103 protein-coding genes and 3 tRNA genes (1 of these 106 running past the window's edge) are annotated in these 115343 nt (G+C 36.9%); 50 read left to right on the forward strand and 56 right to left on the reverse strand.

Going from position 1 to position 115343, the window contains the following annotated elements; all coding sequences use genetic code 11:
• Positions 1-221: 221 nt before the first annotated feature.
• From EHQ70_RS13500 to sppA, 7 genes are all read right to left on the reverse strand, one after another.
• Positions 222-293: transfer RNA gene (locus EHQ70_RS13500), tRNA-His, on the reverse strand.
• 16 nt (positions 294-309) lie between these two features.
• Positions 310-383, reverse strand: a tRNA-Arg gene (locus tag EHQ70_RS13505).
• 17 nt (positions 384-400) lie between these two features.
• Positions 401-472, reverse strand: a tRNA-Pro gene (locus EHQ70_RS13510).
• A gap of 59 nt (positions 473-531) precedes the next feature.
• Positions 532-1203, reverse strand: a complete 672-nt coding sequence (locus EHQ70_RS13515) for a tetratricopeptide repeat protein (protein WP_135587245.1) — start codon at positions 1201-1203, stop codon at positions 532-534.
• A gap of 5 nt (positions 1204-1208) precedes the next feature.
• Entirely contained in the window at positions 1209-1949 is a 741-nt protein-coding gene (surE, locus tag EHQ70_RS13520) for a 5'/3'-nucleotidase SurE (protein WP_135587247.1), read from the reverse strand.
• 1 nt (position 1950) lies between these two features.
• On the reverse strand, positions 1951-2559 hold the full coding sequence (locus EHQ70_RS13525) for a hypothetical protein (RefSeq protein WP_135587249.1): 609 nt from the start codon (positions 2557-2559) through the stop codon (positions 1951-1953).
• The gene (sppA, locus tag EHQ70_RS13530) at positions 2556-3521 is read right to left on the reverse strand and encodes a signal peptide peptidase SppA (RefSeq protein ID WP_135587251.1); all 966 of its coding nucleotides are present in this window, start codon (positions 3519-3521) and stop codon (positions 2556-2558) included. Before sppA ends, EHQ70_RS13525 begins: the two co-directional genes overlap by 4 nt.
• 173 nt (positions 3522-3694) lie before the next feature.
• Between sppA and EHQ70_RS13535 the strand changes: the two genes are divergently transcribed.
• On the forward strand, positions 3695-4213 hold the full coding sequence (locus EHQ70_RS13535) for an LIC10415 family protein (protein WP_135587254.1): 519 nt from the start codon (positions 3695-3697) through the stop codon (positions 4211-4213).
• Positions 4214-5584 (forward strand): APC family permease, encoded by a 1371-nt coding sequence (locus EHQ70_RS13540; protein ID WP_135587256.1) that lies wholly within the window; start codon positions 4214-4216, stop codon positions 5582-5584. It begins immediately after the preceding gene.
• A 12-nt stretch (positions 5585-5596) separates the two neighbouring features.
• Here the strand turns inward: EHQ70_RS13540 and EHQ70_RS13545 are convergent, their stop codons facing one another.
• Both EHQ70_RS13545 and EHQ70_RS13550 read right to left on the reverse strand, forming a co-directional pair.
• Positions 5597-7069, reverse strand: coding sequence for a potassium/proton antiporter (locus EHQ70_RS13545; protein WP_135587257.1), 1473 nt, complete (start codon positions 7067-7069; stop codon positions 5597-5599).
• A gap of 27 nt (positions 7070-7096) precedes the next feature.
• The gene (locus tag EHQ70_RS13550) at positions 7097-7492 is read right to left on the reverse strand and encodes a hypothetical protein (protein ID WP_135587259.1); all 396 of its coding nucleotides are present in this window, start codon (positions 7490-7492) and stop codon (positions 7097-7099) included.
• Positions 7493-7572: 80 nt separating this feature from the next.
• Here EHQ70_RS13550 and bcp point away from each other — a divergent pair, with 80 nt between their 5' ends.
• Both bcp and EHQ70_RS13560 read left to right on the forward strand, forming a co-directional pair.
• Entirely contained in the window at positions 7573-8046 is a 474-nt protein-coding gene (gene bcp / locus EHQ70_RS13555) for a thioredoxin-dependent thiol peroxidase (RefSeq protein ID WP_135587261.1), read from the forward strand.
• A complete protein-coding gene (locus tag EHQ70_RS13560; protein ID WP_135587263.1) occupies positions 8043-9521 on the forward strand; it encodes a leucyl aminopeptidase in 1479 nt (492 codons plus the stop codon). Before bcp ends, EHQ70_RS13560 begins: the two co-directional genes overlap by 4 nt.
• A 77-nt stretch (positions 9522-9598) precedes the next feature.
• Here EHQ70_RS13560 and EHQ70_RS13565 read toward each other — a convergent pair whose 3' ends face one another.
• From EHQ70_RS13565 to EHQ70_RS13575, 3 genes are all read right to left on the reverse strand, one after another.
• Positions 9599-10816, reverse strand: a complete 1218-nt coding sequence (locus EHQ70_RS13565; RefSeq protein ID WP_135587265.1) for an MFS transporter — start codon at positions 10814-10816, stop codon at positions 9599-9601.
• 80 nt (positions 10817-10896) lie between these two features.
• Entirely contained in the window at positions 10897-13461 is a 2565-nt protein-coding gene (locus tag EHQ70_RS13570; protein WP_135587267.1) for a SpoIIE family protein phosphatase, read from the reverse strand.
• Positions 13458-15059: a Ppx/GppA phosphatase family protein gene (locus EHQ70_RS13575; RefSeq protein WP_135587269.1), complete on the reverse strand. Its 1602-nt coding sequence runs from the start codon at positions 15057-15059 to the stop codon at positions 13458-13460. The genes EHQ70_RS13570 and EHQ70_RS13575 overlap by 4 nt, the downstream gene beginning before the upstream one ends.
• Before the next feature lie 144 nt (positions 15060-15203).
• Here EHQ70_RS13575 and EHQ70_RS13580 point away from each other — a divergent pair, with 144 nt between their 5' ends.
• Entirely contained in the window at positions 15204-16226 is a 1023-nt protein-coding gene (locus EHQ70_RS13580; RefSeq protein WP_002972591.1) for a rod shape-determining protein, read from the forward strand.
• A 597-nt stretch (positions 16227-16823) separates the two neighbouring features.
• Here EHQ70_RS13580 and EHQ70_RS13585 read toward each other — a convergent pair.
• The 3 genes from EHQ70_RS13585 to EHQ70_RS13595 form a co-directional block, all read right to left on the reverse strand.
• Positions 16824-18005 (reverse strand): EAL domain-containing response regulator, encoded by a 1182-nt coding sequence (locus EHQ70_RS13585; RefSeq protein WP_135587271.1) that lies wholly within the window; start codon positions 18003-18005, stop codon positions 16824-16826.
• The gene (locus EHQ70_RS13590; protein WP_135587273.1) at positions 17998-21636 is read right to left on the reverse strand and encodes a PAS domain S-box protein; all 3639 of its coding nucleotides are present in this window, start codon (positions 21634-21636) and stop codon (positions 17998-18000) included. The genes EHQ70_RS13585 and EHQ70_RS13590 overlap by 8 nt, the downstream gene beginning before the upstream one ends.
• A gap of 181 nt (positions 21637-21817) precedes the next feature.
• Positions 21818-22507 carry a DUF1554 domain-containing protein gene (locus EHQ70_RS13595; RefSeq protein ID WP_135587275.1) on the reverse strand — a complete coding sequence of 230 codons (690 nt, stop codon included), beginning with the start codon at positions 22505-22507 and terminating at the stop codon, positions 21818-21820.
• A gap of 360 nt (positions 22508-22867) precedes the next feature.
• Here EHQ70_RS13595 and EHQ70_RS13600 point away from each other — a divergent pair, with 360 nt between their 5' ends.
• Positions 22868-23395: a hypothetical protein gene (locus EHQ70_RS13600; RefSeq protein WP_135587277.1), complete on the forward strand. Its 528-nt coding sequence runs from the start codon at positions 22868-22870 to the stop codon at positions 23393-23395.
• On the opposite strand, the gene EHQ70_RS13605 is transcribed toward EHQ70_RS13600, so the two are convergent.
• Complete coding sequence (locus tag EHQ70_RS13605; RefSeq protein ID WP_135587279.1) at positions 23388-24296, reverse strand: LEPBI_I2678 family protein; 909 nt, start codon at positions 24294-24296, stop codon at positions 23388-23390. The genes EHQ70_RS13600 and EHQ70_RS13605 overlap by 8 nt on opposite strands.
• A 307-nt stretch (positions 24297-24603) precedes the next feature.
• Here EHQ70_RS13605 and EHQ70_RS13610 point away from each other — a divergent pair, with 307 nt between their 5' ends.
• Positions 24604-25029, forward strand: a complete 426-nt coding sequence (locus EHQ70_RS13610; RefSeq protein ID WP_135587281.1) for a DUF3995 domain-containing protein — start codon at positions 24604-24606, stop codon at positions 25027-25029.
• Between the two features lie 74 nt (positions 25030-25103).
• Positions 25104-25661: a dihydrofolate reductase family protein gene (locus EHQ70_RS13615; RefSeq protein ID WP_135587283.1), complete on the forward strand. Its 558-nt coding sequence runs from the start codon at positions 25104-25106 to the stop codon at positions 25659-25661.
• Between the two features lie 40 nt (positions 25662-25701).
• Here EHQ70_RS13615 and EHQ70_RS13620 read toward each other — a convergent pair whose 3' ends face one another.
• Positions 25702-26973, reverse strand: coding sequence for a Kelch repeat-containing protein (locus tag EHQ70_RS13620; protein ID WP_244288343.1), 1272 nt, complete (start codon positions 26971-26973; stop codon positions 25702-25704).
• Positions 26974-27158: 185 nt separating this feature from the next.
• Here EHQ70_RS13620 and EHQ70_RS13625 point away from each other — a divergent pair, with 185 nt between their 5' ends.
• Positions 27159-27530: a DUF2200 domain-containing protein gene (locus tag EHQ70_RS13625; RefSeq protein WP_135587285.1), complete on the forward strand. Its 372-nt coding sequence runs from the start codon at positions 27159-27161 to the stop codon at positions 27528-27530.
• On the opposite strand, the gene EHQ70_RS13630 is transcribed toward EHQ70_RS13625, so the two are convergent.
• Entirely contained in the window at positions 27522-28262 is a 741-nt protein-coding gene (locus EHQ70_RS13630) for a type 1 glutamine amidotransferase domain-containing protein (RefSeq protein ID WP_135587287.1), read from the reverse strand. The genes EHQ70_RS13625 and EHQ70_RS13630 overlap by 9 nt on opposite strands.
• Before the next feature lie 53 nt (positions 28263-28315).
• Positions 28316-29569, reverse strand: coding sequence for a beta-propeller fold lactonase family protein (locus tag EHQ70_RS13635; protein WP_244288344.1), 1254 nt, complete (start codon positions 29567-29569; stop codon positions 28316-28318).
• A 463-nt stretch (positions 29570-30032) separates the two neighbouring features.
• On the opposite strand from EHQ70_RS13635, the gene EHQ70_RS13640 reads away from it, so the two are divergent.
• The gene (locus EHQ70_RS13640; RefSeq protein WP_135587291.1) at positions 30033-31121 is read left to right on the forward strand and encodes a calcium:cation antiporter; all 1089 of its coding nucleotides are present in this window, start codon (positions 30033-30035) and stop codon (positions 31119-31121) included.
• A 7-nt stretch (positions 31122-31128) separates the two neighbouring features.
• On the opposite strand, the gene EHQ70_RS13645 is transcribed toward EHQ70_RS13640, so the two are convergent.
• From EHQ70_RS13645 to EHQ70_RS13655, 3 genes are all read right to left on the reverse strand, one after another.
• Positions 31129-33516, reverse strand: coding sequence for a ribonucleoside-diphosphate reductase subunit alpha (locus tag EHQ70_RS13645; RefSeq protein WP_135587293.1), 2388 nt, complete (start codon positions 33514-33516; stop codon positions 31129-31131).
• Between the two features lie 21 nt (positions 33517-33537).
• Positions 33538-34509 carry a ribonucleotide-diphosphate reductase subunit beta gene (locus EHQ70_RS13650; RefSeq protein WP_135587295.1) on the reverse strand — a complete coding sequence of 324 codons (972 nt, stop codon included), beginning with the start codon at positions 34507-34509 and terminating at the stop codon, positions 33538-33540.
• Between the two features lie 493 nt (positions 34510-35002).
• The gene (locus tag EHQ70_RS13655; RefSeq protein ID WP_135587297.1) at positions 35003-37744 is read right to left on the reverse strand and encodes an ATP-binding protein; all 2742 of its coding nucleotides are present in this window, start codon (positions 37742-37744) and stop codon (positions 35003-35005) included.
• A gap of 151 nt (positions 37745-37895) precedes the next feature.
• Here EHQ70_RS13655 and EHQ70_RS13660 point away from each other — a divergent pair, with 151 nt between their 5' ends.
• Complete coding sequence (locus EHQ70_RS13660; protein ID WP_135587299.1) at positions 37896-38498, forward strand: class I SAM-dependent DNA methyltransferase; 603 nt, start codon at positions 37896-37898, stop codon at positions 38496-38498.
• 41 nt (positions 38499-38539) lie between these two features.
• On the opposite strand, the gene EHQ70_RS13665 is transcribed toward EHQ70_RS13660, so the two are convergent.
• Positions 38540-38956, reverse strand: coding sequence for an SRPBCC family protein (locus EHQ70_RS13665; protein WP_135587301.1), 417 nt, complete (start codon positions 38954-38956; stop codon positions 38540-38542).
• A 129-nt stretch (positions 38957-39085) separates the two neighbouring features.
• On the opposite strand from EHQ70_RS13665, the gene EHQ70_RS13670 reads away from it, so the two are divergent.
• Complete coding sequence (locus EHQ70_RS13670; protein ID WP_135587303.1) at positions 39086-39856, forward strand: putative signal transducing protein; 771 nt, start codon at positions 39086-39088, stop codon at positions 39854-39856.
• 257 nt (positions 39857-40113) lie between these two features.
• Here the strand turns inward: EHQ70_RS13670 and EHQ70_RS13675 are convergent, their stop codons facing one another.
• Positions 40114-41130, reverse strand: coding sequence for a hypothetical protein (locus EHQ70_RS13675; RefSeq protein WP_135587305.1), 1017 nt, complete (start codon positions 41128-41130; stop codon positions 40114-40116).
• Positions 41131-41481: 351 nt separating this feature from the next.
• Here EHQ70_RS13675 and EHQ70_RS13680 point away from each other — a divergent pair, with 351 nt between their 5' ends.
• Positions 41482-41922 carry an OsmC family protein gene (locus EHQ70_RS13680; protein WP_135587307.1) on the forward strand — a complete coding sequence of 147 codons (441 nt, stop codon included), beginning with the start codon at positions 41482-41484 and terminating at the stop codon, positions 41920-41922.
• A gap of 81 nt (positions 41923-42003) precedes the next feature.
• Here EHQ70_RS13680 and omp85 read toward each other — a convergent pair whose 3' ends face one another.
• Both omp85 and EHQ70_RS13690 read right to left on the reverse strand, forming a co-directional pair.
• On the reverse strand, positions 42004-43527 hold the full coding sequence (gene omp85 / locus EHQ70_RS13685; protein WP_135587309.1) for an Omp85 family outer membrane protein: 1524 nt from the start codon (positions 43525-43527) through the stop codon (positions 42004-42006).
• A gap of 145 nt (positions 43528-43672) precedes the next feature.
• Positions 43673-45226, reverse strand: coding sequence for a methyl-accepting chemotaxis protein (locus tag EHQ70_RS13690; protein WP_135587311.1), 1554 nt, complete (start codon positions 45224-45226; stop codon positions 43673-43675).
• 368 nt (positions 45227-45594) lie between these two features.
• Here EHQ70_RS13690 and lsa14 point away from each other — a divergent pair, with 368 nt between their 5' ends.
• The 3 genes from lsa14 to EHQ70_RS13705 are packed head-to-tail and all read left to right on the forward strand — an operon-like array spanning position 45595 to position 46650.
• Entirely contained in the window at positions 45595-45984 is a 390-nt protein-coding gene (gene lsa14, locus EHQ70_RS13695) for an adhesin Lsa14 (protein WP_135587313.1), read from the forward strand.
• A 13-nt stretch (positions 45985-45997) separates the two neighbouring features.
• Positions 45998-46315 (forward strand): TRL-like family protein, encoded by a 318-nt coding sequence (locus EHQ70_RS13700; protein WP_135587315.1) that lies wholly within the window; start codon positions 45998-46000, stop codon positions 46313-46315.
• A 2-nt stretch (positions 46316-46317) separates the two neighbouring features.
• Positions 46318-46650, forward strand: coding sequence for a TRL domain-containing protein (locus EHQ70_RS13705; protein WP_135587317.1), 333 nt, complete (start codon positions 46318-46320; stop codon positions 46648-46650).
• A gap of 145 nt (positions 46651-46795) precedes the next feature.
• Here EHQ70_RS13705 and creD read toward each other — a convergent pair whose 3' ends face one another.
• The 5 genes from creD to EHQ70_RS13730 all read right to left on the reverse strand — a co-directional run bounded on the left by creD (position 46796) and on the right by EHQ70_RS13730 (position 54243).
• Positions 46796-48124 (reverse strand): cell envelope integrity protein CreD, encoded by a 1329-nt coding sequence (creD, locus tag EHQ70_RS13710; protein ID WP_135587319.1) that lies wholly within the window; start codon positions 48122-48124, stop codon positions 46796-46798.
• Positions 48125-48198: 74 nt separating this feature from the next.
• Complete coding sequence (gene creC, locus EHQ70_RS13715; RefSeq protein ID WP_135587321.1) at positions 48199-49608, reverse strand: two-component system sensor histidine kinase CreC; 1410 nt, start codon at positions 49606-49608, stop codon at positions 48199-48201.
• 34 nt (positions 49609-49642) lie between these two features.
• Complete coding sequence (locus EHQ70_RS13720) at positions 49643-50311, reverse strand: response regulator (RefSeq protein ID WP_135587323.1); 669 nt, start codon at positions 50309-50311, stop codon at positions 49643-49645.
• Between the two features lie 9 nt (positions 50312-50320).
• On the reverse strand, positions 50321-52183 hold the full coding sequence (locus EHQ70_RS13725) for a gamma-glutamyltransferase family protein (protein WP_135587325.1): 1863 nt from the start codon (positions 52181-52183) through the stop codon (positions 50321-50323).
• A 65-nt stretch (positions 52184-52248) separates the two neighbouring features.
• Positions 52249-54243 (reverse strand): methyl-accepting chemotaxis protein, encoded by a 1995-nt coding sequence (locus tag EHQ70_RS13730; RefSeq protein ID WP_135587327.1) that lies wholly within the window; start codon positions 54241-54243, stop codon positions 52249-52251.
• A gap of 180 nt (positions 54244-54423) precedes the next feature.
• On the opposite strand from EHQ70_RS13730, the gene EHQ70_RS13735 reads away from it, so the two are divergent.
• The gene (locus tag EHQ70_RS13735; protein WP_135587329.1) at positions 54424-54882 is read left to right on the forward strand and encodes a hypothetical protein; all 459 of its coding nucleotides are present in this window, start codon (positions 54424-54426) and stop codon (positions 54880-54882) included.
• A gap of 102 nt (positions 54883-54984) precedes the next feature.
• Here the strand turns inward: EHQ70_RS13735 and EHQ70_RS13740 are convergent, their stop codons facing one another.
• Both EHQ70_RS13740 and EHQ70_RS13745 read right to left on the reverse strand, forming a co-directional pair.
• The gene (locus tag EHQ70_RS13740; protein ID WP_135587331.1) at positions 54985-55851 is read right to left on the reverse strand and encodes a DUF4349 domain-containing protein; all 867 of its coding nucleotides are present in this window, start codon (positions 55849-55851) and stop codon (positions 54985-54987) included.
• A 122-nt stretch (positions 55852-55973) separates the two neighbouring features.
• Entirely contained in the window at positions 55974-57227 is a 1254-nt protein-coding gene (locus tag EHQ70_RS13745; RefSeq protein ID WP_135587333.1) for a U32 family peptidase C-terminal domain-containing protein, read from the reverse strand.
• A 127-nt stretch (positions 57228-57354) separates the two neighbouring features.
• Between EHQ70_RS13745 and EHQ70_RS13750 the strand changes: the two genes are divergently transcribed.
• The 5 genes from EHQ70_RS13750 to EHQ70_RS13775 all read left to right on the forward strand — a co-directional run bounded on the left by EHQ70_RS13750 (position 57355) and on the right by EHQ70_RS13775 (position 61215).
• Positions 57355-57858, forward strand: a complete 504-nt coding sequence (locus EHQ70_RS13750) for a hypothetical protein (protein WP_135587335.1) — start codon at positions 57355-57357, stop codon at positions 57856-57858.
• Between the two features lie 45 nt (positions 57859-57903).
• Positions 57904-59301, forward strand: coding sequence for an OmpP1/FadL family transporter (locus EHQ70_RS13755; RefSeq protein ID WP_135588483.1), 1398 nt, complete (start codon positions 57904-57906; stop codon positions 59299-59301).
• A gap of 13 nt (positions 59302-59314) precedes the next feature.
• Complete coding sequence (locus EHQ70_RS13760; protein ID WP_135587336.1) at positions 59315-59797, forward strand: hypothetical protein; 483 nt, start codon at positions 59315-59317, stop codon at positions 59795-59797.
• A gap of 19 nt (positions 59798-59816) precedes the next feature.
• On the forward strand, positions 59817-60230 hold the full coding sequence (locus EHQ70_RS13765; RefSeq protein ID WP_135587338.1) for a hypothetical protein: 414 nt from the start codon (positions 59817-59819) through the stop codon (positions 60228-60230).
• Positions 60231-60801: 571 nt separating this feature from the next.
• Positions 60802-61215: a hypothetical protein gene (locus EHQ70_RS13775; protein ID WP_135587342.1), complete on the forward strand. Its 414-nt coding sequence runs from the start codon at positions 60802-60804 to the stop codon at positions 61213-61215.
• Positions 61216-61236: 21 nt separating this feature from the next.
• Here the strand turns inward: EHQ70_RS13775 and EHQ70_RS13780 are convergent, their stop codons facing one another.
• Positions 61237-61674 carry a bacteriohemerythrin gene (locus EHQ70_RS13780; protein WP_135587344.1) on the reverse strand — a complete coding sequence of 146 codons (438 nt, stop codon included), beginning with the start codon at positions 61672-61674 and terminating at the stop codon, positions 61237-61239.
• Between the two features lie 321 nt (positions 61675-61995).
• Between EHQ70_RS13780 and EHQ70_RS13785 the strand changes: the two genes are divergently transcribed.
• From EHQ70_RS13785 to EHQ70_RS13890, 22 genes are all read left to right on the forward strand, one after another.
• Positions 61996-62559 (forward strand): fasciclin domain-containing protein, encoded by a 564-nt coding sequence (locus tag EHQ70_RS13785; protein ID WP_135587346.1) that lies wholly within the window; start codon positions 61996-61998, stop codon positions 62557-62559.
• 30 nt (positions 62560-62589) lie between these two features.
• On the forward strand, positions 62590-63051 hold the full coding sequence (locus EHQ70_RS13790) for a c-type cytochrome (protein ID WP_135587347.1): 462 nt from the start codon (positions 62590-62592) through the stop codon (positions 63049-63051).
• A gap of 8 nt (positions 63052-63059) precedes the next feature.
• Positions 63060-64979 (forward strand): Sec-dependent nitrous-oxide reductase, encoded by a 1920-nt coding sequence (gene nosZ / locus EHQ70_RS13795; protein ID WP_135587349.1) that lies wholly within the window; start codon positions 63060-63062, stop codon positions 64977-64979.
• A gap of 5 nt (positions 64980-64984) precedes the next feature.
• The gene (locus tag EHQ70_RS13800; protein WP_135587351.1) at positions 64985-65596 is read left to right on the forward strand and encodes a hypothetical protein; all 612 of its coding nucleotides are present in this window, start codon (positions 64985-64987) and stop codon (positions 65594-65596) included.
• Complete coding sequence (locus EHQ70_RS13805) at positions 65586-65972, forward strand: nitrous oxide reductase accessory protein NosL (RefSeq protein ID WP_135587353.1); 387 nt, start codon at positions 65586-65588, stop codon at positions 65970-65972. The genes EHQ70_RS13800 and EHQ70_RS13805 overlap by 11 nt, the downstream gene beginning before the upstream one ends.
• Positions 65926-67284 (forward strand): nitrous oxide reductase family maturation protein NosD, encoded by a 1359-nt coding sequence (locus EHQ70_RS13810; RefSeq protein ID WP_208729560.1) that lies wholly within the window; start codon positions 65926-65928, stop codon positions 67282-67284. Before EHQ70_RS13805 ends, EHQ70_RS13810 begins: the two co-directional genes overlap by 47 nt.
• Positions 67281-67988, forward strand: coding sequence for an ABC transporter ATP-binding protein (locus tag EHQ70_RS13815; RefSeq protein WP_135587357.1), 708 nt, complete (start codon positions 67281-67283; stop codon positions 67986-67988). Before EHQ70_RS13810 ends, EHQ70_RS13815 begins: the two co-directional genes overlap by 4 nt.
• Positions 67985-68770, forward strand: a complete 786-nt coding sequence (locus EHQ70_RS13820) for an ABC transporter permease (RefSeq protein WP_135587360.1) — start codon at positions 67985-67987, stop codon at positions 68768-68770. The genes EHQ70_RS13815 and EHQ70_RS13820 overlap by 4 nt, the downstream gene beginning before the upstream one ends.
• Positions 68771-68862: 92 nt before the next feature.
• Entirely contained in the window at positions 68863-69276 is a 414-nt protein-coding gene (locus tag EHQ70_RS13825) for an LIC_11090 family protein (protein ID WP_135587361.1), read from the forward strand.
• A gap of 107 nt (positions 69277-69383) precedes the next feature.
• A complete protein-coding gene (locus tag EHQ70_RS13830; protein WP_135587363.1) occupies positions 69384-70169 on the forward strand; it encodes a hypothetical protein in 786 nt (261 codons plus the stop codon).
• Between the two features lie 77 nt (positions 70170-70246).
• The gene (locus EHQ70_RS13835; RefSeq protein WP_135587365.1) at positions 70247-71863 is read left to right on the forward strand and encodes a copper chaperone PCu(A)C domain-containing protein; all 1617 of its coding nucleotides are present in this window, start codon (positions 70247-70249) and stop codon (positions 71861-71863) included.
• Positions 71864-72049: 186 nt separating this feature from the next.
• Positions 72050-72661 (forward strand): GNAT family N-acetyltransferase, encoded by a 612-nt coding sequence (locus tag EHQ70_RS13840; protein WP_135587367.1) that lies wholly within the window; start codon positions 72050-72052, stop codon positions 72659-72661.
• 9 nt (positions 72662-72670) lie between these two features.
• A complete protein-coding gene (locus EHQ70_RS13845; protein WP_135587369.1) occupies positions 72671-73432 on the forward strand; it encodes a phytanoyl-CoA dioxygenase family protein in 762 nt (253 codons plus the stop codon).
• 74 nt (positions 73433-73506) lie between these two features.
• The gene (gene chrA, locus EHQ70_RS13850) at positions 73507-74691 is read left to right on the forward strand and encodes a chromate efflux transporter (protein ID WP_135587371.1); all 1185 of its coding nucleotides are present in this window, start codon (positions 73507-73509) and stop codon (positions 74689-74691) included.
• 79 nt (positions 74692-74770) lie between these two features.
• Entirely contained in the window at positions 74771-75268 is a 498-nt protein-coding gene (locus EHQ70_RS13855; RefSeq protein ID WP_135587373.1) for a DinB family protein, read from the forward strand.
• Between the two features lies 1 nt (position 75269).
• The gene (locus tag EHQ70_RS13860) at positions 75270-75686 is read left to right on the forward strand and encodes a hypothetical protein (RefSeq protein ID WP_135587375.1); all 417 of its coding nucleotides are present in this window, start codon (positions 75270-75272) and stop codon (positions 75684-75686) included.
• The gene (locus tag EHQ70_RS13865) at positions 75667-76116 is read left to right on the forward strand and encodes a GNAT family N-acetyltransferase (RefSeq protein WP_135587376.1); all 450 of its coding nucleotides are present in this window, start codon (positions 75667-75669) and stop codon (positions 76114-76116) included. Before EHQ70_RS13860 ends, EHQ70_RS13865 begins: the two co-directional genes overlap by 20 nt.
• Positions 76117-76140: 24 nt before the next feature.
• On the forward strand, positions 76141-76746 hold the full coding sequence (locus EHQ70_RS13870; RefSeq protein WP_135587378.1) for an FMN-binding negative transcriptional regulator: 606 nt from the start codon (positions 76141-76143) through the stop codon (positions 76744-76746).
• Positions 76747-76824: 78 nt separating this feature from the next.
• Complete coding sequence (locus EHQ70_RS13875; RefSeq protein ID WP_135587380.1) at positions 76825-78387, forward strand: NAD(P)/FAD-dependent oxidoreductase; 1563 nt, start codon at positions 76825-76827, stop codon at positions 78385-78387.
• Between the two features lie 2 nt (positions 78388-78389).
• Positions 78390-79688, forward strand: a complete 1299-nt coding sequence (locus EHQ70_RS13880; RefSeq protein ID WP_135587382.1) for a DUF2079 domain-containing protein — start codon at positions 78390-78392, stop codon at positions 79686-79688.
• Between the two features lie 41 nt (positions 79689-79729).
• Complete coding sequence (locus tag EHQ70_RS13885; RefSeq protein WP_135587384.1) at positions 79730-80308, forward strand: LBF_2127 family putative lipoprotein; 579 nt, start codon at positions 79730-79732, stop codon at positions 80306-80308.
• On the forward strand, positions 80278-80640 hold the full coding sequence (locus EHQ70_RS13890) for a hypothetical protein (RefSeq protein WP_135587387.1): 363 nt from the start codon (positions 80278-80280) through the stop codon (positions 80638-80640). Before EHQ70_RS13885 ends, EHQ70_RS13890 begins: the two co-directional genes overlap by 31 nt.
• Here the strand turns inward: EHQ70_RS13890 and EHQ70_RS13895 are convergent.
• From EHQ70_RS13895 to EHQ70_RS13920, 6 genes are read right to left on the reverse strand one after another with little or no spacing between them, the layout of a single operon-like run.
• Positions 80637-81995 (reverse strand): TolC family protein, encoded by a 1359-nt coding sequence (locus EHQ70_RS13895; protein WP_425270043.1) that lies wholly within the window; start codon positions 81993-81995, stop codon positions 80637-80639. The genes EHQ70_RS13890 and EHQ70_RS13895 overlap by 4 nt on opposite strands.
• 8 nt (positions 81996-82003) lie before the next feature.
• Complete coding sequence (locus EHQ70_RS13900) at positions 82004-85066, reverse strand: ATP-binding cassette domain-containing protein (RefSeq protein WP_135587389.1); 3063 nt, start codon at positions 85064-85066, stop codon at positions 82004-82006.
• 2 nt (positions 85067-85068) lie between these two features.
• Positions 85069-86172 carry a beta-barrel domain-containing protein gene (locus EHQ70_RS13905; RefSeq protein ID WP_135587391.1) on the reverse strand — a complete coding sequence of 368 codons (1104 nt, stop codon included), beginning with the start codon at positions 86170-86172 and terminating at the stop codon, positions 85069-85071.
• Positions 86165-89230 (reverse strand): peptidase domain-containing ABC transporter, encoded by a 3066-nt coding sequence (locus EHQ70_RS13910; RefSeq protein WP_135587393.1) that lies wholly within the window; start codon positions 89228-89230, stop codon positions 86165-86167. The genes EHQ70_RS13905 and EHQ70_RS13910 overlap by 8 nt, the downstream gene beginning before the upstream one ends.
• Positions 89231-90841 carry a transferase gene (locus tag EHQ70_RS13915; protein ID WP_135587395.1) on the reverse strand — a complete coding sequence of 537 codons (1611 nt, stop codon included), beginning with the start codon at positions 90839-90841 and terminating at the stop codon, positions 89231-89233. It abuts the gene before it with no gap.
• 7 nt (positions 90842-90848) lie between these two features.
• A complete protein-coding gene (locus EHQ70_RS13920) occupies positions 90849-92030 on the reverse strand; it encodes an acetyl-CoA C-acetyltransferase (RefSeq protein WP_135587397.1) in 1182 nt (393 codons plus the stop codon).
• 104 nt (positions 92031-92134) lie between these two features.
• Between EHQ70_RS13920 and EHQ70_RS13925 the strand changes: the two genes are divergently transcribed.
• A complete protein-coding gene (locus EHQ70_RS13925; protein WP_244288346.1) occupies positions 92135-93517 on the forward strand; it encodes a DUF6938 domain-containing protein in 1383 nt (460 codons plus the stop codon).
• A 6-nt stretch (positions 93518-93523) separates the two neighbouring features.
• On the opposite strand, the gene EHQ70_RS13930 is transcribed toward EHQ70_RS13925, so the two are convergent.
• Complete coding sequence (locus EHQ70_RS13930; RefSeq protein ID WP_135588485.1) at positions 93524-93832, reverse strand: Hpt domain-containing protein; 309 nt, start codon at positions 93830-93832, stop codon at positions 93524-93526.
• Between the two features lie 143 nt (positions 93833-93975).
• Between EHQ70_RS13930 and lpxA the strand changes: the two genes are divergently transcribed.
• Together lpxA and galE are read left to right on the forward strand one after the other, a co-directional pair.
• Entirely contained in the window at positions 93976-94782 is an 807-nt protein-coding gene (lpxA, locus tag EHQ70_RS13935; RefSeq protein ID WP_135587401.1) for an acyl-ACP--UDP-N-acetylglucosamine O-acyltransferase, read from the forward strand.
• Positions 94779-95747: a UDP-glucose 4-epimerase GalE gene (gene galE, locus EHQ70_RS13940; protein WP_135587403.1), complete on the forward strand. Its 969-nt coding sequence runs from the start codon at positions 94779-94781 to the stop codon at positions 95745-95747. The genes lpxA and galE overlap by 4 nt, the downstream gene beginning before the upstream one ends.
• Here the strand turns inward: galE and EHQ70_RS13945 are convergent.
• The 5 genes from EHQ70_RS13945 to EHQ70_RS13965 are packed head-to-tail and all read right to left on the reverse strand — an operon-like array spanning position 95742 to position 100710.
• Complete coding sequence (locus tag EHQ70_RS13945) at positions 95742-96542, reverse strand: M15 family metallopeptidase (RefSeq protein WP_244288347.1); 801 nt, start codon at positions 96540-96542, stop codon at positions 95742-95744. The genes galE and EHQ70_RS13945 overlap by 6 nt on opposite strands.
• A gap of 14 nt (positions 96543-96556) precedes the next feature.
• Positions 96557-98626, reverse strand: a complete 2070-nt coding sequence (gene recG, locus EHQ70_RS13950) for an ATP-dependent DNA helicase RecG (RefSeq protein WP_135587406.1) — start codon at positions 98624-98626, stop codon at positions 96557-96559.
• Positions 98623-99024: a hypothetical protein gene (locus EHQ70_RS13955; protein WP_135587408.1), complete on the reverse strand. Its 402-nt coding sequence runs from the start codon at positions 99022-99024 to the stop codon at positions 98623-98625. Before EHQ70_RS13955 ends, recG begins: the two co-directional genes overlap by 4 nt.
• Positions 99025-100029, reverse strand: coding sequence for a metallophosphoesterase family protein (locus EHQ70_RS13960; protein WP_135587410.1), 1005 nt, complete (start codon positions 100027-100029; stop codon positions 99025-99027).
• Entirely contained in the window at positions 100030-100710 is a 681-nt protein-coding gene (locus EHQ70_RS13965; protein WP_135587412.1) for a hypothetical protein, read from the reverse strand.
• Positions 100711-100766: 56 nt separating this feature from the next.
• Between EHQ70_RS13965 and EHQ70_RS13970 the strand changes: the two genes are divergently transcribed.
• Positions 100767-101768 carry an NAD(P)H-dependent glycerol-3-phosphate dehydrogenase gene (locus EHQ70_RS13970; protein ID WP_135587414.1) on the forward strand — a complete coding sequence of 334 codons (1002 nt, stop codon included), beginning with the start codon at positions 100767-100769 and terminating at the stop codon, positions 101766-101768.
• Here EHQ70_RS13970 and EHQ70_RS13975 read toward each other — a convergent pair.
• The 10 genes from EHQ70_RS13975 to EHQ70_RS14020 all read right to left on the reverse strand — a co-directional run bounded on the left by EHQ70_RS13975 (position 101765) and on the right by EHQ70_RS14020 (position 113196).
• Positions 101765-102169 carry an MAPEG family protein gene (locus EHQ70_RS13975; protein ID WP_135587416.1) on the reverse strand — a complete coding sequence of 135 codons (405 nt, stop codon included), beginning with the start codon at positions 102167-102169 and terminating at the stop codon, positions 101765-101767. The two genes, EHQ70_RS13970 and EHQ70_RS13975, sit on opposite strands and share 4 nt — an antisense overlap.
• A gap of 124 nt (positions 102170-102293) precedes the next feature.
• Complete coding sequence (locus EHQ70_RS13980; RefSeq protein ID WP_135588486.1) at positions 102294-103079, reverse strand: alpha/beta fold hydrolase; 786 nt, start codon at positions 103077-103079, stop codon at positions 102294-102296.
• 11 nt (positions 103080-103090) lie between these two features.
• Positions 103091-103846 carry a type I methionyl aminopeptidase gene (map, locus tag EHQ70_RS13985; protein ID WP_135587418.1) on the reverse strand — a complete coding sequence of 252 codons (756 nt, stop codon included), beginning with the start codon at positions 103844-103846 and terminating at the stop codon, positions 103091-103093.
• On the reverse strand, positions 103847-104821 hold the full coding sequence (gene arsS, locus EHQ70_RS13990) for an arsenosugar biosynthesis radical SAM (seleno)protein ArsS (RefSeq protein WP_135587420.1): 975 nt from the start codon (positions 104819-104821) through the stop codon (positions 103847-103849). It lies immediately after the preceding gene.
• A gap of 2 nt (positions 104822-104823) precedes the next feature.
• Positions 104824-105165 (reverse strand): arsenosugar biosynthesis-associated peroxidase-like protein, encoded by a 342-nt coding sequence (locus EHQ70_RS13995; protein WP_135587422.1) that lies wholly within the window; start codon positions 105163-105165, stop codon positions 104824-104826.
• 159 nt (positions 105166-105324) lie between these two features.
• Positions 105325-106794 carry a TolC family protein gene (locus tag EHQ70_RS14000; RefSeq protein WP_135587424.1) on the reverse strand — a complete coding sequence of 490 codons (1470 nt, stop codon included), beginning with the start codon at positions 106792-106794 and terminating at the stop codon, positions 105325-105327.
• On the reverse strand, positions 106791-109922 hold the full coding sequence (locus EHQ70_RS14005; RefSeq protein ID WP_244288391.1) for an efflux RND transporter permease subunit: 3132 nt from the start codon (positions 109920-109922) through the stop codon (positions 106791-106793). Before EHQ70_RS14005 ends, EHQ70_RS14000 begins: the two co-directional genes overlap by 4 nt.
• Before the next feature lie 166 nt (positions 109923-110088).
• Entirely contained in the window at positions 110089-110865 is a 777-nt protein-coding gene (locus tag EHQ70_RS14010) for an enoyl-CoA hydratase/isomerase family protein (protein ID WP_135587428.1), read from the reverse strand.
• Position 110866: 1 nt separating this feature from the next.
• Positions 110867-112915, reverse strand: coding sequence for an AMP-dependent synthetase/ligase (locus EHQ70_RS14015; RefSeq protein ID WP_135587430.1), 2049 nt, complete (start codon positions 112913-112915; stop codon positions 110867-110869).
• A gap of 68 nt (positions 112916-112983) precedes the next feature.
• On the reverse strand, positions 112984-113196 hold the full coding sequence (locus EHQ70_RS14020) for a hypothetical protein (RefSeq protein ID WP_231292475.1): 213 nt from the start codon (positions 113194-113196) through the stop codon (positions 112984-112986).
• A 166-nt stretch (positions 113197-113362) separates the two neighbouring features.
• Here EHQ70_RS14020 and EHQ70_RS14025 point away from each other — a divergent pair, with 166 nt between their 5' ends.
• Both EHQ70_RS14025 and EHQ70_RS14030 read left to right on the forward strand, forming a co-directional pair.
• Positions 113363-113593 (forward strand): hypothetical protein, encoded by a 231-nt coding sequence (locus EHQ70_RS14025; protein ID WP_084764902.1) that lies wholly within the window; start codon positions 113363-113365, stop codon positions 113591-113593.
• Between the two features lie 229 nt (positions 113594-113822).
• A protein-coding gene (locus EHQ70_RS14030; RefSeq protein ID WP_135588487.1) for a MutS-related protein crosses the window boundary here: on the forward strand, positions 113823-115343 show its 5' portion. The gene runs 3 nt beyond the window's last position; only the first 1521 of its 1524 coding nucleotides appear in the window; it begins with the start codon at positions 113823-113825; its stop codon lies beyond the right edge, outside the window.

Raw genomic sequence — 115343 nt, forward strand, 5'->3', positions numbered from 1 at the left:
GGCCCTCCGTGGCCAGAGCTCTCGCACGCATACATCCATGTATGCTGTTCGGCGCCCTAGGCATGTTGAAGAAAGTATTAACGCTGAATGGGAAATAATAAGTGGAAGGTGTCTTGCCCAATTGACTACTCGAACTCTATCGCAAAATCGTTCGAATCCTAAGCGTTTGGTTTCTAATGTAAGTTTGTTTGGAATTTGAATCGCCGAAGGCGATTTAGGTGGGTGGATGACGGGATTCGAACCCGCGACGACTGGTACCACAAACCAGGGCTCTACCGCTGAACTACATCCACCATTTCTATATCGTTTTGACCCGGGAGGGATTCGAACCCCCGACCAACTGCTTAGAAGGCAGTTGCTCTATCCAGCTGAGCTACCGGGTCGGATAGAACCAACTGATTCGGGATGACAGGATTTGAACCTGCGACCCTCTGTACCCAAAACAGATGCGCTACCACTGCGCTACATCCCGAGAAAGTCCTTGAATCACCAGTGTTTTTGGTTAAGGGACTGTGTCAACAAAAGGGAGATTTATTTCTTTAGGTTCTTGAGTCTTTCTAGGAGAACGGGATGGTTTGGATTCTTTTGTAGAGCCTTGCGGTAGGCCTTCCATGCTTCTTCAGGTTTACCTATGGTTTGTAGGAAGTATCCAAAAGAATCCAGATAGGCCGGATTGTTTGGATCCATTTCCAATGCTTTTTTCAATGATCTGATGGCTTCCGAACGTTCTTCGGCAGTTGTTTTTTTCTTTAAAGCCAAAAGGTAACCAAGTGAGTTCAAACTGTTTTTATAATCGGGAGTGTGCCTTAGAATCCTTCGATGAATATCGATGGCCTCTTCCAACCGATGAGTGTATTCATACACATGGGCCAAAAAAGAAAGAAGTTTGGCATCGTCCACCGCCACTTGCAACCTTTCTTTGATGATAGATTCAGCTGTTTCCCAATCCTTTAGTTCCACAAGAGCAAACACTTTCAGACGGTACACATTATCGAGTTCGATAAAACCTGGGTATTCGCTGAGGATACGATCCAAAACCTGAATCGATTTTTTGAAATTTTTGGTCTGAAAACAACACAAAGCAAAATTATATAAAAGGACGGGGTCTTCGGGATTTTGGAGTAAGGCCTGATCCAAAAGATTCAGTGCCATGGCATAATTGCCCTTGTTCATGTATCCGAGGTAGTCTGTTTCTTCTGCCATGGGTTCTACTTAGATTGTAATTCCATAAGTCGTTTTTTTTCTGTTAGATCCAATTGGATGGGGGTGACGGGAAGTTTTCCTTGGTAATAGGCTTCAAAGTCAGTTCCCGTTTCTTCGTCGTGTCCAAGCAAACTCCCGTTTAACTGGAATTCGCTCACACCTTCGATGATTTGTTTTTTTTCATATTTTTCGGAGTAACGACGGCGGCCCAGTCTCGTAAATACGATTTCGTTTAAATTGCCAGAACCACCGATTTCAGGAGGAAAGTTTAAATTCCAAACTTCACCAGGTTCGATCTGCGATTTGTATTTCGAAAGAAATGATAAAACAAGTTCTGCTTCTTTTTCGTAATCATCCTCTGGATCAATCCTACCAGAACTTACAGCAAGAGAAGGAATTCCATGAAGGGCACCGTGTTTCGCCGCACCTACTGTTCCTGAATAATGGACGTCATAACCCATATTCACACCACGGTTGATCCCAGAGATCACGAAGTCAATTTTTGGAAAGATCTCTGCATACAAACCAATGTTCACACAATCCGCAGGAAATCCATCCGCGATGTAATGATTGTCGTTGATCCGTTCGACTCGCATTCCTTGGAACACTGTCAGCGCCATGGAAGTGACAGAACGTTCTTTTAAAGGAGCAATGAGATAAGTGTTATAAGATTTACCAAGGACTCGTTCCAAAGCTTTGATTCCGGCGGAAGAAATTCCGTCGTCATTTGTGATGAGTAAATTCAAACTAAAAACCGCCTGAAATCGATTGGAGGATATTGGTTGCTGTATACAAATTCATTAAAAAAGGAAATAGAATCGTTAATCCCAATGCATAAAATGAAAATCGAAGAGAGTCACGATTTCGTAATTCATAAATGGATTTAAGTCCACGAGAAAGAGCCAGACTATAAAGAAATACAAATGTTAAAAGTAAAAAGAATCCTGATCCAAGTCCTGAAAGTCCGACAGCGTGAAAAACAATACTAACAGGGGCAAATAACAAAAACAATACGACTGAATGTCTAGAAAATAGCAGTAAAAACAATAATTTTTGTGATCTTCCTTTCTTTTGTACATAATAGTCAGCTACCAATGCATAAAAAAAAGGGAAAAAACGAAACATAAACAAGTTTGCTATAAATCCAAAAAACAAAAATGATAAAGTGGAAATAGTATAAGGTGCAGAAAGAATACTCATCCCCACTGACAAAGATAATGCGGCCAAAATAGAAAACATCCAACTTGAAACTGGGCTTATTGCAAAAGGAATTTCTTGGATCTCCTCCGAATAACGAAGTGGATCCAAAAATACTAATTCTAATACATCAACTAAGTCGAAGAAAAAATCTCTCATAACATCAATTTCCCAAGTGCAGTTGGTAAAATCACCAAAACTTGTGATTGGATGAGTGACCTGATTTTAGATACATGAGTATTGTCTCCAAAAAAAGTCACACCCAATGAATGTAAAAATCGATCAAAAGGTGATACCTCTTGTTCAAAAAGTGGAATGAGGCCATCGTATTGGCAAAGTTCAGAAAGTTTTTTATGAGCTTCCCTTCTCCCTCCGATGTCATCCACAAGTTTGTTACGAAATGCATCTTCACCAGAATAAATTTTACCTTCAGCTAATTCTTCGATGGACTTAACGGTTTTGTTTCTTCCTTTAGCAACATCTTCAACAAACTTACGATAGGTGTCTTGTAACTGTTTGCCAATCATATCATCTTCTTCATTGGTAGAATCGCGAAAAGGGGAATACATATCTTTGTATTTCCCTGCCTTGTAGGTGCGCACTCCCACCCCATAACGATCTAGAAGTCCCTTTACGTTGGGGGCAAAGGAAATCACTCCAATGGATCCCGTAATGGTTCCGTTTTGTGCAAAGATATAATCCGACGCGGCTGCGATATAATAACCACCAGAAGCGGCGACATCTTTCATACTCACCACAATCTTCTTGGTTTTACGCAAATGGAGGAGTTCGTTGAAAATCTCTTGGGAAGCGGCTACCGTTCCGCCTGGTGAGTTGATCTCAAGAAGGATTCCTTTGACATTCCCGTCCTCTTCCAGTTCGCGTAATTGGCGTAAAACGGAGTCAGCACCTGTGGAATCAAAAGTAGATTCTCCGGAGTGGATCTCACCTACGATCGGTATGACGACGGCACCGATTTCACTGGCTTGAAAAAGACCACCACCGGTTCCACTAGAGAAACGGGCCAGGCTCGAACCTGATACCAAAATGGCAATTCCGAGAATTGTGGCAATGGTGGAGAACAAAAAGGAGAGAAAGAGAAGAAATTGGTTTCTTTCCATAAACTCCCACAAGCAAAACCTTGCAAAAACTTGAGTCAACTTTAATAATTCTTTACTTTTTTTAGAAAAAGTTTATTTTCCTTGTACAGGCTAACCGAAAATTAGACTGGTAGTCATAGGATTTATGCCCAGGCACCGCCGAGACATAAGGCCTTTACCAAGGAAGGTAGGACATGGATGTTCGTCTCAATCGTCTCCTCAACTCAGCAGAAAAATTAATCCAGGACAAAAAGGACACCAAAGATGTCGTTTCTGGAAAGACAGGAGCCACAGTACAAAAATCAGAAGAAAAATCTGACTTTGTTGTTAGCCTTCCTGTCCAGTACCATAATATCCAATCACGACTCACAGAGTTGCAAAAACAACTTTCTAAGGAACAATCAAGGATTGGTCTTTTGGAAGATTCCACACAAGAAGAAGACAAACTCAAAGAACTTCTTTTTGAAGGGGAACCACTATTTCCAGAGTTAGGTGATAGTAAAAAAACCAAACCTGAAATTTTAGAAAACAGCAAAGGGAATATTTCAAGCCTACTTGCTGAACTAAAGAAAAAGGAAGTAGAAAGCGAAAATATCTTTTCTCTTGGAATGATGTTAAGCCCAGAAGAATTCAAAGGTAAAATCGGAACCTTGTCTGCTTCTACTATGAAACCAATTTCTGAAACTATGGTGAAACGACTACTCGGCGGTTAATTGGAATTAAAACGTTCCCTCAATACTTTTGATTCCATCTCCGTCCTGTTTTCTTCCATGGTGGGGTCGGGAATTTTTTTCACTTCTGGATATTTAATCAAAGAAACAGGAAATCTTTGGGTTGTCCTACTCTGCTGGATTGTCGGCGGAATTTTAGCTCTCTCCGGCTCTATCACTTATGCTTATGCAGCAAGACTCCTTCCTTTTGCGGGTGGAGATTACGTTTATCTAAAGGTTGCTTATTCACCTGCCATTGCATTTATGAGTGGTTGGTCTTCTTTACTTACTAATTTCTCTGCCTGTGTATCAGTGCTTGCTCTTGCATTCGGAAAATATATACAAATTTTATTTCCGGGACTTCCTTTTTGGGAATCACCAACCTACACCTTACTTGGGTTAGATTTACAAATCAGCTCTATCACTTTTATCGGTGTTTTGCCTATTTTGTTTTTTAGTGGCCTCAACTACTTTGGAATCAAATCAGCAGTTCGAGTGCAAAACGTATTTGCTGTCTTAAAAATTACCGGATTACTTCTCTTTTTGGTACTTGGATTCTCCATTGGAAATACCAATTGGTCTTATTTATTCAACTCTCCTTTTCCCAATCTTTTGGAACTTTCTTTTTACTCCAAAGTTTTGATTGGAATTGTTCCTGTATCATTCTCTTATTTGGGATGGAATATGATTACCTACATTGCTGAGGAAGTCAAAGATCCCGAAAAAACCATTGTTCGTTCTGCGATCACGGCTTGTTTTCTCGTGGCTGGATTGTATTTTGCCATCAACTTACTTTTTGTAATTTCCGCTCCCATCGAAGAATTAGCGGGCCAAGACGGGATTGGAGCTATCGCCTTTCAAAAGTTATTTGGTATCAATTATTCAATCCTCACAACTAGTTTCATTGCTTGGGTGATTTTGGGATCTATGTCGGCGATTCTCATTGGAGGAAGTCGAGTGTATTTTGCGATGGCAAGAGATGGAGTTTTCCTTCCCTCTTTTTCCAAAATCCATCCCAAATGGCATAGCCCTTATGTTTCTATTTTTTTTCAGGCCTTTGTTGCGATTCTCTTTTTATTAGTGAAAGAAATCGAAGCGCTCCTCTATATGATCACTTGTTCGATTCTGATTTTGTCATGTCTAACAGCAGCAACACCCTTTCGATTTGAAAGGATGGGTATGAAATCAGATTACAAAATTCCTTTTTATCCTTTGCCAATCATTCTTTATATTTTGGCTAATATTGCTGTGATGACCATTCTCTTTATTGAAAAGCCAGTGACGGCAGGATGGGGGTTAATGATCACTCTCATCGCCCTTCCTGTTTATTACGGATTTCGGTTAGATAAAAAACTGGCCAAAGTTAAGAAATAACAACAACCAAGTCTAAGCAATAGCCATAAACGTTCTGCCGATGGCCGGCATTACATCATCTTTTGCTAAAACCCAAACCACATCCCCGCCTTTTACTTGAGTGTTACCGGAAGGAATCAAAAATTGTTCCCCCCTTGCAATGAGTAAGATATGAGATTGTTCGGGTAATTTAATTTCAAACAAAGCTTTGTCCACAATACTAGAGTTATACGGAACAATGATTTCCTGTAAGGTCATTCCAGGGAATTCGATGTTGTCGAAGTCTGTCGGACGATAGATTTTACGATCTGGATCCTTTTTTAATATTCCTAACCATTGGGCCACTTTGGGAATGAGAGAACCTTGGATGAGAAGAGAAACAAGAACCACAAAGAATACAATATGAAAGAGTAAATCACCCCAAACCAATCCTTGGGCAATCGGAAATGTTGCCAGAATGATCGGCGAAGCACCACGTAACCCCACCCAAGAAATAAACAATTTTTCTTTGACCGGTAAATTCACACGTAAGAGCGAAAGAAATACTGCCACTGGTCTTGCAAAAAGAATGAGTAATACCCCAATGAGTAGTCCTGGAACCCAAATGTTTACCATCCGAGAAGGATAAACGAGAAGTCCAAAACAAAGAAACATACCTATTTGTAAGATCCAAACATAACCATTCAAAAAACGAAAGATAGATTTTTTATGAATGAATTTGTTACGACCAACAATGATCCCCGCAATGTAAACTGCCAAAAATCCATTCCCTTGGAACACCGTAGTCACTGCGTAAATAAAAGGAACTGAAGCAGTAATAAAAACTAAATAAAGACCATCATACCCTAGTTTGACGGAATTCATAAGATATAGAATAAGGATACCTAAACTATATCCCATCATAGATCCCACAAGGACTTGCATGGTAAAAAAACGAAAAAATTGGAACCCGCTAAAACTTGCATCTGCAGAGATTAAGTTCATAAAGATGGTAGTGAGGAGTACCCCCACTGCATCGTTGGAACCAGATTCGAACTCGATGATTTTTCTTAGGTGAACAGGAAGGTCAGAAGAATCTGTTTTAAAAATATTAAAAACAGAAGCTGCATCGGTTGCACTCACAATCGAACCGAGTAAAAATGACTCCATAAAACCAAGTACAGGAAATAAATAATGAATGAGTACACCTAAAATCAGAGCTGTTAGGATGGTTCCGATGATAGACAAACGAATCCCAACCGATAGAAAGTTCTTTAAGCTATCCCATTCACTTTCCAATCCACCCAAAAACAAAATATAAATCAGGGCAAAAATTCCAATCGACTGCGCCAAACCATAATCACTAAAATCAATTCTTCCTGGTCCATCAGCACCAGCTAACATACCAAAGGTTAAAAAGATAAGTAAGATAGGAAATCCAAAACGGAAAAAAAGTTTACTCGATAAAATAGAAAATAAGATAAGAGTAGAAATAACAAGGGATTGTAAGGTAAAACTGTCTATCATGTTTATTTCTTAGACGATCCGAATGGATTATCGTTTAGAAGAAAGTATCTCTAAGGCCTTAGCTTTTAGGATAGGATGTACAACAAAATCATCTGGGTTTAATGGACGAGAGTCGGTAGATCTAGTGGACTCCATTTGGTTCGCAGCTGCGGGAAGTTTCCACTTGTCACGCCCGAGCCAAACAGAAAGTGCATAGACCATTCGTTGGAAAATTTCGTCCACTTTGTCCTGTCGACCTGCTTTTTTGTAGTAACCAAAGGCCAACATGGGAAGTTTCCGATCGTACATAAAATGATCACCTAGACGAATGAGGCCGTCTTTGTAATCCGTTTTGAGGAAGAGCTCTCGCGCTTTACGGATATCGCCTGCGTTGAAGGCAGTATTTGCCTCGCGAATCAGTGATGCTCTTTCCTTGGAGTCCATACAAAGAGTATCGAACCAAATTCCGAAATTGACAACTGAAAATTGTCTAAAAGAATGCATATTTACCAGGAGAGAAATTTATGTTGGAAGTAGGAAAAAAAGCCCCCAATTTTACAAGTGTCAACCAAAATGGCGAAAAAGTAAAACTCGCAGACCTAACAGGAAAAAATGGAATCGTTGTCTATTTTTATCCCCGAGACATGACACCGGGATGTACAACAGAAGCTTGTGACTTTCGGGACAATTTTGCACGGCTCAAAAAATTTGGATTTAATGTAGTGGGAATCTCCAAAGACAATCCTAAATCTCATACCAAGTTCATTGAAAAACAAGAGCTTAATTTTGATCTTATCTCAGATGAATCGGGCGAAATCTGTGAAGCCTATGGAGTTTGGAGAGAAAAAGTTTTTATGGGAAGAAGAGGAATGGGGATTGTAAGGTCCAGCTTCCTTCTGGACAGTTCTCTCAAAATCAAAAAAATCTATGACAGCGTGAAGGTAAAAGGACACGTTGAAGAAATCATCAAAGACATTCAGGAAATCCAAGGGAAATGAAAATAGAAATCTCTCCACTCCAAATCCAAATCGGTGCCCCAAAATCCGGCTCTTATTATAAACTCATTCCTATCTTCCAAGAAGATGTAAAAGAAGAACTTGGGAAAAAATTCCCGTTACAACTTGAAACCAAAGTTTTTTCTGGAGAGCTCGGAAAAGAATTTCGAGATGAATCAGAACAAACCATTTATCTTGGATTAGGTGAAAAAGAAAAATTAAACTTTAGAAAGTTTATTTCCCATTTTTTTAAATATGGAGAAAAAATTCTAAGTTATGATGGAATGGGTCTTGAGATCATCATCTCCAAATCCCTGTCTAAAAAGTTTTCTGCTGATCGTATCGCATACCAAATTGCCAACACTCTTTTTATCGGAAGTTATCCTGTTTCTGTTTTACAAACAAAGAAAAAAGAAAAAAAGAAAGTGGGAGCGGTGTATCTAAAGTTCGAGGATAAATCAGTGACTAGTCTTGCAGAATCGGGACTAACAAAAAGTAAAATCGTCGCCAAACACGTCAATGGTGCTCGTCATATTGCACATCTTCCTGCAAACTACTTTACACCTGATGATTTTGTTTCTCGTTCCAAAGAAATTGCAAAAGAATACAAACTCTCCATCAAAGTATGGGACGAACCTCAATTGAAAAAAGAAGGTCTCGGTGGAATCTTAGCAGTGGCTCGTGGATCGGAACTTCAAGGGAAGATGGTGATTTTGGAATACAAACCGGCCAAAGCCAAAAAGAAATTTGCCATTGTAGGAAAAGGATTAACCTTTGATACCGGCGGAATATCTTTAAAACCTCCCGGCGAAATGCATGAAATGAAATACGATATGTGCGGAGCAGCAGCCACCATACACGCGATTGGTGCTATTGCCGCATTAGAACTTCCGATTCATATAGTTGCTGCGATTGGTGTGGCAGAAAATATGCCAGACGGAAAGGCCATCAAACCGGGTGATGTGTATACGGCATACAATGGAACCACTGTAGAAGTACAAAACACAGATGCAGAAGGTAGGCTTGTGTTAGGTGATGTCTTATCCTATGTTTCGAAAAACTACAAACCTGATTATATGGTAGATTTAGCAACACTCACAGGAGCGGTTATCATTGCACTTGGTCATGAAGCAGCAGCAATCCTAACAAACTCAAATCCACTCCGTGAGGCACTCTTTACCGCATCGGAAGCATCGGATGATCGTGTTTGGGAACTTCCTCTTTGGGAAGAGTATGGTGAGGATTTAAAATCAGACATTGCTGATCTTAAAAACATCACTGGTGGCGGAAAAGGTGCAGGAACCATCTCTGCAGGAATTTTTCTTTCTAAGTTTGTGGATGAGTCCATAGACTGGGCACATATTGATATTGCAGGTGCGGCTTGGAGAAAGAAAAAATCGGGAACCCAATTCAGTGGGCCAACTGGCTACGGTGTGCGTTTGTTGGTTGATTTAGCAAAAGAACTTTCGAAGAAATAAATCGCTAAGTTAAGCATAAACAAAAACGGCGGGTGCATTGAATCCCCGCCACTCAATCAAATCATACAAATGGTGATTTATTTTCCGTGTTTGCTAAGAATAATTTTGTTCACATTGTACATTAGGGCTACCGTAATTAAAACTGCTAATGCAACCACATAACCTAATGTTTCATACCCTTCCAAATAACCACTAGAAGTTTGTACAACGATAAGGCCTGCCACAGAGGCGGCAATTCCACCGGATATCTGTTGGACCGAAGAACTGATAGCCATAAAGGCACCTCGATCATGTAAGTCCGGAACGGCAGAAGTCATGGCGCTAGCAGAAATCATACGTGCCGAAACAAATACAAACAAAATCGAATTCACAAAAATAACAATCGGTAGCGGTGTGATCTGCATTTGTGTGTAGTAAATAATGACTATGATCGTAAGGATTGAAGCAATTACAAACATCCTATATTTACCTATAGAGTCGCTAAGTCTACCCATGATGGGACCACCAAATATAGATACGATCCCCGTAATCATATAAACTAGTGGCAGATCTTCTAATCTCACTCCAAGATTATGAACAGAGAATGCAGAACCAAAAGGCATAAGCATAAATCCACCTGTAGCTAGTAAGGTGGTAGCGATAAAAGCAGGAAAATACTTAGGTTCTGCAAGTGTTTTCACTAAATGCAAAAAAGCATGTCTTTCTATTTTATTATCAAGATGGGTAGTGACAGGTTTTAAATAAAAGAAAATAACAAACCCTACGATTCCACTCACACCAGCAATCATCAAAAACGCAGATTGCCATCCCCAAAGATTGGAAATAAAAATTCCAATGGGAAGTCCAAACACTTGGCTCGCTGCAAAGGCAGTCATAATAATTCCCATAACTCTACCCCTTACTTGAAGAGGAAACAAATCAGCAACAATGGCAAATGATATAGAAGAAAGGACCCCGGCAAAGATACCAGTCAAGATACGAGCGCCTAGTAAAAAGAAGTAATTAATTGCGATTCCACATAAAAAGGTAGCGAATACAAATCCGACGTAAAAAAATAATAACATCTTTTTGCGATCGAAACGATCAGCAAAACCTGCGGCAAGAATTCCAGTAATCCCGGCACTAAAGGCATAGGCGGATACTACAAATCCAAACTGCTGTGTTGAAATTTGTAATTCTTTCATGACCATAACTCCCAGAGGAGATAGGATCATAAAATCAAGGACAACTGTGAATTGTAAAAAAGCAAGAATGCCCACAACGAAGACATGATATTTAGAAAACTTAAATTCCATCTTTATTCCTATTTCCTTTTTGATTCTAACCAAACATCCTTCAATCTAAATTCAAATGAAGAACTTCATTATCAACTCATCTATTTACCAAAACTTTCTTTCAGTTTCAAATACTGAGGATTTTCAGGAGCAATGGCTCCGAGTCTGAAAAGAATCTTTTTTGCCCTTTCTTCATTTTTTTGAAGCCGGTACGATTCTATCAAATTGATAAGATTACGAACGTGTTTTGGGTCGCGAGCACGTAACCTCTCTCCAATATCTACTGCCTTACGAATGTTTTTTGATTTGCGGTAGGCATAACTCAATTGCAAAAGAATTTCATTGTCTGTAACAAAAAATGGAAAAATCGATTCTAAAGATTCTACTGCTGAATCAAATCTTTTTAGTAAAAGAGAAATTCGTGACTTTTCCCTTAGGAGATTGATTCGCACATCATCTTCCAGATTTTGATTAGTTAACATTCGTTCTATGGTTTTATAAGTTTCCTCTGCATTTCCAGATTCCAATACAGATTGGACTTCGGAATATAAAAAATGGTTTGAACCAATCGAAGAAAGTGTGGAAGATTCATATCTTTTTGTATTACCTCGCCACTCTAGACGTAAAAGTGTCAAATCATCTGAAAAACTTCCGATGGATTGGAGGTTTTGGACAATCTGTTCGATGGCACCTTCTGAGTCGGTTACAACCTGCAGAAACTTAGTTTCATCCTCGTTCATCACGCGACTGCCATCTGTCCCACTTTCCAAAATCAAATCATCGCGACCATCCGAGCCAATAAAAATGACATCTCCTTGTTCCAAAACAAAAACTCTGACCCGCACATCTCCTGCCATTCCTTTAGTTCCTATCTTACGAAGTTCCAATTCATCTTCGATAAAAGATGCAACCCCATCCCTATACAAAACTGTCCAAGGATGTTCAGCATTGAGATAATAAAGAACCCCTGTTTCCTCTTCCACAAGTCCAAGGACAACAGACACAAGCATTGACCCATCAAAGGATTCGAAGATTGTTTGGAGTTCATAAAAACATTCTTTGATCCAACGTTCGGGTGATTTCGACTGACTTTCCAAAACCACTTGTGTTCGTTTGATAAAAGATAAAAAAACAACACCTAACACGAGAGCGCCACCGGCACCTTGAATGGATTTACCCATCGCATCCCCGTTGATAAAAACGAAATATTTTTTACCATTGAGAACAATATCATCACAAATGATCAGGTCACCTCCGATCTCTTTTGTTTTTCCTTTGAACTCAAATTCCTTTTTTTGTTTGGTATACGATTGGATTCCAATCATTTCTGAATGTGACTTTTTGGAATCATTCAATGGATCAAGTAATAATGAGGTTAAAAAATAATCTCCATCTTGTTGGATTTTTAATTCCTGAACACGAGTGAGAGTTTCTTGTAACTCGTTTGTCCTTTCCACAACCTTCCTTTCTAAGTTGGCGTTCAGCTCTTCTACTTGTTTATGAACTCGTAAAAAGCGATTTGCCAAAACAACAGCAATCCCCAACACAAAAAAGAGAAATCCAAATCGAGATAAATTTAAATTTTGGATGGGGATGATTCCAGAAGCACCTAAAATATCCCAAATGGCAGTAAACATCAAAAAGAAAATACCAACTAACAATCTCTTTGCGTCTTTGTTGTTTTTCATTAGCGCACGAATGGTGATATAAAACAAAACTACACTAAAGGCTAACACCGATCCCTGCCAAACACGCAAAAGCATAACGGAACTTGCTCTGTTGACAAAAATTTGAACAATGGCCAGTGCGATACTAAAAACAAGATATGCTTTTGTGATAGGGCTAATTCGTTTGCGAAAAAAAGTATCAACGAATGACAACAACCAGGGCGGGGTTAGAAAAACGACAAAGTATTCCATTTTGGTAGTCGTAAACGGATCCAAATCCCAACGATAGATAGATTGGGATCTAAAATACATATAAACAGATAGAAATACAGCAAATAAGGCAAAGTATAGATTGTATTTTTCGTTTCTCCGTTTCCAATAAAACAAAGCATGATATATCCCAACAAAAAAATATAAAAACAATAACATAAATGTTATATACTCATCTTCTATTTTCTGCAAATTCGAATAACTATCGATAGATGATCCAAAATCATTAAAAACTTTATAATAATTCAGTTCTTCACCTGGTTCAGACGCCAGAAGAATCCGAATTTCGTTTTTCCCCACTCGCAACAAATTCCGAGAAAGTTTGATGAGAATATTTCTTTTGTAACCACTTCGAATAATATGGTTATTTTCAATAACTCCACTAACACTTACGATTTCGCCATTTATGTACACTTTGTACACATTAGAAAGATAAGGAATGTGTAAGGCAAAGCTATCCGATTCCGTTTCTTTAAAGTCAATTTCAGATAACAAAAACGGTTTTACCATTGTGATTTGTTGTAATTGTCCTTCAGGAAAATCCAATTGGGATTTGATGGACGCAAGTGGCAAAGACTCCAAAGGAATCCATCCGGATCCGACGGGGATCTCAGACTCCCACAAACCTTTTTTAACATTCCAATTTTTTGTCAGATCCACTGGCAAAGCCCAAAGAGAAATGGGAAATAAAAGGAAAAGGAAATAGTAAAATCTTAAATGGAATTTCATAAAGTAAAGGTCTGGAACTCTAAAGAAAGACCATAGGTTTCTTCAAAAAGATCTTTTTTCTCCGCAACAGACCAAATTTCTAAATTGGGATCTGCTCCTTTGGGATGATACAACCTACAAAGAACCTTTCCTTGTTCTACCACTGCATCAAGCCTTTCTATAATAGATTTTTCGGATCGGTCTAGCCCATCCCCAATGCGTAGAAAGGCCGCCAATTTTTTGACAAGAAGTTGGTCATCAGGCCTCAGCGCCTTAAACTCTTCATGTTTCCCTTTGGGCCCACCCTTTCTATGATAACGAGCAATCAGAGCGATGATTTCAATTTCTGCATTGGAAAAACCCACCATAGCCTCTGAATTCCGAATGATATAATAACTATGTTTGTGGTAGTTGTGATGAGAAATACAAAGTCCGACTTGGTGCAAATAACAAGCTGTTTCCAGATAGTCTCGTTCCAAATTACCAAGACCATGTAAATCCTTCAAATCATCAAACATCTGCAAGGTGATCTTAGCAACAGCTTCTGCATGTCTTTTTCCTTGGGGATAAAGATTGGCTACGGTTTTGATGGCTTTTTCACGAATATTGTCTAGAGGTGGCAGCGAAGAATCTTTATGGCGAAACCAGGATTCGATTGTATCATAAACAATCCCTTCCCGAAGGGCAAACTCACTCACAGTAAAAGAAGGAGCCTTGATCCTTTGTAAAACTTCATCTAAAACCAAAACCCCACCGACGATGATATCCCCTCTTTTGGCATCAAGCCCTGGAATTTTAAGCCTTTTTTTCAAACTATCAGCATCTAACACCTGCTTACGTGCTTCTTTAAACTGATCAATTGTAATTTCTGTTCCGTTCAATCTGTCCCTTTTTTCCATCTTTTTTTCCAAAACAATGGAGGTCACAGAGGTGATCGTTCCCGAACTTCCCACAACCATAAAAGGTTTCCAAGTTTCAATCTGAGGTAAAAAGGCAGATAAAACCGACTCAATATGAATCCTACACTTTTGGATGTCCGTTGGACTTATGGGATCTTTTTTAAGATACTTTTCCGTCAACCGAATGGCACCAAGTTTCAAACTGGTGGAAAATAGAATCTCTCCCTTTTCACCCACAAGAAGTTCTGTACTCCCTCCTCCAATATCAATGAGTAAGATTCGTTTGTCAAAAACCGGTAGACCTTGTAAAATTCCGAGGTAAATCAGCCTTGCTTCCTCGTTTCCAGAAACCACTTGGATTTTGATGCCTGTTTCCTTCTCGGCTCTGTCTAGAAATACTTGGCGGTTCTCTGCTTCCCGTAGGGCACTTGTGGCAACGGCTCGAATTTCCGCGTGATAAGAATCCGCAAGAGTGCGAAACCGTTTGAGACAAGCAAGTCCCCTCTCCATCGCATCGTCCTGGATGACCGCATAATCACTGCTACCGCTCCCGAGTCTTACCGATTCCTTTTCCTTTGTCAGATATTCGAGTGTACCATCCGGTCTTAGTTTTACGACAACGATGTGGAAAGAATTTGTGCCCAAATCAATGGCAGCGAGTATCTTTTCCGTGCGAAATGCGGAATTGGGTTTTCTTAAAATTTGTGAGAAAGGAAGCATTTTGTTTGTAACTAGCCTAACGAAAATTTTTACGGTTGAAAGCAAAAACCAGCCGAAAATTATGGGGAACGGGTAGAATTCTATTGTTTTGGTGTGAACCCACCGTAAATTCCCCCTTTCGTACTTCTTTCACCAGGATCTGATATGATATTTGATAACCTCTATGGACTTTTCTCGAACGATATGGGAATCGATTTGGGAACCGCGAACACCCTCGTGCATGTGAAAGGGCAAGGAATTGTCTTATCAGAACCGTCGGTCGTGGCAGTCCAGGCCTCTACTGGCCGAGTCCTCGCAGTGGGACAAGAAGCAAAACGAATGCTAGGAAGAACTCCTGGTGACATCGTTGCCATCCGCCCTATGAAAGACGGGGTGATTGCTGACTTCGAAACTGTAGAAAAGATGATTCGTTACTTCATCGCCAAAGTCCACAACCGCACTACATTTGTAAAACCGCGCATCGTCATCGGAGTTCCTTCTGGGATTACCGAAGTAGAAAGACGTGCCGTTCGTGAGTCTGCTGAACAAGCAGGGGCTCGCGAAATCTTCCTCATCGAAGAAGCTCTCGCAGCGGCGATTGGCGCCAATATCCCGATCCATGAACCAGCAGGAAACATGATCGTTGATATCGGAGGGGGAACCACAGAAATCGCTGTGATCTCTCTTGGTGGTATGGTGATTGCTGAGTCCATCCGAACTGGTGGTGACGAATTTGATGAAGCCATTGTGAAATACCTTCGTAACCAATACAACCTAGTCGTTGGAGAAAGAACTGCTGAGGACATCAAACTCACTATCGGAAATGCATTCGCAGACAAACGTGTGGATACAATGGAAGTAAAAGGTCGTGACGCTATTTCTGGTCTTCCGCGCACTCTCGAACTTGATTCTAACGAAATCCGTAAAGCCCTGAAAGAACCAACAGACGAAATCCTAGACGGAATCAAATCGGTTCTCGAGCGCACTCCTCCAGAACTTGCGGCCGACATCGTAGAACGAGGAATCGTTCTCACAGGTGGTGGTTGCCTGCTTCGTGGACTTGAACACTACCTCACAAAAGAAACAGGAGTTCCGGTATTCCGTGCTGAAAACCCACTGACTTGTGTGGTTCTTGGAACAGGACGATACCTGGATGAACTGAAATACATTAAGCCGGGAATCCGATAAACTTCGGATAGATAGTTTGGTGAGAGAAAGGGAACGAAAGTTCCCTTTTTTTTGCCCAAAACTGATCGCATAGTTGGAGCCTTCGAGGATGAAGGTGGCTATACGCAATACGATTAGTCGCACTAATTCACGGTGCTAAACGAAATGCGTTTATCCGCGCAGAGATAGCGAATATACGAATCACATATATAAGTTTCAATTTCTTTGGGGCGCACATTTCCGGCTCTTCGCTCCAATCTTTGCGTGTGCAAAGGATTTCCGCTTCGATCCGGGGCGCGGGGATCCCTACTTTAAAAAGGAAGGTTTACTAGCAAAGTACATAGATTTCCCAGACCATATATTTTCCGACCTAATTGCAAAACCTTTCGTGGTATCTCCAATTCCCTATCAATTTTACATTCCATATTATTCTTGTTTGAGTGTGATATTTAAATCACCTGAAGTTACTTCCACAGAATAAACGTTTGGCATTTGCCATGATTGCCTGAATGTAGGATTCAATTATACAGTTTTCCAGTTTACTCATCTTTTTCAAAACCACTAATTTCTACAAAATATATACAATCAAGAAATTGAGAATTTATACATCCAATTGAACTAAAAAGAAAATGAATTTAAATAATCAATGATAGCATTTTCAGGCATTGGAATGCTAAAATGATATCCTTGCCCAATATCAACGTCAATACCTAGTAATACATCTCTCATTTCTTTATTTTCAATACCTTCTGCTACAACTTCTATATTTAATTTATGAGCCAAGGATACAGTTGATTCAATAATATATTTTGCCTTAGAATCTTTTAACAAATCAAATACAAACGATTTATCAATTTTTAATTCATTAAAAGGAGCTTTTGATAGTTGTTCAAGTGATGAGTATCCTGTTCCAAAGTCATCAATGGAAAGGCGAAACCCTTTCATTGACAATCGAGTTAAAATTTCTAAACTTTTTGGATTATTTCCAATATCACCTGTTTCGATCAATTCTATAACCACTTGGCTTGGATCAATTTTATACTTATTTGCTAAAGAAATTAGATGTTCGGGCATCGCAGTATCTACTAAATCTGAAATACTAATATTTATCGAAACTCTCTTGTTATAACCCAAGCTGATTAATTTTCCGAAAAAAGAAAATGATTCATGAATAATATATTCAGTAAGTTCCGCAATCAAACCAAAAGATTCTATTAAATTCAAAAATTGATCGGGAAAAATCAATCCGTATTTAGGATGATTTAGTCTGACCAAAGCCTCAAAACCAATCACAGTTTTATTTTTAAGATCAACCTGAGGCTGATAAAATAATATAAAATATCGTTCACGAATTGATTCCAGGAAAAAATCTTTCGAATATTTAATTTCAACACTTGGATTCTTTACTTTTACTTTATATTTTTGATTATAATTAGTTATCAAATCTATAATACTGTTGATAGAAAAAGGTTTTCCTATACTTCCAATAATTTTTAATCCGTAAGCTTTGGCGACTCTCTCTGCACTTAACAAAACATTTGAACTATGGCCACTCATAAGAATAATATGTGCTTCTGACTTTAGTTCACCTAGATACCTTAAAATTTCTATTCCATCAGTATTTGGCATAAATAAATCTAAAATTAACAAATCAACACTTGAATCATAGGATTTGAATAACTCTTTAGAATCACATATTTTATGAATCATTTGAAAACCAACTTCCTCAAGAATTGGCTCAATGATTTCAACAATTTCGATTTCGTCGTCAACGATATAGGCTTTGTTATATTTAATCAAGCAAGAGCTCCTTGATCTTTTTTTTTAAAGAATCAAATTGAAAAGGCTTTTCAATAAATGAATATTGTTGTATTTCCAATACATCTCCTTCATGTAAATGCCCAGGAAATCCAGAAGAAAGAAGAATTTTGATTTCAGGATACCTTTCTCTAATTAATCGCGCAAGATCAATGCCATTTAATTTACCCGGCATCAGTATATCAGTGATCACTAAGTCCACCTTACTTCTTGATTCCAAAATTTGAATTGCTAAATCCACGTTTAATGCTGTCTTAATTTTGAAACCCAATTCAGAAATAAAGGTTGAACAGATTTGTAATATAGAAGGCTCATCATCAACAATTAGTATATTAAATTTAGATGCAACCTCTGGTAAAATTTCTACGTCTGTAATTTCATCTTTGTCAGAATATTTTTCTAATTTCTCTCTAAGTGGAAAATACAATTTAAAACAAGTTCCTTTTTCTGGCTCAGAATATAAATGTATAAATCCTCCCGATTGTTTAACAAATCCATAAGTTAACGATAAACCCAATCCAGTACCTTTATCCTTTTGTTTTGTAGTAAAAAAAGGCTCAAAAACTTTTTCTTGTAAATGAAAAGGAATGCCTTTGCCATTATCAATAATGGCCAATTCAGCAAACTCACTTCCTTCTGAAACATTCTTCTTTTCATCATTAAATAGATAAATATCTTTCGTAAACGAAGTCCTAATGGTCAAACTTCCAGAATTGCTCATCGCATCACGAGCATTAATTGCTAAATTTAAAATGACATTTTCTAGTTCAGATACATCTACATTGATATATAATGGTTGTTCGTGTAATTCAAGATTAAGTTCAATTTGTTTACCAATCACTTGATAAATTAGATCCTTCATATCTAGGACAGAAGCATTTAAATCAACCCTTTCGAGAGAAACAATTTGTTTTCTGGCAAAAGCTAATAATTTTTTGGTAATTGAGGTTCCACGACCAACAGCGCGCAGAGATGCATCAATTTTACTTTTTAAAGAATGATCTTTATCAGGTATTTTTCTAGAGATTAGCTCTAGGTTTCCAAGCAAGATGGCGAGTATATTATTAAAGTCATGTGCGATACCACCAGAAATCTGACCTAATGATTCTAATTTTTGAGACTGTCTAAGATGTGCTTCTATCGATTTTCGTGAAGTTAAATCTTTGATCACAGCTGTAAAATAAGGTTCATTTAAATATTTTGATCTGGTAATTGAAAGATCTACAGGGAATGTTTCTCCATTTTTATTGAATGCCTTTACTTCTCGGCTCAACCCAGTGAACTGAGAAATTTCTAATTTCAAATTTTCATACAAAAAAAATTCTTTTTCTTCATCTTCAACATCCCCTTTCAATAACAGTATATTATGATTCATCAATTCAAACTGTTCATATCCGAAAGTATTTTTAACAGATGAATTAACATATTTTATTAATCCAAATTTATCAAAACTTAAAATAGTATCCTCAATATTGTCCAAAATACTATTTAACTTTGATTCATTTTCGATTAAGGCGATTTGAATTATCTTTTTATCTGTTACGTCTCTCGAAAGCATTACGAATAATGGATGGTCTATTGCATTTCTCGATTTTTTTTTGGCTACAGAAAGCTCAAACCATTTAATTTCACCGTTAACAACTAACTCCATTTCTGCTCCAGTGGAAAAACCCTTTTCATTTGCCTCTTTAAGACAAGAAAGGACAATTTTTGCAGCAGGCAATGGTAAAACATCCGAAACAAGTTTGTCTAAAAACAGGTCAGGTGATAACGCTAATAAATTATCTTTACTTGTTCTAAAATTAATGTACCTACCTGTTAAATCAAACTCAAAGAGCAAATCTGGTAATGTATTTAGAATGCTTTCAAGTTCTTCATTAATAAATCTCAAAGCTTGTTCCGATTGTCGTTCTTTTGTAATATCCCGAGTAATCATTGCAAGACCTATTAGCTCATTTTCATTCGTATATACAGGGGTTAATATTACATTAGCATAAAATTCCAAGCCGTCAGCTCGCACTAAAGTTCCCTCGTTTTCAACACGTTCACCTTTACTTGCTTTCTCAATCAATTGAGTTGGCAATCCCAATGCAATGTCTTCCGGAGCGTAAAAAATTGACATTGATTTACCAATGACATCTTCTGCTTTGTATCCTTTTAAATTTTGAGCGCCATCATTCCATATTAATACTTTTCCTTCTATATCCAGCATTATAATTGCATAATCTCTCACATTTTGTGTTAGCAATCGAAATCTTTCTTCACTTTCTTGCAGGCGCGCATAACTTTCTTGTAGGTTATTTTGAAATTCTTTTCTTTTCGCAACTTCTTCTTGCAGCCGCAATGCTTGGGTGGATAATTCTAATTGGTATTTTTTTTGTTCTGTAATTTCTGTTCTGATCGAAATAAATTGCGAAACATTCCCTTCCAAATCTAGTATTGGAATAATAGTACTATTCACCCAATAAAAAGTACCATCCTTCGCTTTGTTTTGAATATCACCTCGCCATACTTTTTTATTTTTAATTGTAAACCATAGGTTCTGAAAAAAAGACTTATCATGATAACCGGAGTTAATGATTCTGTGATCATTTCCTATTAATTCTGAAGCAAGGTATTTCGAAACGTCACAAAATTTCTCATTAACATATGTTATGCTACCTTTTGGATCGGCAATAGATACGAGAGCATGTTCATCTAAAGCCACTTTAAAACTTCTCAGTAAGTGATTGGAAATTTCTGCTCTTTTCTTTGCTTCAATTAGTTTCTGATCGACTTCCATTCTAGAAGTAATATTCTGAGCAACAATTAAGATGGCATTTTTTCCTTCAAAATTTGTTTCACTTCTTAGTATCTCAACTTGTATATTTTGTCCATTTTGCTTTTTATGAGAAAAAATACCTATATTTGCCATTCCTTCATAATTTTGAATTAGTGATTCCTTCATTCGATTCAATTCTGTTATATCATCAGGAATAATATCTAAGATAGTCATCTTAGAAAAGTCGTTCTGTGTGAATCCGTATAGATCAGAAAACGCCTGGTTAACCGAAAGAAATTTTAAGGTATTCCGGTCAAAAATGGAAATAGGCATTAAGTTTGATTCATAAATATTTCTATATTTTTCTTCACTTTGTTTTATTTGTATCTGATTTTGCAGAAGCATTTCATTAGTTGCCTGCATTTTTTCATAAGATGAATCTAATTCATTACGTTGGTTTTTAATATTTTCCTTAGCATTAAAAAGTTTTAATGCCATTTTAATCGAGGCATCTAAAACTGTAAGACTTGAAGATTTAACAACATAACCATAATTTGTTATGTTTTCCGTTTTTTCGACGATTGCTCTTTCTGTATGGGAAGAAAAGAATAATAGGGGCAAATTGTATTGCTGTTGGATGAGTTCTGACAATTTAATGCCATCAATGCCAGTACCTAGATCAATATCCATTAAAACCAAATCGATAACTTCGTCTGATTTTAAAATTTCGAGAGCAGCTTCACCTGAATTTACGTATACAATCGCATAACCATATTCTTCCAATTGACGGGAAATCAATTTTGCCCAAAGTGGATCATCCTCAACATAAAGAATTTTCTTTGAAGGATTCAAAAAACTAGCTTCCGTAAACTTTTATTTTTAGAAAAATTAAAAATCTAGGCAACTAATTTCTTGATAAAAACTACTTTCACTCCACCAAATTCGTGTAAAATGTGAATCAGATAACATGGGTTTTAGTAAAGAACACTGTTTCTGATAAGACAACTGAAAATTTATTATGTCGCAAATCTAATTATTGTTCTACGCAAAGTAAATTATTTAAGGTCCCACCGCTTCCATAAGCGGATGTGATCGCAATCGAACGACTATCATTCCAACTGGTAACTCCATAGGTTCCGCAGTTTCCAGAAACACTATCCACCCAAGAAGAACAGGTATGTGTTATATCTGTCTGCCAATCCCAGTTTGGATTATTTTTAATACCTGTCCAGATTCCCGTTGGGGAAGAAATTAAACTCGTTAAGTTACTGGTCAATACACCATTTGTATCCGATATGAAGACAACAGTGCTTGTATTTAAAGCCTGCACATAGCTAGTATTTGGTGCCAATACCCAATCGATTTGTTCCGTAACTCCGCCAGATGTGCAGTTCACACTTGTACAAGCTCTTCGATTGATATCATCCACGATCAATGCTTTATATGTACCAGTAATCGGTTTGTTCGTATCAGAGGAACATTTGTTATCGGCACCTATGATACCTCCCAGATTGGCATCATAGCCCGTTGCTGTAACGTAGATTCGACAAGGCGAGCATGTTGGAATACGTGCCACACTCGAACCTGAAGAATTTGATTTTGGCATAACCAATTGTAAAATTCCGCACTTACTGGAGACGTCACCCGAATTGCAAAGCGCAGCGGGTTTACAATTAAGGAAACACAAAAGGCTAAGGCAAAAAAATGCTATTTTGATTCGCATAAGTTTAACTATCAAATTTCTATATTAGCATAGTTGTATTTTTTGTCCTCCTAGGACGGGAATCCGGAGTTCCAGAAATTTAGCATTTACTTAGGTTTTTGGTGCCGTCGCCACCAATATTTGCGGCAAAAAACCTCTATCCGATTCTCTTATCTAAGGAACTAGGATACAGTCAAAGGCATGGGGAAAAACAAGAAGTTTGGAAAAAATTATCTGATAAAAGTTAGTCGATATCTGACAAAATACTGTTATGCGATCTATCTGGAACCTAAAATCTAAATAAAAAACAATCTTTCCATTCAAAAACTGCCAAATTTACTTGAATTTTAAAATATAATGAGTCAATTATTGAGCAAAATTATGAAAAAAAATATCCTCATTGTTCTCTGTTTACTTGTTAGTTGCTCTACATTAGAAGAACGAGCAGCAAAAGCAAATATATCTGGCCAAAACGAATTTGTCACATTTAAAATATTAGGTATTGAGCGAACGGCTGGTTATCGTATTTTTAACAGAGGTTATTTTCCGAGAGATAATTCTATCGATGTTGTAAACGTCGAACTTGAAATCAAAAATACATCTTCTTCGCAATTAGAAGTATCATTACAACCAGTTATCCCGTTAAAAGGACAAGAAATGCATAGAATCATTCGTGTTAATTGGGGCGGGAATTTCTTTGAAAAATTAAAAACAAAAACAGATGTAAGGTACGAAACAGAAGCTGTAAATGTCATAAATGAAACTTTAGATCCCGGGTTTTCAATGTTTAGAGTTTTCGCATTCATTTATCCTAAAGACAAACTACCCAACCAACTGATTTTTCGAGTTAGAAAAAGTAGTGATGCAAACTTTGAAGAAATTCCCGTTACGATTGAAAAACCTAATTAATTTTTAAGTCGATTCCCTTAATGGCAGGACAGATTTGATTTCCCGTATTTTGTAGATTAGGTGCTGAGAACTTATGCAAATCTGGATTCGATTTTGATTGGTATAATTGAAAAACTGTTTTACCTTTGGTTTGGTCAAAATCTGTACAAAGAATTGTTAATGCATTTGGTAAAACTTCAAATTCAGTTGTTTCGTTGACTTTTCCTTCGTAGGTTCTTATATTACGACCCTCTGTTACACTATAACTAAAAAAGGCACTGATTCTGTATTTTCCCGGTGTTAAAAAACCAATTCGATTATCTAATCCATTATTTTTTTGATATTGAGAAACTGACAAAATTCCATTCGAGTTATCAATTGAAGAATCTTTTCGATTGGCTAATTCAATATATTCACCTTTTTCAAATCGAGCAATTGAGAAAATTTTCGTAGCTCGGTTTGTTGCAAAATATCCATTCGCAAATTTCAAATTTCCTCTCTTTTCTTCATAAGAAACATAGGACTTACTCATGTCATTTTCAGTAAAATTGGAATCTTTTTGCATTACGAAATAGTTTTTTTCTGCACTATAATGATAAAATGCATCGTTGTAGTAATCAACAAGAACTCCCACTGGATAGAATATCAAGAAGAGTCCGTTTAAATGCACAATGGGATTAAACTGATATCGTAACTCTACCTCTTCTGGTTTAAAGCCTGTTTTTACAGCACGAATTTTTATGGTTTTATCAGGAACTTTCGGAATTGGAATTTCTAAAATGGTCTCACTTACTTTTTCACCATCAACATAGAAACTTGTATCCACTTCATTGGTGGAAAAGCTATAATCCTTCGGCATATAATCCTTTGCCAATGTAGCACAATTTAGCACGAGAAAAACCAATAGGATATTTTTTTTCATAATTTGCTAAAAATAGAATCTAACAACGGAAAGGCAATAAAATAATAGATACTTTTTTGACAACTTACATAGGTTAAATCGAAAAATACAACTTGTACTACCTTATTTGGTCGAACCAAAAGTTGTCTCTGCCGCTTGGATCTTTCCGCAAAAAGATTATTTTTATTTGATTCGATCGGGAATTCCGTATCAAGATTTTGAATCCACATTAGAAGAAGTAAAATCAATCGTTAAAACTGTTAAAATTAATGGAAAATAAAATTCAAAAATGATTTTCTTTTCAGCATACCTCACTTGAATGATTCCCATGACATTAATTGCGATTGCCTCGACCATTATCCTCCTATCTCTTGCAGTGATTCATATCTACTGGGGTTTTGGAGGACTTTGGCCAGGGAAAACCAAACAAGAATTAATTGATTTGGTTTTTGGCCAAGGGAACCAGTTCCCCTCTCGATTTATGTGTTTGTTTGTGGCTATTTTTTTGGCTCTGTTTTCCTTCTTACCGATTGTATGGTGCTTGCGAGACAATCTTGGATTCAACGATGATCTGATCTTTGGATTAAAACTGATCATGGGAATTGTCTCAGTAATTTTTTTCTTACGAGGTAGTTTCGGCTATGCTCCGTTTGTCACCAAACACTGGAAACCAATTTTTGTGTATTATACAATGCGAGTTTATAATCCACTTTGTCTTTTCATTGGTTTGGTTTTTTTGGCACTAATTCTATAAAAATTTCTCAAAGTGTCAAAGTAACCGATCAAAATATACTTTCCTATCCCAATTTACCTCGTATAAAAAGACCTATGAGAAAGGTTATTTTTGCAATCAATACATCAACAGATGGATTTTATGGCCATGAGGGTATGGTTGCTGACGAAGATATACACCAATACTTTGCCGACATTTTAAAGAATGCAGATCAAATTCTTTATGGGCGAACCACCTACCAACTGATGGTGCCTTTTTGGCCGGATGTAGCAAAAGACCAATCCATGTCTGAGGTCACCAATGAGTTTGCGGAAGTATTTACTTCTCTTGAAAAGATCCTTTTCTCCCGAACCATCAAACAAGTAGAAGATCCAAATACAAGGTTGGCAAAAAAATCTTTGGCGGACGAAGTGAACGATTTAAAACAAAAACAAGGCAAGGACATTTGTATTGGAAGTTTGAGTCTTGCATCGCAACTCTCGGAAGCGTATTTGATTGATGAGTATCGATTTGTGGTTCATCCGGTGATTGCCGGAAATGGCCCTAGGTTGTTTGATACAGTCAAATTACCAAAAACCTTTCGGTTGGATTTTTTAGAATCAAAAACGTTTCCTTCTGGTTCGATCGCTCTTCATTATAAAACACAAAGGTAAAGAAAAACTTAATCAAATATGATTTGAATCAGCTAATAAATTAAAATTTGTTCAAATAGGAAGATTCTAAAAGAGATGGGCAAAAGGATCCAATAGATTTCGGATCTATCACCAATACTGAGTTAGTTGTGGTAGAGAAAGGAATGCCATAAATTTTTCCATTTGGAGCAACGGTTCCTCCGTTCCATTTATTTACCCCGACTAACCCTGTCATTGAAGTGATATCTGCTGTATTCGTGGCTGGGTCGATGATTAGGACAACGTCACTGGATGCTGGTATCCCATAAATTTTACCATTAGGAGCCAATACTCCGCCAACCCATTTTGTAGTACCAGAAGGTACAGAAATAGACGTTGCGTTTGCTGTATTAGTCTCTGGATCAATGATCAGAACAGTATTCGAATCATTTGGAATTCCGTAGATTTTTCCATTAGGAGCTAAAACACCAGATGACCATCGATAGGCACCCGTAAGACCAGTGATGGAAGTCGTATTGGCGGTATTTTTCTCTGGGTCAATGATGAGAACACTATCCATAGCATTATAAGGAATTCCGTAGATTTTGCCATTGGGGGCTAAGACTCCAGAAGACCATTTAGCACCTCCGACGCCTAACCCAGTAATCGTTGTTGTATTGGCTGTATTTGTTTCAGGATCAATAATAAGAACACTATCACTTTCTAAAGGAATTCCGTAAATTTTGCCATTGGGGGCTAATACTCCACCGTTCCATTTACTACCAGTGCCAAGCCCAGTAATGGAAGTTGTATTGGCAGTATTTGTCTTAGGATCAATAATTAAGACGTTTGTACTTGCAAAAGGGATTCCATAAATTTTGCCATTGGGAGCAAGAACTCCGCCATTCCATTTATTGGATCCAGTGAGACCAACAATCGAACTGTTGTCCGCTGTATTAGTTACTGGATCTATGATTAGAACTGTCGTGGCTTGGTAAGGAATGGAATAAATTTTTCCATTTGGTGCAAGAACAGATCCCGACCATCTAAAGGAAGCTGCGGGAACAGCTACTGAAGTAATGTCATAAGTTGGATTATCTGACGAACCTTTTTGAGATTGAATGTTGATTTCTTTTATAAACTCTTGCGAGTATTCAGATTGAATTAAGGACGTTATATCTAGATCACAAATATTTGGAGAAATCTTAATTCCACAATGGGAAGATTTATCTCCTCTCATTCGTTTTACTATTAAAGTTTCCAGAAACATATTAGAACTGGAATCGCATGAATTTTCCATTGCCGAAGGATTACATGCAAAAAGAACTAGGAAAATTCCGAATATTAATTTCATTGTTTCTACTTTGAAGCATTAACCAAACGAGTGCTACTTTTTTTTAACATTCATGAAATATTTATTGATTCAAACAATGAATTTACAAAATATTTTCTAATAAAAAAAGGAAAAAATATTTAATTAATATTTACTATCAATTAAAATTGATTAAAATCACCTCTAAATCAATTATAATCACAACCATGGAACCAAGCGCAAAACACCACGAAAGAATGGCAGAAATGACCTTTGCTTCTGTCTACCCTCTTTACCTTACCAAGATTGAAAAAAAAGGGAGAACCAAAAAGGAATTAGACCAAGTGATTGAATGGTTAACTTCTTTTGATACAAAAAAGATAAACGAACTCATCAAAGAAAATGTGACCTTTGAAAGTTTCTTCGCCAAAGCTAAATTACATAAAAACGCAGAACAAATCAAAGGAATGATTTGTGGTTACCGCATCGAAGAAATTGAAAATCCCCTAACACGAAACGTGCGATATCTAGACAAACTTGTGGATGAACTAGCTAAGGGAAAAACGATGGAAAAAATTTTACGAAATGGATCAAAGTAAAGTTCTGAATGTATTCGTAAATTGATACGCGTCCCCAGGCCATCTAGCAGAAACATAATTTCCATCTACAACGGTAAAACCAACATCTGGATTCTCTAAACTATCTCGTACAGATAGACTCCCTCCCGTTTTAAACTGCTCTTTTGATTTTAAAAAACTTGTGACTTCTGCCTGGACTGTGAGCGGATAGGTTTTGTAATAATTTCCTAACCAAAGTCTTGTTGTATAGTAAGCGAGGAGTTCCTGTTTTTGCAAAAGGGCAGTTGTGTTTTTTTCATATAACACAGACTTGTTGGTCTTTGGGTTTATACTTCTTGCCGCAAGTAGAACTCCGTGACAGATCGCCGCAACCGGTTTATTGGATTGAAAAAAATCCACGACTACGTTTTGTAAAACTTTGGATTCTAGGTATTCCTTCATACCTTGCGCATGCCCCCCTGGCAAAAGAATGGCTTGGAAATCTTTTTCTTTGATTTCAGAATAGGAAATAGGGTTCTGAAATTCTTTAGAATTTTCCATTTCCGCATAAGCAACTCTTGCATCTTTACGTGCCATAAACGCAGATTTCAAAATTCCCAGTCCTTTTCCAGTTAACATCCGTTCATCTGCTTTTGCTTTTTTTCCATTAGGTGTGGCAAACTGGAATTTGAAATTTGATTCTGATAATAATTTCCAAGGAAGGGAGGCTTCACTTGGATCAAAATCAGAACTCGGGACTGGAATTAAAATCATATCGTTTCCTTAAGGGAGAATTCCAATCTCAAGTGAAAACTTGATTTTGGCGATTATAAAAAAGTTAAATTCCACTGACCACCGCCTGCATTGACAGTTCCCATCGAAGTGAGCTCACCGGTAGTTTGGTTGATGCTAAATTGAAGTAAATCCCCACTATTATCGGCAACATAGGCAAAACGTCCCGTAGGATCAATTATCATATATCGCAAACTAGTAAAAGAAAATCCTGATAGACTAGATATAAAGGAAGTTTTTCCAGTAATGGGATCAATCCCGTAACAAGAAATAGTTTCATTATTTAAATGCATTAAATAATAAAAGCGACCATTAGGATGAATGGCGGCTCCATTGGACAACATCGTTTGTGGAACAGAGTCTACGATAGTCATGAAACCAGTATTATCATCGAAACTTAAAACTGTTACAGCGGGGAAAGAACCTACATATAAAAAAGATCCATTCGGATGAGTAGCAATATAACCGGTTCCGCCATTGGTAAAACTTGGGCTTGTTGCGGCCAAGGAAAGACTTCCATCAATCGGATTCACTTGGTAGGCGACAATGGCATTATAACTACCGTTCATCAATAAGATAAATTTACCAGATCGCGAAATTTGGATTTGAGCTTGGCCGATAGTAGAAGTATAAGAATTTATAAAACTCAGAGTACCGTTCGAGTTAATAGAATAGGCTTCAATGTTTTGTGTTCCTTCTGCTATTAAATACAAATACTTTCCATCAGGTGTAATGACTAAATTTCTTGGGTTTGTCCCAGCTGTCACAGAAAAAGGGGTATTGGATGTCAGTGCGCCAGTCGTTTGGTTGATTAAAAATTGGGAGATAGTTCCACTATTAAAATTTCCTGTGAATAAAAACTTACCAAAAGGATCGACTCCAATACCAGTTGGCCCAGTACTGGCACCGGTACTGTATGTTGCAAAGGATGTCAATGCGCCAGTGGTATGATTCATCGTTAGAAAACCAACAGTATTCATATTATCCAAACTGGCATATACATATCCCGAATAAACTGTGATCGCACTTGTGGCTCTGGCCCTTCCATCGCCTGATGTGGCAGTGATGAGTATTTTTCCATTTCCAATGCTTTGTACAAGTCCTGTAGCCGATACAGTCGCAACAGAATCATTGCTACTGGACCATTGAAAGGTTGTTTCCGTTTTGTTTCCGTACAAATAGTACTGAGCTTCCAATTGCAAACTATCTCCTTTATGAATCCCGGCCCAAGTATGGTTTAACTCCACAACAGAGTTAGAACTTGCAAGTAAGGCCCAAAGAGCAAACAAAGATTTTGAGGAAGGGTCCTTTTCTGGAAAGAGTATACTTTGTACAATGGGATTAAGAAGGCAGGCATTGAAAGAAAAAAGGCAAACCACCAAAGGCAATAATTTCGTAAACCTTAGATACTTGAATCGATTAGATTTGTTTGAAATTACAGTCTTCATCAGAACGAACCAACAAACATAAATAAAGCGGATACAAGAAAAGTCATTCGAAAATTAAAAAGTTAGAATCGATTGAATCAATTTTAGATGGAATTTTTGCGCCAGGGATAGAAGCGGAAATCCTTCCCGAAGGGAAGATTGGAGCGGATAGCCCGGTCGTGCCAAGAAAAAATGAAGCTTTCTGCTCCAATTCGAGGCGCCCAAAGTTTGAGTATACGTGGCAAATCCGTGGAATTCCTTGAACTTTATCGTATTTTTTATAGTCTGAGAATTGAAGAATATAAAATATTAAATTAGAAACTCTATGGCAAATTCAAAAACAATCTCATCCAATGACTGGCTCTCGTTCACATCCTTTTTGGTATTATTATTTGCTATGATCGCACCGATTGGTGAAGGGCTTCTCATCGCATTCGCTGTTGTATTTTTAGCCGTCGGTATCTCAAGTGCAGTTCATAGCGCAGAAGTCATCGCGGAACGAGTGGGACCATCGCTCGGAACTTTGATTTTAGCAATTTCTGTTACGGTGATTGAAGTGGCACTCATTGTCAGTCTTATGAGTAACGACACGGCAGATTCACCACAAATTGCAAGAGATACAGTTTTTGCGGCTCTAATGATTGTGACAAACGGAATCATAGGCATTTGCATTTTGTTAGGTGGTTTAAAGCATAAAGAACTAGGCTTTCAATCTGTAGGAACCACTGCCTTACTCGGAGTTCTTGCGGTATTATCCACACTTACTTTAATTCTGCCTTTGTTCACAACTACGACAAACAGAGGAACCTATAGTGCAGGACAACTCATCTTTGTATCACTTGCATCTCTTGTATTGTATGGGTCACTGGTATGGTCGCAAACAAAATCTCATAAAAACTTTTTTGCGGTTTCTGAGGAAGAGGTATCACAACCTGAAATCTCTGGAACTAGACCAAGTAAAAAAAGAGCCGTTACTAGTTTTATCTCCCTTTTATTTTCTTTAGTTGCCGTTGTGGGTTTGTCTAAAATTCTGAGTCCTACCATTGAGAGCACCATTGCAGCGTTAGGCGCACCAAAAGCCGTTGTGGGGATTGTGATTGCAATTTTGGTTTTGGCTCCAGAAACATTGGCCGCTATGAATGCGGCAAAAATCAATGAGCTACAAACGAGTTTGAACTTAGCTTTGGGATCAGGAGCGGCGAGTATTGCACTCACAATTCCCGCTGTGAGTTTGTATTCTCTTATGTTTGATAAACCATTAACCCTTGGATTGGATAGCAAAGGGATTGTGTTTTTGATGGTCACCTTTCTTGCAGGAAGTTTTACTTTTGGATCGGGAAGGACCACATCACTGCATGGACTCATCCACTTAGTGATTATGGCTTCCTTTTTAGCTATTTCACTGATGCCTTAGAGTTCCTTTAACTTCCGCAAACGAGGCAACCTTCTTCCATAGAACAGGCCTCACCCACAAATTCAGAATTCACCTCTTTTTTGTTAGCTTGCAAAGAAGAGGATTGGAATTCTTTTTCTAAGGGACTAACTTCTTTGCCTTTTTCTACAGTGAATTGGATGGCTTGTGTTGCGGCTTTGGTTCGCAAATAATACATCCCTGTTTTTAAACCTTGTTTCCATGCGTAAAAATGCATGGAGGTTAGTTTGGAAACGGTAGGACTTTCTACAAATAAATTCAAAGACTGAGACTGACAGATAAACGCACCACGATCCCTTGCCATATCAATAAGAGATCTTTGTTTCATTTCCCAGACTGTTTTGTATATTTCTTTGATGGAATCAGGAATGGAAGGAATCGACTGGATGCTCCCACCTAAAGCGATGATTTTGTTTTTCATTTCAGAATTCCAAAGTCCAAGTTCAATCAAATCATGTAACAAATGTTTATTGACAATGATAAACTCACCGCTTAGAACTCGCCTTGTATAGATATTGGAAGTGTAGGGCTCAAAACATTCATTGTTTCCTAAAATTTGCGAAGTGGAAGCTGTTGGCATTGGTGCAACAAGAAGAGAATTCCTTGTACCAAATTGAATGACTTCTTTCCTAAGGGAATCAAAGTCCCAGCGACCAGTTGGTTTTACATTCCATAAATCAAATTGGAAAATTCCTTGGGAAAGAGGCGAACCAGGAAAACTAGGATACGTTCCTTCTTCTTTGGCTATGTCTTTACTGGCTGTCATGGCAGCAAAGTATATCGTTTCAAAAATTTCGATATTTAGTTTTTTTGCGGCATCGCTTTCGTAGGCCAAACGAAGGAGGATAAAAACATCGGCTAAACCTTGAACACCAATCCCAATCGGACGGTGTTTTAAATTTGAATTTTTTGCTTCTGGAACAGGGTAATAATTTTCATCAATGATACGGTTTAAATTTACCGTCATTTGATAGACAATTTCATACAATTTATCAAATAAAAATTTTCCATCTACAACAAACTTTGGTAAAGCGACCGATGCCAAATTACAAACGGCAACTTCGTCTGGGCTTGTGAATTCTAAAATTTCGGTACAGAGGTTACTACTTTTGATGGTTCCTAAATTTTTCTGATTACTTTTGGAATTGGCTGCATCTTTGTACAACAAATAAGGAGTTCCGGTTTCTATTTGTGATTCCACAATGGCAAACCAAAGGTCTTGTGCTTTGACTTTGGTGCGCGCTCGTCCTTCCCTTTCATATTGTTCATATAGTGCCACAAATTCATCACCATAAACTTCAGCAAGACCCGGTGCTTCATTGGGACAAAACAAACTCCAATCACCACCCTCTTCCACTCGTTTCATAAAAAGATCAGAGATCCAAAGTGCAAAAAATAAATCACGAGCCCGCATCTCTTCTTTACCGTGATTTTTCTTTAATTCCAAAAATGGAAAAATATCGGCATGCCATGGTTCCAAATAAATGGCAAAGGCACCTTTTCGTTTTCCACCACCTTGGTCTACATACCGTGCCGTATCGTTAAACACACGTAACATGGGAATGATTCCGTTACTGGTTCCGTTAGTTCCTCCAATATTAGAACCTGTGGCCCGAATGTTATGAATCGAAAGTCCAATTCCACCAGCACTCTGTGAAATTTTTGCTGTTTGTTTGAGGGTATCGTAAATTCCGTCGATGCTGTCGTCTTTCATTGTCAAAAGAAAACAACTACTCATTTGTGGTTTAGGTGTTCCTGCATTAAAAAGAGTGGGCGTTGCATGTGTAAACCAACGTTCGCTCATCAAATTATAAGTTTTGATAACATCGTCAATTCTATGTTTGTGGATGCCAAGAGCCACTCGCATGTACATATGTTGAGGGCGTTCCACAATTTTACCGTCGAGTTTTAACAAATAAGATTTTTCCAAAGTGCGAAACCCAAAATAATCAAAACCAAAGTCCCGATCATAAATAATGGAACTATCTAAAAGTTCGGAATGTTGTTTTACGATTTCCCATACATCCTCTGCAATCAGAGGCATTGTTTTATTTGTTTTTGGATCGATATAAGAATACAATCGTTCCATTGTTTCCGAAAAAGATTTGGTTGTGTTTTTATGTAAGTTACTTACAGCGATACGACTGGCAAGAAGCGCATAATCAGGATGTTTTGTGGTAAGGGAAGCGGCAATTTCAGCAGCCAAATTGTCCAGTTCCGAAGTACTAACCCCATCATAAATTCCTTCAATGACTTTTATGGCAACATCAATAGGACTAACCAAACGGCTGAGACCGTAGGATAACTTTTCAATACGAGCCGTAACTTTATCAAACTTTACCGATTCTTGTTTTCCATTTCTTTTGATTACAAACATATAATTTCTTTTCCTTAAATTTTAAAAATCTTCATTCAGAGAGAATGTAAAACCTTGTTCCGAATTTAAAACACCGGCCTTTTGGTAGTCCCCTACTCGTTTTTCAAAAAAATTTGTTTTCCCTTGTAAAGAAATCATTTCCATAAAATCAAAGGGATTGGAGGAATAATATAGTTTTTCAAATCCAAGTTCGATCAGCCAACGATCTGCTACAAACTCAATGTACTGCCGCATTAGTTTTGCATTCATTCCGATGAGATCAACTGACAAAGATTCGGTGATGAATTCTTTTTCGATATTGACTGCATCTGTAAATATTTCGTAAACACGATCGGCACTTGGTTTATTTTGTAACATTTTAAAGAGAATACAAGCAAACTCACAATGTAAACCTTCATCGCGACTGATCAGTTCATTGGAAAAACTAAGGCCAGGAAGGAGGCCTCTTTTTTTCATCCAAAAGATGGCACAGAAACTTCCGCTAAAAAAGATTCCTTCCACGGCGGCAAAGGCAAGTAATCGTTCCGCAAAATTACCCTCACCAATCCAACGTAAGGCCCATTTGGCTTTTTTCTCTACAGCAGGAATGGTTTCTATTGAATGGAAAAGTTTATGTTTTTCTTTTGGATCTTTGATGTATGTGTCAATGAGAAGTGAATAGGTTTCTGAATGGATATTTTCCATCATAATCTGGAATCCATAAAAACACCTAACTTCTGGTAGCTGAACTTCTCTCATAAAGTTGACTGCTAAGTTTTCGTTTACGATTCCATCACTTGCGGCAAAAAATGCCAAAATGTTACTTAAAAAGAATCTTTCGTTATTGGATAATGAATTCCAATCATCTAAATCACTACTTAAATCAATTTCCTCAGCAGTCCAAAAGGATGCCTGTTGTTTTTTATACATCTCCCAAATGTTAGGGTACTTAATGGGTAGGACCACAAATCGATCCTGATTCTCTTTTAACAAAACTTCCGATTGATAATCCATCCAACAACTCCAAGTCTAAAAAATTTTATATTTATTATGAGTTCAGAATGAACCAAAAACTCATACATTGCGACAGCTAACATCGATTTGCTTATGGAGATGGTTTGGAATGTTGTTTTTCCATGGCCAAATCTCATTAGCCCGGAACACTACAACTTTTTTGGAAGAAGGTGTGGGTATCCCGGTAGCAATAGTCCGGGGCCCTGAAAAAAATTTCGGTACAGATGATCGTTTACGGGCGATTCATATGTGGGAAGATCCGACTTTCCTTATCTGTAGTGGATAAGGATTTACGGTTGCGCCGTCAGTTGAGGAGTTTCACCTCATTCCTCCCGGAATAGAATCTAAATAAACTGAATGAGACATATTTTGTCAATGGAATTAAACGACATAAAATTCAAAAAAAAATCATGAATGTTTGTTTGGGAGTCAATAGGGAAAAACCCAGCGTAATCCCGAACCATCATATCAGGACCTATTCTTTGATTTTTAGTTATTGTTTTAAGTTTTTATAAATCGCAGACATCAGTTCAGAAAGGATGATTGGTTTTTTTACGTATCCATTCATTCCATTTTCCAAATATTCTTTCAATTGGGAATCCATACTATTAGCAGTAATCGCAATGATAGGAATGTCATGATAATCGTCTTCGCGTTTTCGAATGAGTTTTGTGGCTTCCATTCCATCCATTAATGGCATTTGAATGTCCATAAGGATCATATTAAACTTATCTTCAGGATGATTGCCTGATTCATCTAATAGTTGGATTACCTCAATTCCGTTTGAGGCAACACTCACTTTTAAATTTTCTTTTTGGAATAATTTTACGATAAACTTTTGATTTAACGAATTGTCTTCTGCGACTAAAATATGGAAGTTGTTGTCTCCAGTGGCTAAATGAGGACTGATATTTTCCACCGGAATTTCTTTTTGATCTGTTTCTTCAAATGGAATGGTAAACTGAAAAGAAGATCCAACATTCAAAACACTTTGAACTTCTATTTCTCCACCTAACAAATTAACAAGTTGTTTTGAAATATAAAGGCCGAGTCCGGAACCTTCAAATTTTTTAGTTCGAGAGTCTTCTAGTTGTACGAAACGATTGAACAATCTAGAAATGTTTTCTGGGGATATTCCGATTCCCGTATCTTTTACGGTGAACATAATGTATTTTCTATCTTCACTTATCTTTACATCTAAACTTAACGACCCAACAAACGTAAATTTTAATGCATTCCCGATTAAGTTAATCAGAATTTGGCGAAGGCGATTTTCATCGACCATGGCATATAGATTTGGATCTAAATTGGATATATTTACATAAAATTCGAGATTTTTTTTACGTGCATCCGATAGAAAAAGTTGAATCAGATCTTTACATAATTTATGTATATTGGTAGGTTTCGGATCCGTCTCTAGTTTTTTGTTTTCTAATTTTGAAACATCCAAAATATCATTGATGATGGTTAAAAGTGATAAAACTGCTTTTTTTGCATTATCCAAATAGTCTTTTTGTTCCAAATCAATTTTAGTTTGCTCCAATAAAGTTAACATTCCCAAAACACCATTCATTGGTGTACGAATTTCATGACTCATATTTGCCAAAAATTCTGATTTAACTCTATTTGCTTTTTCTAACTCAAATGTTCTTTTTTCTACAATGTTCTGGATGCTCTTTTCTTTACCCATGATGATTAGTAAAAGTATTCCAAGTAAACCAGTCATTAACGAAGAAATAATTAGGATAAACCTAGATGCGTTGGTTAAATTTTTTTGAAAATATTCTTTAGTAGCAATCACCTTCACATGTAAAACATGCGAACCTATCACAATTGGATGTTCATAGAAAAAATCAGAGAACATTTTTTCTTCAATATTGGAACAATCTTTTGATAAAATTTCAATATGGAATGGATCGTTTCGTTCCTCGATTTTAATACATAAATGATTTTGGTCATTTCCAACCAAAGTATGATCAAGGACAGAGGTTAATCGAATGGCCGCCGCTGCAAACCCAGACTCGCCATTCCTTCGGGTAACAGGATAAAAAACTAAAAAACCTAAATTGTTTTCTAAATTTTGAACCAGTTTGATTTTACCCGTTATATCGACTCCTTGTCTTTTGGATGCCCTATGTAATGTTTCTTTTCTTACTGGATCAGATAACAAGTTAAACCCGATTGCTTGTTTGTTTTCTGGGTATGGATATATGTATCGAATGAATACGTATTCTTCGTTTTCTGGGGAAGGTATTATTTTTTGATCACTTTTAATCGATATACCAATCGATTCTGGATAATCTTTTTTTAATTTTTGTTCATTTGTGAATCGAGCTGATTTTTGAATTAGAGGATCCCAAGACAATGCAGCCACGCTATTTTCATCATCTATGATACCTTTTGAAAATTTTTCAAAAAAATCGCGATTCAAATTTTCAGTGAGTGCGATGAAGGAACCCAAAGCCTTAACAACTCTTAACGTTTCGAATAATCGATTTTCAATTGCACTGGATATGATTTGTCCATCTGATTTGATTCGATAATTGACAAATTTTTTCTCCCAATTTCTAGTTAAAAAGAAAACGGATAAAGTAAAAATAAAAGTACTCATTGTAGCTGTAGCAAAAACAACCAAGCGAACAAGTTTCTCTTCACCTAAATACCATTTCCAAATCAGAATGATTAGCGGTGTAAAAATAATGATTCCAATGGAATCACCCATCCACCAAGTCAGCCATGTTTGAAAAAGTAACTCAAAGTAAATGATCTTAAAATAATATAACGAAAAACTACCTATGACGGAAGAGATGAATGCTGTAATCGGTCCTGCAAATGTAAAAAATATTACGATCTCATGGAATTGAAAAATATTCAATTTAGGGTCCGAATATTTTTTTAAAAAATAAGCTCCTAAAATTGCAGAAGTCGAATTACCCAAAGATATAGTTATATTCTGTGGATTGGAAATCAGAAACTCAATCCAAGATTCTGAACTGGGAAGGTATGTTGTATTAGTAAAGTATGCACCCAAAAATAAGGCCGGCCAAACTCGGTTGCCGAATAACAAAGCGAATCCTAAGGCTAATCCTGCTGGTGGCCAGACAGGAGTGCTGTATCCATCGATGGAGGATAAATTTAAACTTAATTTTCCGATGAATAAGTAGAGCAGGAATACCAAAACCAAGAGAAACGAATCTCTAGCGAAGTTTTTGATAACCGCTTTCCAAGAAGGCATATAATTATAAAGACGATTGAAATCAAAAGAAAAAGATAGAAATCCAGGAGAACCTTGCAGGAATAGAAATTATTTTTTGTTCAAGAAGGTGTCGGTACCTGGTCTAAAACGAACATCCCTTTCTTTTTAAGGAAGAAAAACAAAGCCGATTATGGAACAAAATCGATTCAATCAGATTGCGAGACAATACGATACAGAGGAAAGGAAAGATTTAGCAAAAATCATTTTATCTGCTGTCGAAAAAGAATTACAAAATCAAAAAGGAAAAACTTTATTAGATTATGGATGTGGGACCGGACTCATTGGATTAGAATTATTCTATTTGGTGGATCAAGTTTTATTCATTGATTCTTCCGAATCCATGTTAGAAATCTTAAAAGAAAAAATTGTCCGAACTAAGATAGACCAAACCAAAACCAAAGTATTTTATTCTGATTTTACAAAAATTGAATCCAATGTAAAAGCCGATATCATTTTAGCTTCTTTGGTTTTACTCCATGTCCCTGATACAATCACATTACTAAAACAGTTTAATTCCATATTAAATGCAGATGGTAAATTGATCATTGTTGATTTTGATAAAAATGAAAACATCAATCATCCCAATGTACATAACGGATTTGCACATTTACATTTAAAATCATTACTTACCGAGGTTGGATTTAAAAATATAGAAATAAAAACATTCCATCATGGGAAAAATATTTTTATGAACCAAGATGCCTCTTTGTTGATTTCAACAAGTTCCAAATAAACAAAGAGGTTTTTCATGCGCCAAGGTAGAACCTACTTTGTTTAATGAGATTCTACATATTTTTTAAAATTATCTAAGATGGCCTGCCATCCGCCTTTTTGCATTTCCACAGGATTTTGGTTTTCCGCATCAAACGTTACAGTAACCTGTGTTTTGTTTCCTAAAGTTTCAAACCCAACGCTTGCCTTTCTACCATCTTCCATAGTATAACTAATTAATTTTTGATCGATCACCTGGTCGTAAGTGGCTTCAAACTCAAAACCAAAACTTCCGTCTTTGGCTTCCATTCTTGCACTATACTTACCGCCAACCTTTAGGTCGTTTTTGGCCCAAGGACACTGCCAATCGTCAGCGGCAAAATTCCAATGGATGATGTGTGTGGGCAAAGTATAATAATCCCAAACCTTTTTACTATCGGCACTGATTGTAGATTGTACGGTGATTTGATTTGTATCCATAGAGAGGAAATTAAGATCTGTGCTTTTTGTTGAAAAGCATTTTCTCAGAGACTTAGAGCTTCAAAATTGAAAGTTTTGGATTGTAAAACTCAGCTAACTTAGAAATATTTGGGGTGTTGAAGTGAACAAATGAAACTAATTTATACATCCACAGATTATACAAAAGTCAAAGTCATTGAATCAGCTCTGGCAGCCAACCAGGTTAAGTTTATGACGAAAGGGGAAGACCTGGACGTTTTAGATGCCATGATTCCCAGACATTCTAATTTAATTGAGATTTATGTTTCGGATCAAGACTACTCAAAAGCATTAGAGATTATTGAAAATGGATCCTTTTCGGAAGATCCTCCCGAAGAAGATAAATTTCCAATCCAAAGATACAATCGTTATCGGGAACTCACTAAGTTAAAAGCGAAAAAAGATACAAAATTTCTACTCACGATCATATCCGGAATTTTATTCATTTCGAATCTATATTTTCTTTTACTTTATGCTTTGGAAAAAGATAAGTTTAATAAATATAAAAAATCGATGGAAAGTGAATTGTATGAATATAGTTTTGATGAAGACAACTATTGTACATCTACTTATTATAAAAAAACACGAAAACTCATCCAACTTTCCTGTTATGACAAAGAAACAGATCAAATTTTAAATCAAAAAACTTATGATTTCAGTGGAGTATTAACCTCCGAATCTTTTAATCCGTATCTTACTGATTTTTTCACAATCCAAAGGTCTTATGATACAAAAGGCGTCAAAACAGTAGAGTTTGCAGACAATGACCAAGATGGTGAATTTGATGAGTATATTATCTTTGATGCAAAAGGATCCAAACAAAAAAGGTATTTGGACAAAAATAAGGATTATCGCTTTGATGAATCAGAGATCGTAGATTAGGGATGATCACGAATCTACTTTTACTAAAGGAAAAACACCACTTAGGGCAAAGGTATGTTCTTCCCCATAGTGTGAACCATTGGTGGAACAAATACTGGAATTATGTAAGTGTAACCATTGAAGGATATCTCAAATTTTTATTTGAGATAGCGGAGAAAAGCTAATAAGCTCTAGTGAATTTTTCTGGATTGGATTCATTCAGTTAGCTTATTACCTTAAAACTATTCTTGAATCCTAATAAATTAACTTTAAATATTCTATAGAATATCATTTAGGTCTAGGTATTTTAATAATTCTCCACGATCGTTTTTCAATTCAGGACTAACTTTTTTGGTATTGATTTCACCAATATTCTGGCATTTCCCTTTTTTATTCTCATCACTATAAAAATAACTATCAACTTTGTTCGTTTGAATGTGATTGGATGCACCCAATGTACCATCACCACCATCAACGATGACTTTAACCATAACGTCTTGCAAATAGTTTATCTTAAACTCATCCGTATAAAATTGTTTTGTAGTAACCCCTAGTTTACTAATTCCAACAACAGTCACTGAATGGCTTGTATTGGATGATTTAATCCTTCCAGTTAAACAAGTTATGTTTTTACGAGGAAGGTCAAAATTCCACCAAACGAATCCTTTTACACCACTGACAATTTTATCAATCGAACTTAGATTAAATTCAAAATTATCAGAAGTTGATTCGGTGGTATTCACCGATGTTTGAATATCTTTACTATCTTGTTTTTTTTCCCAAAGATTGTTTTGATACGAATACAGATTGTAAGCATTGGTTGGATTCTGGACAGGAAACTGCACCTCAATGCCAGGACCATCAAATGGAACAGGTTGTCCTTTATAAAATGCATCCATCCGAAACATTCCACCAGATTCAAAAATTGAACTTTCGTTATATGTAAGATCCAATCGACTTAAATAAAAATCAAGTGGATTGATGACTTCAGTGATTCTCAATAAAAGAGTATCCCCTCTTTTGAATTCTGTTGGAAGTTTAAAACTATAATATTTAAAATAAAATTTAGTACCGTATCTTCCTTCTGCCATATTTTGAGAATATGGATCAATATTTGTATCTAGAGTGATGAGATGATTAACAGATAGTTTTCCGTTTGCATCCGGAGTATTTTTTTGACTCCATTTTTTTTCAACTTCCCTATTCCATTCTAATCTTTCCGATGGATCTTTCCATTGGGCTGAGATGGAACTTACAAAAAACAAAGTCACGAATAGAGCAAAAATTAATTTCATATAATTACCAAGGTTGAGGACAGTAATCTGTATCGATTGTATCTTAAAGAACTTTATACCGAACAAAAGAAAATTCCTGCGCCAGGGATACGGAAGGCTTGGTCGCGCAACCGAAGGTGGGCGACGGGAGCGAACGCGAACCCTGGAGTAGCCCGGTCCCTATGACAAACCCATCCTTCGATTAGAAAGAGTTTGGAGGCGCCCTTCTTCCCCTTTGGCTCTGTACAATGGATCAGAAGTTCGAATCATATACTATGCAATATTAGATTTTTTATCTGTTATAGTGAATATAGGGTTTGTCAATTTATTTTAGCCGAACAAGTTCAGTACTTACCAATTTGGAGGAAACAAATGGCGAATACTTTATTTGAAGCAAAGGCATCGTGGGCCGGTGGGCTGAAACTCAACTTAGAATCAAGGCAACACAAATGGGTGATTGATGAACCGGAATTTTTAGGTGGAACCGATTTAGGTGCCAATCCCGTTGAGCATTTATTAGGTGGTCTTGCCGCCTGTGTTGGGGTTTTGGTTTCTGTTTTTGCACCCGCACATAAAGTGGAGTTAAAAGATTACCAAGTGTTTGCAGAAGGTGATTTGGATTTGGATGGATTTCAAGGTTTATCGGATGTTAGGCCTGGTTTTTCAGAAATTCGATACCGAGTGAATATCGAAAGTGATTCACCAAAGTCAAACATCGATGCACTTCTGGCGCATATTCATAAAGTATGTCCGGTAAAAGATAGTCTTTCGGGAGTTCCTGTACTCAACAAACAAGAGGTCGCGGCAGGTTAATGAAATGTATTTGGTATACCAATGTTTCAATCTAACACTGGTATACCTCTAATTCATTGAATTGGTTTTCTTTTTAAAATTTTAGAATACGTGGCTAAAGTTTACAAACAATTGTTCGTCTTCTCTAGACTTTGCATAATCTATCATAATGATTGTTGCTTGGTTCCAAGCAATTCGTAATCCAATCCCTCGAGAATAGGCATACCCTTTCCAACCTAACTTATGTTCATCGTCCCAAACACGACCATAATCAAAAAAGGGAACTAAGTTAAAGGCAAAAAATTCATCTCCGAAACGGGCTTCTGCAAATTTCCAACGAACTTCTGTGTTCCCCCAACCCATGGCTCGTCCCACAAATCGATCTTGTTTGAATCCACGTAAAGTCCGAAGACCACCAAGTCCACCCACAAGACCTTCCGTTCCCCACATATTTCTATATTCGTAAAAAGGGGATTCCCCTTCGGTCACACCCAAACCAAACCGGTTGGCGATGACAAGTTTATCAAATACCTTAGGAAATGGGCTCCAAAATAGTTTGGTTTGTGCAAAATACTTTTGATAGTCGTATTCGGATCCAATGGCTTTGGTGTGTTTTTCATAGGTGGCTTCTGCAAAAATACCAGAGTTTGGATCTGGTTCAAAATCTCTAGTGTCGTAAACAAGACCTAAACGAAGGGAGTTCACATAACCACCATTATATCCAATGATCTTTTTGGCTTCATGATCCTCGGTGAGTCGAGTTTTTCCATTCGGAACATCTGCGGTATGTTCACCACCTAGAAGTGGATCCACACCACGAGCCAACCTACCATCATAAGTTCTAACAATATTATTCGAAAACTTTAATCCAGCAACAAGCCTTACTGTTCCACCAACAAAGGACCGTTCCGTACTCGCAGTCGCCATTGGCGTTTCTATCGTATAACGATTATACATTTTATCTGTGACAACAAAACCTGGAGCTTGTGGAAATCCAGAATAGGTTTTTCCACCGAGACTAACTGGATCAGCACTAGTTCCTGGCCTATAAAACGTAAGGTTGTTTTCCTGATCCATATAACTTGCGTTTAAGATATGCCTTCCATCTTGTTGGTTGCGATCCAAATAAGACAGTGGCTTCATACTATCTTCCCCAATTCCAAAATAGAGAGTTGTGGGTGTGATGGTAAGAAATAGATCCGCTCTTAGTCTCCATTGTGTATCCGCAATGAAGGGCATATCCAAACTTACTTGGTGGTATTGAGCATTTTTGTTTGTATTGAAATACTGACCAAACACTCGCATCCGATACGGTGTGTAATGAAACAGTGGATCTGTTTTTTTTCCATTATCATAAACATAAGCTCGCGCTCCATACCCAATCCCTTCGTTTGGGTCCGAATTGATGAGCGGCAAACCTGTTAGATACCAACTATCTTTTTTGTCCTCTATATCCTTTTTACAAAGTTGTTTGGTCGGATCCATGGGAAAGGGAAGGTTTTTCGGAGGAGGATCTTTTTCGCAACCAGCACTGGGAACGTATTCCTGCGCCGAGAGAGGAATTGAGTTTGCCAAAAATAAACAAACAACAAAGGAAAAAAGAACAATCTGTGAGTATCGGTTCATAGTTGTGCGAGCGTACACAAACCATGGACAATACGTACGTTAAAGAATCGGTCAATCAAGAAATGAGTTTCCACTCACTTTTTGTAAAACTCCGACTTCCTTCGGAAATTAGGGAACTAGGCTTTAAAAGCCAGCAGTTTGATCGTTAATTTGTCATCTCTTTGGCCATAGAATCCAGCTGAACAATGATTCCTCCGGTGGATTTACTACTTTCTGAGATTTGTTTGGAAATTTCGACTATGCTCGTTGCGTATTCTGAAATGTCGGCTGTGATTTTTGTAGACTCTTCCGTAGCGATCTTTTGGAAATTCGTAGAGTTTTCGATGGTTTTACTTGTTTCGTAGATCCTTGTGTTTAGATTGTCGATGGTTTCGATAGCTTTGTCGATTTCTACAATTTTGCTACCAACGCCAGTGATCTCATCTTTAATCACACCAATGGCTGAATCCAGTTTTCCCATCATACTAGAAGACCTGTTGATGAGTTCGCTACTTTCACCGATGAGAGAAAGATTCTCTTGGATGATCTTTGAAATTTCTTTAGAATTACGAGTGGTTGCAGCAGCTAACTTCGATATTTCTTCTGCGACAACGGCAAACCCTCGGCCATGATCCCCCGCTCTTGCAGCTTCGATGGAAGCATTTAAAGATAACAAATTTACTTTGTCGGCAATGTCATTGATTACAGAGACAAAGTCAGAAATTTCTGTACTTTTTTCTTTTAGAATATTGAACTTATTGATAGAAAGATGGATATGTTCCGAGGTATCATTGGAATAACCCATCACAACATCTAAATTTTTATAAATCCTTCCTGTTCCTGTTTGGACCGTTTCATTAATGGCTTTTAGATCATTTACAGATTGAATGGATACTTCCGACTCGTTATACAACGATTTGGCGATTTTATTATTCGAATCTGCTTTGGATGATAATTCTTTTAAAGAACTTGAGATTTCAGAAAGGGAAGATGCTTGGTGTTCCGAAATTTGTTTTAGTTCTTCCGAAATTGTATCTTGATTTCTGATTTGTTGTTTCATCAGATCGATGGTTTGAAGGATGGTTTTAGCCATGTTTAGTAAATTCTCTAAGGCCGTTTTTGCTTCTTTTTGTTTTTCAACAGCTAAGTTTAAAAGTGTTCTGGTTGCCGTTGCTCCCACAGTGGCTCCGATCCCCACCCAAACAAAAATTAAAAACCTAACAATGATATTACTTCTCGGGCCTCCGGGAATCAATTCAGGTCGTAATACAAATAATACAATCTCAGAAACAATAATTAGAATAAAATTATAAATAGAAGCATTACGATTGAAGTACAATACACTTAAAACAAAGGAGATATAAAAAGTAGCGGCAAGTTCTGTGGCCCCATAAATTACATATTGGAAAACAAGTAAACATAAGGTAACACCTGTAATCGAAATGTAACTAGAAGCCCAATGTGTTTTTAACTTGGTAGAAAGTAAAAATCCAACAATCAAAATAGAAGTAGCCAATACAAATTCAATGAGAATGCTTTGGTAAGTTAGGTATTCCGAACCTTTTCCTGAAATTTTGATGGAAAGTGTAGCAACGTTGGCAAGAGCCAATATAGAAAGAAAGGACAAGAACATCCGTTTGTTGTTTCGTAACATCACTTCTGTGAAGAGATCTTCAGAAATGGTCATCACGTTTTTGGAAGCAAAAAATTTAGAAAACAAACAGAACCGTCCTAAAAACTAGATTAATTTTAAAGCCATAATGTAGAGGAAGAGTGCCTTGGCAAGAAACGTTCCAAGCCAACTCGCAGAACCAAAAATGAATCTCGTTCACCTCAGTAGAAATAAGACGAAAAGAAGTGATCCAAATACATTTTTTTAAGAAAATTTTCGCTCTATGCAATAAACAAATAGAAGAAAGACATTCATTAAATTGGAGATCAAACTACGATTTGATCCCATTTGCAATTAACAGGCTTTCTACTACAAACTCAAATGTTCTCTGTTAGTTTTTATCAGAAAACTTTCAAGATCGTTGACACAATCATCAGGAAAAAATACAACAGACAAAATTTAATCAGGAGGATCATGTGAAAAAGAGCATTTTTTTTGCAATCTCACTCACGATCATACTATTCACACAAAACTGTACAGGTGGTTCCATTCACTCATTGTACATCGCAAGTGCCAATACAAACCCAACTAGGGACTATGCAACCCCAGCTTCTTATTACCGAGGCGGTTTGATATTCCACAAATCAAACGTTCCTGGCCCAATTGGAATTGGTGCAGAAGCTTCTACAGAAGGCCGTGGTTGCAACCACTCAATTCTGTATTTATTTTCTTTCGGGGATTCTTCTATTGAAACAGCAAAAAAATCTGCAAATATTACAAAAGTTGCTTTTATAGATTACGAACAACTTGGCGTTTTCGCTGGTTTTGTTTACCATAGAGTATGCACAATTGTTAAAGGATCTTAATCGGGAGTTACCAATGAAAATGAAATTAGTATTTATTTCTCTATTATCTGTATTTCTATTCGCAAATTGTGCGATAGGCCCAACTCACGGGTTCATTTTTTCCTCTACAAAATTTGCAGGAACATTCAACCCTGAAAACAATGTAAAGGCAACTAAAGAAGCAAAAGGATGCCAATTCACTTTGTTACATATTTTCAGTGCGGGTGATGCTGGTGCTGGTTATATTGCAAACAAAAATGGAATTAGCAAAATTGCAACGATTGACCATTCTTCCCTTTCTATTTTGACCGGTTTATTCCGTAACTATTGTACAATTGTATCTGGAGAATAATCATGAAATACGTTTTGCTTGCAATTTTTAGTTTGGCTTTTTTTACAAACTGTTTGACTACTCCTGTTCCTGGTGTTCTATTCAATGCTACAAGTCAACACGTTGTAGCTGATGCAACAGGAAACACTTTAACATCTGCTAAAGTAGAAAAATCAGGGAAATCCTGCAGTTTTTCCTTTTTTCTTGCAAACTACATCTTTTTTGGAGCTGGACATTCAATTGACGAAGCTGCAAAAAGTGGTGGAATCAAAAAAATCGCAGTGATTGATAGAGAGTCTGTTTCTCTTCTCACTGGTCTTTTCTATCGCGAGTGTTTAGTTGTTTGGGGAGAATAATCCTCTTCTAAACTTACACTAGCATTTGTTAGTCAGTAAAAAACCTAACAGCGGATTTTGTCCCTGTTAGGTTTTTTTATATCTATTGGATGTTTGATATTCAAATTTTCGCTTTGAATATCGCTAAAGGAAATCCGTCTTTTTCTTAACTTTCCTTTTTGATTCCGAACTGGTACCAGTCCACTTTGCGAGTGAAGTGCATGACTGCGGCGAGAACCATAAACAGAGCCAAAGATCCAAGAAGCAAAGCTTGTTCTTCAGAAGCCAAAATCACATACAAAAAAGAATACAAAACAAGATAATAGGATGCGGTGATAAGCCCCTTCTTTTGATTTTTTAATACATTGATCGCATAGTATCCGATAAGACCTGTCACTGCCAAACTCGAAAGAATGTATGCTGGTAAAAATCCAAAGTGTTCTGAAAAAGATAAGTTTAGAATATAAAACAAAACCATCGCACTTCCAATGAGAACGTATTGGATAGGATGTAATAAAACTCCTCCAAACACTTCCATAAGAAAGAACAAAGCAAAACTAGTTACGATAAAAAGAAGTCCATACTTCACAGACCTTTCCATTTTTAAATAATGATCCACAGGAATCACGAGGCCCACTCCATATCCTGAATTCAAAATTGTATCTAAAATGGAATCATTCATGGAATGGATGATTTGTGGATACGATCTTGCAAAGTAAGAAGATTCCCAAACTGCAGAAAATCCTTCTTCATGAATCGAACGATCTTTAGGCAAAAGGTTACCATTAAAAGATGGGTCCTTCCAATCAGAACTCATAACTAATTTAGATTTTTTACCAATGGGGATTACTGAAAATGATTCAGAACCTTTAACTTCTAATTGAATTTCGAAAGGGATGGAGTTACCAGCTTCTGTGATGGAAACAGCTGAGTTTAGTCCTGAATGTAAATAAGAGGATCTCGTTCCCGGTAAAAACTTTTTATCCTTACCTGCTAAATTTAATTTCATCTCACCGCCAAGCCCCTTCAAATCGGAAACAGAAACAACCAAACGAACATCATCCCAGTAAATATATGTAGTATCGATAGGAAAGTCGGATGAAAAAATAGGAGAGAATTTACCAGAGATTTTCACCTTACTTGTGTATAACGGAATTTCATAGATACTTCTTTTGCGAAGTTCTGTTTTCATATCTACAACAGAGTCCATTTCCTCTGGTAAAAAATAAGCATAATCCGTTACATAATCCCACTTATCCTTTTCTTTAGAAGAACCGGATTTTGGAATTCTAAGGTTATATGGAACCATTAACACAGGACCTACGATCGTTTGGTTAGATCCCCATTTTTCTCCCACTTCCATAACGGCTTGGTTTCTCGAAGCACTTCTCTCCTCAATCAAAGAACCAACCATAACAAGGGGAATGATAAATAATAAAACCATACCGCCAAGGATGGCCAACCGAAGGTTTACCGAAGTTTGTAATTTACTCATAAAAATCTCCTACGTTTAGAATAGGGGATTCTCGTGAGTCTTTTATGATCGAATTGTGAGGATTCGGTGAGGATCTATGCCTTGGGGAAAAAAAGTGAAACTTCTACGCCTTTAGGAACTCGATTTTGAATCTCTAATTTTCCTCCGTGAAGGTCTACAATTTGACTCACAATACTCAGTCCCAATCCAGAACTCTTACGGTTGTTATTTGGTCTCGGTAAGGAATAGAATTTTTCTGTTACCCGATTCAATGCATAATCAGGGATCGTATGTCCTTCATCCAAAACGGAAAGTTTTAGGTTCTGATCTGATTCTTCTATAATTTTTATCGTGATTGTATCTTTTTCATTGGCAAAGTCAATGGAGTTTCTGATTAGATTTTCGATGGCTAAAAACAAATAATTTCGATTCCCCTTTACTTCCCAATGTTTATTTTCACAAATGATGATTCCTTGGAGAGATTTCCACTGAAGTTCCGTTTGAAAACTAGTAATGACTTCGTTTACTAAATCAAATAACAAAACTCGATCTTCTATCAAAATAGATTTTTTTCCCTCAAGAGAAGTAAGTTCCAACATCTGTTCAATGAGTTTTTGAATTCGTTTGGATTCCTCATGGATATTTTTTGTAAGACGATCTGATTCGTTTGGATGGGTTTGTAAAAGTTCTACAGAAGCTAAAATGGATGAAAGTGGACTTTTGATTTCATGAGTTAATGTTTGTACATAAGACTCTATATATTTTTTGCCTTCAATTTCTTCGACAAGTAAATCAACTTCTTTACCCAGTTCATTGAGTTCTCGAATTCCTATTTTTGGAAAGATTACTTTTTCTTTTTTTCGCAACGCAGTCACATACTTCGAAAGCCGTAAAATAGGACGAAAACTCAAATAGGCTAACAAACTAAATAGAATGGCAATGGCAGATGCAACGAGTAAAGAAATTCGCCAAAACTTTCGTTTTGCTTCTTCAATAAAAGGAATCACTCCTGTTTTGGGTTTGATGACAGTAAGGACACCAATCACTTGATTCTGATAATGTATGGGAGAGGCAACAAAAATTGCTCCTTCACCTTCTGTATCAATCAGTTTACTGGACCTGGCTCCATATTTACCTTGGAGAGTCAAATACACATCATTAAACTTTGAATAGTCGAGTCCTTCTCGATAACCTTCAGAATCAAAAATCACAATTCCTTTTGCATTCGTGATATAAACTTGGATATCAGTGTTTGTTTTTAAAAGAGAATAAATTTTTGCTTCAAAAGAACGATTGTTTGTGTTTTTAAAAACAGGAGAGAATAATGAATGCAGGGATGAAGTAAACGTGGAATATTCATTGGGATGTTTTTCCAATCTTTCTTCCACAATTGCGGATAAAATATGAGCCGTGTCATTCAATGACTCCTCGATAGTTTCCATATAACGAGGCCGAATGGATTCTTCTGTTTTATCGATTAAATAATAAAAACCAATACTTAAGATAAAAAAAAACTAACGATGATGCGAATCCAAAGGTTCATATTTTTTCCTTCAATCCATAACCTTGTCCCCTTCTTGTTTCGATTGGGTCGAAGTCTGGTTCCATTTCTTTGAACCTTGCGCGGAGGTTTTTGATGACTGTATCCACAGCGCGGTCGAAACTATCTTCTGGTTCTGTCCAAACACTGTCCATAATTTCTTCACGAGTAAAAATACGACCAGGCCATTTAAAAAATAATTCCATCGTTTTGTATTCGTAAGGAGATAAATTCAGTGTTTGTCCATTCAAATAAACCAACTTTTTATCCAACGAAATTCTTAATTTATGATCTTCTAGATTTTGTGATGGGTTTGTCCTTCGGAGAATTGCACGAATCCTTGCCAAAAGTTCCCTAGGACTAAATGGTTTTACAATATAATCATCTGCCCCAATTTCGAGCCCAAGGACTTTGTCCAATTCCGTATTTCTTGCTGTTAAAAAGATAACAGGCGTTTGGTACAATTTTCTAATTTCTTTTAAAACTTCAAATCCGTTTTGGTCAGGCAAACCAACATCAAGTATAATCACTGATAGATCATTCGAAACTTTTTTGATTCCGTCTTTTCCTGTTGAAGCTAACAAAACAGAAAAACCTTCTGATTCCAATGAAATTTGGATGGTTTCTTGAATTCCCGGTTCATCTTCTATCAGAAGTATTTTTCTCATTTTGAGATATTATTTTCCTTCGGCCCAAGATTCTTCTCTAGGATCGGCAACACCAATTAATTGTTTTTGTTTTGGATCATTTAACACTGCACAAACGGAACCAAGATCGTTATCCAAATGACCTTTTTTATAAACTTTATATCCTTTTTCTTTTAATGAATCAGAGACTAAAGAATACAAACTTTCTTCCAGTTCAATTCCGCCAGGGCGATAGGTATGAGGAGAAAAACTATCAGGCCAATTCACCGAACGAAACCTAGGTGCTTCAACCGCTTTTTGCGGATCCATTCCAAATACGATGACATTCAGAAAAAATTGAACCATCGCTTGGCTTTGTACGTCTCCACCAGGAGTTCCAAAACTCATCCATAACTTTCCATTTTTCAAAACCATTCCTGGGTTCGGAGTGATCCTTGGTCGTTTGCCAGGAGCAAGTGCGGAAGGATGGTTTGGATCCAATCGAAACTGAGTCATTCGAATTCCTAATGTAAGCCCCGTTCCTGGAACCATAGGTGATTGTGGAAAATCACTCGGGGTGAGAGAAACTGCATTTCCTTTTGAATCGACTATACTCAAATACGTTGTGTCTTTTCCATATTTGATTTCGCTAATTTCCTGATTCTTTGAGTCGTTAGGTGATGACAACAAAGAAGATGGTTTTTTAGAGGAAAATACCCAAGGATTCCCAGCTGGGGGAGTTTGTCCAAAAGCATCTTTTTGTAAAAGTTTACGTCGAAGTGTTGCGTATTTTTTGGATAACAATCCATCTACGGGGACATCGACAAACTTTGGATCTCCGAAGTATCTTTCCCTATCAGCAACAACAAGTTCAATAGCCTGTGATACAGTATGAATGTATTCAGGTGAGTTGTGCCCCATCGATTTCAAATCCACTCCGTCTAATAGTTGCAATACCATTGGGACCACTGGACCTTGTGTCCAAGTTTGGTTAGATACAATTTTATATTCGCCGAACTCTCCAGAGATTGGTTTTTCCCAACCTCCCACATAGTTTGCCAAATCTTCTTTTGTAAAGAGACCACCTTTATCATTATGAAGTTTTACAATGGCATCGGCAATAGGTCCTTTGTAAAAATAATCTCTTACAGATTCTAATGCTTGGTTTCTGGATTTTCCTTTTTTTAAGTTTTGTGTTTCCTCGAGCGCCATCGACTTCCAAGTTTTTGCAAGGTCTTGTCGTTTTGTAAGTTCCCCTTCCCGAATTCCATACCACCATTTTTTTTCAAGATACACTTCTGAATTGTAAGGCATGATGATGGTAAAACCCAATCGTTTGTATAAAGGTAAGTCTAAATTTTTAACAAGGATACGATTTGCAGGAAATCCTTCCTCAGCTACGGTGATGGCAGGTGATACCAATTGAGAAAAAGATTTTGTTCCATGTTCTTGTAACAGTCGTACGATGACATCTGGTGATGCAGGCAAAAGTTGTGTTAAGATCGAATTTTTTGGCATCACATCATAACCTTTCGCATGAAACCAATCGATACTTGCTTTTTTGGGGGCGGTACCTGCCCCAATATAACTTTTAATTTGTCCAGATTTTTGATCGTAAATTAATGTTGGAGCCACAGACGGAAAACTTGCGGCTTCTCCATTAGTCACATTTAATACAAGTAGTGCGGCCACAGCAGCATCAACAGCGTTCCCACCATCTTCTAATACTTTGATAGCAGCTTTTGTTGCTAGAGGGTTCCCAGTAGAAACCATATATTTTTTTCCGATAGCAGCATCCCGCAAACTCCCTTGAGGATCTACATAGGAAGGAACCAGCGGGCGCCTGTTACCTAAACATTGTATCAAAGAAAAAATGAAAAATAGAGTTAGAAAAACTTTTAAGAGCTTAGCCATACTCCCTCACAAAAAACTAATTTGTTAAAAAGAATGGCTAATTTTGGTTCTATGTCGAACCATTTTTATAACTTAAATCGTTCTGTGATCCCTTTCAAAATCTCTGCTGTGGATGCTAAGTTTTGTGCTGAAGAAGACATCTCTTCTGAACCAGATGCTGTACTAAGAGTATGTTCATTGATTTGAATGATTACTTCCGAGATTTCTCTCACAGCTTTTTTCTGTTCATTTGTGGAGAGTTTAATTGTCTCAGCATCAAGACCCATTTTCTCTGCTCCTTCGTCTACTTCTCGTTTAATGGCTTCTTGAGACGAAGTAACTAAATACAATTTGTTCATTGCCGCACTGACTGTTTCCACGTTTTGAATGATATTGTGTAACATCTCTGCAGAAGAACGAATGGCATTTGCACCGGAATCCAATTCCCGATTGTTTTTGGTGATCATGTTACCAATAGATTTGATAGACGATGCGGTTTTTTCTGAGAGTTTAGAAATTTCATCTGCTACTACAGCAAATCCTCTCCCAGCATCACCAGCTCTAGCGGCTTCAATCGCAGCATTCAATGCTAACAATTGTGTTTGATCAGAAATTTCGTTGATGATTTGAATGATGGCCGTCATCTCACCAGAAGAGTGAAGGATATTCTCAATCATTTGGCTCATACCTTGAATGGACTCTTCTCCCTTTTTAGCTTGGTCAGATATGGATTCAGCTAACTTCAAAGTACTTTCAATTTCAGATCCTATTTTACGAATACTTTCTGATAGTTCCCTAATCTTAGAATGAAAGTTGGCAAAGTTTCCAAATTGTCTATCTGTTGATGCTGCAATATGATCCATTCCTGCAGACATCTCTTCAATGGTGGCTGACATTTCTTCTGAGGAAGCCGCAGTTGATTGTGCACCAGTTGCAAAGTTATTGGAGGAAGAAGTTAATTCTTCTGACGCAGCAGCTAACTCAATTGTAATTCTTTGAATTTCCTCAAACGACTTTCTCAAACTTGCGATAAATGAATTAAGTCCTTGGCCCATTCGACCTATTTCATCGTCATAAACAACTTTGATGGTAGAAGTTAAATTTCCTTCAGACATTTGTTTGAAGATATTACTGACAGCTTCTAATGGGTTCAAACGTTTACTGAGCAATACATACAGGAACCAAATCGATGTTAAAGCAATAACAACAGAAGATATAATAATTGTGATTAATAATTCAAAAAGTGCTTCTTTGATTTCTTCTTTTGGTTGGATGGCAAGGATCACCATTCCCCAATCTTTTAGATGATGACTCACAGCCAGATGGTCTCTCTCTAAGTATTCAAACTCAAGTACCTCTCCTGTTTTTAAGGATAACATACGAGCACCTGATTCATCTTTAGATAAATCATATTTTAAAATTTGAGCTTTTTCTTTTAAAGCGATGAGTAATCCAGCTTTTGTTGATACAACAACATATCCATCACGGCCAATTTTGATTTTATTAATGACCTTATCAGTTAAGTTCATTAGAGAAAGAGCAATTCCTGCGTTTCCAATCAATTTTCCATTTTCATAAACTGGATAAGTAATGGTAACGACAGGATTGTTGGTGAGTGGGTTTAGAATTGGTTTTCCAATGAAATGTCTTTTTTCTTTTCCAGCTTTGAGTTCTTCTGGATCCATATCTTCCGGTTTCATTTTCCATCCGATAGCTAAACCAGTAGCATCGGCAACTACACGGGGATCGTTATCGTACGTGTGAGTGTAAACATTTTCATAAACACCATAACGATCATTCATCTCTTTGAAATAAGCTTGGGCAATTGGTTTTCCGGTTTTTATGGAATCAATGGTTCGTCGGTCATTGGCGACAGTTTTAATGACATTGACATGATTTACAAAAAAGTCATCGATCTCTTGTCCAACTACATCTACAATTCCTTGCATTTGTCCAATATAAGCTTCTTTTATCTTTTGTTGTCCGAAGTAATAAGCTACAGCACCGACCGAACAACTGATAATCAAAAGAATGGAGGCACCACTCATTAACAATATGAATTTGATAGAATTGCGCTGCATAAATCTTCCTTGAATTTTTATAAATGAAACATTGGAATATCAGAATAAACGAAAGGAACTCGCCACTAGGATTGTTGGTTGAGACTTTGGAAACACTGTATTTTTGCAACGTACTGAGAATGGTTCCAAGGAAGAATCCTTTTTTTCGAATTTAAGGATTACTCCTTATGTCAAAATAATATGAAGACCGAAATCTACACCAAATGGGAAGAGGAAAACTCTCTCGTCACAACTCGAATCGCAGGGACTATCACTGAAACAGAAGTATCCGAATGGAAACAAAGTTTAGAAAAAACATTCGCTGAAATCCCTGCAGGAACCAAATTCAAAATCTTTGTAAACCTACATGGTCTGAATCCAACCTCTGTTTCTGCTCACAAATCTTACCGCGACATAATCCCATTACTTCTAAGTAGATACAATTGGCGTATTGGCTACTTGGATTTATTCGACGAAGCAAAGGATTTAAAACTAACATCGGAAAATGGAAAGGAATGCCTGGCTGCGGTCCATTGCCATCACGATAGTTACAAAATCAACGAATATGAAAGTCGATTTGGTAAAGAATCTGAACATTTTTTTGATGACCCCGAAAGATCAGAAACCTGGATAAGGAATCATTCCATCATAACCAATTAAAATTCCATCTTACATTGGAATCCTTAAATCAAATTCCAATGTAAGTCAAAACTCATGGTAATTACGAATATAGATTCATTTCGATTGATACTTCTCGCTAAATTATTTTTTAAAACGTTTGTAAATCTTTTTTAAAGGAAAGTATAGAATTCCCATAACGATTACTAATGGTAAAATCCATATAAAATAATATGTGAGTTCTAAAAATAAATTCAGAATTCCAATGAATGCATTTTTATAAACAGGAACTTGAATGCGATCCGCTGGGATCGGAGTTGTAAAATTTACACTAAGAGTAGCCCATTTTACTTTATCTTTGATTTTCCAAATTTCATGTTCCGAGTTATCCAAATTGTTTTCGCTATCGGTAACTGCTTCTTCGATCGCTTCCCAGTTTTTCGAATTGGTTGAAGTTTGGTTGTTTGCATTTGTCCGTCTTACCAAACGAAGTTTTTCACGATTTGATTTGATCTTTTGCCAAGCCATTCCTTCTGTATGATCCACAGTGGAGATGTCTTCACTTTGTAAAACTCCATAAGTATCTAATTCAATCAAAGCCTCGTATAATTTTTCAGATCTGATATGTACGCGAAGGTTCATATATGGAGAGTCCACATTGACCGCAGAACTACTTTCGATAAAACCATATTTGGTAATAAAACTAAGTAGATCCTTACGTGTTTTGATTAAATCCGATGTTTGGTAATTCAATTGAACTTGGTATTCGAGAAGTCGTTCTGTAGTATTTTGAATCGGAACAAATACTTGTCCCAATTGGTTGGGTGCGGATTCTGTCTCAGAAATTCCTTCTGCCCTGGGAGCACTCGGAGCTACTTTTTTTTCCATCGGCATGTCAGAGGACATCTTTGCCGATTCTAAAGGTGCCACCGACTCCTCGTTAGATTCTTTGCCACAATGGAGGAAAAATACAAACAGAACGAGGAAAATTATTTTTAAATGGTTTTTCACAATATCCTAACCTTAGATTTCTATATTCTATTAACAGTTCTCCTTAGACAGATTCTCAAATGAAAAAATGAAAGGATTGGGGAGAATCCAACACCATCCTATTTTGATTCCGCTCATCTCTCTTACAGTTTTTTACTTAAAAACGACCGAGTAGGAATAGCAAAAGGCACTTCTAACTCAACGGTTCCCATCCCTCCACTAATCACTTCCACAAGATTTTGTTTATAAAAGATTTGGTCTACTGTGAAGGTAAATGGATTCGGATCTATGGCAGTGATGACTTCCAAAACATCCCCCTTTTGGATTTTGTTTTTGACTTCAATGACAATCCGTTTTGTATCTGAATTATATTCCTTAACGAGCCCCGCATACTTTTGGCTCATAAAAAGACTCGTTCCAAATTCATTGTTTTGAAATTCTCTTTCTTCTTCGGGAACACGGTCTTCCATTCCTCGAGTTAAAAAACCGGAAAAGTATTTTCTAGAAGATACTTTATCCAATTCCTGCAACCATTTGCGGTCAAAACTTTCCCCTCGAGAGATACGATCCAAGGTATGTCTATAACTACGGGCCACCATTCCTACATAATAATCATTTTTAGTGCGACCTTCTACCTTTACGGAATCAACTCCTGCATCACATAACTCTTGCAAGAACTCGATGGCACGTAAGTCTTTAGAATTCATTAAAAAAGTTCCCTCATCATCTGTGATGAGTTCCATTGGCTCGTCATTTTGTTTGGGGTTCGTGACAAATACCTGATACAAATCACGACAGGCATTGTTACAAGATCCTTGGTTGGCATCTCGTTTTTTAAAATAATTACTCATAAAACAGCGACCGCTGTGAGCAATACAAATGGATCCATGAACAAAAACTTCAATTTCCATATCCGGAACTTGATTTTTAATTTCTGCAATTTCAGAGATGGATACTTCACGAGATAAAATGACACGAGTGGCTCCAAATTGTTTCCAAAACTTAACAGCAGCATAGTTCATAGTGTTCGCTTGGACAGAGATATGGATGTCTATTTCTGGATGTGCTTCTTTGGTCATTAAAATCAATCCAGGATCTGCCATAATGAAAGCATCTGGTTTTAATGCGGCCATCTGATCTAAATATTTAGGATATGAAGGTAGTTTCGAATTCCTCGGAATGTTATTTACGGTAAAATAAATTTTTTTACCGAGTTCTCTTGCAAGTGTAACTCCCTTTTCCAGAGCTTCCATCGTAAAATCATTTTCTCTTGCTCGAAGTGAAAACCTAGGAACACCACAATAAGCTGCATCCGCACCAAACATATAAGCAATTTCTAATTTATCTAAGTTACCAGCGGGTAATAACAATTCTGGAATTTTTCTAATTTGGGACATACTGTTTACCCATCCCAAAAGATTCCTTTTTTCTAAAAAGGAAAATATATGACTTAGGTTTTTAGATTGTTTCTAAAACTAAAAAAGGAAACGACAAACAAATGTATCTATCTAAAGATAAGTTATCATGTCTCTATATTTTACTCTTTTAATCTTTCATATCTTCTCCGCAATGATTTGGGTGGGAGGAATGATTTTTTATGTGATTGTTGTCATTCCTGTCATAAGAAATCCAGAATTAAAAGATCAAAAGTTAAGATTGTTACAACTCACAGCGACTCAGTTCAGAAATATTTCTTATTATATATTCTTTGTGTTTATCGTTTCAGGATTTGGACTTTTGTTCGAAAAAGGATACTTTCAGTTTGGTTTCCATTGGGATTTTTGGGCATCTAACATTGGTCTTATGTTTATCACAAAAATAAGCCTATTTACAATTTTATTTTTATCATCCTTGTATCACGATTTTGTTACTGGTCCAAAAACCTTTTCTTATTTAACAACAGATCCCGTACGTTTTGAACGGTATAGAAAAACATCCTCGTTTTTTGGAAGGTTCAATCTTTTGATTTCAGTTACGATTGCGATCTTTGGAATCCTCGTCTCTAGAGGGTTCTCGATTTTTCCTTAGTCTATTTCACTTGACAGTCTGGATGTGACTCTTTCCTTGAAACAAATGATTTCGAGTCGCATTTTCAGAGTTTTATTCATTCTAATTCTAAGCCTTGGCCCATGGTTTTCGGAAAGAAAACTCTTCGCCTTCCACGGGATCATGCAACCCGCCTTCGGGGCCAGGCAAGCCGGGATGGGAGGAGCCTTCCAGGCCGTTGGCGGATCCGTGATGGATTTAGAATCGAATCCATCCCATTTGGCACGAGTGAAAAGAACCAAATGGGAGTTAGGTTCTGGAATCCATCTACCCTCTATTGAATATAATGATGAATACATAGACCCAGATCCTAATCGTTCTTATCGAAACTCAATGGTGGAACATCCGAAAGCAGTTTTGCCTTATATTGGGATCATCCAACCTGTTACGGACAATATCAGTATTGGATTTGCACTGTATGCACAAGGTGGCGGCGGTGGACAGTTCAAAAATATCAAACGACATACTCCTGACGGTAGAACTCTAAATGAAACATTTGGAACCAATATTCCGATTATTGGTGAAAGTACAAAAGCTGTTGAAGATTTGAATTTTCGATTTATGACCATGAAATCAACGTTTGGTGCTGGATACAAAACAGGAAACTTGGCGATTGGTGCCGGGATTGATCTTGTTTATGGATTTATGGAACTCAAAAGAACCTACCAAGATGAAACAAGAAGTTTGACAATACCAGGTGGAATTCGTTACCAAAGTGATTCTGCTTATACCTTGGGAGGGAAAATCGGAACTTCCTACGACCTAACAGAGAACATCCGAATCGCCTATTCTTATACAACCAGAAATCTTTTACCGATGGACGGAACAATGAAAGTGGATGGTTATGCCCCAGAACGTTCATTCGGAACCAGAGTGTCAAGATATATGATTTGGCCAGATAAACATGTCGTTGGAATTTCATACAGAACAGATAAATTTATCATCGACTTTGATATTAAATACATTCCTTGGTCGGAAAGTTTTAATTCTAGTAAGTTTCGGACAGAAGATGTTTGGGTTAGAACACCAATAGGATTTGAGACCAATTCTTTTCAATTCAATCTAAACTGGAAAAACCAAACCATTTTTGCGATTGGCGGCGAGTATAAGTGGAATGATCGTTATATGACGAGAATGGGTTATAGTTATGGAAATAACGTAATCCCTGCAAGTGGAGTTAGCCCCATGTTAGGAGCCAGTATCGAACACCATGTTTCTTTGGGTGGAAGTGTTTCCTGGAACGATTCTACATTCCATATTGCTTGTGAGTATGGATTTCCTAAAAAAACATACGGAGGGAAAACTTCAGACTGGACGTTATCCCATGCTGTCTTTTCTAAGACAGAGGTACATCCATTCCAATTTTCTTATAACAAACAAATGAGTGTATTTAGCATTTACTTGGGAATGGAACAAAATATTTAATAGGTAATAAAGTATGAATTCGAAATTGATTGGAAAATTTGCTATCGGACTTTGGGTTGCTACAATATTAACACTCGGTTATTTTTTTTATTTTGGAAGTACAAGTCGTTCCCTCGATGACCGAACTGCTATCCACTTAACACCTGCAGAAAGGCAATTGGTATTAACTGAGATGCGAGCATTATTAACATCCGTCAATGGAATGTTAAGTGGACTTGCCGAAAAAGATTATGAAGCTGCTGCAAAGGCTGCTGATGCAGTGGGTATGGGTCTTGTTGCCAGTTTGGAACACCAAGAAAAAACAATCCTCTTAAAACTTCCCGTAGAATTTAAAAAATTAGGATTTGGAACACATGAAAAATTTGATGAAATAGCATCAAAAATTCGCAAAAAACAAGATATCCATACCATACTCAAAGAAATGGATGAGCTCACACGTAATTGTGTTGCTTGTCATGCCAGCTACAAAATAGAACTCGAGTCAGATCAGAAGTAATCCTTCACCAATCTACATTATGCCAAAAATTTCAAGATACTTTATCAAATCCGGATTGTTGTATCTGTTATTTGGAGTTTTAGTATTTGCTTTTTCTGAATTTCCAGGTGCAAAATGGGAAATTCATTTAATGCCTGTTTATTGGCATATGATAGCACTTGGTTGGGTTACCCAAATCATCATTGGGGTTTCCCTTTGGATGTATCCAAAAGGAAATAAATCGACACCGAAAGATGGATCGACATTCGCTTGGGTGGCGTATTTTTCCTTAAACCTGGGTCTAATCCTTCGAATCTTTTCTGAACCTTTGATTTACCAAAGTAGAGATATTTTAATTCTACCATATTGTCTTTCCATTATTCTACAATTTATGGGAATCCTTTGTTATGTTTTGGAAATTTGGCCAAGGCTAAAATCACAAACAAAAAGTTAAAATATGTTTCCCATTCAATCGGTTTGGCTCATTCGAATTTCACTTATTTATCTTTTGCTCGGAACCTCTCTGGGCACTCTCCTCATGTTAAACAAAATTTTTGTTTTAAGTCCTGAAATTTGGAAGTTCCTACCATTGCACTATTCTATTGTTATATGGGGATTTTTGATTCAATTCATTATGGGGAATGCTTATTGGATGTTCCCTAAACACATGTCAGAAAGACCCAGAGGTTCTGTGAAAGAATCGTGGTTTTTATTTTACAGTTACAATTTGGGTTTGTTATTGTTGATCATCTCAAAATTTATACTTACAATTCCCTATCTGACTATGTTAGGAAAATTATTCATTTTTTTCGGTTTGGTCACTTTTATTAAATTAATCTGGGTTAGATCCATCTCATACAGATAATCACAGCTTTGGTTTTTTCTTTTTTAATATCTGTTAAGTTAAATCAAAAGAATGGCTAAAATTTTGATTCTAAGTAGCAATTTGAATTACTTTTGATCAAAAAAAATACACAATTGATTTAGATCAATTCTTTCGAAAAGAAAGGATGTTACCTTAGATCATGAAACTTTCTCCTTTTATTATCAATGGTTCCATTTTTTTACTGTCTATGATTACTATTTCATGTTATAAAAATACGGACTCAGAACTTCCAACGTTAAACGATGGAAAACCTTGGGTGACCGACAAATCCACAAGGTTAGGACTACAAAAGATGGACGAACAATTTCATCCTGCGAATTCCTTTGAGTCAATAGAGGAGTATAACCAACAAGCAGATCAAATCGTATCTATTATCAATGAAATTCAAATATCATGTACAATGTCAGGACAAGGTCACGAAGAACTACATAAATATATAAATTTATTGTTAGAAGAAGTGAAAATAATGAAGGGAAATGATATAAATTTAGCTAAAAAAGCTAAATCAGAACTCATTGAAAAAATAGCTAAATTTTCATTATACTTTGAATGAACAAAGTATAATGAAGAAACTCTAAATATTAAATTTTATGTATGGTTTGTAATCCATATCCTCTTTCAGAATATGATTTGTCAGCCATGCACGTAAAAAATTGAGAAGGTCACCAAAGAATTGGTTTAACTCAGCATCATTAGAAAGTAAATTTCCGGAAGTTAATCGGTTTTTTAATTCTAAAATCTTATCAGTGAACCGGTCGTGTTGTTTTTTATGAGCTTCCAATTCTGGATATTGGTTTAACTCCATTACACGTTCTTCAATCAAAAAATGACTCAGTGTATAATCCTCTAGTTCGGAAACCGCATCTATCAATATTTTAGATTTAGCAGAAAGATGCTCTTTGTTTTCATCATAAACTGTTTCAATATTATTGATCAATCGAAAGAGTTTTTTATGTTGAGAATCAATCTCTGAAATATTCGTTTCGTATTTCGAATCCCATTGTGTAACCATGAGAAGAACCTCGTTAATTCAGGATTTTGCAGCCCCCTTAGAGAACAAGTGATTAATACCAAATAGACCTTAAGCAGTGGTTTCCCCAATCCAACTTACTATAATTAGTATAATTCTAATATTGTTCATAAACTGATTCATTCCGCGACTTAGTTGCAGTTTTAAACAACCTTCTCAGCAAATCTTTATGATAACATCATCAGTTTCATTTTCCATTGATAAAAATCAATAGAAACGAATGAACCTATCTTGATCTAGATCAATACAGAATTTTGAGCAATAACGTTCAATAGTAGCTGAACCAATAAGTGGGCGGTTTATATGAACAAAAAAAATTTTCAAACATTAACAATCACAATTGTCACCTGTCTTTCGCTAGTCGGTGTTTCTTGTGGAAAAAGTGAAGATTCTAATTCAGGCAAAGGAATTTCCGCCGTTGCCGATGACAAATCACAACAAGACGTTCTAAAAATAGCTTTGGGTTCTAAAGACCATACAACCCTTGTAACTGCTGTTCAAGCCGCCGGCTTAGTGGATTCTCTTGCCAATCAAGGCCCATTCACCGTGTTTGCTCCAACGAATGATGCATTTGCAAAGTTACCTGCAGGTACAGTAGATGATCTTTTAAAACCAAGTCAAAAAGATTCACTAAAGAATATTTTAGAGTATCACGTTGTAGTTGGTAATCTTACCGAATCCATCTTAAAATCTGAGTTCACTGGTAAAGATGACGAACTCGGAATGGCGAATGGAAGTCACACTAAAGTTTCCATAAAAAATGGAAAAGTCTTAATCAATGGAGCAACCATCATCGCTTCCATTCCTGCAACAAACGGAATCATTCACGTAGTGGATACAGTGTTATTACCACCAGCAAAGAAATGATAAGTACTAAAATACTAAGGAGTATTTAAGATGAACCTTTCAAAATTTAACGAAGTGCCCTTCCGATTCAAAATCGGATTCGTATTAGGTCTCTTCGTCAGTATGACAATCATATCCTGTGGAGGAGAAAAAACTGAGGAAACACCAACATCTAACGCTGGTTCCAAGGGAATAGGACCAGTAAAATCTGTTACCATCGGTGCTTTAGACCAAGCAATGGCAGATCGTGGTAAAAAACAATTTGAAGCCAAGTGTTCTGCTTGTCACAAATTTGAAGAAAAGGTCGTAGGACCTGCCCTTCAAGATGTAACACTCCGCAGAACTCCTGAATGGATCATGAACATGATCTTAAACCCAGTTGAGATGACTCAAAAAGACCCCATTGGACAAGAGTTACTCGGTGAACACTTAACTCAAATGACATTTCAAAACATAAAGGAAGAAGAAGCCCGAGAGATCCTCGAGTACTTCCGTAAAATGGATTTAAAATAGGTAACTATATGTTAAAAAAATCAAATTTAATACTTGTTACACTTGGAATTTCCCTTTTGGCATTCGTTCCGAATTGCAAAAAGGGAGCAGCAACGGCAACACTTGCTTCCGATGCTGCTTCTCGGGTGTATGTGGCTCCAGGTGAAAAGGACGAAGTGTATGCTTTTTTATCTGGTGGATTTAGCGGTCAGATGTCTGTTTACGGAATTCCATCTGCAAGATTATTCAAAATCATTCCAGTATTCTCTGTTTTTCCTGAAAACGGATATGGATTTGATGAAGAAACCAAAGATATGTTAAAAACTACTCATGGATATGTTCCATGGGATGATAGCCATCACGTTGAAGCTTCTATGACCGATGGAAAACAAGATGGTCGTTGGATGTTCTTAAACGCAAACAACACACCAAGGCTTGCAAGAATTGATCTAAAATCTTTTGAAACAAAAGAGATTTTAGAAATTCCAAACACTGCGGGAAACCATGCGTCACCATTTGCAACTGAGAACACAGAGTATTTAATGGCAGCCACTAGATTCTCTGTTCCTGTTCCACAAGCGAGTGTGGCAATCGATAGTTTTTCCAAAGGTGGGTTCAAAGGAACTGTCACTATGGTAAAAGTTGATAAAAACACAGGAAGACTTTCTATCGAACTACAAGTTCTTGTTCCTGGTTTTGACTACGACTTATCTCATTGTGGTAAAAAGAAATCTCATGACTGGTGTTTCTTTAGCAGTTACAATTCTGAACAAGCGCATAAAATGTTAGAAGTTGGTGCCTCCAAAAAAGATAAAGATTTTATCTTAGCATTCAATTGGGTTCGTGCGAAAGAATGTAAAGACCAAGGGAAAGCTTATAACTTTGGTGGTGAATACGTAAACAACTTTAGAGAAGAAAACAAACCTGCCGTATCAACTAAGTTAAGCGGCGTGAAGATGTTGAATCCAAAAGATTGTCCGGGTATGATGTATTACATGCCAACACCAAAAAGTCCGCATGGAACTGACGTTGACTCCACTGGAGAATACATTGTTGGTGGTGGGAAGTTAGCATCAGTCATTCCTGTTCACTCCTTTAGTAAATTGATAGAAGTAAAAGATAAGAAGGAACATCATTCGGCTGAAATCGAAGGAATTCCGGTTCTTAAATACGAATCTACACTTGCTGGCGAAGTACAAAAACCATGTTTAGGTCCATTACATACTGAGTTCGACGGTCAAGGGTTTGCTTATACATCTTGTTTCGTAAGTTCTGAAGTAGTAAAATGGAAACTGGGAACTTGGGAAGTAGTACAACATCTTCCTGCTTATTACAGTGTTGGTCACTTGTCGATTGTTGGTGGTAGTTCGACAGAACCTTACGGTAAGTATTTGATAGCGATGAACAAAATTACTAAAGACAGATATCTACCAGTTGGTATGGAGTTACCACAAAGTGCGCAACTTTATGATATCTCTTCTGGAAAAGCGGAATTGTTATCAGACTTCCCTACAGTTGGAGAACCTCACTATTCACAAATGATTCCTGCCAAGTTACTTATGGATAAAACTGCAAAACTCTATCCGTTAGAGGAAAACAAACATCCATATGCAACTAAAAATGAAAACGAAGCAAGAATTGTAAGACTTGGAAGTACAATCCATATTTACATGACTGCGATTCGTTCCCATTTCAAACCAGATATCATCGAAGCAAGAACAGGGGAAACTTTATACTTCCATGTAACCAACTTAGAACAAGATTATGATATTCCTCACGGTTTTGCAATTGGTGGAGCACCTAACATGACTAACTTACTCATCATGCCAGGAGAAACTAGAACTTTCAAATGGGTAGCTCCTAAACCGGGTGTATATCCATTCTATTGCACTGACTTCTGTTCTGCTCTCCACCAAGAGATGCAACAGTACATCCGAGTTAGTCCATAACTGATATGAAAACTTTACTTTTCCAAACGTTAAGTAAAAGAAACCGGCTCCTAATCTTAGGGGTCGGTTTGGTTCTAATTTCAGTTTTTTTGATTCCTATTTGGTCTATATCCATCTCTGCTCCTCAATATCCGGAGGGACTTGGTATGCATATTTGGATCAACAAAATCACTGGTGCAACTCCATATGATCTAAAAAACATCAACCTTCTAAACCATTACATTGGCATGCAGGAGATTGTTTCGGAATCCATTCCAGAACTTCTATTTATGCCGTATGTTCTTAGTTATCTGATCTTTGGTGCATTCATCACGGAACTCTATCCTAAAGTTGGGATGGCAATTCTCGGAATCATTAATTTGATCATTGTGGGTCTTGTTGGACTTTCTGATTTTTGGAGATGGGAGTATAACTATGGCCACAACTTAAATCCAGAAGCACCAATTATTATAGAAGGAATGGCTTACCAACCGCCACTACTAGGTTGTAAGGTGATGTTAAACATTACTGCTTGTAGTTATCCTTCTTATGGCGGTTTGATTCTTGGTTTAAGTCTTGTTGCACTTGTTTATATTGTTTGGGATGAAAATCGCAGGAAAAAAACAAATGTTAATTGAAAAACTTAGGTTTGTTTGTATTTTCCTCGCAGCTGTTCTCGTTAGCTGCGGGGAAATTCGTCCAGAACCCTTAACAGTAGGCGAAATCAAATGTAGCCATTGTTCCATGTCCATCGTAGATATGAGGTTTCATACACAACTGGTTAGCGATAAAGGAAAAAGATTTCACTTCGACGCCATTGAATGTATGGATCAATTTCAAAAACAAAAAAACCTTAAAACTCAAAAAATCTGGGTTACGAATTATTTAAATACAAAAGAATTCATTCCCAAAGACGAAGCGATTATCATTCATTCTGACAAAATTCGTTCACCAATGGGAGCGGGACTTGCCGCTTTTAAAACTCATGAAGACTCTTCCCCATTTCAAAACTAATCAGGTTTGTCGAAGAATCAATTTGAATCATAAAATAAATCGAAATCACAACCGTATCTATCTCGAATGGAAACAATTCTTTCCAATTCTTTTTTTTATACTCTTTTTCGTTTTCTCAGTGAATCCATTGTTTGCAAAAACCATTTCTGTATGTACAAATTGTACCATAAATTCTGTCAAACAGGCGATTTCTCTTTCACATAATGGAGATACAATCAAAATTCAACCAGGGATCTACAAAGAAGGTTTTATACCTATTACAAAATCCATATCAATATTCGGAGAAGAAGGTGTTGTGATTGATGGCCTCAAACAAAAACATGTGTTTGGAATTTATTCCAATGGAGTACACATTCAAAATTTAAAAATCACCGGTAGTGGAATTTCAGATTTAACTGAATTTGCTGGTGTATATGCAGAAAAAGTCAACCGATGCCACTTTGAAAATTTAATTTTAGAAGACAATGTATATGGTTTTTATCTCGCAGAAACTACAGACTGCACACTCAAAAACAATATATCAATTGGAAATGCAGAAAACGAAGTATTAGGTGGAAATGGAATCCATCTTTGGTCATCAAGTCATAATAAAATCATTGGGAACAAATTAAAAAAACATCGCGATGGTATTTATTTAGAATTCTCCGAACATCTAGAAATCGATGGTAATGAAGCAAAAGAAAACATTCGTTACGGAATGCACTTTATGTTTTCCAGTAAAAATAAATTTAGCAGAAACGTTTTCAAAAATAATTCAGCAGGTGTCGCTGTGATGTATAGTAAAAACAACATCATGGAAGAAAATCAATTTATGGATAACTGGGGAGAAAGTTCCAATGGGATCCTCCTAAAGGACATAGCCGATAGTGCATTAACAAAAAATCGATTTGAAGGAAACACTATTGCTGTCTTTGCCGATGGAATCAACAATATCAACTTCCAAAACAATGACTTTATCAATAATGGATGGGGAATCAAAATTTTAGGTAATACAGATTATAACAAAATTATAGATAATAATTTTATCAAAAATGTATTTGATGTAAGCACCAACACAAAATCCACAACCAATGAATTTAAGAATAACTATTGGGATCACTACGAAGGATATGATTTGAATAAAGACCAAATTGGTGATGTACCACATAAAACCATACATTTTTTTGGGTACTGGATTGCCGTTTATCCTTTCCTTATGGTTTTGTATGAATCTCCGGTGGTTCTCTTTTTACAAGGAATCGAAAAAGCATTTCCTATCGTGACGCCAATTGAATTTGAAGACCAACATCCGAGGATGAAGGAAAGAATATGATAGAAGTAAAAAATCTTACCATCAGTTATGGGGGAAATTCTACTGTTGTAAAAAATGTTAATTTTTCAACAGAACCAGGCACCATAGTCTCCATCATAGGCCCTAATGGTTCCGGCAAAAGTTCTCTCATCAAAGGAATCCTTGGACTTGTACAACCCTTAACTGGCCATATTAACTTTTTAGAAAAAAAATCGGAACCACATACTATCGGTTATATGCCACAAACCCCTCGTTTTCCGACGAACATCAAAGTTAAAGAACTGGTTTCTTTTTTTAAAAAATTAGAACCTGTAGAAGAAGATAGATTCCAAAATTTAATTTCTATCCTAGAATTAAACAATCATATGGATAAAAAAATTGGTTCTCTTTCCGGAGGGACCAAACAAAAAATTAGCATCTTACAATGTTTTTCCTCTAAAAAAGATTTATATATCATTGATGAACCTACTGCCAGTTTAGATCCATACATCTCTCATTTACTAAAATCTCTATTAATCGAAAAGAAAAAGGAAGGATCTTTAGTCATCTTTTCTACACATATCCTTGCGGAGTTACAAGAATTGGCAGATCGTTTTTTGCTTTTGTCAGAAGGTTCGATTCTGATTGATGATTCACCCGAAAATTTCCTTAGAAAAAATAACAAAACAAATTTAGATCAGGCATTAATGAATTTCTGGAATGAGGAGTATAAAACAAAACTATGAAAGAAATTTTATTATTTGAAATAAAAGAAAACATAAGAAGTCGTTGGGTATTTATATACTCAGGATTACTCGTTCTCGTAATGATGATTTTAAGTTTTTTTGGCGATCAAAATGGTATTCGTTTGCTCGTAAGCACAATGAACTTAACACTCATAGTCATCCCTCTATTTTCTATTACATTTTCTGGAATGTCTTTTTTAGAATCCATGCCTTTTGCTGAAGTATTACTTTCTAAATCTGTGAGTCGTAATGCCTTATTTTTTGGAAAATATTTAGGGATTTCCATTTCACTCTCCCTAGGTTTGTTGTTTGGACTTGGAATTCCAGGAACATTTTTATTCTTTAGTGATCCCAATTTTCTATTTTTATTTTTTGAGTTACTCTTTTTTGGAATCTTCCTAACCTGTATCTTTGTTGCGATTGCCTTTTCAATTTCTTCTTTTATCCGGAGGGGAGAAATTGTTTTAACGGTTTCGCTTTTAGTATGGTTGTATTTTTTTATCTTCTTTGATGCACTCGTATTTATTTTTAGTTTGTACTTAGGTGATTATCCAATTGAAATTCCATCACTTATTGTTATTTTACTAAACCCCATAGACTTAATTAGAATTCTTTTAATTCTACAAACAAGTTCCTCTGCCCTTCTTGGATTTTCAGGAGCATTATTATTAAAACAATTAGGAATCATTGGAGTATTAGGAATTACTGTTTTGTTTTTATCTTTATGGATAATCATTCCTCTATTGATATCTTTTAAACGATTCCAAAAAAGAAACTTTTGATTTTTATAAATTATAGAAACAAATAAATGAATGCTCTTGATTTAGATCATGGAAATAGAAAACTGGATTTAGTAGAATGATATTCAACTACCATGAAACGTTGGTTACAAATAGCCTCGGTTTTGATCCTTCTTCCATTTATAGGTAAAATCTTATTTTTGGAAACAGGACTACTTGCCCAGTCTATGTATAAACTTTCTTTGGTTTGTCATTGTAACCATGGATCCAAAAACGAAATCCATAAAGAAGAAGATTCTCCAACTCCCACACGGATCACTTGCCATTTAACAAAGAATAGTGGCCAACACCAATGTTCTTGTGCTAAAAAGAAGTCCGTCACAAAAGTTCTACAATCACAATTGATGAACCCTAGTTTCACAACGGAAACAAAATTCAATCAAACAATGAACCTAGTCGCAACAAGTTTTCCAATCCTATCAAATTCCAATCTACCCATTGGGTTCACTCACTTACCATACAAACCACCAAGGTCAAATTTTACTTAATCTAACCAATAGAAAGTAACCGGTTCTTTTTCTCTGAACCACCAACATTGACTTAGGCGAACTACAATAAAAGTTTAGTCCTTGGACTTCTATACAAAGGTAATTTTATGTTTAAGAATTTATTATCAATCATCCTCTTAAGTCTGTTCACAATTAATTGTGAACTTGCCAAAAAAACGGAAGCAAACAATGCATCCAGTTTGTTATCTCTTCTTGCTCTTGGAAATACGAATCCAGGTTGTGCGATCTCTTCAGTGGCGGCAATCACAAGTAATCTCACCCAAGTAGAAAACAAACAACGCTCAAAATACACAGTTTCAGCCTGTGATGAAACAGGATTTAACAATTTAGATTTAAACCAAGTAGAAATAAACAAAGGTGCCACAGGAACAAGCAGTGCTTCTATCATAACAACAAACAAAGATATTATGTTAGCTACGAACAAAGGTGGAACAAATATCGAAGTAACTTTTACTTTGAACTCCCCTACAAGTTCTCTCGATGTGATTGCCTACGGGACAGGTAATCCACTCAGTGGGCCTACTTACCGTTTGATTGCAGGAGCTCAAACTCAATATAAAAATGTTTCCAATGTATTTGCAAATACAGGCAAAGGTGGATCCGTTTCTGCACCTATACCAACGATTGGAGCCAACCATACTTTTTGTTTGGACTTTCAATATACATCCGGTGGCTCTCGTTTTTTAAATGGGTTCAACAAACCATGTGCGGAACTTAGCGATACAGAAAGAGGATCTATGTCCTACTATCCGATTATGCAAATGATGAATGTTCCCGTGTATACAGGTGGAAACCGATTGGGTTTCGTTCTAAATGGAGCCACCATCACTTCGTTTACAATTGGATCCATTGTATCAAATACAGAAATGTAAATTCTCTCTCCAAACACTTGTCATACTGGTGAATCAAGTAACCAGTATGATTTTTTGGGAAAGGACCCATAACTCAAATGAAACTTAAAAAAATAATCATTTTACTTTTAATCTCCACTCCATTATTTTCCAAAGATTTAACAATAGAAAATGCATATATCAAATATACATCCTCATCTACTTCTGTTGTTTATCTTAGTTTAGTGAACTCGAGTACAGTCGAAAAAAAACTAATCCAGGCAAAATCAAACATTGCAGATCGTGTAGAACTATTTACAATGTTACCTTCTGAACAAGGTATGAAGATGATTCCTATTTCAGAAATCTTCATTCCCAAAAAAAATTCAGTCCATCTCACTCCGAGAGGGTTCCATATCATGCTCTTCGGAATCAAGTCTCCTCTAAAACTAAAAGAATTCATTCCCTTTCGGTTTGTTTTTTCCGACGGGTCTGAGATTCAAACAAACATTCCAATAGAAAAAAATTCACCTAACAAAGATTTTAACAATAAAACGCTAACTACGACATTCAAAAATGGAACAGCAAACAATTCTCCACTGAATTTAGATGAAACGGATATGTCGAATTATGAACCAAACCAAACAAATAATTCAACAAACATAAATTATTCGGAACATGATCACTCAAACCACCTAGGACATGAAAATCATAATCGTGCTGATATGTTAGCTCCTGCAGGGATCATGAACCCACACATTCACGAACCAGGAAAGTGGATGATCGACTATCGTTATATGGGAATGAAGATGTGGGGATTACAATCAGGCACACGAGGCCAATCGGATTTAGGTACGTTATACACACCTTATACCGACCCTACTGTTCAAATGCCCACCGGTAGTTTGATTACAAGTTCTCCTATTGGAACAACAATTCCAATCATTTCACCTAACAAGTACAACTACATGTCCGTTCCAACAGATATGGTTATGGAGATGAATATGGTGAGTGCCATGACGTCTATTTCAGACAAATGGATGATTATGTTTATGGTGCCTGCAGTCAAAAATAGAATGACAATGGTATCTAGTAATTTTGATCGTGCACCTATGAGTTCCGCAGGCATCGGTGATGTTAGTTTTAGTACTGCTTATCGACTTATCAAAACAGAACATCAGAATTTTTTTACCGGGATGGGAATTTCTCTTCCAACTGGATCTATTGATGAAAGAGACAACATGCCCATGATGGGAAAACAAAAAGTTCCTTATAATATGTTACCAGGATCAGGAACGTATAGTTTGTTACCTCAAATTTCGTATAACGGAAATTATAAGAAAATTTCTTGGGGAGTCCAATCACAAGCCAATTTAAGAATTGGAAAAAATGATAATAACTACCGCTTTGGAAATCGATATGAAATTTCTGGTTGGTTATCTTTCTTAATACATGAAAGTACGTCATTTTCACTTCGTGTAGCAAAACAAAGATGGTTGAATCTACAAGGTATGGATGCAACACTTGATCCCAAAATGGATCCACAAAACGATCCTTACCGTCAAGGTGGAATGCGAAGTGACCTCCTTATCGGTGTTAACTTTTTAGTCACATCCGGAGTTTTACAGGGAACTCGTTTTGGTTTTGAGTATGGCAAACCATTTCATCAAAATTTAAATGGACCTCAATTGGCAACAAGAGAACTGATCAACGTTTTTGCTTCTTTTACTTTTTAAAAGAATTTCATATTTGATTTTTTGGGCGCACATCTCCGGCTCTACGCTGCAATCTTTCCTTACGGAAAGGATTTCCGCTGCGATCCGGGGCGCTCGTAATTTAGAAATTCTATATTGACGTAAGAACCTCAAACAAGATACATTTGGTAAAATCCAACTCAATCCTTTTCATTTAAATTAAATATCATGACAGATTCAAAACTTATCATAAGAAATGCCACAGCAAACGATGTTACATCCATTGTCCCGTTAATTTATTCTTCAGGCCCTAAAGCGTGGACATTTGTTTTCTCAGAAGGGAAAAAAACAGCATTTGATTTTTTAAACTCATCCTATATCCAACGTGGAAATACAGTTTCGTATTCAAACCATTATGTGGCAGAAATCAACGGCAAAGTTGTCGGATCCATTCTTTCTTATACACAACCAAGTTTTCTTGCGCTCACAGTTGGAACTGCAATACGAATCCTTTCCATATACAAATGGAAAGCTCCTAAGGTAATGGCGAGAGGCCTAAAAACAGAAACCATCATCCAACCTCCTAAATCTAGCTGTTTATATTTAGGACATATTGCTGTCTTAGAAACAGAAAGAAACAAAGGGATTGCGAAACAACTGATCGAATATATGATCACAAATAATACAAAATATAAAACCATCTCGTTAGATGTATCCGCAGAAAATCAACCCGCCATTTCCCTCTATCAAAAGTTAGGTTTTCAAATCAAAGAAACAAGACACCCTCATGGTTGGGAAGGAATCATTCCGTCTCATCATTATATGGAAAAACAACTTTAACGATTTTTTATGATTGATGAAAGTACAAAGATAAAATCACAAATCGAAACCGATGGTTATTTTTTGTTTTCAGATTATTTCCCTCTCTCTACGATAAAAAATTTAAAAAATATATTAATTCGTTCCAATGAAGAATGGATAAAAGAATTAAATCACCCAAAAAATGTAAACAGTGCGTATCTCACTTCCACAAAATATACCAAGGATGTTCAAGACAGAAAAACACTATTTGAGTTTATAGAATCCGACGATTTACTCAAGATTACAAATCTCTTATTTACAGACCCCACCTACTTTCTCAATACACAAATTTTTTTTAATCCAGAAGATCCAAACAAACTTCCATATTGGCATAGGGACATCCAATACATGGGTATCCCCGAAGAAAAACAATTTGAACGAATTAAAAAAGATTTTGTTTGGCACTTTCGCATTCCTTTGGAAAAAGATCCTGGAATATGGATCGTTCCGGGTTCTCACAAACGTTGGGATTCAGAAGAAGAAAGAAATGTTCGTTTGGAATTAGAAGGCAAAAAAAATCATGAGAACCTCACAAACCAAATCCTTATACCCCACGATCCAGGGGATCTGTTAGTATTTTCCGCTCATCTCATCCACAAAGGAAACTATGATCAAAATCGTTTTTCTTTTGATATCTTATACACAAATTTTCCAGAGAAGAAAGAAACTGCAGACGTGTGGAATCACTTCCCGGAGAAAGAAACCCAGCCAGAAGATTCTAAAAAACAATCCATCTTTCACTTGATTTAAAAATTCCAATCCTAAATCGTTGTGCCAAAGAAGAAATTGGAAAAACGATAAAATAGTTTTTTAATCTTACGAAGATGAAAACAAAACCCAAAAAATATTTTGAAGTATTTTTCACTGCATTAAAACTCGGATGTACTTCGTTTGGTGGTCCCATTGCCCACTTAAGTTATTTTCACGATGAGTATGTAACCAAAAAAAAATGGATCAGTGCCCAAGTTTATGCGGACTTGGTTGCCCTTTGTCAGTTTCTTCCTGGACCTGCCAGTAGCCAAGTGGGTATGGCCATTGGACTTTCACGTGCAGGTCTCATCGGTGCTATCCTTTCTTGGATTGGTTTTACTTTACCATCGGCAATCATCCTCATTCTTTTTGGACTTGGAATGTCTGAGATAGATATTAGCGCACATAAAAATTGGCTTCATGGTTTAAAAGTAGTAGCTGTCGCAGTCGTTGCGCAAGCCATCTTAGGTATGGGTAAAAAACTTTGTCCAGATAAAGAACGAATCACAATTGCAGTAGTAACAAGCGTTATTCTTTTATTCTTTAGTTCCGTTTTCCTCCAAGTATTGGTTCTGATCGCATCCGGAGTCATTGGGATTATTTTTTTCAAACCATCTTCTGATTTACCACACGAACCTTTACACAAAGGAAACAAAAATCTAAGTATTTTATTTATAGTTTTGTTTTTTGTATTATTATTTTTACTTCCATTTTTAAGAGAAATTTACCCCGACCAAAGAATCAAACTATTGGATAGTTTTTACAGAGCCGGCTCACTCGTATTTGGTGGAGGGCACGTAGTGCTTCCTCTTTTACAAGCTGAAGTAGTTCCTTCAGGTTGGGTAAATAATGATCTTTTCCTAGCAGGGTATGGACTATCTAATGCGATCCCAGGTCCATTATTTGCTTTTAGTAGTTATTTAGGTGCCGTTTCCAGTCTAAAACCAAATGCATGGCCAGGAGCTATTCTTTGTTTGGTGGCAGCATTTTTGCCTTCTTTTCTTTTGATTGTAGGTGTTTTACCATTTTGGGAAAAACTGAGAACAAATCCCTCTGTCAAAAAATCAATGCTCGGTGTCAATGCGGCTGTCGTAGGAATTCTATTGGCTGCTCTCTACCAACCCGTTTGGACAAGTGCCGTTTTTACAGGAAAGGACTTTGCTCTAGCTGCTTCCGGATTTTTACTTCTAGAATATTGGAAAATTCCATCGTGGGCAGTTGTATTGATCACCGTTGGTGTTAGTTTATTTCTTTATTAAAAAGAAACTTCATCTAACTATTTGTTGTTGTTCCAAATTAGTCATTGATTTCTACAATTACTTGGAAAAATCTTTCCCTATGAAAGATTTTTTCTTAAGGAACAATGCTTATCATATTTGGGCCACAAATCTTCTCTATGAATCAATAGATACTATTTCAGATACAGACTACAAAAAAGATGTAGGATTATTTTTTAAATCTATACATGGAACTCTGAACCATTTACTACTTGTCGAAAAAGTTTGGTATTCGCGTCTTGTTGGAGAAATTTATATCCCAACATCATTAGGTGAAGAAATCGAACACAATCGCCAAACATTAAAAACACGTATGATTCAAAGTTTAGAATTATGGGAGTCTTGGTTAACTGGTCTCGACAATTCTCTTTGGAATACAATCTTCCGTTATAAAACCATGAGAGGATTTGAAGCAGAACTAATTTTCAGTGATGTGGTGCAGCATAACTTCAACCACAGAACACATCATAGGGGGCAAATTACTGCCGCCATTACTTCTTTAGGCGGCAAATCGCCAGAAATCGATTTTGTTTATTACCTCCAAACCAAAGGAAAATAATATGTGGAACCCTTCTCCAAAAACAAGAACTATCGCTAGCAAAATTTTAATCCTATTGTTTTCATTCACAACGATTTTCCATATCCTCGCTTTGTTACAAATTGTCCCTTTTCAATATCTTTGGGGCGGGAGACTCAGCAGCGTAGAAGAAATGTATGTAATGGAATCTGTTTCTCTTATTGTGACTATATTTTTTTTATGGGCGAGTTTTTTATACATTCAATACCTAAACAAAGGTTTGGTGCCACTATGGATTCGACTTGTGTTTGCTTTCATTGGAATTATATTTTTGGCAAATACAATTGGGAATCTAGTTGCCGTTACTGATTTAGAAACTTTACTGGCAACACCGGTAACAGCTATTTTATCGGGAATTTCTTTCTCATTGGTACCAAAATATGAAAATAAGACAAGCTAACTACAAAGACGTTTCCAAAATCTCTCCCGTATTCGACGAATACAGACAATTTTATGGACAAACAACCAACATAACAGGTGCAAATCGCTTCCTTCAAGACAGAATGGAACATGCACAGTCCATTATTTTTGTGGCAGAGGATCCAAACACAGGCGAAATCACGGGATTCACTCAGTTATATCCAGTGTTTTCTTCTATTTCCATGCAAAGATCCTACATCCTAAATGATCTTTATGTGAAAAAAGATTTTCGTAAACAGGGAATCGCCAAACAACTAATTGCAGAAGTTAAATCTTTCACAAAATCCAATTCTGGTAAGGGTTTGGAACTTTCCACGTCCACACACAACAAAGATGCCCGTGCCTTGTATACAAAAGAAGGGTTCGAACAAGAAACAGAATTTTTAACTTATTTTTGGAAATCTGTTTAATTTTTTTTAGAGGAGTAAGTAACCGTGTACATTCCCGATCATTTTAAAATGGAAACCGATTTCATTTATCAATCCATCGAGGAAAATCCATTTTCCATCTTAGTTTCCAATAACCAAGAGGAGATGATGGCAACACATTTACCTCTGCTCCTCTCCGAAGATAAACTTTCTTTAATAGGACACTTTGCCAAACCAAATCCACAAAGTCTGATCAATGGCAAAGAAGTTCTATGTATTTTTTCTGGCCCACATTGTTATATATCTCCCTCTTGGTATGAAACAGACCGCGCGGTTCCTACTTGGAATTTTACAGCTGTCCATGTGAAAGGAATTCTGACCATCGAAGAAAATTCCGAAAAAATTCACAAAAGTCTGGTAAACTTGGTTCATCGATTTGAATCCAAAGATTCTAAATACAAAATTGAATCTGTTGACACCCATTATACAGAAGGTTTAAAAAAGGGAATTGTTCCCTTTGAAATCAAAATTACAAATATCGAGGGAAAACAAAAACTGAGCCAAAACCATTCAGTAGAACGTCGTAGTCTCGTGATTTCAAATTTAGATTTGATGCCTGGTGAAAATGAAAAAGCGATTGCATCTTTAATGAAAAAAAGATTAAATCAATAATCTAAAGTCTTCGATACGCAAAGGGAACTCCTTGCTGATTGATTTCCTAATTTTGAAATTTGGATTACTAATTTAACCTTGAAACTTGAATTAAATGTAAGAGTCACACCTGAGATTGCATCCAATCCAGACAATTTGTTGCAATTTGTATCCAAACAAAACAAAATCCCAAAAGCCGATATCAAACATATTGAATGCACTTCACGTTCTATTGATGCAAGACAAAGAAATGTTGTTTTTCAATTGCGATTGGATGTTTACGTAAACGAAGACTTTATCCCTTTAGAATTTCCAATTCCCAATTTTCCCAATGTCAGTTTAGAAGAACCTGTGATCATCATAGGTGCAGGTCCCGCAGGATTATTTGCCGCCTTACGTATATTAGAGCTTGGAAAAAAACCTATCATCCTTGAACGCGGAAAAAATGTCAAAGAACGTGTGGAAGACTTACGCGGAATCAATGTCCATCATATTGTTAATGAAGATTCCAATTATTGTTTTGGAGAAGGTGGGGCTGGAACCTATTCCGATGGAAAACTTTATACAAGATCCAAAAAACGCGGAAACATAAAAAAAGTTCTGGAATATTTAGTTTGTTTTGGTGCCACCAAACAAATACTAGTTGATGCACATCCTCATATTGGAACCAATAAACTTCCACGTATCATCCAAAACATTCGAGAAAGTATACTTTCTGCTGGTGGAGAAATTCATTTCAAAACACGGATCACCGACTTGATTCTTTCTGGAAATTCTATCACTGGTGTGAAGTCGGCTTCTGGTGACAAATGGATGGCAAGAAATGTAATCATCGCAACTGGTCATTCTGGTCGAGAAATGTTCCAACTCCTTTATGAAAAAGGAATTCAAATCCAAACCAAACCTCTTGCCATCGGTGTTCGTGTGGAACATCCACAAAGTTTGATTGATTCCATCCAATACCATTGTGATGTCAAAAATCCACTACTCCCCGCTTCTGAATATTCCCTTGTGAAACAAATCAACGGCAGAGGTGTTTATAGTTTTTGTATGTGTCCAGGAGGAGTGATTGCTCCTTGTGCCACAAAACCTGGTGAAGTTGTTACCAACGGTTGGTCTAGTGCAGAACGTTCTCGTCCTACTGCCAATTCGGGAATCGTCGTTGAACTTAGATTTGACGATTTCAAACCTTTTGATTCCTACGGAGTCTTTTCTGCTCTCCAATATCAATCTTCTATTGAACAAAAAGCTTTTGTAATGAATGGTGGAACTCAAAAAGCCCCAGCACAGCGAATGGTAGATTTTACAAAAGATATCGTTTCAAACGACCTTCCAAAAACTTCTTATACACCTGGACTTGTATCCGTTTCCCTCTCTGAATTATTACCGCCACTCATAGCAGACTCTCTCAAAAAAGGATTCCGAGAATTTGAATCCTCAATGAAAGGATACTTCACAAACGAAGCCATCATTCATGCACCTGAAACACGTACATCTTCTCCTATCCAAGTTCCGAGAAATCCAGAAACATTAGAACACATTCATATCAAAGGATTATTTCCTTGTGGTGAAGGTGCGGGTTATGCAGGGGGGATTGTATCTGCTGCCATTGATGGAATGAAATGTGCAGAAGCAGCACTCACCGGCAGTTTTACAAAATAAAAATGAAACAACTCCGTTACCATTTACCGTCCTTCATTATCTGGATGGTGGTATTTTATTTTTTATCAGAAAGATCCATCTTTCGTTACAAACATATGGGCGCTGGAGTTGATATTGGTCTTTTTGAAAATCTGTTCTATAACTTAGTCCATTACGACAAGGCAGTCACATCCATCGGAATGAATGAAATGTCTCATCATTATTTTTCCGATCATATCAATTGGTATATTTATCCCCTTTCGTTATTGTATAGATTCTTTCCTTATGTAGAAAGCCTACTGATCTTCCAAGCTTTAGTACTCAGTTCACCCATTTTAATTTTACCACTTTTTCAAAAAGATAATCTATCGAAATGGATCTATCCACTGTTATATGCATTATTTCTTCCGATATACTGGATTCAAATTTTCGATTTCCATCCCGAAGTCCTTTGGATTCCGTTGTTTTTTTTATTCTATTATTTCTGGAAACAACAGTCATCTTATTGGATTTTATTTTTCATTCTAAGTTTACTAACAAAAGAAGAATCTGCTTTGGTTTGGATTGTATTTTCGTTGATCGAAGAAAATTCGAAAAAAGGAGAAAGGATATTCATAGGAATTGTATCCATTGTTTATTTTATTTTCTCTATCATTCTACTAAGCCAACTGAATGAAGTAAGTAATGGAATGCCTAGACCTGCACACTGGGAAAGATATCAAAACCCGATAGTTGCTCTACAATACTTTCATTTGTTTCCTTATTTATTTCTATTTTTAAACATACCCTTTTTATTTTTACAGTTTAGAAATAAACTCATCCTTTGTTTGGTTCCCTATTTGTTTTATTCTCTTTTTTCCTCTTATGAAGTGAACAAAACACCATTCACCCATCATAGTTTTATTGCAGTTCCAATCATTCTCATTAGTTTTATCGAAGGCATTAAAACTCTTAATGAAAAAAACAAATATATCGCTAAATATTTATCACTATTCGTTTCCATTCTAATATTCGGTTTTTTTGGTCCAAGCTCCAAATCATATTCTTACAGAAAAGATTTTTTGAATCCAGGTGTTTCTGAGATGGATGTAAAAATATTACGTGGATTATTAGAAGGAAAATCGATCGTCTCAAACGTTCCGCAATACCTCTCTAACCGAACTACAGTTCAACTATTTCTACCAAACCACGAGTATACGGCAGATTATTTTGTATTTTATACATTCCCCAAAAACACTCAAATCCCAAACATACCCAAGCATTATCAATGGGAACAAACGATAGAAAAGCAGATACAAATCTACAAACGTACCGAAAATTGATTGATTGATTTGGAAAACCACTTATTCTGAATACCTGAAAAATGAGATCTTTTGTTTATAATCTAATATTAATTTTTTTACTCATTCACTGTTCCGTTGATTTGCGCCAGGTTCCACCGCCTTCTCCCAACGGAAATACAAACCGAACACAAACGAACCTTCCTTTAGTGATTGGTAAATTTGAAATCCTTTCAGCAGATCGGGGTGTATACACAGATGCTTGGAGAATGGCTTTTAAAGGACACCTAACATCCTCAGGATTGTTTCCAAATGTTGTCACCGACCTGGACCCAAAAACGACATCTGATTTTTATACAATCGATGTAGAAATGAAAACTCATTACGAAGACAAATATAATTGGTGGTATACTTTTCCTGCTTTGTGGCCTTTTACGGGAGTCTGGCCTATTCAATATAGAATTGCAGATTACAAAGTGGAATTCAAATATATATTATATAAAAACAAAACTCTCATCAAAGAAGAGACCATTACCAAAAATGGAAATACAGATGAATTCTTATACGGATTGTATAGAGTTCGTAACTTTCATCGTATGATTGAAGAAACTAATTTAGAAGCTGTTAGAACATGTATTCAAAGTTTATCCGAATCATTATAATTTTAAATCTTTTCAGTTTTGTTGGATGTGTCAGTATTCCCTTCAATTCAGCTAACAATACTGAAGATTGTTTAGCATATTATTATCAAACCAAAAGGCAAGTCACAGAAGTTTTTGATGAAAATACTTTGACTCTAGGCCTTGTCATTACACTTTCTCTTTTGAATTCGGCATTTTCTCCAATCTTTTTATTACCAATTCTTTCCACTCCCTACATCCATTACAAAAATAAAGTAAAATCAGATGAAATACTGAGTCAGTGGAAAAAAGAAAGATGTGGAATTGCTGAATTCAATCCAGAACAAAACCAAACTAGACCAACAGATCTTTAATTATTTAAAAACTTCATAGTGTCTCCCAAAAGGAGACCTATTTGCAATCTAAGTTGGATTAAATCATATCGATTTTGAATTTCGTTTCGCATCACATCACGAAGTCGCCTATCAACTGTTTGCAATTCAATTACGGAAGCGGATCCTGTTTTATAAGCTTTTTCCATAATTTGATAGTTTTCTTCAGCAATTCGTTTGCTTTCGCGAGAAATATCATACAATTCAACAAGATTGTTATGTTGTTGGATAAGTTCAAAAAGATACAAACCAGTGTTTTCTTTTAAAAATTGAGAGTGTGATTTGGCTAATTTGATTTCGACTTTAGATTTATCATATTCGTTTTTCGACAACCAACGATTGAACAAAGGAAACTTAAATCCAAAATTTCCACCAACATTAAAATCTGCGTCGGATGATCTTGCATACCGACTAAAATCATTTCGACTATAATCGTAAACTTCCATAGAGTTTGACCAAGTTCCACTAAGCCCTGAAAAAGATTCTCGACTAGACTGATTGTATACATTCACAAAAAAATCAGGAACCCATAGTTCGTTAAACCGAACCAACTTTTGTACTTCCAAAATCTTAACTTGATTAACAGTCAGAATTAGATCAAAATTCAAATCAGTTAAATTCTTTTCGTACTCAGATAAAGTAGATTCTAAAGGAAGGATTTTATATTCACGTTCCGGAATTTGTTTTAGAACCACATCTTTCAATAAAAACTTTCTTCTAAATACTGATTGGCTCTTTTGTTGGTCCAACCTAGATTTTGTTACGTTGTATTTATAAAAGAAATAATCCACTTTAGAGTTTTGCGTTACTAAATAAGATTCAATTCCTTGTTTATATAATTTTTGCACTGATTGAAATTGTTTATCTGCACCAGTTTCATTAGAAAAATCATAATCATAAAATGCTAATAATTTGAGAGTTTCGGCATATTGAAAAGCTTGATCAAATAATTCTTTTTGATATAAAGCCTTATACTCCAATAACAACCGTTCGTATTCCAATTCCAAAATCATATTCGTAAGAACTGTATTGCCTTGGTCTTGAAAATTCCAATTGAGATTTAAGGATGTACTCCAACCTTTCCTGTTATAACCATCCCCTCGCAGTGACTCAAAAAATGGTGAATGGTCTAAATTAACCGCTGGCAAATAACGTAAATTTTTAGAGTCAATATCAACCTTTTTACGTTCAATTTCCATTTCCTTGAGTTTCAATTCATATGACTTCTCACCAACTAACTTTGGCAGATCATAAAAATCCACCGCATCTGGCCAAATATAGGAAGTTGGCAAAATGACAAAGGAAGATAAAAATATAATTAAATAAAAACGAATCACTAAATCAATTATCGGATCGCTTCCTGTTTGGAATGAAGTAATTGGTAAATTCCACCTTTAGAAAGTAACTCCCTATGTGTGCCTTTCCCTTCCAATTTGCCCCGTTCCAAGACAAAAATCTGGTCATAATTACGAATTGTATCCAACCTGTGGGCTACCGTAACGATTGTAGCGTTTGCAAAAACCAAACCTATATGTGACAGAATTCTTGCTTCTGTTTCCTTATCCAAAGAGGCCGTGGGTTCATCTAATAATAAAACATTAGGTTTTTGTAAAAACAAACGAGCCAAGGAAACTCTCTGTTTTTGACCGCCTGAAAAAATAAAACCTCTTTCGGAAATTTCCGTATCATAACCAAGCGGAAGTTTGACGATATCATCATGAATACAAGCAAGTTTGGCTGCTTCAACCACTTCGCTTAAAGTTGCTTCTGGTTTAGTGATAGAAATATTTTCTCTAACTGTGCCTGCAATGAGTGGATTTTCCTGAAACAAAACACCAATTTTAGTTCGTAAACTAGGAAGCCAAATCTCATCTAGTGCAACGTCATCAATAATGATATTCCCTTCTTGTGGATTGTACAATCCAAGTATTAATTTTAAAATAGTTGATTTACCACTTCCACTCCGCCCCACAAAGGCAACTTTTTTACCTGCTTGGATTTTTAATTTTAAATTACGAATTCCTGATTCAGGTTTCAAAGTATCATAAGAGAAACTCAAATTTTTAAACTCAATGTTACCTTTCACTTCCGGTAAATCAACTTTGAACAAATTATCTTTATCAGTAATTTCACTATCCAAAGATTCAAAAGTGCGTAACCTGTTCCACGAAACATTAGCTTTCTGAAATTTTAAAAAATCATCGTATAAAGAAACAATTGGATTTCGAATATAAGCAACAAGTCCAATGATCGCATATAAAGTTCCCAACGTCATTTGATCACTTAAAATCAAAAGACTTCCAACTAACATTACCACTACAACAGTAATTTGTTTAAAAAACTCTGTATTTGTGAAAAGTAAGTTTGAATAAAATAATTTCTTACCCTCTGAGTTTAATTGGGTCGTAAGTCTTTTTTCGAAGTCCCAACGATGGGAATAAGTGGCTCCTAAATTTTTGATAGTTTCGAATCCATTGATCGTTTCGATAAAATAACTCAATGTTTCTGATTTTTTTAAAGATTCTTTTTTTGTTTCTTCAACGATTTTTGGAGTAAGAGCACGTAGAATCAACATTTCGGGTAAAATTAAAAACCCAATAATTAGAAGTAATAACGGAGAAAGAAATAGAAAAATAACAAAAACTAATGAGCTAAAAAGTAAATCGAATATTTTCATAGCTCCTTGATCAGAAAAATATAAAATAACAGATTCAATTTCTTCCCAACGATTCAAAATTTCACCTTTTCGATTTCTTTCAAAAAATGAAATTGGTAATGAAATTAATTTTACTAAAAATCGTATCGCAATGGTTTGATTCACTCGGTTACTTGTAAAAAAAATAACATTAGATCGGAAGTAAGCAAGAAAAGATTGGGAAAAACTAAGAAGAACAACAACGGTAATCACAGGAAGAAAAAACTCTTTGTTTTCTTTTAACAAAACCGCATCTATTAAGTATAAATTAATTAAGGGTATAAAAACTTCCAAACCTTTGATAACAAAACTAGCAACGATGCCAGCTTTTAAATATTTGATAGCAGGTAAAAAATATTCAGCTAACCCGGAAAAGAATCTACTTTTCCATTCCCAGTTTTGTTCTGGTTTTACCTTGGGAACAAAATAAATGACAACATTAGAAGATTTTTTCTCCCATTCTTCACGAGGAAGATTAATTTCACCAAACTCTGGATCCATAACCAAAACTTTTTTTGGCCCAATAGACTTCAGTATCACGTATTTAGAATTTTCAAAAAAATTTATAGATGGATTGTTACTCAATTCCAATTCGTGATCTTTCCAATTCACAAAATAACAATCACCTTTATCTTCTCCAAAACTACTCTTCCAGTGATTAGGACGTATATCTGGATCAAAATCAGGAAAAGATGGATCCGCATCATAATCTGCAAATGAATATCCCCAATATCGAAATATCATTTTACGACAAGCATCACCTGATTGCGATTTACCATCTTGGAATAAAAAAGGAAACCTGATTTGGTTTCTTAATGGAGGAGAAAATTTTAACTTAGGTAAAAAATGAAATTGGTCTTCTTCGTAAATTGTCGATGTTTCAAATTTATCTTCTTCCGAACCATCGCCCAAATTGAGTTTTCGTTCGCTCATAATGGAACGAATTGTGATTAATAAACTTTCGGATTTTTTGAAAAATACTTCTGCATCTTTGGAGGAAAGTTCATAAACAAAACTTTCTTCTACGGCAGTGACGGTAGCATTCCTTGCTTTTTTTTCTAATACCCCCATTTCACCTAACACTGAACCAGCTTCGACATAAGAAAAATAATCTTTTTGCCATGTTGATTTTGTGACTTTAAATCTCCCGGAACGTATAAAAAACAATGAAGAACTTTTACTTCCTTCTTTCATCAAAACTTGGCCAGGAGATATCTTTTGTTTTACTAATACTTTTGCTAAATCTTCAATTTCTGAATTAGAAAGTTTTCTAAAATAGGGATGAATTCTTAATTCGTCACGGAGTTGGACATTTTCTTTGTAAGCATTCCAGGATTGTTTTCTTTTTTTATCGGACTCGATAAATTTAACAAACTGAATTGTAGATAAAACACGGACTTTAGAATTTTCTTCTACTTGAAAAAGTTGTTTTTTTAAAGAATCAGAAGAATATTCTGAAATTCCATAAAAGGAACCTTCCGTTAAAGTTTTAATCAATAATTCTCTTTCATTGATTTTTAGTTTAACTTGAATTCTTCCAGTTTCTAAAAAAAGAATCGGTGTTGGGTCTACTTCGCTCGCGCCAAACTTATCGTTTGCAACTAAAGATCTAAATTCAAATAACGCTAAAAACTTTTTTAAATCAATCGATGATAAAGTTGATAAGAAATCATCATCAGATATTACTTTTGGAATTTCTTTTATACTTTTCAAAGTTAATTCCTAGGATCAGCATATCGAAATAAAATTTGGTATATACTCTTTCTATCGATGACTATATCGGCGACTACCTTTAGCCCTGGGAATAACTTAAATTCTTTACCATCCTGGTTTAAATCTTGTGTACCAAGGATGAGAACCACCGAAAACGAATCATTGTCTTTTGTATTTGGGATGATTTGAGAAACAGTTCCTTCTACGACACCAAAGTCGTTTTGGTGGAATGCTTTTACTTTAATTACTGACTTTAAACCAATTCGAACAGCAGCAATGTCTTTACTACTCACATCCACAATGGCTTCTAAGGGCTGACCTTCTTCCATCAATGAAGCAACCGTTTCACCACGAACAATATTTTGTCCTACGTTGTTGATAGAAAGTTCACCAATGATTCCAGAAAAAGGCATCCGAATAATAGCATTAGCAACCCTTTCTCTTTTTAATTTTGTATCACCTCTAAGACTCGAAATGATATTTTCTTCTCTTTGTATTTCATCTTTTAAGTTTCCAAACTCTTCATTAAATTCTAACAAGTTTTGATCATAAATAAACTTAGCACCAACACCATTTTGAAAATCCATAAACGCTTTTTTTAGATTAACAAATTTACTGAGAACACCGCCAGACAATGCAGAACCCGAATTGTTTTCTAAATTATAGGCCAAACTTTTTAAAATTTTTTCTGCTTCTCTTTTATTTCGAATCAGTCGTTGTAATTTCTTTTCCTCATAATCTAAATTGTTTGTATCTTTTGATAATTCAATTTGTTGTTCCGAAAATTCTAACTCCATAATGGGATCACCTTTTTTAAGAAAATCCCCTGACTTCACATATAAATTAGTAAGTGTTCCCGTCTCCAAAGCTTCCACCATATGGTAGTTACCTTTTGGTCGGATGGAACCAGTAGCTTGAACAACTACATCAACTCTCCCAAAAATCAAAAAGAGTATAAAACATAGAAAAAAAGCAGTAATCAAATAAATTCCCTTTTTTTCCCAATTGGGAGCAGGGTGTTTTAATAACTCATCGTAATAAGATGCCGAATGCCTAGACTCCCAATTTGAATCTGTTTCTTTTATGTTTTTAAATTTTTTAAACATCTTTATCCCCCTCGCTTAGTGTTGGGAACAAATGATAATAAAAACCTTTGGTCGTGATTAACTCAGCATGAGTTCCCATCTCTACTATACGACCCTCATCTAAAACAATAATTTTATCGGCACTGACCGTGCTATGAAGTCTATGTGAAATTTGAATCACGGTTCTATCTTGGAATACAGTTTCCCATTGTGATTGTATATGTGATTCCGTTTCTGAATCAAGAGCCGAGGTAGGTTCATCTAAAAATAAAATACTCGGGTTTGTAACAAGTGCTCTTGCAATTGCCAGTCGTTGTCTTTGTCCTCCAGAAAGCCCAATCCCAGATTCCCCAATTTTTGTTTCATATTTCATAGGAAATCGTTCTACAAATTGGTCCACCATCGCAAGTTTTGCACCAGCTAACAATGATTCCTGATTCAATGAAGGATTTTTTTTAGATAAGTTTTCAGTGATACTTCCGGAAAAAAGAATTGGATGTTGTTCCACAGCTCCGAATTGAATTCGGACTTCTTCTGGGTCTAAGGTAGAAAGATCAAAGGAATCAACAAATACCTTTCCTTTCGTAGGAGTGAGAGTTCCCATAAGAATCCTCATCAGCGTAGACTTACCACACCCACTCCTTCCTACAATGGCGATCTTTTCACCGGCTTCTATTTCTAAATTGATATCAGATAAAATTTCTAGACTTGTTTCTGAATATCGAAAACTGATATGATCCAATGTTATCTTTCCAGACAATCTTGGCAATTCACCAAATGGCCGTTGGCTGATAATTTCACCAGGTAATGAATATATCTCAGTCAGTCGCATTCGAGATTCTCGTAATTCACTCAAATCTTCATAAACATGGCATAATCTTACAATTGGTTCCATAAGTAGAGAATACAATACAAGAAAAGCCAAAAAACTTCCCAAAGATAATGATTCACCTAAAACATCGCTAACACCAAAAGTAATCACAGCGATAAGACCCATTTGTTCAAAAAATTTACTCACAAGCTCTAATACATGGACTCGTTTTCCCACTCTTAGGTTAGTAAGGATGGTTCTTGCAATTTCATTAAGACCTTTAGAAAGATAACGACTTTCCATCGCAGAAGATTTGATGAGTGGCATTCCTGCAAACAGTGAGAGAAAAAAAGATGTAGTTTTCTTTTTGGATTCAAAACTATGTTTTTGTAATTTTTTTATTTTTGCACTAGAACGAACAACAAACAAAGAATAAACGATAAGAAAAAATAGTCCAACAAAAGTTAAACTGCTATCCAAACGATACAGAATAAAAAGATAAATTGGTAAAGTTACCAAATCTAAAATTAAAAATAAACCCGATCTTTGGGTGATTTCCAATATCCTTTGATTTTCTTTCAACCTCTGAGTAAAATCACCTGTTTCGAATTTTCGAAATTCTGGTAATGTTAGGTTTAGTATATGTTGAAAAAAACGAACAAAATAGTTATACTCCAAACTTTGCATAAGCCCTATAGCAATTAAGTTTCGGAATAAAGAAAACAAGGTTTGAAAAAGAACGGCTAACGCTACTCCAAATACCAAGGTAAATAAAAAGTTACGATCTGAAAAAACAAGTACCTGGTCTACAACTTGACGAACTAAATATGGTAAGGACAAGGTTAAAAATGCTGATAATACTGTAGCAACTAAAATCCAACGTATTTCTCTTTTCTTCGGACTGAACAACATCCGAAGTTCTTTAAAAAAACTGATCAAACTAACATCAGCAGACAGAGCCGCAGGAGCTGGTGAAAATTGCAAAATCACCCCGTCCCAAATTTTCAAAAACTCTTTAATCGAAAGTTCATAAACACCTTTAATAGGATGAGAGATTAAAACGGCATCCAACTCTGGTTCGTATAAATATAACAAACAAGGAACTGTTTCCTCATCAGTAATAAAAACAGGATTCTCTAATTCAATCAGTGGTTCTGATGATAATTGTAGTTGTTTCGTTAAAAATCCTAACTTTTCTAACTCAATGGCTAATTCAAAAATACCAGGAACCTTATTCCTAGTTAGTTCATTTTTGATTCTAATTTTCCAATTGTTTGGCAATGGTTTATCAAAAACCCGTAAAGCAAGTTCACTACAAACAAGTCCAACTAAAGTAATTTGGTCGGTGGTTACTTGTTCAATGTATAATTTTTGTGTAGCCTTTCGAAACTCAAAACGTTTGGAAACAAATGGTCGGATCGAGTTTTCTTCTTTTTCTTTGGCTTTGTACGTTGAATAACGTAACAGTCGTGATTGGACAATTTCTTCTAGTTTGTTTCCTTTTTCAACCCCGATGACTTTTCGAAATACAGAGCCTGGGATTTTATATAATTCGGAATCTTCCGAAGCGACTGCACTTGCCAAACGTTTTTGTTGTTTGAAGATGGCAATCTCACCCAATATATCTCCAGAACGCATAATTGAGATAATTTTTCTAGGGTTCTCCGTTCTTATCTGAATTTTGCCTGACCGAACAATGTAAGCGGCATCACCATCTTCTCCTTCCGCAAAAATAAAATCTCCCTGACTGACTTTTACCAATTGGATGGATTTTAGAATGAGTTTGATTTCTTCTGGAGAAAGTTCCTCGAAAAAACTAAGTTTACGAACATAATAAAACTTTTCTTGTTCTTCTTCTCTATGTTTTGCTTTTTCAGCAATTTCAGGATGAGATTCAACTAACTTTAAAAAACGAGATGTGGGGAGTAATAAAACAATCGAAGGTTCCAGTGCATTATAATCATGTTTAGATGGAGTTTTTGTAAGAGTGATTCTTTCACCAATCGATTCACCTACTTCGACAAAGGTATGCCGACCAAAATGACTTTCATTTTTGTTTTGTTTCATTCCAAATCGACCGGTTAATACAAAATGTATGTATTCTGGCATTTGGTTTGCTTTAATTAAGTTTTGTCCTAACCGAACAAATCGTACTTCAATAAATGGAATTAGGTTTTCTCTTTCTGATTCTTCTAGTTCTGCTAATAAATAATTATTGCGGAAAACCGTTCGGATTTTTTCAAGATTTCGCCTAACTTCCGATTGCATTTATTTTTCCGCTAAAATTAACATATGAGTGACAGGAAAATCCATGGGAACCAAATCTTCCTGTGATTTTGGAATGTCTTTTGATGATGTAAAAATTTTGGTTTTTCCCAAATATCGATTTTCGACCAACCATTCATTTCGATAGGAATGAGACTGGTGTGAAACTTGAAACCCAACAGATTCCAAATGGGATTTCCAATCGCTAAAACTCCAAAAACAAAAGGACTCATGCATTTCACTTTCCCAGTTGTCGGTATAATCTTTTTTGGAGAGAAATTCACAAACATCGGCTAGTTTCATACGTAGGTATTCTATACCATCGACGAAAAAGACTTCAGTCCTAAGCAGATAACCTTCTTCCTTTCGAAAGTCGGATTGAAATCGGAAAAATCTTTCCTTTGTGGATAGGGAATCCAAATACTCTTTGAGATTGGGATAGGATTTTGGTTCTTCTCCCAAATTTGTTCCGTCCGTATCTTGAAACCAAACAAAAACTTCCCGATCCTTATCTTCTGGGCCAACTACATCTCGGTTGATCCAAACCCCACCCATGGTCAGTTCAAAATATCGATTCTTTATGAACGAAAGAAGTTTCTCTCGATTTCCATAGGACTCAATTTCATGAGTGAGGGAAGAGGAATGGATGGTGTTCATCGTTCCCGCAGGGAAAACAAGCCCACTGACTGCATTTTTCCGTAAGAAAAAAACATTCGGATTTGGGAATTCTCCGTTTTCTTTTCTCTGTTCACAAACTTGAAAAAGATGCCTTGCGATTTCCACTCCATAAAAATCGGACTCAAACAAGTTTGGTTTTTCAGAAGCTAATTTAATCCATGAACCAACAGCACAACCAATGTCACCAATCCGCCCGGGTAAAATATAGTTTTGTGTTTCATTAAACTTTAGTTCGGCGATTGCGTCCATCTCTCGGACATAAGTATTATAATCTCTAGACTCAGTAATATCTCCGTCTTCACCAATTAGTGAATCGGAAAACAACATTTGTATTTTATCCCAAACATTATATACATCCCACAAACGAACACTAGCCGGATCCATATAAGAAACCAAATCCACTTTTGTTTTTGGATTCATTTTCTCATTGGGTCCAGCCAAACCTTCCAAAATCTCCCAAGGGAGTTTTGTGTTAAATTTTTCTTCTCTACCAGGAACTCGTTCTACCGGAAGGATCGAAAATCCTAAATCGGAATACAAATTTGCAACTGGTGTAGAACAAAGCACAATGGTGTTCTTTGGAGTGAGAGAGAGTGACATTTCCGATTCTGCTTCAATTTTTTTGATTGTATACGAAGCAAAGTTAGGTGATTGACCTATATCATCAATAGGGATTACAAAAATGGGAATTTCTAGATCTCTAGAAAAATCCTGAATCATCATGGCACGTTTGTATAGAGGGAGAGGGTTTCTTCTTGTATTGTTATGATTGGCGGAAGTGACTACGAAGATGATAGCAGTAGGGAATTCTGAAATTTGCAGAGGATTTCCCAAATGATCTTTTACTTCCGAGAGGCCATCCTTAACCAAACGGTTCAGGTATTCCTTTTGGTACCGTGTCAGTAAATGATGACGACCCGGAAGTAATAAATACATAGTAGTTTTAAGCTTTTGGATTTTCTAAAACGATTGCAATTCCTTGGCCACCACCAATACAAAGTGAGGCGACACCGTATTTCACACCACGTCTTTGCATCTCTAGTGCCAATGTCAATGTGACACGACTTCCAGATGCTCCGAGTGGATGTCCAATCGCAACAGCCCCACCATTTACGTTTGTAATTTTAGGATCAAGACCCAATTCTTTTTGAACTGCTAAGTACTGTGCAGCAAATGCTTCATTGATTTCAAAAAGACCAATGTCTTTCAAACTAAGTCCTGCTTTTTGTAAAGCAGCAGGGATTGCCACTGCCGGACCAATTCCCATCTTTGCTGGTTCACAACCTGCGTGACCCCATGATTTCACAATGGCCAATGGTTCCTTTCCTAATTTTTTTGCTTGGGATGCGGAAGCCACAATCAATGCAGCGGCACCATCATTGATACCAGATGCATTTCCTGCGGTGACAGTTCCGTCTTTTTTGAAAGCAGGTTTTAAGTTTGCTAGTTTTGTAGCTCCCGCTTTTCCTTTGATGAATTCATCTTTATCAAAAACTATAGGATTTTTTCCACTAACAGTAATGGTATGAATTTCATCTTTTAAAATTCCTTTGTTCGTAGCTTCTTCTGCTCTTTCTTGTGAAGTGGCTGCCCAAAGGTCTTGTTCTTCTCTGGAAATTTTGTATTGGTCCGCTAAATTTTCTGCAGTCATTCCCATCGGAAGTTCTACATACACGTCAGTTAAACCAGTTGCCAATGAATCTTCGAATTCAGTATTTCCATAACGAACTCCGAACCTTGCGTTTCTTACCACATAAGGTGCGTTACTCATAGATTCCACACCACCAGCAAGAACGGTATGTGCTTCACCTAACATAATTTTTTTGGCAGCTTGGATGACAGCTTCCATTCCAGAACCACAAAGCCTGTTGAGTGTGAGTGCAGGGCTCGCAATCGGAACTCCTGATTTCAAACCAATATGTCGTGCTAAATAGATTCCGTCTTTGCCTGTAGGGATAACGTTTCCAAAAATACTTTCTTCAATGAGGGAAGGATCCACGCCAGTCTTTTGAAGTGTCGCTTTTGAAACTTCGACTCCGAGGTCTACGGCACTCAAATCTTTGAGAGTTCCGCCAAAACTACCGAATGCGGATCTAAGTCCGCCCAAAATGTAAACTTGTTCCATAGATACCAGGAATGGCCAAATTTAGTCACCTGTCAGCTAAGAATTGAAATTTCACTTGAAAGAGAATCCGGTATCGTTACACTTCCTGCATGAATCGAGAACCCATGTTCGGCCTGGAAACCGGTTTTTTATCCAAACAAACAGCGAGTCTCATTCGTGGGATCCTCCAAAAAAGGTATTCTATCGGCAAATCTTCCGTTTCTTTGTATTCCTCGCCATCTGAGTTGTATCCTGGATTAGAACTCATTTCCGACAAAGGCACAAGTCCCATCCAAAAACGATTGGTGGTCGGTAGCATTCGTATGGGTTACGGCCACCACAGGATGGCACTTTCTCTATATTCCCATTCTTTAAAAAAACAAATCCCCACATACCTTCACGATCTATTGGCAATCAATTCTCCAGAAGCCACTGCCATTGCAGACATTGATTCTGGTTATAGTTATTTCTCAAGACTCAGTTCAGAAATTGGCGGGCCTGTGGAATGGTTGTGGGGTCTGCTTATGTCACAGGGAAATTTAACCTCATTAGAACTCTCTTGTCAATTAGCGGAGCTTTATAAGGGACTTATGAATGGAATTCCCACTGACTCTCCTGTGATCACAACATATCCGTTAAATGGTCAAATATCCGTAGCATCTGGATTTCAAAAAACAATCCATCTAATTTGTGATAACTACCCGCAATATTATTTATTAGTACCGGGAGCATTAAACTTAGTACAAACTCCTTCTGCTTACACAAAGTTTTTACAGATGGGTGTTCCGAAAGAAAACATTGCCGTTGCAGGACACTGGGTTTCTGAAGATGTTCTATCGAATGCTGTCACCGATTGTGAAAATCGAGTTCGTAGGATTGATGCAAAAAAATGTAGAAGGTTTCTCATTCCGATTGGTGGAGCAGGAGCACAAAAAGGTTATGTATTAGATTTAATTCGTTTGAGTAAAAAGAATCTACAAAATAAAAAAGCTGTTTTTTGGATCAACACGGGTGATCATTCCAAAATTCTCAAATCCATTGAAGAATATTTAATTCTACAAAAAATTCCTTATTTATCCATCAACACTTGGGAAGATTTAATTCATTTCATCCAACGCCATCCTCTTCGTTCGGAAGATAATGAAAACAATCCACCAGTGGTTTTGTTTCATTTTCCATCGCATACAGAAGCATTTTCTGCCACTGACAAACTCATCCGTATCGCAGATGTCCTTGTCACAAAACCTTCTGAACTTGCATTCTATCCTGTGCCGAAACTATTCATTCGTAGAGTGGGTGATCATGAAGCAGCGTCTGTGCTTCGATCCTTAGAACTGGGAGAAGGCACGGTGGAATGTCGTGAAGTGATCCATGCCAAAGAACTAATCCAAATATTTACAGATTCAGACGATTTGTTACTTCGAATGAACGAATCAGTCATAAAAAATATTGTAGAGGGAGTCTATAACGGTAGTAAGACGGCCGTGGAAATGGCGACCGCAAACTAATGGATTTTATTTAGAAAACTTTTTTTCTAATTCTTGTCTGGTGGATTCCCAGATAGCGGCAATTTTGTTCCCTTCTTCCACAGCGGAATCAATCTCACCTGTTTTGGCAAAACCTTCAGCTTTGACCACAACCTCAGAAAGTGCTGCCAAACCAAAATTAGCAGCCACACCTTTGATTTGGTGTAACTCCGCCTGCAATTCCTTGGGTTCTTTGGAGACAAGAAGCCTACCTAAATTTTCAACCCGAGTTGCCATATTTTCTAAAAGAGAGGTCATCATCTCTTTTAACCAAGCCTGGTCTTCCGGATCGTTTATATCCACTAAAGACTCTATTCGAGACCAATCTATTAGCAAGTTACACCTTCCTACCAAAAGTAAACAGACTCTTAAAAGCGTGTAAATTACATTTTAAAAAATCATTTCCATGGCTTCGGAATCGTATTTTTTTGTAAAACACTATGAAAATTCACCCCACTGCCATCATCGATCCGAAGGCGGAACTCCATGAGTCCGTAGAAGTAGGACCTTTTTGTATCATTGAAAAAGATGTCAAAATCGGCGAAGGAACCGTCATTGAATCCCATGTCAAAATCCTATCGGGAACTCGGATTGGTAAGTTCAACAAACTCTCTTCAGGGGGAAGTTACGGCGGATTACCACAAGATTTAGCCTTCAAACCGGAAACTAAGACCTATTTGGAAATTGGTGACCACAATATCATTCGAGAAAACATAATCTTCCATCGAGGAACCGTAGAAGGAAAAGCTACAACCATCGGGAACCATAACTATCTAATGGGGAATGTTCATATAGCCCATGATGTGATCGTTGGTGACCACAACATTATGGTACAAAACACGATGCTTGCAGGTCACGTTGTGATTGGTGATAAAGTTTTTATCTCCGGTTCTGTCGGAGTCCACCAATTTGTACGTGTTTCTGATTATGCAATGTTAGCAGGACTCACTAAAGTAGTCAAAGATGTTCCTCCTTACGCAACTGTCGATGGACATCCTGGGGCAGTAGTGAGTTTGAACGTTGTGGGTATGAAACGAGCTGGAATTTCTGCCGATGTTCGTTTAGCAATCAAACGAGTTTATAAAGTCATTTACCATAGTGGATTCAACACCAAACAAGCGCTTGTTGAACTAAAAAAGGATCCAAATCCTGCACCAGAAGTCCAAAAAATTATCGCATTCTTTGAATCAAGCAAACGTGGTGTTGTCGATCATCGATTTGTATCTGGTGGATCTGACGAAGAATGAGAGTTCTCGTTACCGGGGGAGCCGGTTACATTGGAAGTCATATTGTTTTAGAACTAATGGAACTTGGTCATGAGATCCTAGTTGTGGATGATATGGAAAAAGGAAACGAAGCCAATTTGTTTCCTGGAAATGAATTCATCAAAGGTGAAATCCAAAATCCTGAAATTTTAAAACAGGCATTTACAAAAAAAATAGATGCAGTGTTTCACTTTGCGGCTTGGAAGGCAGCAGGTGAATCCATGACAGATCCACTTAAGTATACGATAAACAATTTAAATGGAACCTTTACTTTATTAGATGCAATGGTAAATTACGGTTGTCAGTATTTTGTTTTTTCTTCATCAGCAGCTGTTTATGGAGCACCTAAATACCTTCCTATCGATGAAAAACATCCTTTGAATCCAGAGAACTACTATGGATACACAAAGTTATGTATTGAAGAAAACTTGGAATGGTTTGATAAGTTAAAAGGTTTAAAATCAGCAAGATTACGCTATTTTAATGCCGCAGGTTATGATCCAAAAGGTAGAATCAAAGGAATTGAAAAAACTCCTGCGAATTTATTACCCATCATCATGGAAGCGGCTTCTGGAATTCGAAACGGTTATGAAATCTTTGGAACCGATTACGAAACAGAAGATGGAACTTGTGTTCGTGACTACGTCCACGTTTCCGATTTAGCCAAGGCTCATGTTTTAGCTCTGAACTATATCATGACGAAAAATCAAAGTTTAACGGTGAATTTAGGATCGGAAGCTGGGTATTCAGTCAAAGAGATGGCAGATCTTTCTGAAAAAGTAGTTGGAAAAACCATTTCCCACAAAACAGGTCCTAGGCGAGCGGGTGATCCTGCAAAACTATTGGCATCCTCTGCAAAAGCGAGAGAACTTTTGAACTGGAAACCAATTTACAGTGATGCAGAAACTTTACTTTCTAGTATGTGGAGTCGCTACAAAACCCTATAACGAAGGGTTTTGAATTTTTTCACAATCCGGGTTTATGGAACGAACATAGTCCAAAGCCCGGTTTCCTAAAACATCAGCACCTAAAAAACTTCCTGTTAATTGGATCTCCCCTGATTCAAATCCTTTTACCCATTCTTTGGTGAGTTGGTTGGAAATGGGAGCATAAGACCAATGCCATTTTTCTTCTTGGTATCCTTTGTTATTTCTTGTCGATAAACGACTGTAAGGTTGGCAGAATCCATACTTAGATGCATTTTCTTTTAACCAATCGTAAAGGATTTTCCCTTTTCCATTTTCCTCGAAGTAACCATTGTCCAATGCATTGATATCAAAATCGGTTCCCCAGTGGTGGCGAGAAGTTCCAGGAGCACTAGAAAATTCTAAAATCAAACTAGTGATTTCTTCTGGAGTTTTTCCTTTGATGGGTATCCGCATGGCTTTTTTACCAGTAAACTTAGACTCCCAAATTCCTTTTTGGTGCGTAAAATTACGAAAGGAAGAAACCAAAAAGATATGTTGTTTGTAAGAACTTGGTTTGGAATCTTCAAAATCATTTATCATTTGGTGAAGGGCTTTTTTGACATCAGGACGGAGAAAATGTTCTTTTTCATTTTCTTCTAAGATAACAGGTGCTAATGGACCTGGTGAATTAAATTTTCCGGTCAAATAGGATTTTTTTTCGATTCCTAAATACAAATCTGTTTTGTTCGGTTTGACTGGCTTTTCTCCGCAAACTAAAAATAAAGAAACCAATAAGAAGAATAGATACTTAGTTTGGAACATAGTTAAGTTCATTAAAAATTTTAGGATTAATTCGCAAATAAAAATTTGCCTTCACTGAATCTTGTACTTAATTCTGTAAGTTCAGTTGGATCATCCAAAGGAAAAGAGGAAGCATCCTCTTTAGCTTCATCCAGTAGGTTCCGATCCGATACCAAATCAGCAATTTTAAATTCCGGAAGTCCACTTTGTTTGACTCCGAGAAGTTCACCAGGTCCTCGGATGGCTAAATCTTTTTCAGCCAAATAGTATCCATCATTAGATGCGACAAGTGCTTCCAAACGATCTCGTCCTTCATCGCTAATAAAATCGCCTGTCATTAGAATACAAAAACTTTCGATATCACTTCTTCCCACACGACCACGTAACTGGTGTAACTGGGAAATTCCAAATCGATCCGCATGTTCCACAACCAAGATTGTTGCGTTCGGAACATCCACTCCCACTTCCACAACTGTTGTTGTGACAAGGATTTGGATCTCTCCCGATTTGAATTTCTCCATAACAGATTCTTTTTCTGCACTTTTCATTTTCCCGTGCAACAAACCAATTTTTAGATCAGGAAACACATTGGTTCGTAAATTTTCATAAGCAACCGTGCAAGATTCCAAATCTACCTTTTCTGATTCCTCTACTAATGGATATACAATATAACATTGTCTTCCTGAACTCACATACTTACGTATGGAATTGTAAACACCAGTCCTTCGGTCTTCTTTATACCATCTTGTATCAATGGGTTTACGGCCCTTTGGTTTGGTTTTGATATTTACAAGTGAAAGATCCCCATATAAAGTCAGGCAAAGGGTTCGAGGGATTGGTGTGGCCGTCATTGCGAGGATGTCAGGATTTTTTCCTTTAGAACGAATCGTTTCTCTTTGGTCCACACCAAACTTATGTTGTTCATCAATCACAACAAGTCCAAGGTCAGAAAAGATTACATCTTCCTGTAATAAAGAATGAGTTCCAATGATGATATTAGATTCTCCTGTTTTGATCCTTGTCAGTTTTTCCAAACGAGTTTTTTTGTTTTCACCACCAAGCAGCAGTTCAATGCCAAGGAAAGGCATATTTCCCATAAATTTATATATGGTTTGGTAGTGTTGGCGCGCCAAAATTTCCGTAGGTGCTAAGAACACAACTTGGATATGATTATCAATATAATGAAGACCGATCAGAAGTGCGGTGATGGTTTTTCCAGAACCCACATCCCCTTGGAGTAAAAAGGCAGCCGGTGAATCAGAACTCGTTTGGGATAGAATGGTATTTACGGCGACTTTTTGATCTTCTGTCAATTCGAAGGGAAGATTTTTTTCCAAATTCTCCCTTGAAGGGGATTTGGGTAATGGCCATAACAACCGTTTTACTTTTTGACGTTCTCTTTGTTTGTACAACAATAACCTTTGGAAATAAAAAAACTCTTCGTAAGCAAATCGTTTTCGTGCAATTTGTACGGCTTCCATGGTTTCGGGAAAATGGATTTCATGGAAAGCTTTGTCTCGACCGATTAACTCTCGTTTTTTGATGATTTTCGTTGGGAGATTTTCAGGAATCCCTCCCCCTTCCAAAACCTGAAACATAAGTTTCCTTAGTCCCTTGGAATCGAGGCCTTCTTCTTTTAATGCCTCTGTGGATGGATAAAGAGGAATGATACGACCTGCATGGATGGAATCTTCCGGATCCTCTTTGTCCGATAAAAATTCATACTCAGGATGGAGAATCTGGTATCCTTTAAAGTATTCTAGTTTTCCTGAAACGACAACCTTTCGATCGACCGTAAAAATCTTATGAAAAAAATTCACCCCACGAAAGAATACCAAATTGATACGTTCGTTGTTTAGCGTTCTAAATCCAACTAATAACCGACTTTTTTTTCCATGTACAATGTAACTGTCTGCAATAGTTCCAAGTAAGGTGACCACATCCCCTTGCTTAAGAATGATGTCTTTTGTAAAATTACGATCTAGGTAACGGCGAGGGAAATAAGTAAGGAGTTCAAAGAAAGTTGAGATTCCGTGTTCCAATAAGATTGATTTTCTTTTGGGTCCAATCCCTTTCAGAGAAGATAAACTTTGTGATAGATCGAGTCCCTGCTTCATAACTCATCCGTAGGTTTCGGAGGACCAAACCCATTGTCATTTACCGAAGAAGAATCAGTTGTGTTTTTTTCTGAATCCAAAATCAAATAACAATACTTACACCCATAAATTTGTGCCTGTTTTTTCCCTTCACTGTTTGTATAAGCAGAAATCGCAGCATATAAAAATTCATTTTTGTTTAACACAGTCCCACAAACAGGACATAGGCGAAGTCTGGGAAGGTTTGGATCTTTTTCCTTTCCATAAACTTTTCTTGGATCACCTACACGCAAATTTCCTTCTTTTGCAAGGCGTTCCTTTTCTTTTTTGTCTAAACTCTGGTTGTCAACAGCGGAGAGAGCATACAAAAAGAAGGCTACTGTAATTAGGACACCACAAATCGTAAGGAAGGTAACCATTTAATTACCTCGAATGTAATCTTCGGAACTCACTGTGGAAATGGGATTTTGAGAAATTAGTTTCAAATGTTTTTCTGTACAATCCACTTCGATAAGTGTATGCCAATCCTCACCTCGTAATTGACAAAGATTGGATTGTACTACATCCTTACCTTCCATGATGATTTCTGCATAATAGCCACCTTCTTGAAATCCATGTAAAGAATCCACAGCACCAAAGTTTGATGGGTTGATGAATACGGTATTTCTAGTTTTTTTGATTCCTTGGTCTTCATGTACATGACCCGAAACCACAAGAGAAGGAGATTCATCATCCAAATACCGACGAATCCCTTGGCTCCCACATTTTCCTACTCCAGGAATGTTATCGAAGTATCCATAAGCCGGGTTATGAATCCAACAAATGTCTGGCATTTCTTGTCGAAAGAAGTCTTCTGGTTCACTATAGTTTTTTCCGTTTTTGGTATACTCGTGAAAAACAACTGTTAGTTTTTCAGGAATCCCTGATGTCCAAATGGGAGCCCCACCGTAACCAGAAACTTTTAAATTTCCAAAATCAAAACTTTTTCGATGAACTTCTCGTTGGTAAAGTTCGGTGTATTGTAAATCTAAATCATAATTCCCAGGCAAACAATAAACAGGCGACTTAGCATATTTGATGATTAGTTTTTCGATGATTTCATATTTTTCTTTCATCGTTTTGGCAGCGAGTTTATACAAATCTCGATACTTTTGCGATTTTTCTACAATGGCAGTGGAATACTTTTCTGGAAAACGAATGGCATGAGTTGTAAAATCAAAAGGAGTGGAATCGTCTTTACGTTCCGTTAACAAATAATATAACTCTTCTTGGACTCCACAAAAATCGATGATACGATCAAAAGAAAAAAATGCCTTATAAATAATATCTCCGGAAAACAAATACAAATCTGCTTCTGTTGTTTGCAGGATTCGTTTTAAACCATGAAGACCATCATGGATATCCGTTAGATAAATGATTTTCATTTATTCATTTTCCCAAAGTAACATCTGGATATCGCGATCTTCTTCGATATAATCGATCTTCAAATATTCAGGACCAAAAAAATCCACAAGTGGTTTTAGAATGGTAGATGATCTTACAAATATATACAGTTCGTTGTTATCACCGACGATGTATTGGATATCAATTTTACCGGCAATGGAAGGAACCAAATTCAAAAAATAGTTTAGATCAAATAAAATTTCCCACTGCAAACCAGTGATCGAAAGAAGATGAGGGGCAGCATAAAGAATAGATTCAAAAACCTTTTTTTTATGAAACGGATCTACTTTACCGAACCACCTAACAAAATCAAATCGCCTTGGTTTGGTATCCCAAACTCTATAACCTACAATTTTTAACCGAGCCCGATTGTCTTTGACTGAAACTGGCTTTAGGCGGACGCGGTAACGAATGGAATCGACCTTTAAAAAACGGGCAATCCAGAGCCATCCCATTCGATAAACCCCGGTCAATATGACTTCACCCTTGGCAGAAGAGACTTCCAAACTCTCTAAATCGGGATCCTCTGCAATGATCTCTGTCGATATGACCTTACGTAAGCTACCAAGAAGCAAGGTAACCTTATAATTACTCTTTGGGACCACTTTGGGTGGCAAAAAGAGATTCAGTGGATTGAAACGGAGAAGATCCGTTAAAAGCATATTTTAATTTTATTTTCTATTGCCTTTTTGGAAAGCAGATTTAGAATACTGAACTCATGAAGATTGGTATCATTGGCGCCGGAAGTTTTGGCACTGCACTAGGTAGTATTTTAGCGGACAAGGGTTATGACGTTACCCTTTGGACCAGAAGCGAGGATCAAGCAAGATCCATCAATGAAAACCATATGAATACCAAACATATGCCCGATTTGGTACTTCCGGATAAACTCAAAGCAGATACCAACCTCATCCATGTTGTGAAAGACAAGGACATGATTGTTTCTGCTCCCCCAAGCCACGCTCTTTCCGGAATTCTGAGAGAAATCAAAGATCATATCCCACCAAAAGTGCCCATTGTTTCTGCCTCCAAAGGGATCGAAAACGAAAGCCTAAGACTTGTTTCCGAGATTTTTGAATCCGAACTTCCGGGACAATTCCATTCCCAACTTTCTTATCTTTCGGGGCCAAGTTTTGCCAAAGAAATGGTGAAACGAGTTCCGACCATTGTTTCGATTGCTTCCAAAAACGAAGCCACCGCCAAACGAGTGCAAGAGATCTTTAGTTTTACTTATTTCCGTACTTATTGGACTCCCGATGTTGTGGGTGTCGAAGTGGGTGGCGCTTTAAAAAACGTCATTGCCATTGCAGCAGGGGTTGCCGACGGTCTTGGTTTTGGTCAAAATACAAGGGCAGCTCTCATCACACGCGGGTTAAACGAAATCACAAGGATGGGAATCAAAATGGGTGCCGATCCTATGACTTTCCTTGGGCCATCGGGGATGGGAGATTTGGTTCTTACTTGTTGTGGAGAAGGATCACGGAACAGAACCGTGGGTTTTCGTTTGGGTAAAGGTGAAAAATTAAAAGATATTTTAGCTTCTATGAACGAAGTCGCGGAAGGTGTCAAAACCACTCAATCCGCAAAAAATCTTTCGGACAAACTGGGTATGGAAATGGCCATCACCCAGGAAGTCTATCGAATGTTATACGAAGATAAAGATCCGAAAGAAGTGGTCAAAGCTCTGATGAGCCGTGATCTAAAACGGGAAGGTGTCTAAAAAAGACGTACCAGTAGAACGATATAGGTTACAATTTGAATCATATAAAATGTAAACCGAATGTTCACAGCAAGAACACTTGTAGAAGTTAGATGAGTGAGGGATTGTAAAACCCTTGCTCCTAAAATCACAAGACCTGCTTGGTTCACAAAATTATCAATCATACCTAAGTTAGCGGTTAAAAAAACCACTGCCACAAACAAGGGTAGGTTTTCCAAACTGTTGAGGTGAGCCCTGTTGAGTCTCCAATTAAAATTGGAACCGTGTTGGATCCCTGCAGGGAATTCATTCGACTTTTTTTTACCGAATAACACGAGTACACCTCGGTAAGAAGTTAAAAATACCCCAAGCCCTAGTGCCCAAAGTGTAAATCCAATGAGTGTAAGATAAATGGTTTCCACAAATCCTCCTTTTGTATCAGAACCAAAATCTAAGTTCTGAAGATACAGGTGGAGATTCTAAATGACTCTAATTCATTTGTAAACTAATTAAATGAAATTCTTGGTTGGATCGGAACGCTTTCTCTTAAAAGCCAATCTTTTGGATCTGTTTCCAAACGGAAAGCCAAGTGGATGAAAAAAAATGGTCGGGGGCATCTGGAATTTCGATACAGTGCAGTCCGTTCTCTTTTGCAAAACTGATGCTATATTCTTTTGGAAACCACTTATCTTCTTTCGGAAGAAAGATTGTGTAATTGGTTCTTTTTTGTATGACTGATCCATCCACTACAAATCCAGGTAAAAAAAGATTCTTCAAAAATATGGATAGGTCTTCTAACCGAATTCTAGAGTTTTGAATCTGAACTTTGAGATGATCGATTTTTCCATCTTCTAACCACTGTGGAATGGCAAGTGTCTCTAATATCTGTTTGTTGGGAGCCACATCATCAGAAACATCTGGCAAAAGAAGAAGTCGACTGAACTCCTCAATCGAATGGGATTCATACAAATACCGAAGGCTAAGAACACTATCCAAAATAGGGGAAAGTAAAAACAGTTTTCGAAAAGGAACTAAATTGGCATACATCATAAGTGCCGCACCTCCTCCACTATGCCCAATCCCATACAATTCTTTGTTTGTATATCCACGTTCTTTCAGATATACATCTAACAACGATATGGCGGTTCTGGGATCGTAAATTCCCTTTGAATTTCCATGAGAAGGAGGATTGAACCGAATGAGTCTTAACCCCAAAGTTTCTAGTTCGGAATCACGGATCCGAAACGATCTCGCGTTACCGCCAGTACTTGGCCAAATGATAAGAACACCTTTCGCCTCTTTCGCAGAAGCGCCAGATTCGATGATTTCCAAGGACAAGGAATTTATAATGTAGCGATGATGGGTTTTCCGTTTTGGACAATGACAGTATGTTCACACTGTGCTACATAACTGAGTTCCCCTCGACGATTGCTGGCAACCAGTGTCCAACCATCTTCTTCTTCGTAAGCAGTTTGGCTTCCTGTAGAAATAAAAGATTCAATCGCAAGAACAAGTCCGTTCCCCAATTTTCTTTGGTCACGTTTTTCTTCATAAACCAAAACTTGAGGTTCTTCATGGAGTTTTTTTCCGGTTCCATGGCCCGCTAAATTTTTAATGACTGTAAATCCATTTTCTACTGCGGCAGAATGAATTTCTCTTCCAATGTTTCGTAGATAATTTCCAGTAAACGCTTGTTTTGTGGCACGCATCGTTCCTTCGATTGCTGTTTCACAAAGTTTTTGAAGAGAAGCGTTGGACTGACCCACAACAAAAGAAATTCCTGTATCGGCATAATAACCATCTAGTTTGGCAGATACATCAATATTCACTAAATCTCCATCTTTTAAGATGGTTTCTTTTTTGGGAATCCCATGTGCGATTTCAAAATTGGTACTGATACAAGTATAACCAGGAAATTTGTAATCAAACTTAGGTGCGGAAAATGCTCCTGCTTTTTCAAATTCCTGTTTTGCAACGTTGTCTAGTTCCAAAGTAGACACTCCAGGTTTAGCCAGAAGTTTCAAAAGTTCACGAACTTTCGCGACAAACTTTCCAGCTTTTAATATCCCTTGAAGATCTTTTTCATTTTGAATCGACATCTAAACAATCTCCCCACCACAACTGGATCCCGCGCCGGCAGTACATCCGTAACAATGATTTGCTACTACGATATCTCGACTTAGGAAAGATTGCAAATCGAAATCCTTTAGATGTTTTACATTTTGAGACTTCAAATCTAACATTTGATTGAAATCACAATCATACACAGAACCGTCATAACCTACAGATATTTGATCCAAACACATGAGACCTTCTACAGTGGCTGGATTGTAGGCATTGGCTAAAGTTTCCATATACATTTCAAATTTACCACCCCGAACGAGAGCACCTAAAAATCGGCTGATCGGAAGGTTATTGATACAAAACAATTGGTTGAATACGATTCCGTATTTTTTTTGCAAAGTTTCTTTGTATTCTCTTTCTAAAACGGATTGGCCGGAACCTAAAAATAAACCGTTTGGATTATAAACTAAATTTAAAGGGAGTTTTGTTCCATAACCAAGAGCATTTAACTTCTTTAATGCGGTAATGGATTTTTGATAAACTCCTTTTCCTCTCTGGTTGTCCGTCGTACTTTCAATGAATGACGGTAATGAAGATACAACTTCCACCTGATTGGATGCTAAAAAATCATACAACCAATCATTTCCTGGTTCTTCAAGGATGGTTAAGTTACAACGATCCATCACTCGTTTGCCCAGTTTTCTCGCACCTAAAACCAAATCCTTAAAATGAGGATTTCCTTCCGGTGCTCCACCCGTGATATCTACAGTTTCTATCCCTGGTGTTTTTGCGATAATTTCCAAACACAAATCGATTGTGGCTTTATCCATCATCTCAGTTCGTATGGGTGATGCATCTACATGGCAATGCCGACAGGCTTGGTTGCACCATTTACCCACATTGATTTGAAAAACCTTTAGAGAACGAGCATGTATAGAATGTCCGACAGAATCGGAAAAATTTTTACCACTGAATGATTGTAAGGTGGAAAGTTGTTCCTTCGTTTCCATAACTAAAAAGAAAGTTCGTCTATTTTGTTTTGCATTTGAACACTATGAACTAAATTGATTCCGGCAGCCATTGCTGCAGCCACGTGAACCGCTTCATTCATTTGTGCTTCATTGGCACCTTTTTGGAGAGATGTGGATGTGTAGGCATCAATACAATACGGACATTTTAATGCATGAGAAACTGCCAAAGCAATCAGTGCTTTTTCTCTTTCAGTTAATGCCCCTTCCGCCATCACAGCACCATAATAAGCAAAAAACTTTTCTGCTAAAGCAGGGTTCGTACGTCCGATCTCACCAAATTTTCCAAGATCCGTTGCGTTGTAATAATGATTTGTTTCTGCCATTTTTTTCCTCAAATTTTAAGCTATATCGTTATACTATCAAAATCCAGATTTTTAAACCAAATATTTTGAACAACGACTGTAACCGCAATATACTCTTCTGAATGTTGAATTTGTATAACATATTAGACAAATTACAATGTTTAAATTCATCACTCTAAATCATTCTTCAGAAGATTGTGAATCTGTAAGGAGGGGCAATTCGCCTGTGGCAACACCTAGTACCACTCGATTTAAATGCATTTGGTAATTTATTTTTTGTAATGCCATTTTGGAATTGAGAGTACTAATTCTGGTTCCGATTAAATCTGCCAAACTTGTTCGTCCCAAATGATAAGCCGACTCTTGGCTTTTTAATGTATCCAATGCAAACTGGTATGCCTTTTCATAAATCCCAAATAACTTTTCCGAATTCTTTAAACTTTGTATCGCATTTTGGATTTCTTGAACGGCAGCTCTTCTTGTTTGTGAAGCGGTCAACTTTGCTTGTTTGGTTGCCGATTCTGCCATTTCTAAATCTGCATATTGAGTCAGTGGTGTGAGTGGCATGGTTATGGCAAGTTGAGCTGTCACATCTTTGCTATGTGTTTGCCCAGGTGTAGGAAAAGAATAAAAAGTATTTACTGCGACATTGGGAGCAAAACCGAACATGGCCTTACTTTCGTTTGCTTTGGCTACCTCTATTCCCTTTTTGGATGAAATCACATCATACCGTTTCACTAGAATATCATCCACATTTTCAATATTAGGTGATTTAAAACGAGGAACAGAATTTTCCAAAGTGATCGTAGATTCCATTCCGACCATGGTTGATAAAGCCAATTGAACTTGTTCTAGTTGTGACCTTGTATCTTCTAATACTGCCTGGGCATTGGTGACTGCTGTTTCAGCATTTAAAAGTTCGTAACGAAGTATTCTGCCAAGAGAAAAAAGTCTTCTTTTTTCTTTCACAGCTTCCATATGTAAAACTAGAGATTCTTCAGCTTGGTTTAAACTATCTTCCAATTGCAAAACATTATAATATGCCAATGCAATTTCCATATACATTCTTCCTGCTTCGAACTTGGCTTCCATTCTTCTTTGTTCCGCCAAACTTGTATACGCTTTGTAATCTTGATAAGCCAAAAGCCCATTTGATAATGGAAAACTTAATAACAAACGAGAACCTGCTCCTACTGTTGGGGGAAGATTGGATGAGGTTGTTTTGGATGGTAAAAGAGCTGCATAATTCTCACTTTGTATCGCTTGGTATGTTTTATAATTATCCAAAGGAGTTGGATCAGCAGTATGACCAGGAATGGAATAAAACTTATTATAAACATAAGATAAAGTGGGTAAAAATCCAGCCATGGCTCTATTTTTTCCATACTTAGCTTGGTTTGTGGCTTCATTTTTAAGGGCAATTCTTTCTGTTTTTTCCACAGCTAACACAAACAAATCATCCAAACCCATCGAATTTTTAGACAATGTTCGTTCTAAATCTTTTGTAGTAACACCAGTTATCTTCCTTAAACTATCTTCAACAACACCATCACCTACTTTTATATCGGGACTAGATGAACAGAAGGAAACAAAAAGAGAACCAACCAAAAACAGACAAAATCGAAATAAATAACTATTCACTAAATTCATTTTGGATTCTCTTTTTCAAATAATACATAAGCTGCAGGCACCACAATAAACGTAATGAGAGTGGATAGTATCAAACCGCCGAGTATAGTCACGGCCATAGGGATTCTTGTTTCTGCACCGGGACCCAATGCGAGTGCAGGAGGAATGGCCGCAGCAATGGATGCGAAGGAAGTCATAAGAACCGGCCTCAAACGAACCGGGCAACCTTCTAATATGGAATCCTTTATGTTTTTACCTTGGGAACGCACAAAATTTACGAATTCAACGAGTAAGATAGAATTTTTTTTCACAAGACCTAACAACATGATTAGGCCGATAAAACTATACATATTAAACGTTTGTCCCGTTACATACAGTGCAACAAGGGCCCCAGAAAAACTAAAAGGCATTGCAAGGAGGACATACAAAGGCTGTTTTAAACTATTAAACTGACTAGCTAGTACCATATAGGAAATTAAAATTCCTAAACAAAGTGCAAAGACTAAACCGTTAGTAGATTCATTCGCAGTTTTTGCGGAACCTGAAACGGCAACGGAATATCCTTCGGGAAGGTATTCTTTTGCAATTTTTATAGATTTTTCCATGGATACAGTTTGTCCCAACTGAATAGGAGGGTTGCCAAATAATTTTATCGCCCTGTCTCGGTTAACTCTTGTAATGCTCTTTAAGGCTTTTTTGGATTCAAATATCAAAATTTCTTGCAAACGAATGAATTCTCCATAAGTATTTCTTACTTTGATATTGGGTATGATGTCTGCATTTTCACCTTGGGCTTTATTTATTTTGATTCGAACATCATAACTCCTACCATTTTCTGTAAATCTACTTACTTTTTTTCCTCCCATAAGAGGTCCAATCGTATTGCCAATATTAGCCATACTCACACCTCTTGCAGCGGCGGCATCACGGTTTGGTAAAATTCGAAGTTCGTCTTGTCCCAAAACATAATCTGTATCGATGTCTTGTAAAACAGCTTCCTCTTCCAATTTCAGTCTTATTTTGTCTGAAACTTTTGCTAAAACATCCCAATCAGGACCAGTTAACACAAGTTCTACTGGATATCCACGCCCTGCACTGAAACCTCTTTGCGAAATATCGATAATCGTAAATTTTGCTTCTGGTACAATGGGTTTTAATTCTTTACGCAAATCTTCAAATATTTCATTTTGTGTGATTTCTTTTCCCGTTTTGGAACTGATGGGTCGTTTGCCCATAGATTGCATCGAAACAAAAAACATGGCAGCATTAGATTCTGATCCATCAAATCCACCGACATTGCCCATGTACCTTTCAATCCCAGGTTTAGAAAGTAAATATTCTTCTACCTTTCGCATAGCAGAGTCTGTTCCCTGAATAGAGGTTGTGACAGGTAATTTAGCACGCAGAATGAACCTACCCAAATCTTGGGAGGGAATGAACTCTTTTTTTAGTAACAGAAAAAATCCAAGAGAAAATATAAATACCAAAGTAGAAACAACTAATATTGTAATTGGATATCGAATGACATACTTTAGTGTATCTTCATAAAATACTTCTGCCTTTTTAAGAAAGGTTTCCATAATTGGATCTAAGATTTTAAAAATCCCGATTTGATCCCAAAACTTCAAAAACAATTGAATCAATCGATTCGCTTTCCAATTTGATACTTCATCTACCATTTGAAGTTTTTGTTTTGATTTCGATTTTTCTTTGTCTTTGTATCTGGAAGCACGCATAGGTGTAAAACTAAGTGCTTCAAACAAAGAAAGTACAACTGCCACTGCTACGGTAATTCCAAATTCTAAAAAGTATCTGCCGACCACTCCTTGCATAAAGGCAACGGGCAAAAAAATCGCAATGATTGCCAGTGTTGCTGCAAGTGCCGCAAAACGAATCTCAGCTGCACCTTCCAGGGATGCTTTGTACCAAGTTTTACCCATTTCTTTATGCCGGCTAATGTTTTCGAGCACCATGATAGCATCGTCTACAACAATACCCACTGCCAATGACAAACCAAGTAATGTGAATGTATTTAATGTGAACCCAAGTATATATAAAACTAAAAATGTTCCAATGATGGATGTGGGTATGGCGAGTAAAACATTTCCTGTACTACTCCAACTTCCCAAAAATAAACGACAAACTAAACCTGTTAATATGATAGAAAGAATTAAAGTGAAAATAAGTTCTTCAACTGATTCACTGATAAACGTTGTATTATCATTTGCAATACTCAAATTATACCCTTTCGGTAAAAAGGGTTTGAGTTCTTCCATTTTTAATTTTACTGCTTTTCCAACGGCAACGGCATCAGAACCTTTGATTTTTTTGATACCCAAACCAACAGCTGGGATTCGATTAAACCTGCTAATTCGTTTAACTTCATCTAACCCATCTTCTACGGATGCGACTTCTTTTAATTTCACCGGGCGGTACATTGCCGAACCAGTACGTGAATTGATATAAATATTAGAAAGTTGCTCCACCGTAGGTACATCACCCACCGCACGAAGTGAAACTTCTGATTTTTTGTTTTCTAATTTACCTGATGGAACCTCGATATTTTGTTCCAACAATGTATTTGCAATGTCATCTACTGTTAGTTCATTGCGAGCAAGTCGATTAGGATCCAAATAAACGTTGATGGTTCTGTCTACATAACCCCCAAGTAAAATCTCACCAACTCCAGGAATTTTCTGAAATTTATCTTTGAGGTATGATTTCACAAAAATCATCTTCTCTTGATCCGTTTTTCCCTCAGCAGTCAAAGCAACCCAAATGATGGGTGTATCATCTGGATTTGCTTTTAATAATATTGGGGGATCCAGTGCATCGGGAAGTTTGTTTTGAACCTGTGCAATTTTAGTTTGGATTTCTTGTAGAGCCACATCCACATCTCTATCTAACCCAAGTTCTACGGTGATCGTTGCAGCACTTTCATTAGAAGTAGATCGGATTTCTTCGACCCCTTCCACCGTTAAAAGAACTTCTTCCAACGGATCAACAACGTCTGACTCCATTACAGAGGGATTGGCTCCTTGTAATGTGAGAACAATATTGACCACAGGAAAGTCAACATTGGGCATCTGGGAGAGCCCAAGTCTAGAAAGTCCGATAGCGCCAAGGAGAACCATGGCGAACATCATCATCCAAGAAAAAATAGGATTGCGGATGGAAATCTCAGAAAGATGCAAGTTACCTCAAAGTTTAAGCGGATAGCGCCTAAAAGTAAGACCCATCTTTACATCACAAGGTTCCAAACGAAAAGAAAAAAGACAAAAAGTTTTCGAATCGCCTGGAAAGATAGGCCTAAATTCAAGTGATGAACTTTGGCCTACGTTTTTCAATGAGGGAATGGAACCCTTCCTGCCCGTCATGAGACAGAATGACTTTTGTAAAAAGGTCTGCATCAATTTGGAACAAGGATTCCATTTTTTTTCGGTAAGGTTCCCTTTGGGCAGTTTTCATTCCACGACTAGAATTGTTTGTGAGTTTGGAAAGTGTCTCAGCAAATTTTAAGGATTCACCAAACAATGTTTCTGCAGTAAACAATTCATCCACAAGGCCAATTTCTTTGGCTTCAGGGCCTTTGATTTGTTTCCCTGAGTAAAGAAGGTCGCGAGTGACTTTTACACCCACTAAATCTTGTAAAACAATTGTAGGAATGGATGGAAAGTTGAGACCAACGATGGCTTCGGAAAATCCAATCCTTGCCCCTTTGTCCACCATGTATCGGTAATCAGAGAACAATGCAAACACTGCTCCCGCTGCCATACAATGTCCATTCACAACTGCAATGGTGGGAACTGGAAATTGAAAATAGGTTTGGGCAGTTCGTAACAACTGTTCAACGGATTTCCGAACATCAGATTCTGTTTTTCCATACATAAGAGTGGGTTCAATCCCATTGGAAAAAAACTGTGTTTGTGCGGATGTAAAAAGCAAAACACGCAAATTTGGATTGTTTGCGTGTTTGTTTAAAATCTGTTCGAATAATACGAAAGCATCGAAATCGAAAGTATTCTTTTCATTGGATTGCATCTTGATTTCCAAGATGCGTTCTCCATGAAAGATCTCTGCAAAAGGATTCATATTAACTGTTTTTGTAGAGTTCCAAAATTCTGTCTTTGTATTTTTCCGTAATCACGTGTCGTTTCATCTTCATTAAGTTAGTAAGTTCATCACCGACCTCAAAAGGTTTTGTGATGAGTGTTACATACTGTACTTGTTCGAAGTTTTTGAATCCTGTTTTAACACTGTTAAAATTACGAACTTCCTTTTTGTAAAAATCAACGATCTTTGGATTGGTGATTAGTTTATCAGGATTTTTTTCTGAAATTCCGTTTTCTTCAGCCCAAGGAACCAGTGCATCAAAGTCAGGAACAATGATGGCACCTAAAACTTTTTGGTCTTGGCCCACAATCATCGATTGTTTGATGTAAGGTGATTCATCGATTTTGTTTTCGATAGGAACTGGTTCTACGTTTTCCCCACCGAGAAGTACGATCGTATCTTTGGCACGACCAGTGAGGGTCAGTGTTTTTTTGAAGTTGATCATACCGATATCACCGGTATTCATCCAATTGTCCACGATGGTCTTTTTGGTAGTTTCTGGATTTTTGTAATATCCTTTCATTACCTGAGGCCCTTTGAGATGAACCACACCTTTTACACCTAACTTACCAAAGATGATATTCTTTTTGTCATCGATATGACAAAGAACATTTCCCGCATCATCACGAATTTGTACTTGGCTGAGTGGAACTATATCACCCACAGAACCCATAATCGGACGATCAAATGTTCGCGCGGAAATCACAGGCCCTGTTTCTGTCATACCGTAACCTTCGAGCACTGTGATCCCGATATCCATAAAAAAGGCATCCACGTGTTTTTGGAGGGCACCACCACCGGAAAGTGTCGCACGTAAATGCCCACCAGTAGCTTGGCGAATTTTTGAAAGAACGATTCTGTCAAGTGTGAGGTAGTTAAAAATGAGCCCAAGGCCAGCAACCACATACAATGGAGTTTTCAAAGGACTTTCTTCTGGTAAACCAAACTGCGCAGCCGCTAAAGAAAGAATTGTGACTGTATAAGGACCAGTTAATAACAATTTAATAATGGATACAATCGACAATGCCAAAGATTGAATGATGTTTCTTCCTTCATAATCCACTTCCCAACCTTTGAGAAAACGAATCGCTGCATGGTAATGCTTCGAAAAGAAGTAAGCTACTTTAAACAACAATCTTCTCACCGGAGGAGTTTGTTTTGGATCGTTGATACGAGTGTAAATCCCATTATAAATACTTTCCCAAACCCTAGGGGCTGATGCCATAAAGGTTGGTCTTGCTTTTTGGATGTCGTTACGAAGTTCCGTTACTTTTGTGTAGTAAGTAGAACCACCATTGATGATCGCAAAGTATTCTACAACACGTTCAAAAATATGCCAAACAGGAAGAATGGACAACATACGATCGTCAGGTGTTACTTTGGCAACACGTGGCACCACATAATGCATTTGGTGGATCATATTGGAATGCATGAGCATCACCCCTTTTGGCATTCCTGTTGTTCCTGAAGTGTAAATGAGAGTGTACAAATCGTCCGGTTTGATTCCGGCCATTCGTTTTTCCGCTTCTCGTTTTCCTTTGGCACGCATCTCTCTCCCTTTTTCAAGGAGATCATAAAAATGAAGGATTCCGGCACCTGATTTGAGTTTGGTTTCTTTATCCATGATGATGACAGTTTTCACCGACTTCACTTGGGATTTGTTGTTTTTATATTTTTCGTAAACTTTGTCATTTTCAACGAATACAATCTTCGCTTCAGAATGATTCAAAATATAAACAATTTCGGAATCGGTAATATCAGAACCCCGTGGTACATTGGCGGCCCCTGCCGTGAGCACCGCACAATCGGCGATGATCCATTCCATACGGTTATCAGCCAAAACACCAACGTGTTCTCTGGCCTTAACTCCTAAATCAATGAGGGCTTCTGCCAGGGCGAGTCCGTCTTCGTAGAGTTCTTTGTAAGTGAGGGCTTGGTAATCCTTTTGAGCATTCTTATACCAGAATGCGGGTCTTGGACCGAATTTTTCTGCGGATTCCTTATAAACGTCTGCTAGGTTATTTGCCATATCTCTCCATCTAAAAGCGGTCTTTATGATAGGGCCTACTTTTAGATGGTCAAGAGAAATTTAGGTGTTTAATCCCAGTGGAACCCTTCGCGTTGGTGTCCTTTTTTCAAATGGCGTTTGCGAATTTCGCGAAGTTTGGTCATTTGTTCGAGATTGAGTAGGTTACGTGCTGCAAGTCCCATTTGAGGGAGCAGGGTTTCGTCTTGTGTGTTGGCTAAAAACTGGTTGGTCTTCACAAAGGAGCTTTTAAACTCCAAATTCATATCGGGATAGAAATCCATACAAGCCTCCGTGCTTTCCGGTTTCCGGGGTATTTGTTTTTAAGGTTCCTCAACCATCCGTGGTAAGTAGCCTTTCCCCAATATATGTATCGCCGGAAAATGAATATCCTGAAGCAAAAAATTTTGCTTGTACTATTTTTTTTTATCTGATTTTTGGTATTCGTTCATGACGATTCGATTGGAAAATTCTACTGGCAGACGGAACGGGCGTTTCGTTGCATACGAGTACGGGGAAGACCTATTTGGAACCCTGTATTTGAATAAATTTTCTGGTCGGGAAAGAGGACGTCTCATCGACAAATGGAGATTAAATGATTTAGGAAGTCTCATTCGTGTTCTTGATACCGAGATTTCCCGCAGGGAAGAAGAAAATTACGAACGACCTCTTTTCCACTAATCCAACCAATCTGTTCCTAACACAAAGGAACAAACGTTACCAAAACAAAATCCAATTCCTTTCTACAAAACTAAAAAGGGTTTCGATCTTTCGCTTCCTTACTTTCACATTTTTTTCTGCCGCAGTTCTTTTTTGTTATCTTAACAAACAATCATGGAAAGAGCATTTGTATTCTTTTCTGATCCTTCTTCCTTTTCTGTATTTGGTAAGGTTGTATTCAAAGCGAAAAATTCAAATCCAATACGCCAAAAAAACACAGACCTTTATTTTAGAAGAACTCTCGAGGCTCCAGGGCGAATTCAAAAAAATCAAAACAAGAGAAGTATGGGAATATCCAGAATCCGTACGGAACCACCCTCTTTCCATTGATTTGGATCTTTGCACCAAACAAGGGTTTTTGGGGATTTATGATACAACCATCACTGAACTTGGATTTCAAACTTATCTCAAACGTTTTTTACAAGAACCAATTGAAGATCCAAAACTAAATTTCTATCCTGGTGAAATCAAAAACATTCTGCAAAAAAATTCTTATCACGCATACCATCTCCTTCGTAAATATTTAGTACCCGAGGCGGAGACAAATGAAAAGTTTCCTTTGTCTCGCATCAATACAGAAGATTCGTTTTGGAAAAAAAGAGGTTTTTTAAAGGGGGTTTTCCCGATTTGGGGAGTTTTCTCACCTGTTTATATGTCCTTGGGATTGTTGTTTGACTTACCTCTTATCCCACTCACTCTCCTCATCAATGGAATTTTGTTTGTTACCTACCGAAATGATTCTTTAAAACAATGGAAAGAAATTAAGGCACTCTCTTCAGGGGCTTCCAGGTTTCAAAAAACTTTTGTTTATTTGGCAAAAGATAGAAAAACCACCAAACAAATGATAGGTCGAATTTCTTCGCTCGGTGATTCTTCTGAGTTACTCATTTCCCCTTTACCACATTTAATTTTGAATCTTATTTGTTTGTGGGATCTTTGGAAAATCAAATCCCTCGAAAAATGGAAACGAAAGTTTGGAAATCTTTGGAATGATCTCCAAACCAAAATCATAAAAACCGATTCTATGTTGCCTTTCGTGAATTTTGGATTTTTGTTCCCAGAAGCTAGTTTTGCAGGGTCATCATCGACTGGAAATTTAAGCGCCAAAAGTTTAGTGCATCCTCTTCTCCCTGTGTCCAATCGTGTATTCAATCCACTTACCAAAATGGAACCTGGAGATTTGATGATTGTTACCGGATCCAATATGAGTGGGAAAACAACTTACCTTAGATCTATCGCCATGTCATTGTTACTTGCCGGTTCTGGTGCTCCTATACTTGGAACAGAATTTGAATTTCCAGAGTTTCAGATCCATACTCTCATCCGATCTCAAGATTCGATGGAAGATGGAGTTTCTTTTTTCTACAGTGAAGTCAGAAGGTTATCTTCCATTATCCATACAGCTGATGATTCTAAAAAAATACCGGTTTTGTTTTTGGATGAAATTTTGAAAGGAACCAATTCCAAAGAACGTTATATTGCAACACGTGAAATTTTATCCGTTCTCCGTGAAAAAAGAGCCATTGTTTTTCTCACAACTCACGATTTGAAACTAGCAGAGGTTCCTTGGGCGAAACGATTCCATTTCACCGAATTGGAAAAAGAGGGGCAAATGGATTTTGATTACAAAATCAGAGAGGGCGTTTCAGGTTCTACAAACGCATTAAAAATTCTGAAAAAAGAAGGGATTCCAATTCGTAACGAAGAGGAA

The organism is Leptospira congkakensis (genome assembly GCF_004770265.1).
Taxonomy (GTDB): Bacteria; Spirochaetota; Leptospiria; order Leptospirales; family Leptospiraceae; genus Leptospira_A; species Leptospira_A congkakensis.

Coding starts and splice junctions, on each gene's coding strand:
- map (WP_135587418.1), bottom strand. CDS start 103,846: ATGTCGATTCAAAATGAAAAAGATCTTCAAGGGATATTAAAAGCTGGA.
- EHQ70_RS13515 (WP_135587245.1), bottom strand. CDS start 1,203: ATGGCAGAAGAAACAGACTACCTCGGATACATGAACAAGGGCAATTAT.
- galE (WP_135587403.1), top strand. CDS start 94,779: ATGAGAGTTCTCGTTACCGGGGGAGCCGGTTACATTGGAAGTCATATT.
- EHQ70_RS13665 (WP_135587301.1), bottom strand. CDS start 38,956: ATGGATACAAATCAAATCACCGTACAATCTACAATCAGTGCCGATAGT.
- EHQ70_RS13800 (WP_135587351.1), top strand. CDS start 64,985: ATGAAAACTTTACTTTTCCAAACGTTAAGTAAAAGAAACCGGCTCCTA.
- sppA (WP_135587251.1), bottom strand. CDS start 3,521: ATGGAAAGAAACCAATTTCTTCTCTTTCTCTCCTTTTTGTTCTCCACC.
- EHQ70_RS13790 (WP_135587347.1), top strand. CDS start 62,590: ATGAACCTTTCAAAATTTAACGAAGTGCCCTTCCGATTCAAAATCGGA.
- EHQ70_RS13535 (WP_135587254.1), top strand. CDS start 3,695: ATGGATGTTCGTCTCAATCGTCTCCTCAACTCAGCAGAAAAATTAATC.
- EHQ70_RS13880 (WP_135587382.1), top strand. CDS start 78,390: ATGAAACAACTCCGTTACCATTTACCGTCCTTCATTATCTGGATGGTG.
- nosZ (WP_135587349.1), top strand. CDS start 63,060: ATGTTAAAAAAATCAAATTTAATACTTGTTACACTTGGAATTTCCCTT.
- EHQ70_RS14020 (WP_231292475.1), bottom strand. CDS start 113,196: ATGGATTTCTATCCCGATATGAATTTGGAGTTTAAAAGCTCCTTTGTG.
- EHQ70_RS13855 (WP_135587373.1), top strand. CDS start 74,771: ATGAAAGATTTTTTCTTAAGGAACAATGCTTATCATATTTGGGCCACA.
- EHQ70_RS13845 (WP_135587369.1), top strand. CDS start 72,671: ATGATTGATGAAAGTACAAAGATAAAATCACAAATCGAAACCGATGGT.
- EHQ70_RS13650 (WP_135587295.1), bottom strand. CDS start 34,509: ATGGATTATCAATCGGAAGTTTTGTTAAAAGAGAATCAGGATCGATTT.
- EHQ70_RS13750 (WP_135587335.1), top strand. CDS start 57,355: ATGTCTCTATATTTTACTCTTTTAATCTTTCATATCTTCTCCGCAATG.
- EHQ70_RS13745 (WP_135587333.1), bottom strand. CDS start 57,227: ATGTCCCAAATTAGAAAAATTCCAGAATTGTTATTACCCGCTGGTAAC.
- EHQ70_RS13820 (WP_135587360.1), top strand. CDS start 67,985: ATGAAAGAAATTTTATTATTTGAAATAAAAGAAAACATAAGAAGTCGT.
- EHQ70_RS13550 (WP_135587259.1), bottom strand. CDS start 7,492: ATGGACTCCAAGGAAAGAGCATCACTGATTCGCGAGGCAAATACTGCC.
- EHQ70_RS14000 (WP_135587424.1), bottom strand. CDS start 106,794: ATGAATTTAGTGAATAGTTATTTATTTCGATTTTGTCTGTTTTTGGTT.
- EHQ70_RS13560 (WP_135587263.1), top strand. CDS start 8,043: ATGAAAATAGAAATCTCTCCACTCCAAATCCAAATCGGTGCCCCAAAA.
- EHQ70_RS13645 (WP_135587293.1), bottom strand. CDS start 33,516: ATGTTTGTAATCAAAAGAAATGGAAAACAAGAATCGGTAAAGTTTGAT.
- EHQ70_RS13615 (WP_135587283.1), top strand. CDS start 25,104: ATGAGAAAGGTTATTTTTGCAATCAATACATCAACAGATGGATTTTAT.
- EHQ70_RS13925 (WP_244288346.1), top strand. CDS start 92,135: ATGTTCGGCCTGGAAACCGGTTTTTTATCCAAACAAACAGCGAGTCTC.
- EHQ70_RS13945 (WP_244288347.1), bottom strand. CDS start 96,542: ATGAACTTAACTATGTTCCAAACTAAGTATCTATTCTTCTTATTGGTT.
- EHQ70_RS13625 (WP_135587285.1), top strand. CDS start 27,159: ATGGAACCAAGCGCAAAACACCACGAAAGAATGGCAGAAATGACCTTT.
- EHQ70_RS14005 (WP_244288391.1), bottom strand. CDS start 109,922: ATGATGATGTTCGCCATGGTTCTCCTTGGCGCTATCGGACTTTCTAGA.
- EHQ70_RS13700 (WP_135587315.1), top strand. CDS start 45,998: ATGAAAATGAAATTAGTATTTATTTCTCTATTATCTGTATTTCTATTC.
- EHQ70_RS13670 (WP_135587303.1), top strand. CDS start 39,086: ATGAAACTAATTTATACATCCACAGATTATACAAAAGTCAAAGTCATT.
- EHQ70_RS13885 (WP_135587384.1), top strand. CDS start 79,730: ATGAGATCTTTTGTTTATAATCTAATATTAATTTTTTTACTCATTCAC.
- EHQ70_RS13960 (WP_135587410.1), bottom strand. CDS start 100,029: ATGAAAATCATTTATCTAACGGATATCCATGATGGTCTTCATGGTTTA.
- EHQ70_RS13735 (WP_135587329.1), top strand. CDS start 54,424: ATGAAGACCGAAATCTACACCAAATGGGAAGAGGAAAACTCTCTCGTC.
- EHQ70_RS13825 (WP_135587361.1), top strand. CDS start 68,863: ATGAAACGTTGGTTACAAATAGCCTCGGTTTTGATCCTTCTTCCATTT.
- EHQ70_RS13965 (WP_135587412.1), bottom strand. CDS start 100,710: ATGCTTTTAACGGATCTTCTCCGTTTCAATCCACTGAATCTCTTTTTG.
- EHQ70_RS13725 (WP_135587325.1), bottom strand. CDS start 52,183: ATGGCTAAGCTCTTAAAAGTTTTTCTAACTCTATTTTTCATTTTTTCT.
- EHQ70_RS14010 (WP_135587428.1), bottom strand. CDS start 110,865: ATGAATCCTTTTGCAGAGATCTTTCATGGAGAACGCATCTTGGAAATC.
- EHQ70_RS13610 (WP_135587281.1), top strand. CDS start 24,604: ATGACATTAATTGCGATTGCCTCGACCATTATCCTCCTATCTCTTGCA.
- EHQ70_RS13575 (WP_135587269.1), bottom strand. CDS start 15,059: ATGCTTCCTTTCTCACAAATTTTAAGAAAACCCAATTCCGCATTTCGC.
- EHQ70_RS13565 (WP_135587265.1), bottom strand. CDS start 10,816: ATGGAATTTAAGTTTTCTAAATATCATGTCTTCGTTGTGGGCATTCTT.
- arsS (WP_135587420.1), bottom strand. CDS start 104,821: ATGGAAACGAAGGAACAACTTTCCACCTTACAATCATTCAGTGGTAAA.
- omp85 (WP_135587309.1), bottom strand. CDS start 43,527: ATGAACCGATACTCACAGATTGTTCTTTTTTCCTTTGTTGTTTGTTTA.
- EHQ70_RS14025 (WP_084764902.1), top strand. CDS start 113,363: ATGACGATTCGATTGGAAAATTCTACTGGCAGACGGAACGGGCGTTTC.
- EHQ70_RS13775 (WP_135587342.1), top strand. CDS start 60,802: ATGAAACTTTCTCCTTTTATTATCAATGGTTCCATTTTTTTACTGTCT.
- EHQ70_RS14015 (WP_135587430.1), bottom strand. CDS start 112,915: ATGGCAAATAACCTAGCAGACGTTTATAAGGAATCCGCAGAAAAATTC.
- EHQ70_RS13805 (WP_135587353.1), top strand. CDS start 65,586: ATGTTAATTGAAAAACTTAGGTTTGTTTGTATTTTCCTCGCAGCTGTT.
- EHQ70_RS13720 (WP_135587323.1), bottom strand. CDS start 50,311: ATGAGAAAAATACTTCTGATAGAAGATGAACCGGGAATTCAAGAAACC.
- EHQ70_RS13955 (WP_135587408.1), bottom strand. CDS start 99,024: ATGGTTACCTTCCTTACGATTTGTGGTGTCCTAATTACAGTAGCCTTC.
- EHQ70_RS13755 (WP_135588483.1), top strand. CDS start 57,904: ATGATTTCGAGTCGCATTTTCAGAGTTTTATTCATTCTAATTCTAAGC.
- EHQ70_RS13915 (WP_135587395.1), bottom strand. CDS start 90,841: ATGTATTTATTACTTCCGGGTCGTCATCATTTACTGACACGGTACCAA.
- EHQ70_RS13580 (WP_002972591.1), top strand. CDS start 15,204: ATGATATTTGATAACCTCTATGGACTTTTCTCGAACGATATGGGAATC.
- EHQ70_RS13865 (WP_135587376.1), top strand. CDS start 75,667: ATGAAAATAAGACAAGCTAACTACAAAGACGTTTCCAAAATCTCTCCC.
- EHQ70_RS13995 (WP_135587422.1), bottom strand. CDS start 105,165: ATGGCAGAAACAAATCATTATTACAACGCAACGGATCTTGGAAAATTT.
- EHQ70_RS13595 (WP_135587275.1), bottom strand. CDS start 22,507: ATGCGAATCAAAATAGCATTTTTTTGCCTTAGCCTTTTGTGTTTCCTT.
- EHQ70_RS13600 (WP_135587277.1), top strand. CDS start 22,868: ATGAAAAAAAATATCCTCATTGTTCTCTGTTTACTTGTTAGTTGCTCT.
- EHQ70_RS13760 (WP_135587336.1), top strand. CDS start 59,315: ATGAATTCGAAATTGATTGGAAAATTTGCTATCGGACTTTGGGTTGCT.
- EHQ70_RS13835 (WP_135587365.1), top strand. CDS start 70,247: ATGAAACTTAAAAAAATAATCATTTTACTTTTAATCTCCACTCCATTA.
- EHQ70_RS13890 (WP_135587387.1), top strand. CDS start 80,278: ATGTATTCAAAGTTTATCCGAATCATTATAATTTTAAATCTTTTCAGT.
- EHQ70_RS13860 (WP_135587375.1), top strand. CDS start 75,270: ATGTGGAACCCTTCTCCAAAAACAAGAACTATCGCTAGCAAAATTTTA.
- EHQ70_RS13840 (WP_135587367.1), top strand. CDS start 72,050: ATGACAGATTCAAAACTTATCATAAGAAATGCCACAGCAAACGATGTT.
- EHQ70_RS13920 (WP_135587397.1), bottom strand. CDS start 92,030: ATGGAACAAGTTTACATTTTGGGCGGACTTAGATCCGCATTCGGTAGT.
- EHQ70_RS13660 (WP_135587299.1), top strand. CDS start 37,896: ATGGAACAAAATCGATTCAATCAGATTGCGAGACAATACGATACAGAG.
- EHQ70_RS13730 (WP_135587327.1), bottom strand. CDS start 54,243: ATGCAGCGCAATTCTATCAAATTCATATTGTTAATGAGTGGTGCCTCC.
- EHQ70_RS13765 (WP_135587338.1), top strand. CDS start 59,817: ATGCCAAAAATTTCAAGATACTTTATCAAATCCGGATTGTTGTATCTG.
- EHQ70_RS13620 (WP_244288343.1), bottom strand. CDS start 26,973: ATGAAATTAATATTCGGAATTTTCCTAGTTCTTTTTGCATGTAATCCT.
- EHQ70_RS13785 (WP_135587346.1), top strand. CDS start 61,996: ATGAACAAAAAAAATTTTCAAACATTAACAATCACAATTGTCACCTGT.
- bcp (WP_135587261.1), top strand. CDS start 7,573: ATGTTGGAAGTAGGAAAAAAAGCCCCCAATTTTACAAGTGTCAACCAA.
- EHQ70_RS13830 (WP_135587363.1), top strand. CDS start 69,384: ATGTTTAAGAATTTATTATCAATCATCCTCTTAAGTCTGTTCACAATT.
- EHQ70_RS13815 (WP_135587357.1), top strand. CDS start 67,281: ATGATAGAAGTAAAAAATCTTACCATCAGTTATGGGGGAAATTCTACT.
- EHQ70_RS13780 (WP_135587344.1), bottom strand. CDS start 61,674: ATGGTTACACAATGGGATTCGAAATACGAAACGAATATTTCAGAGATT.
- EHQ70_RS13545 (WP_135587257.1), bottom strand. CDS start 7,069: ATGATAGACAGTTTTACCTTACAATCCCTTGTTATTTCTACTCTTATC.
- EHQ70_RS13675 (WP_135587305.1), bottom strand. CDS start 41,130: ATGAAATTAATTTTTGCTCTATTCGTGACTTTGTTTTTTGTAAGTTCC.
- EHQ70_RS13640 (WP_135587291.1), top strand. CDS start 30,033: ATGGCAAATTCAAAAACAATCTCATCCAATGACTGGCTCTCGTTCACA.
- EHQ70_RS13970 (WP_135587414.1), top strand. CDS start 100,767: ATGAAGATTGGTATCATTGGCGCCGGAAGTTTTGGCACTGCACTAGGT.
- EHQ70_RS13570 (WP_135587267.1), bottom strand. CDS start 13,461: ATGAAATTCCATTTAAGATTTTACTATTTCCTTTTCCTTTTATTTCCC.
- recG (WP_135587406.1), bottom strand. CDS start 98,626: ATGAAGCAGGGACTCGATCTATCACAAAGTTTATCTTCTCTGAAAGGG.
- EHQ70_RS13910 (WP_135587393.1), bottom strand. CDS start 89,230: ATGCAATCGGAAGTTAGGCGAAATCTTGAAAAAATCCGAACGGTTTTC.
- EHQ70_RS13605 (WP_135587279.1), bottom strand. CDS start 24,296: ATGAAAAAAAATATCCTATTGGTTTTTCTCGTGCTAAATTGTGCTACA.
- EHQ70_RS13905 (WP_135587391.1), bottom strand. CDS start 86,172: ATGTTTAAAAAATTTAAAAACATAAAAGAAACAGATTCAAATTGGGAG.
- EHQ70_RS13630 (WP_135587287.1), bottom strand. CDS start 28,262: ATGATTTTAATTCCAGTCCCGAGTTCTGATTTTGATCCAAGTGAAGCC.
- lpxA (WP_135587401.1), top strand. CDS start 93,976: ATGAAAATTCACCCCACTGCCATCATCGATCCGAAGGCGGAACTCCAT.
- creD (WP_135587319.1), bottom strand. CDS start 48,124: ATGAGTAAATTACAAACTTCGGTAAACCTTCGGTTGGCCATCCTTGGC.
- EHQ70_RS13525 (WP_135587249.1), bottom strand. CDS start 2,559: ATGAGAGATTTTTTCTTCGACTTAGTTGATGTATTAGAATTAGTATTT.
- chrA (WP_135587371.1), top strand. CDS start 73,507: ATGAAAACAAAACCCAAAAAATATTTTGAAGTATTTTTCACTGCATTA.
- EHQ70_RS13680 (WP_135587307.1), top strand. CDS start 41,482: ATGGCGAATACTTTATTTGAAGCAAAGGCATCGTGGGCCGGTGGGCTG.
- EHQ70_RS13705 (WP_135587317.1), top strand. CDS start 46,318: ATGAAATACGTTTTGCTTGCAATTTTTAGTTTGGCTTTTTTTACAAAC.
- EHQ70_RS13655 (WP_135587297.1), bottom strand. CDS start 37,744: ATGCCTTCTTGGAAAGCGGTTATCAAAAACTTCGCTAGAGATTCGTTT.